This window comes from Micrococcus sp. 140720015-1 (assembly GCF_053627595.1).
The window spans coordinates 1-115,343 of the sequence record NZ_JBSEYC010000004.1; the positions used below are offsets into that span (position 1 = coordinate 1).

The 115,343-nt window shown below is 72.7% G+C and carries 96 protein-coding genes and 1 tRNA gene (1 of these 97 running past the window's edge); 69 read left to right on the top strand and 28 right to left on the bottom strand.

Translation table 11 applies throughout. The annotated features are described in order from the left end of the window. Window positions 1-557: 557 nt before the first annotated feature. The 7 genes from ACUXPL_RS07440 to xerD all read left to right on the top strand — a co-directional run bounded on the left by ACUXPL_RS07440 (window position 558) and on the right by xerD (window position 7,804). Window positions 558-1,460, top strand: a complete 903-nt coding sequence (locus ACUXPL_RS07440; protein ID WP_454182957.1) for a hypothetical protein — start codon at window positions 558-560, stop codon at window positions 1,458-1,460. Continuing rightward, entirely contained in the window at window positions 1,457-2,287 is an 831-nt protein-coding gene (locus ACUXPL_RS07445) for an HAD-IIA family hydrolase (protein ID WP_180535777.1), read from the top strand. Before ACUXPL_RS07440 ends, ACUXPL_RS07445 begins: the two co-directional genes overlap by 4 nt. Then, window positions 2,280-3,122 carry a TlyA family RNA methyltransferase gene (locus ACUXPL_RS07450; protein ID WP_454182959.1) on the top strand — a complete coding sequence of 281 codons (843 nt, stop codon included), beginning with the start codon at window positions 2,280-2,282 and terminating at the stop codon, window positions 3,120-3,122. Before ACUXPL_RS07445 ends, ACUXPL_RS07450 begins: the two co-directional genes overlap by 8 nt. Window positions 3,123-3,235: 113 nt before the next feature. Next, the gene (locus ACUXPL_RS07455; RefSeq protein ID WP_454182960.1) at window positions 3,236-4,324 is read left to right on the top strand and encodes an NAD kinase; all 1,089 of its coding nucleotides are present in this window, start codon (window positions 3,236-3,238) and stop codon (window positions 4,322-4,324) included. Then, window positions 4,321-6,063, top strand: coding sequence for a DNA repair protein RecN (gene recN / locus ACUXPL_RS07460; RefSeq protein WP_454182962.1), 1,743 nt, complete (start codon window positions 4,321-4,323; stop codon window positions 6,061-6,063). The genes ACUXPL_RS07455 and recN overlap by 4 nt, the downstream gene beginning before the upstream one ends. Before the next feature lie 41 nt (window positions 6,064-6,104). Beyond that, window positions 6,105-6,812 (top strand): NUDIX domain-containing protein, encoded by a 708-nt coding sequence (locus tag ACUXPL_RS07465; RefSeq protein ID WP_454182964.1) that lies wholly within the window; start codon window positions 6,105-6,107, stop codon window positions 6,810-6,812. Then, complete coding sequence (gene xerD, locus ACUXPL_RS07470) at window positions 6,809-7,804, top strand: site-specific tyrosine recombinase XerD (protein WP_454182966.1); 996 nt, start codon at window positions 6,809-6,811, stop codon at window positions 7,802-7,804. The genes ACUXPL_RS07465 and xerD overlap by 4 nt, the downstream gene beginning before the upstream one ends. An 80-nt stretch (window positions 7,805-7,884) precedes the next feature. On the opposite strand, the gene ACUXPL_RS07475 is transcribed toward xerD, so the two are convergent. Genes ACUXPL_RS07475 through ACUXPL_RS07490 form a run of 4 tightly spaced genes read right to left on the bottom strand, consistent with a single transcriptional unit; the run spans window position 7,885 to window position 12,237 of the window. Further along, window positions 7,885-9,030: a bifunctional 2-methylcitrate synthase/citrate synthase gene (locus ACUXPL_RS07475; protein WP_454182968.1), complete on the bottom strand. Its 1,146-nt coding sequence runs from the start codon at window positions 9,028-9,030 to the stop codon at window positions 7,885-7,887. Between the two features lie 56 nt (window positions 9,031-9,086). Next, on the bottom strand, window positions 9,087-10,025 hold the full coding sequence (gene prpB, locus ACUXPL_RS07480) for a methylisocitrate lyase (protein WP_454182970.1): 939 nt from the start codon (window positions 10,023-10,025) through the stop codon (window positions 9,087-9,089). Beyond that, window positions 10,025-11,551, bottom strand: a complete 1,527-nt coding sequence (locus ACUXPL_RS07485) for an MmgE/PrpD family protein (RefSeq protein WP_454182972.1) — start codon at window positions 11,549-11,551, stop codon at window positions 10,025-10,027. Before ACUXPL_RS07485 ends, prpB begins: the two co-directional genes overlap by 1 nt. Continuing rightward, on the bottom strand, window positions 11,548-12,237 hold the full coding sequence (locus tag ACUXPL_RS07490) for a GntR family transcriptional regulator (protein ID WP_020628108.1): 690 nt from the start codon (window positions 12,235-12,237) through the stop codon (window positions 11,548-11,550). The genes ACUXPL_RS07485 and ACUXPL_RS07490 overlap by 4 nt, the downstream gene beginning before the upstream one ends. Window positions 12,238-12,451: 214 nt before the next feature. Here ACUXPL_RS07490 and ACUXPL_RS07495 point away from each other — a divergent pair, with 214 nt between their 5' ends. Beyond that, window positions 12,452-14,407 carry an AMP-binding protein gene (locus ACUXPL_RS07495; RefSeq protein ID WP_454182974.1) on the top strand — a complete coding sequence of 652 codons (1,956 nt, stop codon included), beginning with the start codon at window positions 12,452-12,454 and terminating at the stop codon, window positions 14,405-14,407. A gap of 7 nt (window positions 14,408-14,414) precedes the next feature. Here the strand turns inward: ACUXPL_RS07495 and ACUXPL_RS07500 are convergent, their stop codons facing one another. Then, the gene (locus ACUXPL_RS07500) at window positions 14,415-15,131 is read right to left on the bottom strand and encodes a response regulator (protein ID WP_180535767.1); all 717 of its coding nucleotides are present in this window, start codon (window positions 15,129-15,131) and stop codon (window positions 14,415-14,417) included. Then, a complete protein-coding gene (locus ACUXPL_RS07505; RefSeq protein ID WP_454182976.1) occupies window positions 15,128-16,750 on the bottom strand; it encodes an ATP-binding protein in 1,623 nt (540 codons plus the stop codon). Before ACUXPL_RS07505 ends, ACUXPL_RS07500 begins: the two co-directional genes overlap by 4 nt. A gap of 187 nt (window positions 16,751-16,937) precedes the next feature. Between ACUXPL_RS07505 and ACUXPL_RS07510 the strand changes: the two genes are divergently transcribed. The 8 genes from ACUXPL_RS07510 to ACUXPL_RS07545 all read left to right on the top strand — a co-directional run bounded on the left by ACUXPL_RS07510 (window position 16,938) and on the right by ACUXPL_RS07545 (window position 25,088). Further along, entirely contained in the window at window positions 16,938-18,344 is a 1,407-nt protein-coding gene (locus ACUXPL_RS07510) for a cation:dicarboxylate symporter family transporter (protein ID WP_454182978.1), read from the top strand. Window positions 18,345-18,585: 241 nt separating this feature from the next. Next, window positions 18,586-19,446, top strand: a complete 861-nt coding sequence (locus tag ACUXPL_RS07515; protein ID WP_454183367.1) for a ParA family protein — start codon at window positions 18,586-18,588, stop codon at window positions 19,444-19,446. 222 nt (window positions 19,447-19,668) lie between these two features. Continuing rightward, window positions 19,669-20,625, top strand: coding sequence for a pseudouridine synthase (locus ACUXPL_RS07520; protein WP_036383295.1), 957 nt, complete (start codon window positions 19,669-19,671; stop codon window positions 20,623-20,625). Beyond that, complete coding sequence (locus ACUXPL_RS07525; protein WP_454182980.1) at window positions 20,622-21,782, top strand: prephenate dehydrogenase; 1,161 nt, start codon at window positions 20,622-20,624, stop codon at window positions 21,780-21,782. The genes ACUXPL_RS07520 and ACUXPL_RS07525 overlap by 4 nt, the downstream gene beginning before the upstream one ends. Window position 21,783: 1 nt before the next feature. Further along, entirely contained in the window at window positions 21,784-22,515 is a 732-nt protein-coding gene (cmk, locus tag ACUXPL_RS07530; protein WP_002857424.1) for a (d)CMP kinase, read from the top strand. After that, window positions 22,512-24,050, top strand: a complete 1,539-nt coding sequence (gene der / locus ACUXPL_RS07535; RefSeq protein ID WP_206397214.1) for a ribosome biogenesis GTPase Der — start codon at window positions 22,512-22,514, stop codon at window positions 24,048-24,050. Before cmk ends, der begins: the two co-directional genes overlap by 4 nt. A 104-nt stretch (window positions 24,051-24,154) precedes the next feature. Then, window positions 24,155-24,634 carry a hypothetical protein gene (locus ACUXPL_RS07540; protein ID WP_454182982.1) on the top strand — a complete coding sequence of 160 codons (480 nt, stop codon included), beginning with the start codon at window positions 24,155-24,157 and terminating at the stop codon, window positions 24,632-24,634. 377 nt (window positions 24,635-25,011) lie between these two features. Further along, a tRNA-Pro gene (locus tag ACUXPL_RS07545) sits at window positions 25,012-25,088 on the top strand. On the opposite strand, the gene ACUXPL_RS07550 is transcribed toward ACUXPL_RS07545, so the two are convergent. Then, window positions 25,051-25,938 carry a hypothetical protein gene (locus ACUXPL_RS07550; RefSeq protein WP_454182984.1) on the bottom strand — a complete coding sequence of 296 codons (888 nt, stop codon included), beginning with the start codon at window positions 25,936-25,938 and terminating at the stop codon, window positions 25,051-25,053. The genes ACUXPL_RS07545 and ACUXPL_RS07550 overlap by 38 nt on opposite strands. A gap of 109 nt (window positions 25,939-26,047) precedes the next feature. Between ACUXPL_RS07550 and ACUXPL_RS07555 the strand changes: the two genes are divergently transcribed. The 8 genes from ACUXPL_RS07555 to ACUXPL_RS07590 all read left to right on the top strand — a co-directional run bounded on the left by ACUXPL_RS07555 (window position 26,048) and on the right by ACUXPL_RS07590 (window position 37,806). Further along, entirely contained in the window at window positions 26,048-27,163 is a 1,116-nt protein-coding gene (locus ACUXPL_RS07555) for an ImmA/IrrE family metallo-endopeptidase (protein ID WP_454182986.1), read from the top strand. A gap of 293 nt (window positions 27,164-27,456) precedes the next feature. After that, the gene (locus ACUXPL_RS07560) at window positions 27,457-29,436 is read left to right on the top strand and encodes a site-specific DNA-methyltransferase (protein WP_454182988.1); all 1,980 of its coding nucleotides are present in this window, start codon (window positions 27,457-27,459) and stop codon (window positions 29,434-29,436) included. Next, window positions 29,420-32,221: a restriction endonuclease gene (locus tag ACUXPL_RS07565; protein ID WP_454182990.1), complete on the top strand. Its 2,802-nt coding sequence runs from the start codon at window positions 29,420-29,422 to the stop codon at window positions 32,219-32,221. The genes ACUXPL_RS07560 and ACUXPL_RS07565 overlap by 17 nt, the downstream gene beginning before the upstream one ends. Continuing rightward, complete coding sequence (locus ACUXPL_RS07570; protein WP_454182992.1) at window positions 32,218-34,149, top strand: KAP family P-loop NTPase fold protein; 1,932 nt, start codon at window positions 32,218-32,220, stop codon at window positions 34,147-34,149. Before ACUXPL_RS07565 ends, ACUXPL_RS07570 begins: the two co-directional genes overlap by 4 nt. A 2-nt stretch (window positions 34,150-34,151) precedes the next feature. Beyond that, entirely contained in the window at window positions 34,152-34,919 is a 768-nt protein-coding gene (locus ACUXPL_RS07575; RefSeq protein WP_454182994.1) for a hypothetical protein, read from the top strand. Window positions 34,920-34,921: 2 nt separating this feature from the next. After that, a complete protein-coding gene (locus ACUXPL_RS07580) occupies window positions 34,922-36,214 on the top strand; it encodes a hypothetical protein (protein WP_454182996.1) in 1,293 nt (430 codons plus the stop codon). Further along, the gene (locus ACUXPL_RS07585; protein WP_454182998.1) at window positions 36,211-36,984 is read left to right on the top strand and encodes a TatD family hydrolase; all 774 of its coding nucleotides are present in this window, start codon (window positions 36,211-36,213) and stop codon (window positions 36,982-36,984) included. The genes ACUXPL_RS07580 and ACUXPL_RS07585 overlap by 4 nt, the downstream gene beginning before the upstream one ends. Before the next feature lie 261 nt (window positions 36,985-37,245). Continuing rightward, entirely contained in the window at window positions 37,246-37,806 is a 561-nt protein-coding gene (locus tag ACUXPL_RS07590; RefSeq protein WP_454183000.1) for an abortive infection family protein, read from the top strand. Here the strand turns inward: ACUXPL_RS07590 and ACUXPL_RS07595 are convergent. Next, entirely contained in the window at window positions 37,781-38,185 is a 405-nt protein-coding gene (locus ACUXPL_RS07595) for a helix-turn-helix domain-containing protein (protein ID WP_454183002.1), read from the bottom strand. The two genes, ACUXPL_RS07590 and ACUXPL_RS07595, sit on opposite strands and share 26 nt — an antisense overlap. Window positions 38,186-38,275: 90 nt before the next feature. Further along, a complete protein-coding gene (locus ACUXPL_RS07600; protein WP_454183004.1) occupies window positions 38,276-38,797 on the bottom strand; it encodes an adenine phosphoribosyltransferase in 522 nt (173 codons plus the stop codon). Between the two features lie 100 nt (window positions 38,798-38,897). Here ACUXPL_RS07600 and ACUXPL_RS07605 point away from each other — a divergent pair, with 100 nt between their 5' ends. The 8 genes from ACUXPL_RS07605 (at window position 38,898) to ACUXPL_RS07640 (ending at window position 48,647) form a co-directional block, all read left to right on the top strand. Beyond that, window positions 38,898-40,433, top strand: coding sequence for a peptide MFS transporter (locus tag ACUXPL_RS07605; protein ID WP_454183006.1), 1,536 nt, complete (start codon window positions 38,898-38,900; stop codon window positions 40,431-40,433). An 85-nt stretch (window positions 40,434-40,518) separates the two neighbouring features. Beyond that, window positions 40,519-40,905 (top strand): glycine cleavage system protein GcvH, encoded by a 387-nt coding sequence (gene gcvH, locus ACUXPL_RS07610; RefSeq protein WP_002854607.1) that lies wholly within the window; start codon window positions 40,519-40,521, stop codon window positions 40,903-40,905. A gap of 101 nt (window positions 40,906-41,006) precedes the next feature. After that, window positions 41,007-41,432 carry an FHA domain-containing protein gene (locus ACUXPL_RS07615; protein ID WP_002854606.1) on the top strand — a complete coding sequence of 142 codons (426 nt, stop codon included), beginning with the start codon at window positions 41,007-41,009 and terminating at the stop codon, window positions 41,430-41,432. A gap of 12 nt (window positions 41,433-41,444) precedes the next feature. Beyond that, window positions 41,445-42,188 (top strand): transcriptional regulator FtsR, encoded by a 744-nt coding sequence (ftsR, locus tag ACUXPL_RS07620; RefSeq protein ID WP_454183008.1) that lies wholly within the window; start codon window positions 41,445-41,447, stop codon window positions 42,186-42,188. Beyond that, on the top strand, window positions 42,181-42,696 hold the full coding sequence (locus ACUXPL_RS07625) for a bifunctional nuclease family protein (protein WP_002854604.1): 516 nt from the start codon (window positions 42,181-42,183) through the stop codon (window positions 42,694-42,696). Before ftsR ends, ACUXPL_RS07625 begins: the two co-directional genes overlap by 8 nt. 212 nt (window positions 42,697-42,908) lie before the next feature. After that, a complete protein-coding gene (locus ACUXPL_RS07630; protein WP_180535759.1) occupies window positions 42,909-43,472 on the top strand; it encodes a MerR family transcriptional regulator in 564 nt (187 codons plus the stop codon). A 110-nt stretch (window positions 43,473-43,582) separates the two neighbouring features. After that, window positions 43,583-47,101 carry a pyruvate carboxylase gene (locus ACUXPL_RS07635; RefSeq protein ID WP_454183010.1) on the top strand — a complete coding sequence of 1,173 codons (3,519 nt, stop codon included), beginning with the start codon at window positions 43,583-43,585 and terminating at the stop codon, window positions 47,099-47,101. A gap of 82 nt (window positions 47,102-47,183) precedes the next feature. Continuing rightward, window positions 47,184-48,647, top strand: coding sequence for a mycothione reductase (locus ACUXPL_RS07640; RefSeq protein ID WP_454183012.1), 1,464 nt, complete (start codon window positions 47,184-47,186; stop codon window positions 48,645-48,647). A gap of 62 nt (window positions 48,648-48,709) precedes the next feature. On the opposite strand, the gene ACUXPL_RS07645 is transcribed toward ACUXPL_RS07640, so the two are convergent. Further along, window positions 48,710-50,545: an AMP-dependent synthetase/ligase gene (locus ACUXPL_RS07645; RefSeq protein WP_454183014.1), complete on the bottom strand. Its 1,836-nt coding sequence runs from the start codon at window positions 50,543-50,545 to the stop codon at window positions 48,710-48,712. Window positions 50,546-50,661: 116 nt separating this feature from the next. Further along, window positions 50,662-51,432, bottom strand: coding sequence for an alpha/beta hydrolase (locus tag ACUXPL_RS07650; protein ID WP_180535755.1), 771 nt, complete (start codon window positions 51,430-51,432; stop codon window positions 50,662-50,664). Window positions 51,433-51,500: 68 nt separating this feature from the next. On the opposite strand from ACUXPL_RS07650, the gene ACUXPL_RS07655 reads away from it, so the two are divergent. Both ACUXPL_RS07655 and ACUXPL_RS07660 read left to right on the top strand, forming a co-directional pair. Further along, window positions 51,501-52,208, top strand: coding sequence for a lysophospholipid acyltransferase family protein (locus tag ACUXPL_RS07655; protein ID WP_454183016.1), 708 nt, complete (start codon window positions 51,501-51,503; stop codon window positions 52,206-52,208). A 72-nt stretch (window positions 52,209-52,280) separates the two neighbouring features. Further along, window positions 52,281-53,693 (top strand): class II 3-deoxy-7-phosphoheptulonate synthase, encoded by a 1,413-nt coding sequence (locus tag ACUXPL_RS07660; RefSeq protein WP_180535753.1) that lies wholly within the window; start codon window positions 52,281-52,283, stop codon window positions 53,691-53,693. Between the two features lie 24 nt (window positions 53,694-53,717). On the opposite strand, the gene pknB is transcribed toward ACUXPL_RS07660, so the two are convergent. Together pknB and ACUXPL_RS07670 are read right to left on the bottom strand one after the other, a co-directional pair. Beyond that, on the bottom strand, window positions 53,718-55,667 hold the full coding sequence (pknB, locus tag ACUXPL_RS07665) for a Stk1 family PASTA domain-containing Ser/Thr kinase (protein WP_454183018.1): 1,950 nt from the start codon (window positions 55,665-55,667) through the stop codon (window positions 53,718-53,720). Between the two features lie 55 nt (window positions 55,668-55,722). Next, complete coding sequence (locus tag ACUXPL_RS07670) at window positions 55,723-56,895, bottom strand: LysM peptidoglycan-binding domain-containing protein (RefSeq protein ID WP_454183020.1); 1,173 nt, start codon at window positions 56,893-56,895, stop codon at window positions 55,723-55,725. A gap of 210 nt (window positions 56,896-57,105) precedes the next feature. Here ACUXPL_RS07670 and ACUXPL_RS07675 point away from each other — a divergent pair, with 210 nt between their 5' ends. Beyond that, window positions 57,106-57,504 carry an Rv2175c family DNA-binding protein gene (locus ACUXPL_RS07675; protein WP_387100653.1) on the top strand — a complete coding sequence of 133 codons (399 nt, stop codon included), beginning with the start codon at window positions 57,106-57,108 and terminating at the stop codon, window positions 57,502-57,504. A 43-nt stretch (window positions 57,505-57,547) separates the two neighbouring features. Here the strand turns inward: ACUXPL_RS07675 and ACUXPL_RS07680 are convergent, their stop codons facing one another. After that, the gene (locus tag ACUXPL_RS07680) at window positions 57,548-58,663 is read right to left on the bottom strand and encodes a polyprenyl synthetase family protein (RefSeq protein ID WP_454183022.1); all 1,116 of its coding nucleotides are present in this window, start codon (window positions 58,661-58,663) and stop codon (window positions 57,548-57,550) included. A 56-nt stretch (window positions 58,664-58,719) separates the two neighbouring features. On the opposite strand from ACUXPL_RS07680, the gene dinB reads away from it, so the two are divergent. From dinB to nrdR, 24 genes are all read left to right on the top strand, one after another. Continuing rightward, entirely contained in the window at window positions 58,720-60,015 is a 1,296-nt protein-coding gene (gene dinB, locus ACUXPL_RS07685; protein WP_180535749.1) for a DNA polymerase IV, read from the top strand. 133 nt (window positions 60,016-60,148) lie between these two features. Next, on the top strand, window positions 60,149-60,520 hold the full coding sequence (locus ACUXPL_RS07690; RefSeq protein WP_454183024.1) for a DUF3040 domain-containing protein: 372 nt from the start codon (window positions 60,149-60,151) through the stop codon (window positions 60,518-60,520). A gap of 321 nt (window positions 60,521-60,841) precedes the next feature. Then, the gene (mraZ, locus tag ACUXPL_RS07695; RefSeq protein WP_044659496.1) at window positions 60,842-61,273 is read left to right on the top strand and encodes a division/cell wall cluster transcriptional repressor MraZ; all 432 of its coding nucleotides are present in this window, start codon (window positions 60,842-60,844) and stop codon (window positions 61,271-61,273) included. 142 nt (window positions 61,274-61,415) lie between these two features. Further along, window positions 61,416-62,411 carry a 16S rRNA (cytosine(1402)-N(4))-methyltransferase RsmH gene (rsmH, locus tag ACUXPL_RS07700; RefSeq protein WP_387100660.1) on the top strand — a complete coding sequence of 332 codons (996 nt, stop codon included), beginning with the start codon at window positions 61,416-61,418 and terminating at the stop codon, window positions 62,409-62,411. 20 nt (window positions 62,412-62,431) lie between these two features. After that, on the top strand, window positions 62,432-63,001 hold the full coding sequence (locus ACUXPL_RS07705) for a hypothetical protein (protein WP_454183026.1): 570 nt from the start codon (window positions 62,432-62,434) through the stop codon (window positions 62,999-63,001). Window positions 63,002-63,069: 68 nt separating this feature from the next. Further along, window positions 63,070-64,824: a peptidoglycan D,D-transpeptidase FtsI family protein gene (locus ACUXPL_RS07710; protein ID WP_454183028.1), complete on the top strand. Its 1,755-nt coding sequence runs from the start codon at window positions 63,070-63,072 to the stop codon at window positions 64,822-64,824. A gap of 38 nt (window positions 64,825-64,862) precedes the next feature. Further along, window positions 64,863-66,620, top strand: coding sequence for a Mur ligase family protein (locus ACUXPL_RS07715; protein WP_454183030.1), 1,758 nt, complete (start codon window positions 64,863-64,865; stop codon window positions 66,618-66,620). Next, the gene (locus ACUXPL_RS07720) at window positions 66,617-68,131 is read left to right on the top strand and encodes a UDP-N-acetylmuramoyl-tripeptide--D-alanyl-D-alanine ligase (protein ID WP_454183032.1); all 1,515 of its coding nucleotides are present in this window, start codon (window positions 66,617-66,619) and stop codon (window positions 68,129-68,131) included. Before ACUXPL_RS07715 ends, ACUXPL_RS07720 begins: the two co-directional genes overlap by 4 nt. Then, window positions 68,128-69,255 carry a phospho-N-acetylmuramoyl-pentapeptide-transferase gene (mraY, locus tag ACUXPL_RS07725; protein ID WP_454183034.1) on the top strand — a complete coding sequence of 376 codons (1,128 nt, stop codon included), beginning with the start codon at window positions 68,128-68,130 and terminating at the stop codon, window positions 69,253-69,255. Before ACUXPL_RS07720 ends, mraY begins: the two co-directional genes overlap by 4 nt. Continuing rightward, window positions 69,252-70,847, top strand: coding sequence for a UDP-N-acetylmuramoyl-L-alanine--D-glutamate ligase (gene murD, locus ACUXPL_RS07730; RefSeq protein ID WP_454183036.1), 1,596 nt, complete (start codon window positions 69,252-69,254; stop codon window positions 70,845-70,847). Before mraY ends, murD begins: the two co-directional genes overlap by 4 nt. A 44-nt stretch (window positions 70,848-70,891) precedes the next feature. Further along, window positions 70,892-72,184: a putative lipid II flippase FtsW gene (ftsW, locus tag ACUXPL_RS07735; protein WP_387100672.1), complete on the top strand. Its 1,293-nt coding sequence runs from the start codon at window positions 70,892-70,894 to the stop codon at window positions 72,182-72,184. Continuing rightward, window positions 72,181-73,311 (top strand): undecaprenyldiphospho-muramoylpentapeptide beta-N-acetylglucosaminyltransferase, encoded by a 1,131-nt coding sequence (gene murG / locus ACUXPL_RS07740; RefSeq protein ID WP_454183038.1) that lies wholly within the window; start codon window positions 72,181-72,183, stop codon window positions 73,309-73,311. The genes ftsW and murG overlap by 4 nt, the downstream gene beginning before the upstream one ends. Then, entirely contained in the window at window positions 73,308-74,795 is a 1,488-nt protein-coding gene (gene murC, locus ACUXPL_RS07745) for a UDP-N-acetylmuramate--L-alanine ligase (protein ID WP_454183040.1), read from the top strand. Before murG ends, murC begins: the two co-directional genes overlap by 4 nt. Further along, on the top strand, window positions 74,792-75,577 hold the full coding sequence (locus ACUXPL_RS07750; protein ID WP_454183042.1) for a cell division protein FtsQ/DivIB: 786 nt from the start codon (window positions 74,792-74,794) through the stop codon (window positions 75,575-75,577). The genes murC and ACUXPL_RS07750 overlap by 4 nt, the downstream gene beginning before the upstream one ends. 318 nt (window positions 75,578-75,895) lie before the next feature. Beyond that, the gene (gene ftsZ / locus ACUXPL_RS07755; RefSeq protein WP_179288577.1) at window positions 75,896-77,116 is read left to right on the top strand and encodes a cell division protein FtsZ; all 1,221 of its coding nucleotides are present in this window, start codon (window positions 75,896-75,898) and stop codon (window positions 77,114-77,116) included. After that, window positions 77,113-77,934, top strand: coding sequence for a polyphenol oxidase family protein (locus ACUXPL_RS07760; protein WP_454183044.1), 822 nt, complete (start codon window positions 77,113-77,115; stop codon window positions 77,932-77,934). The genes ftsZ and ACUXPL_RS07760 overlap by 4 nt, the downstream gene beginning before the upstream one ends. Further along, window positions 77,931-78,719 carry a YggS family pyridoxal phosphate-dependent enzyme gene (locus tag ACUXPL_RS07765; RefSeq protein ID WP_454183046.1) on the top strand — a complete coding sequence of 263 codons (789 nt, stop codon included), beginning with the start codon at window positions 77,931-77,933 and terminating at the stop codon, window positions 78,717-78,719. Before ACUXPL_RS07760 ends, ACUXPL_RS07765 begins: the two co-directional genes overlap by 4 nt. 110 nt (window positions 78,720-78,829) lie before the next feature. Next, a complete protein-coding gene (gene sepF / locus ACUXPL_RS07770; protein WP_180535734.1) occupies window positions 78,830-79,462 on the top strand; it encodes a cell division protein SepF in 633 nt (210 codons plus the stop codon). Window positions 79,463-79,469: 7 nt separating this feature from the next. Beyond that, a complete protein-coding gene (locus tag ACUXPL_RS07775) occupies window positions 79,470-79,766 on the top strand; it encodes a YggT family protein (protein ID WP_010078509.1) in 297 nt (98 codons plus the stop codon). Window positions 79,767-79,905: 139 nt separating this feature from the next. Continuing rightward, a complete protein-coding gene (locus ACUXPL_RS07780; protein ID WP_454183048.1) occupies window positions 79,906-80,505 on the top strand; it encodes a DivIVA domain-containing protein in 600 nt (199 codons plus the stop codon). A gap of 56 nt (window positions 80,506-80,561) precedes the next feature. Continuing rightward, window positions 80,562-81,032 (top strand): signal peptidase II, encoded by a 471-nt coding sequence (lspA, locus tag ACUXPL_RS07785; RefSeq protein WP_454183050.1) that lies wholly within the window; start codon window positions 80,562-80,564, stop codon window positions 81,030-81,032. Window positions 81,033-81,036: 4 nt separating this feature from the next. After that, on the top strand, window positions 81,037-81,999 hold the full coding sequence (locus tag ACUXPL_RS07790) for an RluA family pseudouridine synthase (protein ID WP_454183052.1): 963 nt from the start codon (window positions 81,037-81,039) through the stop codon (window positions 81,997-81,999). Window positions 82,000-82,105: 106 nt separating this feature from the next. Then, window positions 82,106-85,702, top strand: a complete 3,597-nt coding sequence (dnaE, locus tag ACUXPL_RS07795) for a DNA polymerase III subunit alpha (RefSeq protein ID WP_454183054.1) — start codon at window positions 82,106-82,108, stop codon at window positions 85,700-85,702. Between the two features lie 43 nt (window positions 85,703-85,745). Further along, window positions 85,746-86,240 carry a transcriptional regulator NrdR gene (gene nrdR, locus ACUXPL_RS07800; protein ID WP_002855838.1) on the top strand — a complete coding sequence of 165 codons (495 nt, stop codon included), beginning with the start codon at window positions 85,746-85,748 and terminating at the stop codon, window positions 86,238-86,240. 158 nt (window positions 86,241-86,398) lie between these two features. Here the strand turns inward: nrdR and ppgK are convergent, their stop codons facing one another. Both ppgK and map read right to left on the bottom strand, forming a co-directional pair. After that, on the bottom strand, window positions 86,399-87,223 hold the full coding sequence (gene ppgK / locus ACUXPL_RS07805) for a polyphosphate--glucose phosphotransferase (protein ID WP_049146942.1): 825 nt from the start codon (window positions 87,221-87,223) through the stop codon (window positions 86,399-86,401). 21 nt (window positions 87,224-87,244) lie between these two features. After that, the gene (map, locus tag ACUXPL_RS07810; protein ID WP_454183056.1) at window positions 87,245-88,189 is read right to left on the bottom strand and encodes a type I methionyl aminopeptidase; all 945 of its coding nucleotides are present in this window, start codon (window positions 88,187-88,189) and stop codon (window positions 87,245-87,247) included. A 36-nt stretch (window positions 88,190-88,225) separates the two neighbouring features. Between map and ACUXPL_RS07815 the strand changes: the two genes are divergently transcribed. Continuing rightward, window positions 88,226-88,438 carry an SPOR domain-containing protein gene (locus ACUXPL_RS07815; RefSeq protein ID WP_200968950.1) on the top strand — a complete coding sequence of 71 codons (213 nt, stop codon included), beginning with the start codon at window positions 88,226-88,228 and terminating at the stop codon, window positions 88,436-88,438. A gap of 67 nt (window positions 88,439-88,505) precedes the next feature. Here the strand turns inward: ACUXPL_RS07815 and panB are convergent, their stop codons facing one another. Then, complete coding sequence (gene panB / locus ACUXPL_RS07820; protein WP_454183058.1) at window positions 88,506-89,369, bottom strand: 3-methyl-2-oxobutanoate hydroxymethyltransferase; 864 nt, start codon at window positions 89,367-89,369, stop codon at window positions 88,506-88,508. Between the two features lie 36 nt (window positions 89,370-89,405). Here panB and ACUXPL_RS07825 point away from each other — a divergent pair, with 36 nt between their 5' ends. Beyond that, complete coding sequence (locus tag ACUXPL_RS07825) at window positions 89,406-90,746, top strand: glutamine synthetase family protein (protein WP_454183060.1); 1,341 nt, start codon at window positions 89,406-89,408, stop codon at window positions 90,744-90,746. 11 nt (window positions 90,747-90,757) lie between these two features. After that, on the top strand, window positions 90,758-93,883 hold the full coding sequence (locus ACUXPL_RS07830; protein WP_454183062.1) for a bifunctional [glutamine synthetase] adenylyltransferase/[glutamine synthetase]-adenylyl-L-tyrosine phosphorylase: 3,126 nt from the start codon (window positions 90,758-90,760) through the stop codon (window positions 93,881-93,883). 66 nt (window positions 93,884-93,949) lie between these two features. Here ACUXPL_RS07830 and ACUXPL_RS07835 read toward each other — a convergent pair whose 3' ends face one another. Both ACUXPL_RS07835 and glnA read right to left on the bottom strand, forming a co-directional pair. After that, window positions 93,950-94,954 carry an LLM class flavin-dependent oxidoreductase gene (locus tag ACUXPL_RS07835; RefSeq protein ID WP_454183064.1) on the bottom strand — a complete coding sequence of 335 codons (1,005 nt, stop codon included), beginning with the start codon at window positions 94,952-94,954 and terminating at the stop codon, window positions 93,950-93,952. A gap of 155 nt (window positions 94,955-95,109) precedes the next feature. Next, window positions 95,110-96,534 (bottom strand): type I glutamate--ammonia ligase, encoded by a 1,425-nt coding sequence (glnA, locus tag ACUXPL_RS07840; RefSeq protein WP_115166157.1) that lies wholly within the window; start codon window positions 96,532-96,534, stop codon window positions 95,110-95,112. A 125-nt stretch (window positions 96,535-96,659) separates the two neighbouring features. On the opposite strand from glnA, the gene ACUXPL_RS07845 reads away from it, so the two are divergent. After that, the gene (locus tag ACUXPL_RS07845) at window positions 96,660-97,160 is read left to right on the top strand and encodes an RDD family protein (RefSeq protein WP_454183066.1); all 501 of its coding nucleotides are present in this window, start codon (window positions 96,660-96,662) and stop codon (window positions 97,158-97,160) included. A 70-nt stretch (window positions 97,161-97,230) separates the two neighbouring features. On the opposite strand, the gene ACUXPL_RS07850 is transcribed toward ACUXPL_RS07845, so the two are convergent. Genes ACUXPL_RS07850 through lipB form a run of 3 tightly spaced genes read right to left on the bottom strand, consistent with a single transcriptional unit; the run spans window position 97,231 to window position 99,775 of the window. Continuing rightward, on the bottom strand, window positions 97,231-98,043 hold the full coding sequence (locus ACUXPL_RS07850) for a DUF4191 domain-containing protein (protein WP_180535723.1): 813 nt from the start codon (window positions 98,041-98,043) through the stop codon (window positions 97,231-97,233). A gap of 26 nt (window positions 98,044-98,069) precedes the next feature. After that, the gene (lipA, locus tag ACUXPL_RS07855; RefSeq protein ID WP_206397675.1) at window positions 98,070-99,077 is read right to left on the bottom strand and encodes a lipoyl synthase; all 1,008 of its coding nucleotides are present in this window, start codon (window positions 99,075-99,077) and stop codon (window positions 98,070-98,072) included. After that, window positions 99,074-99,775 carry a lipoyl(octanoyl) transferase LipB gene (gene lipB / locus ACUXPL_RS07860; RefSeq protein ID WP_115166289.1) on the bottom strand — a complete coding sequence of 234 codons (702 nt, stop codon included), beginning with the start codon at window positions 99,773-99,775 and terminating at the stop codon, window positions 99,074-99,076. Before lipB ends, lipA begins: the two co-directional genes overlap by 4 nt. A 108-nt stretch (window positions 99,776-99,883) precedes the next feature. Here lipB and ACUXPL_RS07865 point away from each other — a divergent pair, with 108 nt between their 5' ends. Then, window positions 99,884-101,569, top strand: a complete 1,686-nt coding sequence (locus tag ACUXPL_RS07865; RefSeq protein ID WP_454183069.1) for a serine/threonine-protein kinase — start codon at window positions 99,884-99,886, stop codon at window positions 101,567-101,569. Between the two features lie 116 nt (window positions 101,570-101,685). Here ACUXPL_RS07865 and ACUXPL_RS07870 read toward each other — a convergent pair whose 3' ends face one another. The 4 genes from ACUXPL_RS07870 to ACUXPL_RS07885 all read right to left on the bottom strand — a co-directional run bounded on the left by ACUXPL_RS07870 (window position 101,686) and on the right by ACUXPL_RS07885 (window position 107,033). Continuing rightward, window positions 101,686-102,030, bottom strand: coding sequence for a hypothetical protein (locus tag ACUXPL_RS07870; RefSeq protein ID WP_454183071.1), 345 nt, complete (start codon window positions 102,028-102,030; stop codon window positions 101,686-101,688). Between the two features lie 14 nt (window positions 102,031-102,044). Continuing rightward, window positions 102,045-103,910 (bottom strand): 2-oxoglutarate dehydrogenase, E2 component, dihydrolipoamide succinyltransferase, encoded by a 1,866-nt coding sequence (sucB, locus tag ACUXPL_RS07875; protein WP_454183073.1) that lies wholly within the window; start codon window positions 103,908-103,910, stop codon window positions 102,045-102,047. Window positions 103,911-104,008: 98 nt separating this feature from the next. After that, window positions 104,009-105,388 (bottom strand): dihydrolipoyl dehydrogenase, encoded by a 1,380-nt coding sequence (gene lpdA, locus ACUXPL_RS07880; RefSeq protein ID WP_454183075.1) that lies wholly within the window; start codon window positions 105,386-105,388, stop codon window positions 104,009-104,011. A 112-nt stretch (window positions 105,389-105,500) separates the two neighbouring features. After that, entirely contained in the window at window positions 105,501-107,033 is a 1,533-nt protein-coding gene (locus ACUXPL_RS07885) for a leucyl aminopeptidase (protein WP_454183077.1), read from the bottom strand. A gap of 234 nt (window positions 107,034-107,267) precedes the next feature. Between ACUXPL_RS07885 and ACUXPL_RS07890 the strand changes: the two genes are divergently transcribed. From ACUXPL_RS07890 to ACUXPL_RS07900, 3 genes are all read left to right on the top strand, one after another. Further along, a complete protein-coding gene (locus tag ACUXPL_RS07890) occupies window positions 107,268-108,224 on the top strand; it encodes a PAC2 family protein (protein ID WP_036314094.1) in 957 nt (318 codons plus the stop codon). Window positions 108,225-108,260: 36 nt separating this feature from the next. Then, entirely contained in the window at window positions 108,261-109,319 is a 1,059-nt protein-coding gene (locus ACUXPL_RS07895) for a DUF4192 family protein (protein WP_454183079.1), read from the top strand. A 160-nt stretch (window positions 109,320-109,479) separates the two neighbouring features. Beyond that, window positions 109,480-111,012 carry an RNA polymerase sigma factor gene (locus tag ACUXPL_RS07900; RefSeq protein ID WP_257643113.1) on the top strand — a complete coding sequence of 511 codons (1,533 nt, stop codon included), beginning with the start codon at window positions 109,480-109,482 and terminating at the stop codon, window positions 111,010-111,012. Between the two features lie 65 nt (window positions 111,013-111,077). Here the strand turns inward: ACUXPL_RS07900 and ACUXPL_RS07905 are convergent, their stop codons facing one another. Then, window positions 111,078-111,287: a DUF7455 domain-containing protein gene (locus tag ACUXPL_RS07905; protein ID WP_002858172.1), complete on the bottom strand. Its 210-nt coding sequence runs from the start codon at window positions 111,285-111,287 to the stop codon at window positions 111,078-111,080. 252 nt (window positions 111,288-111,539) lie between these two features. Here ACUXPL_RS07905 and ACUXPL_RS07910 point away from each other — a divergent pair, with 252 nt between their 5' ends. Together ACUXPL_RS07910 and ACUXPL_RS07915 are read left to right on the top strand one after the other, a co-directional pair. Next, on the top strand, window positions 111,540-113,645 hold the full coding sequence (locus tag ACUXPL_RS07910; protein WP_454183081.1) for a DNA gyrase/topoisomerase IV subunit B: 2,106 nt from the start codon (window positions 111,540-111,542) through the stop codon (window positions 113,643-113,645). A gap of 112 nt (window positions 113,646-113,757) precedes the next feature. Beyond that, entirely contained in the window at window positions 113,758-114,180 is a 423-nt protein-coding gene (locus ACUXPL_RS07915; protein ID WP_454183083.1) for a hypothetical protein, read from the top strand. Between the two features lie 94 nt (window positions 114,181-114,274). Here ACUXPL_RS07915 and ACUXPL_RS07920 read toward each other — a convergent pair whose 3' ends face one another. Next, window positions 114,275-115,343, bottom strand: partial view of an NAD-dependent epimerase/dehydratase family protein gene (locus ACUXPL_RS07920; RefSeq protein ID WP_454183085.1) — the 3' portion only. 5 nt of this gene lie beyond the right edge of the window; 1,069 of the gene's 1,074 nt are visible here — the last part of the coding sequence; its start codon lies beyond the right edge, outside the window; the stop codon is at window positions 114,275-114,277.

A 115,343-nucleotide genomic window follows, 5' to 3' on the forward strand; every position in this document is an offset into this window, starting at 1 on the left:
TGCAGCCGGGAGGTTGTGGGAGAGTAGGTCGCCGCCGGACATTCTTTGAGGGAGGGCCTCGCACCGTTGGGTGCGAGGCCCTTCCGCATTTCTGGACTGTTTTCCCGCAAGGACGGTCCGCCATGGGCTCCGGGCACTAGCCTGGTCCCCTGAAGACCCGGCCGCGAGGCCGGCACATGAGGAACAGAGACTGCGTTCCCGCGGACCGTCGCGGCGTGACGCCCAGGAAGGACACCATGGCTGAGGACACCCCCCGAGAGCGCCGCGAGGACCGCGGATCCGAGGGCCGCGGGCCCCGTGGTGGCGGCGATGGCCGTCGTCGAGGTGGCGACCGCGACGCACGTCCTCGCAGCGGTGCCGGCGACCGGCGCCGCTCCGGCGGGCCTCACGAGGGTCGGCGGCGCGGCCCGGGCCAGGGGGGCGGACGCCCCCAGCGCCGCGGTGCGCCGACGGGCTCTCGTCGCGAGGACCGCGCCGAACGACCCGCGCACAATCCCGGTGACCTCCGGGCGGCGAATCGTGCGGACCAGGGGCGCTCTCCGGACATCGACCCGGACGTGACGGGCCAGGAGCTCGACCGCGGCACGCTCAAGGAGATCAACGGCCTTGACGAGCGTCCTGCCAGCTGGGTCGCCAAGCACCTCGTGATGGCCGGTCGCTACCTGGAGGTCGACCCGGAGCTGGCGTTCCAGCACGCCCTCGCCGCCTCCCGTAAGGGTGGCCGTCTCTCACGCGTGCGCGAGGCCGTCGCGCTCACCGCCTACGCGGCGGGGGAGTACGCGGACGCGCTGCGCGAGTTCCGCACCTATCGGCGGATGACGGGCGACGACACCCACATCGCCGCGCAGGTGGACAGCGAGCGTGCCCTGGGCCGCACGGAGAAGGCCCTGCAGCTGGCCGCCGAGGTGGATGCCTCGCGTCTGGACCGGGCGGCGCGGGCCGAGCTGGCCATGGTCGTCTCCGGCATCCGCGAGGACGCCGGCGATCTCCAGGGCGCCCATGAGGCTCTGCAGATCCCGGAACTGGACCGGCGGCGCGGCTACCCCTTCTCTCCCCGGCTGTTCCAGCGTCAGGCCGACGTGCTGCTCGCCCTGGGACGCCGCGACGAGGCTCGGCTCTGGGCGCGCGCCGTGCGCGTCGCGGAGAAGGCCCTCGGCGTGGGCGGGTTCGCGGACCCGGAGATCATCGACGTGGACACCGAGCCGGTCGAGGACCCCCGGGACCGCCGCCCGTCCCCCCGCGAACGGCGCCATGAGCGGTATGCGGCCGAAGTCGGTGCGGAGCCGACGGCGGACGGATCCCCGGCCGAGGAGCCGGAGTCCGCCACGGAGCCGACCGAGGCGCCCCGGCAGGTGGCCGCCGCTGAGCCGCCGGCCGCCGTCGACGCCCCGGACGAGGTCGACCCGAACCAGCTGTCGCTGTTCGACGCCCTCGAGGCTCCGGAGGCAGACGAGCGGTGAGCACCACGTTCTTCGACGGTCATGACGGGCTGCTCTGCGACCTGGACGGCGTGGTCTACGCCGGAGGCGGCGCGATCGCCGGGGCGGTCGAGACACTGGTGACGCTGCAGGAACGGGGCGTGCCGGTCGGGTTCGTGACGAACAACGCCTCCCGCGCGCCGGAGTCCGTGGCCGAGCACCTCCGCACGCTCGGGGTGCCCGCGCAGGCGGGGCAGGTCTTCGGCTCCGCGCCGGCGGGCGTCGACCTGCTCGAGGAGACGCTCGGCCGCCGCACCGGTCGGGTGCTCGTGGTCGGTTCGGCGTACCTGCGCGCCGTGGTCGAGGAGCGGGGCTACGACGTGGTCGCGTCTGCGGCGCAGCGTCCCGACGCGGTGATCCAGGGCTTCGACCCCGGTCTCGGCTGGGCCGATCTGGCGGAGGCGGCGTACGCCGTGCGCGCCGGGGCCACCTGGGTCGCCACCAACCTGGACGCCTCGATCCCGCGCGCGGAGGGGATCGCCCCCGGCAACGGGGCCCTCGTCGAGGCGGTGGGCCGGGCCACCGGCACCGCGCCCGTCGCGGCGGGCAAGCCCGAGCCACGACTGTTCCGGACGGCGGCCGCGGCCCTCGGCCTGGCCCGTCCCCTCGTGGTCGGCGACCGCCTGGACACGGACATCCGCGGCGGCAACGCGGCGGGGTTCGACACGGTCCTCGTCCTGACCGGCATCGACACGCGCGAGACCGCGGCCGCCGCCCCCGGGCCGGACCGGCCCACCTGGGTCCGTGCGCACCTGCCCGCTCTGCTCTCCGGCGGGGCCGAGGGCTCCGCGGACCAGCGGCGTGGCTGAGACCGCACGCGCCGACGTCGCCCTGGCCGCCCGGGGCCTGGCCCGCTCCCGCACGGAGGGCGCGGCGCTCATCCGCGCGGGGCAGGTCCTCCTCGACGGCCGCCCGGTGCGCCGGCCCTCCGACCGCGTGGCCGCCGACGCCACGCTGCGCCTGCGCGACCCGGGCCCGCGGTACGTCTCCCGTGCGGCCCACAAGCTCGTCAGCGCGCTCGAGGCGTTCCCGGACGTCGCCGTGGCCGGCCGCCGGGCGCTCGACGCCGGGGCCTCCACCGGCGGCTTCACCCAGGTCCTCCTCGAGCGGGGCGCCGAACGGGTGGCCGCCGTCGACGTGGGCCACGACCAGCTGGCCGCGCCCGTCCGGACCGACCCCCGCGTCCTCGTGCGCGAGGGGCTCAACGTCCGCGACCTCACGGCCGAGGACATCGACGGGCCGGTGGACCTGGTGGTCTCCGACCTGTCCTTCATCTCGCTGCGCCTCGTCCTCGCCCCGCTCGCGGGCGTGTGCCGACCCGGCGCCGAGCTGCTGCTCATGGTCAAGCCCCAGTTCGAGGTCGGGCGGCGGGCCCTGCCGCGCACCGGCGTCGTGACCGACCCCGACGCCCGCCGCGACGCCGTCGCGGGGGTGGCTGCGGCCGCGCTGGGCGCCGGCCTCGCACCGCGCGGCCTCGCCCGATCCGGCCTGGCCGGACAGGACGGGAACGCCGAGTTCTTCCTGCGGCTCCGCCGTCCCGACGCCGCCGCGGACGACGACACGGCCGGTGGGACGAGCCCCGCCCCCGACGCAGGCGAGCGCGCCGCCGGGTGGGTCCGGGACGCCCACATCGACTGGTCCTGACCCGCGTCCGGGGGGCGCCGCCCGTCCACGGGCGCGGGGCCACCGGTTCGCGCGTCCGGTCTCGTGGCTATCCTGGACCGCAGTGCCCGGCACCCCGGCTCGCGGAAGGAACCATGCCCTACACCCCCGGACGTCGCGTCCTCGTCCTGACCCACACGGGCCGCGAGGACGCCATCAGCGCGGCGCTGCAGGCCACCCGCATGTTCGCGGAGGAGGGCCTGGTCAGCGTCATGCTCGAACAGGACGTGGCCGCCATCCGCGCGGCCGCGGGGGACCCCCCGGAGTTCGCGCCCGAGGCCCTCGGGGTCGACTGCGAGCTCGAGGACATCACCCTCGGCCTCGTCCTCGGCGGCGACGGCTCGGTGCTGCGGGCGGCCGACTTCGTCCGCGGCCACAACGTCCCGCTGCTGGCGGTGAACCTGGGCCACGTCGGCTTCCTCGCCGAGTCCGAGCGCACCGACCTGCACCGCACCGTCCAGGCGATCGCCTCGGAGTCCTACGTGGTGATCGAGCGCATGGCCCTGGACGTCGTCGTGCACGTGGAGGGCCGCGAGGTGGCCCGCACGTGGGCCCTCAACGAGGCCTCCGTGGAGAAGTCCCACCGGGAGCGGATGCTCGAGGTGGTCGTCTCCGTGGACAACTCGCCGCTGACGGCCTTCGGCTGCGACGGCGTCGTCCTGGCCACCCCCACCGGCTCCACGGCCTACGCCTTCTCCGGCGGGGGCCCCGTGGTGTGGCCCTCCGTGGAGGCCCTCCTGTGCGTGCCCATCAGCGCCCACGCCCTGTTCACCCGCCCCCTCGTGGTGGGTCCGCGCTCCACGATCGGCGTGGACGTGCTCACCCGGACCCGCGAGACCGGCGTGCTGTGGTGCGACGGTCGGCGGACCGTCGAACTGCCGCCGCAGGCCCGGATCGAGGTGTCCCGTTCGGCCGAGCCGGTGCGCCTGGCCCGTCTCAACCCGACCCCCTTCGCGGAGCGGCTCGTGCGCAAGTTCCGGCTGCCCACGGACGGCTGGCGCGGCCCCGTCACCGCTCAGGAGCGGGCGGCCGTGCTCCGCGCGGTGGAGACCGTCGAACCGCGGCACGCGGGGCCGCGTCCCGACGTCGTCGAACCGGCCACCATGCCGCTGTCGGTGCTCTCGCCCGCGGACATCCAGCGCCACCGCGACCGCGGGGCACGCCATGCCGGGGAGGACGCATGATCGACCATCTGAAGATCTCGGGGCTCGGCGTGATCGGCGAGGCCACCGTGGACCTGGACCCCGGCTTCACCGTCGTCACCGGCGAGACCGGCGCAGGCAAGACCATGGTGGTCACCGCCCTGAGCCTGCTGCTCGGCGCTCGCGCCGACGCGGGCGCGGTCCGTCGGGGCTCGTCCCGCGCCGTCGTGGACGCCGGCGTGCGCGTGGCCGCGGACCACGCGGCGCTCCGCCTGGCTGAGGAGGCCGGCGCGGTCGTGGACGAGGGCGACGACGGCACCCGCGATCTGGTCCTGAGCCGCAGCGTCACGGCGTCGGGGGAGGGCACACGCTCCCGCGCCGCGGCCGGCGGCCGTTCCGTGCCCGTGGGCCTGCTCTCCGAGATCGGGGCCACGCTCGTGGCCGTGCACGGGCAGAACGACCAGGTCCGCCTCCAGGGCGCCGACGCCCAGCGGCACGCCCTCGATGCGTTCGGCGGCGCCGAGCTCGCCGCGGCCCTGCGCGCCTACCGCGCGGACCACGCCGCCTGGGCCGCCGCGCGTCGGGAGCGCGAGGAGCTCACCGCCCACCGCCAGGAGCGGGCCCGCGAGGCCGAGGCGCTCCAGCGCTCGCTCGAGGAGATCGACCTCGCCGACCCGCAGGAGGGGGAGGACGAGGAGCTGCGGGCCCTCATCCGCCGACTCGAGGACGTCGAGGAGCTGCGCGCGGCCTCGGGGGAGGCGCACGCCCGACTGGCCGGCCCCGACGTGGACGCGATGGACGAGACCCCCGGCGCCGTCAGCCTCGTGGAGGGGGCGCGGCAGGCCGTGCTCGCCGCCCCCGGCGACGACCCCGACCTCGCCGCCGCGGCCGCGCGCCTGGCCGAGGCCGCCGTCGTGCTCACGGACATCGCCGGCGACCTGGCCCGCTACACCGCTGACCTGGACGCCGACGCGGCCTCCGACCTCGACGCGGCCCAGTCGCGGCTGGCCGAGCTCACGCGACTGCAGCGGCTCTACGGGCCGGAGCTCGCCGACGTGATCGACTGGGCCCGGACCCAGCGTCCGCGCCTGGACGAGCTGCAGGGCGACTCCGGCCGCCTCGAGGAGCTCGAGGCGGAGGTCGACCGGCTGGACGCCACGCTGCGCGAGCGGGCCGCGACCCTCACCGCCCTGCGCACCGCGGCCGCCGAGCGGCTCGAGACCGCGGTGACCGAGGAGCTGCACGCCCTGTTCATGCCGGACGCCTCGTTCCACGTGGGGCTGACGCCGGTCGCCGGGGACGGTCTCGGCCCGTACGGCGCTGAGGACGTCACGCTCGCCCTGCGCCCCCACGCGGGCGTCGAGCCCCGGCCCTTGGGCCGCGGCGCCTCCGGCGGCGAGCTCTCCCGCGTGATGCTCGCCCTCGAGGTGGTCCTGGCCGCCACGGACCCGGTGCCCACCTTCGTGTTCGACGAGGTCGACGCCGGCGTGGGAGGTGAGGCCGCCGTGCGGATCGGGGCCCGCCTGGCGCGGCTCGCCCGCCACGTGCAGGTCATCGCCGTGACGCACCTGCCGCAGGTCGCCGCCTACGCGGACCGGCACGTGCGGGTGGAGAAGAACTCGGACCCGGCCGCGGGTGTGACCACCTCCGACGTCGTGACGCTGACGGCCGACGAGCGGGTCGAGGAGCTCGCCCGCATGCTCGCCGGGCACGGGGACTCCGCGGCGGCCCGCGAGCACGCCCGGGAGCTGCTCGAGTCCTCCGCCCGCGAACGCGGCTGAGCCGGTCCGCGGACACCGCCCCGACATGAAAGGATCGCCCCATGCCTGAGATTTCCGCGTCCGCGGGACGCTCGCCCCTGCGCGACCTGCACGTCCCCCGCCCGGTGAAGAAGTCGAAGACCGTGTACGAGGGCCGAGTGTGGGACATCGCCCGGGAGTCGTTCCGCCTGGACCCGGCGGACAAGTCCCGGGAACCGCTGACCCGGGAGCTGATGGTGCATCCGGGCGCCGTGGCGATCCTCGCGGTCCGCACCAAGCTCACCACCACCGGACCCCGCGAGCAGGTGGCCCTCGTCCGCCAGTACCGCCACCCCGTGGGCATGGAGCTGTGGGAGATCCCGGCGGGCCTGCGGGACGTGGACGGGGAGGACCTCCACCAGGTCGCCGTCCGTGAGCTGGCCGAGGAGGCCGACCTGCGCGCCCGCGAGTGGCACACCCTCGTCGACTACTACACGACCCCGGGCGGCTCCAGCGAGGCGATCCGCGTGTTCCTGGCCCGTCAGATCGAAGAGATCCCCGACGGCGAGCGGCACACCCGGCAGGACGAGGAGGCGGCCATGCCGCTCGTGTGGGTCGGCCTCGACGAGGTGACCGACGCCGTCCTGGACGGCCGGGTGCACAACCCCTCCACCGTCGTCGCCGTGCTGGCCCTGGGCGCCCACCGCGCCCAGGGCTGGCGACGCCTGCGTCCCGTGGACGCGCCGTTCGTCCCCGACCGGCAGGCCCCGGGGGCGGACTGGTCCGCGTGAGCCCGGACGCGCCGCTGAGCTCGGCGCTCGCGGCACCCTTCCGTCGGCACCTGGACCACCTCGCCGTCGAGCGGGGCCTGGCCGAGAACACCCTGGCCGCCTATCGGCGCGACCTGGCCCGCTACCGTCGCTGGCTCGAGGCGGCCGGGGTGCGCGCCCCCGGGGACGTCGACCCCGGCCACGTGGCCGGTTTCCTGCAGGCCCTCGCCACGGGCGACGACGGCGGTCGCCCGCTCGCCGTCCGCTCGGCCGCGCGCGTGCTCGCCGCGGTGCGCGGACTGCACCGGTTCTGGGCCCTCGAGGGCCTCACGGAGACCGACCCCGCCCGCGACGTGCACCCCCCGAAGCCCGGCACACGCCTGCCCACCGCGCTGCCGGTGGAGCAGGTGTCCGCGCTGCTCGACGCCGTGCCCACGGACACGCCGGCCGGCCTCCGGGACCGGGCCCTGCTCGAGTTCCTGTACGGCACCGGGGCGCGCGTGTCCGAGGCCGTGGGATTGGACGTGGACGACGTCGTCGGGCTCAGCGAGGCGGACGACGTCGGGGCCGCCGACGGCACGGGCGCCGGGGACGGCCCGCAGCCCGTGGTGCGGCTGTTCGGCAAGGGCTCGAAGGAGCGCGTGGTGCCGATCGGCTCCTACGCCTGCGCCGCCCTGGACGCCTGGCTCGTCCGGGGGCGGCCGGCGATGGTGGCCGAGGCGCGGCGGTCCACTCCCGCGCTGTTCGTGAACACGCGCGGGGGGCGGCTGTCCCGGCAGTCCGCGTGGGCCGTGCTGAAGGCGGCGGCCGAGCGGGCGGGGATCGACGCCGAGGTCTCGCCCCACACCCTGCGGCACTGCTTCGCCACGCACCTGCTGCAGGGCGGGGCCGACGTGCGTGTGGTGCAGGAGCTGCTGGGCCACGCCTCGGTCACCACCACGCAGGTCTACACGCTGGTGACCGTGGAGTCGCTGCGCGAGGTCTATGCGCAGGCGCACCCCCGGGCGCGCTGACCCCGCCCGACGCCACGGGGGCGGTGCCGGGTGGATCGCGTTCCACCCGACACCGCCCCCGCACCGGGAGGCCGGCGCTCTCAGCGCTGCGGCAGCTCCCGCTGCTCCGGGCCGTCGTAGGCCGAGAGCGGGCGAATCAGCGCGTTCGCGGCGCGCTGCTCCATGATGTGGGCGGTCCAGCCGGTGATGCGCGAGGCGATGAAGATCGGCGTGAACAGCTCGGTGTCGAAGCCCATGAGGTGATACGTCGGGCCGGCGGGATAGTCGAGGTTCGGCTTGATCTGCTTGGCCTCGTCCATGGCCTGCTCCAGACCGTCGTACAGGCCGAGCATCTCCTCGCGGCCGTAGTGCTCGATCATCCGGTCCAGCGCGGCCTTCATGGTGGGCACACGGGAGTCGCCGTTCTTGTAGACGCGGTGGCCGAAGCCCATGACCTTCTTCTTCTGGGCCAGGGCGTCCTCCATCCACGCCTTCGCTCGGGCGGCGGCGTCCTCACGGGACTCCTCCTTCCGGATGCCGATCTCGTCGAAGGTGTGCATCACGGCCTCGTTGGCGCCGCCGTGCAGCGGGCCCTTGAGCGCGCCGATCGCCCCGGTCACGGCCGAGTGCAGGTCGGAGAGCGTCGAGGTAATCACGCGCGCGGTGAAGGTCGAGGCGTTGAACGAGTGCTCGGCGTACAGCACCATCGAGACGCGGAACGCGTCCACGACCTCCGGGGCGGCCTCCTCGCCGAACGTCATCCAGAGGAAGTTCTGCGAGTAGTCCAGGTCCTCGCGCGGCTCCACCACGTCCTGGCCGCGGCGGCGGCGCTGGTCGTAGGCGACGACGGCCGGGAACGCCGCGAACAGCGCCTGGGCCTTCTCCAGCTCGGCCTCGGGGGAGGAGTCCTCCGCCTTCGGGTGGTTCGCGCCGAGCACGGACACGGCGGTGCGGCCGACGTCCATGGGGTGGCAGTCGGTGGGCAGCAGGTCGATGGCCTGCTTCACCTTCGGGTCGAGGGCACGGTGGGCGCGCTCGAAGCGCTCGAACGCGGCCAGCTCCTCGTCCGTGGGCAGCTCGCCCGTCCAGAGCAGCAGCGCGACGGCCTCGAACGGCAGCTGCGCGGCCAGGTCCTGCACGGGGTAGCCGCGATACAGCAGGGAGTTCGTCTCCGGGTTGACCTTGGAGATCGCCGTGGTGTCCACGACGACGCCGGCCAGGCCCTTCTTGATCTCGGTCTCGGTCATGGTGTCCCTCCTCGGGGAGTGGGGCCCGCCCGCGCACGGGCGGGCCCGGTGACGGGTCAGAGGTCGGCGTGGTTGGCGCCGATGTCGAGCGTGGGCACGTCGAAGTTGAAGATGCCCGTGTCGAAGGCGTTGTAGCCCTCGTAGTCCACCAGCTCGTAGAGGCGGGCGCGGGTGAGCATCTGCTCCACCTGCGACTGCTGGGTGCCCTCCTCCTTGATGGCGTCGAGCACGCGCTCGGCGGCCCCCATCGCGGAGCGCAGCAGGGTGACCGGGTAGATCACCATCGCGATGCCCGCGTCGGCCAGCTGCCGGCGGGTGAACAGCTCGGACTTGCCGAACTCGGTCATGTTCGCCAGGACCGGGACCCCGAGGGGCTCCAGCTCGCGACACACGGTCTCGAACTCGCCGATGTCCTTCAGGGCCTCCGGGAAGATCGCGTCCGCACCGGCCTCCACGAGCGCCTTCATGCGGGCGATCGCGGCGTCCAGGCCCTCCACGGCACGCAGGTCGGTGCGCGCCATGATGAGGAAGTTCGGGTCCCGGCGGGCGTCGACGGCGGCGGCGATGCGCTTGACCGCGGTGTCGAGGTCCACCATGTTCTTGCCGTCGAGGTGGCCGCACCGCTTGGGGTTGAACTGGTCCTCGACGTGGCAGCCGGCCAGGCCGGCGTTCTCGAACTCCTGCACCGTGCGGGCCACGTTCATCGGCTCGCCGAAGCCCGTGTCCGCGTCGATGAGGCACGGCAGGTCCGTGAGGCGGGCGATCTGCCCGCCGCGCACGGCCACCTCGGTGAGCGTGGTCAGCCCGACGTCGGGCAGGCCCAGCTCGTTCGCGAGCACGCCGCCGGAGATGTACACCCCGGGGAAGCCCTTCTCCTGGATCAGCTTGGCGGTCAGCGGGGTGAACGCGCCCGGGAACTGCTGGGCGCCGCCCTGTTTCAGGGTCTGCCGCAGGTCGATCCGCTTCTGTTCGGCCGTCTTCGTCGAGTACAGCATCAGAACAGGCCCTTCGGGGCGGCGGCGAGGTCGGCCTCGGACAGGAACGCCGGGTCCGCCAGGATGTTCAGCTGGTCCAGCTCGCCGGGCTGCAGCTCGGCCACGCGCTCGGCGGCGGCCAGGAAGCGGTCCTGCTCCTCCTTCGAGACGATGCCCTCGGCCAGGGTGCGGAACTTCTGGATGTACTGCTCGCGGGCGAACGGTCGGGCGCCGAGCGGGTGGGCGTCGGCCACGGCGATCTCGTCGGTGATGACGGTGCCGTCCTTGAGGGTGATCTCCACCGCGCCGCCGAACGCCTTCTCCGCGAGGTCCAGCGAGTGGTAGCGGCGGGTCCACTCCGGGTCCTCCACGGTGGTCACCTTGTGCCAGAGGGCGACGGTGTCCTCGCGCTGGGCGCGCTCGGGGGCGTAGGAGTCCACGTGGTGCCAGGAGCCGTCCTGCAGGGCCACGGTGAAGATGTAGGGGATCGAGTGGTCGAGGGTCTCGCGCGAGGCCGTCGGATCGTACTTCTGCGGGTCGTTGGCGCCCGAGCCGATCACGTAGTGGGTGTGGTGCGAGGTCTTGATCAGCACCGACGCGACGTTCGCCGGGTCGGTGGCCTCCGGGTGCTCCCTGTGGAGCTTGCGGGCCAGGTCGATCCACGCCTGGGCCTGGTACTCGGCCGAGTGCTCCTTGGTGTAGGTGCCCAGGATGCCGCGCTTGGGCTCGCCCTGCTCGGGCAGCGGCACCTCGTAGGAGGCGTCCGGGCCGTCCAGCAGCCAGGCGATCACGCCGTCCTCGCCCTCGTAGATCGGGACGGGCGAGGTCTGGCCGCGCATGGCGCGGTCCACGGCCTCGACGGCCATCTTGCCCGCGAACGCCGGGGCGTGGGCCTTCCACGTGGAGATCTCGCCCTTGCGGGACTGGCGGGTGGCGGTGGTGGTGTGCAGGCCCTGGCCGATGGCCTGGAAGATGGTCTCGGTGTCCAGGCCGAGCAGGGTGCCGATGCCGGCGGAGGCGGAGGGCCCGATGTGGGCCACGTGGTCGATCTTGTGGCCGTACAGGTTGATGGACTTCACGAGGTCCACCTGGATCTCGTAGCCGGTGGCGATGCCGCGGATCAGGTCCTTGCCGGAGCGGCCGGCGTGCTGGGCGACGGCGAGGATCGGCGGGATGTTGTCGCCCGGGTGGGAGTACTCGGCGGCCAGGAACGTGTCGTGGTAGTCCAGCTCGCGGACGGCCACGCCGTTGGCCCACGCGGCCCACTCGGGGGAGACCTTCTGCTCCACACCGAACACGGAGGCGCCCGCGCCGCCGGTGGAGACCGGGTGGGACAGGGCCTGGGCGCGGGCGGCGACGATCGGGCCGCGCCGGAGCGAGGCGACGGCGACGGAGGCGTTGTCGATGATCCGGTTGATGATCATCTCCTCGACCTCGGGCAGCACCTCGACGTCGTCGACGGCCACCTCGGCCAGCTTCCAGGCCAGCTGGTCCTTGCGCTCGAGGTTCTCCTCGGAGCGGTGGACGCGCACGTGATGGTTCTTCATGGACGGTCTCCTTCGGTGGGGGTCAGCAGGGTCGGGGTCTCCTCGGCGCGGCCGCGCCGGGTCAGATGGTGGAAGGCGTGGTGCAGGTGGACCCGCGTGGTCGCCTCCGCGAGGTCCGCGGCGCCCGAGCCGACGGCGTCGGCGATGTCCGCGTGCTCCGCGGCGGAGGCCGCGAGGCGGGCCGGGTCGTCCGCGGCCAGTCGGCGCAGGCGGGCCAGGTGCAGGCGCAGGGTGCGCAGGGTGGAGACGAGGTAGGGGTTCGCGGCGGCCTCGTCCAGCCGGCTGTCCAGCTCGGCCGTCATCGCGTAGTAGTCCGCCGGGTCGGTCCCGCCGCGCAGGGCCGCCTCGGCCTCCTGGAAACGGCCCGCGAGGACCGTGAACCGCTCGGCCGCCTCCGGGGTGGCCCGCTGCGCGGCCCGGCGCGCCAGGAGGGACTCGAGGGCGATGCGCAGGTCGAACAGCTGGTCCGCCTGCTCGAGGGACAGGTCGGCGACGACGATGCCCCGGCCCGGCGCCTGCTCGGCCAGGCCGTCGGCCACCAGGCGGGAGAGCGCCTCGCGCAGAGGGGTGCGCGAGATGCCCAGGCGCTCGGCCTGCTCCACCTCGCCCAGGCCCGCGCCCGGAGGGAGGGACCAGTCGAGGATCTCCGCCCTCAGGGCCTGGTACGCCCGCTCACTCGCTCGCATGCCGCCAGTGTATACACAACAGTCCCGCTGAGGGCAGGGGGTGTGTCCGGTGCGCGCGCCGGGCGACGCCGTCCGCGGGGAGTGCCGTGCGGCGTGCGCGCCTGGTGGTGCGTCCTCGGCGCGGGACGCCCATGCGCCGCCGCGCCTCACTCGCGAGGCAAGAAATGTATACAGATTCCTTGCCTCGTGTGATCCACGGCACTAGCCTGGGCGCATGGCGACCCACGATGCCCCCACCGAAGCCCGCCCCTCCGGCGCCTATGCCGACGCCCACGCCCGCTCCCTCCGGGACCCCGAGGGGTTCTGGCTCGAGGCGGCGCGCGCCATCGACTGGACCGTTCCGCCCACGCGCGCCCTCGACGACTCCGCCGCGCCCCTGTACCGCTGGTTCCCGGACGGCGAGCTGAACACCGCCTTCAACTGCCTGGACCGGCACGTCGAGGCGGGCCGCGGGGACGCCGTCGCGCTGATCCACGACTCCGCGATGACCGGTGAGGTCACCCGCTACACGTACGCCGAGCTCACGGACGCGGTGGCCCGCCTGGCCGGCGCCCTGGCCGCGCGCGGCGTCGGCAAGGGGGACCGCGTGCTGATCTATCTGCCGATGATCCCGCAGGCCCACATCGCCATGCTGGCGTGCGCGCGGCTCGGGGCGGTGCACTCCGTGGTCTTCGGCGGCTTCGCCCCGCGCGAGCTCGCCTCCCGCATCGACGACGCGACGCCCGACGTCGTGCTCACCTGCTCCGGCGGCATCGAGCCCAAGCGCCGGGTCGAATACCTGCCCGCCGTGGCCGAGGCGCTCGAGACCGCCGCGCACCCCGTGCGCACGGTGCTGGTCCACCACCGCGAGGGCTTCGAGACCGCGCTCGCGGACGCCGACGGGCGCGGGGGCGCGAGCTGGGAGGACTGGGGCGAGGCCGTCGCGGCCGCCGAGCCGGCCGACTGCGTCCCGGTGCGGGCCACCGACCCGCTGTACGTGCTGTACACCTCGGGCACCACCGGCAAGCCCAAGGGCGTCGTCCGGGACAACGGAGGCCACGCCGTCGCCCTGCGCTGGACGATGGAGCACATCTACGACGTCGGCCCGGGGCAGGCGATGTGCACCGCCTCGGACGTGGGCTGGGTCGTGGGCCACTCCTACATCGTCTACGGACCGCTGCTGGCCGGGGCCACCACGGTGATGTACGAGGGCAAGCCCGTGGGCACGCCCGACGCCGGCGCGTTCTGGCGGCTCATCGAGGACCACGGGGTCCGGTCCTTCTTCACGGCCCCCACGGCGCTGCGCGCGATCCGTCGCGCCGACCCCGAGGGCGAGCTGCTCAAGGCCCACGACCTCTCCTCCCTGCAGCACTTCTTCGCCGCCGGCGAGCGCCTGGACCCGGAGACGCAGCGGTGGACCGAGGGCCTGCTGGGCATGCCGGTGATCGACCACTGGTGGCAGACCGAGACCGGCTGGGCCATCGCGGCGAACCCCGTGGGGATGGAACAGCTGCCGGTGAAGATCGGCTCGTCGTCGGTGCCCTCGCCAGGCGTGGACCTCGTGGTCCTCGACGCCATGGGCGAGCCCGTGCCCGCCGGGACCGAGGGCAACATCGCCCTGCGGCTGCCGCTGCCCCCGGGCACCCTGCCGACCCTGTGGGGCGACGACCAGCGCTACATCGACTCCTACCTCGGCGCGTTCCCCGGCCACTACGCGACCGGCGACTCCGGCCTCGTGGACGAGGACGGCTACGTGTTCGTGCTCGGGCGCACCGACGACGTCATCAACGTCTCCGGGCACCGGCTGTCCACGGGCGTCCTCGAGGCCGCCCTGGCCGCGCACCCGGCGGTGGCCGAGTGCGCCGTGATCGGCGTCGCAGACCAGCTCAAGGGCCAGCGACCCTCGGGCTACGTGGTGCTCAAGTCCGGCGTCCAGACGCCCGAGGCCGGCTCGGAGGCCGAGGCCGCGCTCATGGACGAGCTGCGTCAGGCGGTGCGCCGCGAGGTGGGTCCGGTGGCGGACTTCCGCGACGTCGTCGTGGTGGACGCGCTGCCCAAGACCCGCTCGGGCAAGATCCTGCGCAAGACCATGCGTCAGATGGCCGACGGCGAGGAGTACGCGGTGCCCTCAACCATCGAGGACCCCGCCGTGCTCGAGGCCCTGGCCGGGGTGCTGCGCCCGGCCCGCTGAGCCCCGCTCACGTGCGGCCGGCCCAGCGGTACTCCTGCTCGGGCCGGCCGCGGCCGCCGTGCCGGGCCGAGCGCCGCACCCGGCGGATCCGCTCGAGGTGCTCGAGGTAGCGCCGGGCCGTCACGCGGGAGATGCCCAGGCGCACGCCCACCTCGGCCGCACTCAGGGCGGTCTCCGGATCCGCCCCCAGCAGGTCCATCACCTCGCGCAGGGTGCCCTCGGTCAGCCCCTTGGGCAGGGCCTCGGCGCGCCGCTCGCGAGAGACGCGGAAGACGGCGTCCACCTGCTCCTGGCCGTCGAGGGCGCCGTCGCCGGCCAGCATCGCCGCGGCGGCGCGGAACCCGCCCAGCCGGTCCGCGAACTCGTCGAAACCGAACGGCTTCACGAGGTACTGCGTCACGCCGTACGCGACGGCCCGGCGCACCACCGGCAGGTCGGTGGCCGCGGTGAGCGCCAGCACCCCGCCGTGGAAGCCGGCCGCGCGCAGTTGGCGCAGGAAGTCCAGGCCGTGCCCGTCGGGCAGGTTCATGTCCAGCAGGACGACGTCGAACGGGAAGCGCCCGTCCGCGTGCAGGCCCGCCGCGGCGACCTGCCGTGCGGCCAGCAGGGAACCGGCCACCGCGGCCACCTCGAAGCCCGGCAGCCGGTCCAGGTGCGCCACGTAGGTCTCGGCCGTCAGCTGCTCGTCCTCGACGACGAGCACCCGGTACGGGCGGGCGGTCATGTCTCCTCCTGGGGTGTGGGCTCGCGGGGCACCTCGACGGTGAACACGGTGCCCGAGTCGGTCGCGACCTCCACGACCCCGCCGGCCTCCTCCGCGATCCGCCGCGTCAGCCACAGCCCCATGCCGCGTCCGGCGGCGCCGACGGGCTTCGTCGACCAGCCCCGGTCGAAGAGCCGGCCGCGGTCCGCGTCGGAGGGTCCGGGGCCGCCGTCGGCCACCTGCACCACCAGGCCCGTGGCGTCCGAGACCACTTCGACGTCGACCCACCGGTCTGCCGCGGACAGGTCCGCTGCGGCGGCGGCGTCGAGGGCGTTGTCCACCAGGTTGCCCAGCACGGTCAGCAGGTCGAGCGGGCGCAGCGGGGCGGGCGTGGTCAGCTCGGCGGACCAGGTCAGCGCCACCCCCCGCTCACGCGCCTGGGCGGCCTTCGCGTCGAGCAGGGCGGCGAGGACGTCGTCGGAGGCCTCCTCGTCCGCGGCGCGGCGGGACAGCACGGCCCGGGCCGCCTCCAGCCGGCCCGACTCCACGAGGGCGAGGGCGGTGTGCAGCTGGTTGGCGTGCTCGTGCGTCTGGGCACGCAGCGCCGTGGTCAGGGTGTGGGCCACGGTGAGCTCGTCGCCGAGCCGCTGCAGGTCGGTGCGGTCGTGCAGGACGAGCACGCGCGATCCCGCCGGGGCGGTGGTCACGCCCTCGCGCGCGGCCGCGGCGAGGGCCGTCGACGGGACCGACCCGCCGGGGTCGGAGCGGCCGGGCGCCCGCACGACACGCTGCTGCACCACGAGGACCCGCCCGCCGACGGCGAGGCTCGCCTCACCGCCGCCCGCGCCCGGCAGGGCCGCCGACAGCTCGGTGGGCAGTCGAGGCTCGCCCGCGCCCTCCCAGCCGAGCAGGCGCGCGGCGGCGTCGTTGTGCAGGCGGACCCGCCCGTCCGGGGCGAGGACCACGACGCCGGCCTCGAGCGAGTCCATGGCCGTCTCCGCCAGCAGGAACTGCTCGGCGATCTGCTCGGGGCCGCGTCCGAGCGTCACCCGGTTCAGATACCGGCCCACGAGCCAGGCGACGAGCAGGCCGACGGCGGCCACGGCGGCCGAGCCGAGCAGGATGCCGGGGATCTGGGCCTGGGCCATGATGGCGACATCGGAGATCTGCACGCCCGTCGTGACCACGCCCAGGACGGTGCCGTCCTCCGGGTCCACGACCGGTGCGAGCGCGCGCACCGAACGGCCCGCCGCACCGGTGCTCGAGAGCTCCACGACGGTGTCCCCGGCGACGACGGCGTCCACCGGCCTCGGGTAGCGGACGCCGACCTGCTCGGGGCGCCAGCTCGCCAACCGCATCCCGTCCGGGTCCATCACGGTCAGCCACGAGACCTGCGCCTCGGCGATCCAGCCGTCGATCCCGGCCTGCAGGGCGGGGGCGTCGCCGGCCCGCAGGGCCGAGACGAGCGCGGGGTCGCGCGCCACGAGGGTGGTCACGCCCTGCACATGGCGCTCCTCGACGCGCTGGGCCACCTCGCGGGCCTGGAGGTAGGCGCTCCACACGCTGAACAGGGCGATGGCCGCCACCAGCGCCACGTGGACCACGGCGATCCGCCGGGCGATCGACCACGGGTGGCGCATGCCTCTCCTCCCTCGGGCCGGCGACGCGCCGGTCCACCCCCACGATCCTGCAGTCCGCCGGCCGCCGTGACCACTATGACCGCAATCGTGACCGACACCACCCGGGGCCGCGAGAGTGGTCACATCCCTCCCGCGCCGCTGCGGACCGCTCGGCGGCGCCCCACCACCGCACAGAACGGAACGCCCGATGGCGCACACCCCACCGGCCGAGACCTCGGCCCCGGCGACGAAGAAGGACCGCACCCACTGGCTGTACATCGCCGTGATCGCCTCGGTGGTGCTGGGCGCCGCCGTCGGCCTGCTCTTCCCCGAGTTCGGCAAGTCCCTCAAGCCGCTGGGCGACGGCTTCGTCTCCCTCATCAAGATGATGATCGGCCCGGTCATCTTCTGCACGATCGTCCTCGGCGTCGGCTCGATCGCCAAGGCCGCGACCGTCGGCCGCGTGGGCGGCATCGCCCTGGTCTACTTCATGGCGATGTCCACGTTCGCGCTGGCGGTCGGCCTCGTCGTCGGCAACCTCATCCACCCCGGCGAGGGCCTCAAGCTGACGCCCTACGACCCGAACAAGCCCCAGGCCGCGGTGGACGGCACCGTCCAGTTCCTGCTGGACATCATCCCCGGCTCCCTGCCGGTGCTGCCCACCCTGTTCATCGCCCTGCTCGTGGGCTTCGCCCTGCAGCAGATGGGCCCGGCCGGCGCCCCGCTGCTGCGCGGTCTCACCCTGATCCAGGGCGTCGTGTTCCGCATCCTCATGATGGTGATGTGGGTCGCCCCGATCGGCGCCTTCGGTGCGATCGCCGCCGTCGTCGGCTCCACGGGCTGGTCCGCGATCGGCGCCATGGCGCTGCTCATGGGCGCCTTCTACCTGACCTGCATCGTTTTCATCGTGGTGGTGCTCGGCACCGTCCTGAAGGTCGTGACCGGTCTGAGCATCCTGTCCCTCATGAAGTACCTGGGCCGGGAGTACCTGCTCATCTTCGCCACCAGCTCCTCCGAGACCGCCCTGCCCCGCCTGATCGCCAAGATGGAGCACGCCGGCGTGGACAAGTCCGTCGTGGGCGTGACCGTGCCCACCGGCTACTCCTTCAACCTGGACGGCACCGCCATCTACCTGACCATGGCCGCGCTCTTCGTCTCCAACGCGATGGGCGTGGAGATGAACCTCGGCGAGCAGATCGGCCTGCTGGTCTTCATGATCATCGCCTCGAAGGGCGCGGCCGGCGTCACCGGCGCGGGCATGGCCACGCTCGCCGCCGGCCTGCAGGCGCACCGACCCGAGCTGCTCGGCGGCATGGGCGTAATCGTGGGCATCGACAAGTTCATGTCCGAGGCCCGCGCCCTGACCAACTTCACCGGCAACGCCGTGGCCACGCTCCTCATCGGCCGCTGGGTGGGTGAGCTCGACGGTGAGCGCGCCCGGCGCGTCCTCAGCGGCGAGCTGGAGTTCGACGAGGCGACCGTGGCCGGCCATGGCGGCGCCGCGCACGACCCGCAGCAGTCCCCGACGGTCGCCGAGCAGGCCCACGAGGGCCACCCCGACTCCAGCCTGAACTTCACCATGGCCGCCGACGGCGACCGGAACCCCGCCCGCTGACGGAGGCGGCGGGCCCGCGCGGCACGCCGCATCGTCGACCACCGGCGACGCCGGGGACGAGCCTGGACATCGGCCCGTCCCCGGCGTCGCCGTCGTCCTGGGAACGCCAGGCACTAGGGTGGGGGAAGATCCGGACACGCCGACGACGGCGGCCGCGGCGCGCCGCGGCCCGCGGCCGGGCGTGCAGACCACCGTGGAAGGAGCCGGCGCCGCCGTGACCTCGAGAGAACCGATCCCCGTGATGACCATCCACGGCGAGCCCGTGCTCGGGCCCACCGGCCGGCCCAAGCACGACTTCCCCGAGCCCGCGCCCCTGGCCTCGCACGGCCCGGCGCGGATCATCTCGATGGTGAACCAGAAGGGCGGCGTCGGGAAGACGACCTCCACCATCAACCTGGGCGCCGCGCTCGCGGGCTACGGACGCAGGGTGCTCATGGTGGACTTCGACCCGCAGGGCGCCCTCTCGGCCGGCCTGGGTGCGAACCCGCACGAGCTCGACACCACGGTGTACAACGTGCTCATGGAGCGGTCGGTGACCGCGAAGGACGCGATCCTGTCCACGGACTTCGAGAACATGGACCTGCTGCCGGCCAACATCGACCTGTCCGCGGCCGAGGTGCAGCTCGTCAACGAGGTGGCCCGCGAGCAGGTCCTCGAGCGTGCGCTGCGCCAGGTCCGCGACGACTACGACGTGGTCCTCATCGACTGCCAGCCCTCGCTGGGTCTGCTGACCGTCAACGCGCTGACCGCCTCCCACGGCGTGATCATCCCGCTGACCGCCGAGTTCTTCGCGCTGCGCGCGGTCGCCCTGCTCGTCGAGACGATCGAGAAGGTGCAGGACCGGCTGAACCCGGACCTGGAGATCGACGGCGTGCTGGCCACGATGTTCGACCAGCGGACCCTGCACTCCAAGGAGGTCGTGGGCTCGCTGGTGGCCGGCTTCGGGGACCGCGTGTTCGAGACCGTCATCAAGCGGTCCATCAAGTTCGCCGACGCCACGGTGGCGGCCACGCCCATCACCCTGTTCGCCGAGAACCACGACGGCGCCAAGGCCTACCGGCAGCTCGCCCGCGAGCTGATCTGCCGCGGCGGCGCGCCGTGACCGTCCGCTGAGCGCCGACGACGCCGGCCCGGTCCCGTCGCGGGACCGGGCCGGTTCTCTGCGCGCTCGCGGCCGGGGGAGCGGTGGCCGGGAGACGCGACGCCGCCGATCTGCGAGAATGGAGCCGGGCGTGTCCGTCTCCGGGCCGTCCCTCACCCCCTGACCCGTCCGCCGCCGGCCCGACCGGCGCCGTTGACGCGCACCCGAAAGGATGCCCTCCCCATGAACTCCCGCAAGCCGCGAGGCTCCGGACGCACCCCCGCCGTCGGTCGACGGGGCGGCCCGTTCCAGGAGCGCGACTTCCAGCGACAGATCGGTGCCCGCCGCGGCGCCGCCGGCCCCCGCGAGGAGGCCCCCTTCGACGAGGACGCCGTGCCGCGCACGCGCGGTCGCCGCGGCCGCGGCGCCGGCGCCGCCCGGGCCAAGGCCGCCCACCTCGACCGCATCCACGACGAGTCGGGCGAGCGCCTGCAGAAGGTGCTGGCCGCGGCGGGTGTGGCGTCCCGACGCGTGAGCGAGGACCTCATCGCCGAGGGCCGCGTGGAGGTGGACGGCGTCGTCGTCACCGAGCCCGGCGTGCGCGTGGACCCGGCCCGGGCCGTGATCCGGGTGGACGGCATCTCCGTGCAGACGGACGTGACCAAGCAGTACTTCGTCTTCAACAAGCCCCGCGGCGTGATCTCCACGATGGTGGACCCGGAGGGCCGGCCCTCGATCGCCACCTACCTCAAGCCCGGGCAGGAGCACCTGTTCCACGTGGGCCGTCTGGACAACGAGACCGAGGGCCTGCTGATCCTCACCAACGACGGTGAGCTGGCCAACCGCCTCACCCACCCCAGCTACGAGGTCCCCAAGACCTACGTGGTGCAGACCCGCGGCCCGCTGGCCAAGGGCGTCTCGAACCGGCTGCGCGAGGGCGTGGAGCTCGAGGACGGCGTGGCGCAGGTGGACTCGTTCAAGCTCGTCGACTCGACGCCGGGCCACGTGCTCGTCGAGGTCGTGCTGCACTCGGGGAAGAACCGCATCGTGCGCCGCATGTTCCAGGAGATCGGCCACCCGGTCGAGCGGCTCGTCCGTGTCAAGGTGGGCCCCATCCTGCTGGGCGACCAGAAGCAGGGCACCGTCCGCGCGCTCAACGCGCAGGAGCTGGGCCACCTCAAGGCCCTGGTCGGCCTGTGAGCGCGCCCGCCGAGTCCGCCGCCGCGCTCGGTGACGGCCCGGCCGGGATCCCGCAGCCCGTGCTCGTCCGGGGGACCGGTCTGCTGGGCACCTCGATCGGCATCGGGCTGAGCGCGGCCGGTGTGGACGTGCGCCTGCACGACCCCTCGCCCGCCGCCCTGGCCGTGGCCGCGGACATCCGCGCCGGACGCCCCGCCCGCCTGGACGCCGAGGGCGATGACCTCGACGCCGCCCCGGGCCTCGTCGTCGTGGCCGCGCCGCCGGACGTGACCGCCGACGTCGTGGTGGACTCGCTGTGCCGCTGGCCCGCGGCCGTGGTGGTGGACATCGCCTCGGTGAAGGAGGCGGTCGCCGCGGGCGTGCGCGCCGCCGTCGACGACGGCCGCCTGGCCCCGCAGGACGCCGACCGGTACCTCGGGACGCACCCGATGGCCGGCTCCGAGCGGTCCGGTCCCGTGGCGGCCCGCGGCACCCTGTTCACGCAGGCGCCGTGGGTGCTGTGCCCGACGGACACGACGCACCCGGGCGCCCTCGCGGCCGGTCGGGCGGTCGCGCTGACGCTGCAGGCCACCCCGTACCGGATGGCCGCCCGCGCCCACGACGAATCGGTCGCGCTGATCTCGCACCTGCCGCAGATCGCCGCCTCGCTCGTGGCCTCCCGCCTGCAGGACACCCCGGACCAGGCGCTCGCCCTGGCCGGCAACGGGCTGCGGGACACCACCCGGATCGCGGCGTCGGACCCGCAGCTGTGGGTGCAGATCCTCTCCGGCAACGCCGGGCGGATCGTGCCGGCGCTGCACGGGCTGCGGGCGGACCTGGACCGGCTGATCCGCACCCTGGAGGACCCCTCCGCCCCCGGGGCGCGGCTGGACATGGCGCAGCTGATCGCCGAGGGCAACGCCGGTCGGGCACGGGTGCCCGGCAAGCACGGGGCGCCGCCGCAGGCGTTCGCGGTGGTCACGGTGATCGTGGACGACGCCCCCGGGCAGATCGCGGCCCTCCTCGACGAGGTCGGCCGCACGGACGTGAACGTGGAGGACCTGCGGCTCGAGCACGCCTCGGGCCATCGGGTCGGCATGGTGGAGATCTCCGTGCTGCCCGGCCGCAGGGACGAACTCGTGGCGGCGCTGACCGCCGCCGGATGGAAGGTGGTCTGAGATGACCGAGCACACCCGCGACGACGTCGCACCCGCGCCGCTCGTGGTGGCGGTGGACGGCCCCTCGGGCTCGGGCAAGTCGTCCGTGTCCAAGGCCGTGGCCCGGCGTCTCGGCGCCGCGTACCTGGACACCGGCGCCATGTACCGCGCCGTGGCGTGGCACTGCCTGCACGAGGGCGTCGACCTGGCCGATGCGGAGGCCGTGGCGGCGGCCGCCGTCGCCATGGATCTGGACCAGTCCACCGACCCGGACGTCGAGGCCGTGCGGGTCGGCGGCACGGACGTCACCGAGGCGATCCGCGGCCCCGAGGTCACGGACACGGTCTCCACCGTCGCCGTGGTCATCCCGGTGCGCGAGGAGCTGCACCGTCGCCAGCGGGCGGCGATCGCCGCCGCGGGCCGGATGGTCGCCGAGGGCCGCGACATCACCACGGTGGTGGCCCCGGACGCCCACGCGCGCGTGCTGCTCACGGCCTCCGAGGCCGTGCGCACCGCCCGGCGCTCGGGCCAGCTGGCCGCGGCGGGGGAGACCGGCGTCGACGCCGGCACGCTGCACCGCCAGGTGGCCGGGCGCGACGCCCGCGACGCCACCGTGTCCACGTTCGACCGCCCCGCCGACGGGGTGGCGCTCGTGGACTCCACCGAGCTCGACTTCGAGCAGACCGTGGCGGCCGTCCTGGCCGCCGTCGAGGACCAGGCCGGCATCCCGGCCGTGAAGGGAGGCCGACGATGACCGAGAACCCCCAGCACCGCTCCGGTGAGGACGAGTTCGTCCCCGCCGGCGACGATCAGGTGGCCGAGCGGCTCGCCGCCATGACCGAGGAGGAGGCCGAGGCGCGTGCCGCGTCGTTGCGCGCCGGCCTGGCCGACTACGAGCTCGAGGAGGACGACGCCGCCCTCCTCGACGCGTGGCAGCTCGGGCCCGACGAGGACGTCGACGCGCCCGTGCCGCCCGTGCTGGCCATCGTGGGCCGGCCGAACGTCGGCAAGTCCACGCTCGTCAACCGCATCATCGGCCGTCGTGAGGCCGTCGTGGAGGACGTGCCCGGCGTGACGCGCGACCGCGTCTCCTACGACGCCGAGTGGAACGGCCGCGAGTTCACCGTGGTGGACACCGGCGGCTGGGAGCACGACGCCAAGGGCATCCACCGTCGCGTGGCCGAGCAGGCCGAGCTGGCCGTGGACGTGGCGGACGCCGTCGTGTTCGTGGTGGACGCCACCGTCGGCATGACGGCCACGGACGAGGCCGTGGTCTCGATGCTGCGTCGCAAGGACCGCCCGGTGATCGTGGCCGCCAACAAGGTGGACGACATGGTCCAGGAGGCCGACGCTGCCACCCTGTGGTCGCTCGGCTTCGGCTACCCGTACCCGGTGTCCGCGGTGCACGGCCGCGGCGTGGCGGACCTGTTGGACGCCGCGCTCGAGGCGTTGCCGGAGGAGTCCGCCCACGGCGGTCTCGTGCCGCGCGGCGGCCCGCGCCGGATCGCCCTCGTGGGCCGGCCGAACGTGGGCAAGTCCTCGCTGCTGAACAAGCTGGCCGGCTCGGACCGCGTGGTGGTGGACGACCTGGCCGGCACCACGCGCGACCCCGTGGACGAGCTTGTGGAGCTCGGCGGACGGCTGTGGCGCTTCGTGGACACCGCCGGCATTCGTCGACGGCAGCACATGGCCCACGGCGCCGACTACTACGCGTCGCTGCGCACGGCCTCCGCCCTGGACCGCGCCGAGGTGGCCGTGGTGCTGCTCGAGGCGCCGCAGGTGGTCTCGGAGCAGGATGTGCGCATCCTCCAGATGGTGCTGGACTCCGGACGCGCCCTCGTGATCGCGTTCAACAAGTGGGACCAGGTGGACGAGGACCGCCGATACCAGCTGGCCAAGGAGATCGACCGGGACCTGGCGCACGTCGCCTGGGCGCCGCGCGTGAACATCTCCGCGAAGACCGGCTGGCACAAGGACCGTCTCGTCCCCGCGCTGGACCTCGCCCTGGACTCGTGGGACACCCGCATCCCCACGGGCAAGCTCAACGCGTTCCTCGGCGAGCTCGTGGCGGCGCACCCGCACCCGCTGCGCGGCGGCAAGCAGCCCCGCATCCTGTTCGCGACCCAGGTCTCGAGCCGGCCGCCCAAGTTCGTGCTGTTCACCACCGGGTTCCTGGACCCCGGCTACCGCCGGTTCATCGTGCGCCGCCTGCGCGAGACGTTCGGGTTCGAGGGCACGCCCCTCGAGATCGGCATGCGCGTCCGCGAGAAGCGCGGTCGCCGCCGCTGATCCGGCGCCGCCCCGACGACGTCCCTCGGCCTCCCGGGCCGGGGGACGTCGCCGTCCCGGCACGCTCCCACCGTTCGTCCACCTTCGTCTCGTAGCCTGAAGGCATGAGCCTCATCCGACGTCGCCCCGCCGCCCTGTCCCTGGCCACCCTGGCCGCGCTCGCGCTGGCCGCATCCGGCTGCGCGGTCGACGACGGCGAGACCCGGGCCGCGCTGCAGAGCGCGGAGGACCGGCTCGCCCAGGCCGAGGACCGGATCAGCGAGCTGGAGGCGGACGCCTCGGATCGCGTGGACCTGGGGCAGCTGCGCCAGGAGGCCGAGGGCGCCCTCGAGGAGGCGGACCAGCGCGCCGCCGAGGTCGTCGAGGACCTGACGCGATCCCTGCCCTCCGGTTCGGACATCGTCGACATCGAGGCCCTCCGGGAGGACGGGAAGGTGGTCATCGAGTACGGCCGGTTCGCTCTCGAGGCCGATCCCCAGGTCCTCGAGGACACGATGCGGGAGGCGGCGGAGCAGGCCCGCAACGCCATCCCGGACCTGAAGGACGTCGAATTCCGCGTGGGGGACCGGACCTTCACGTACTGACCCTGCGACGGGCCTCCGCGAGCCCCCGACACGCCTCTTCGACCCGCCCGGAACGGCGGATCGAAGCGGCTCGGCGTGTTACGCTTCACCCGTGCACGACTGCACCCTCAGTCATGAGAGGGTTCGTGCAGACCGCCAGGCCCACCGGTACGCCGGGGCCGCGGTCGCTGGGGGACTCTCGGTCGGGTGGCCCTCGGTCAAGGGATGAGGGGTTCACGTCTGTGAAGAGGACGTGGGCCCCTTGTTCACGTTCCGGGAGCGTCACGCCGTTTGCCCCTGACGACGACGACTCGGCAGGCCCGCTCTCGATTCGCGTCCGACGGTGCGGGTGGGGTATGCTCGTCGGGTGCCGAAGCGCGGATGACCGCGATTCGCCACGGGCTATGGCGCAGCTTGGTAGCGCGCTTGACTGGGGGTCAAGAGGTCGTGGGTTCAAATCCCGCTAGCCCGACCAGGTGAGGTTTACTGCAAACACCGACCCTATGGGCCGGGTTTGGCGGAGCTTCCAGGTTCAATGAAGTAAGGGAGTCGCCCATGTGGGCGGCTCCCTTCTTCTTCGTCTGGTAGTGCTTTGCCCAGGTGGCCTGGGCGAGGTCGTGCAGGCGGCCAGGCGGTTCTCCGATGGTGCTGGCGTGGTAGATCGTCTGGACGGTGAAGAGGTCTCCGTGCGGGTCTTCGAGGTCGTGATCGATGATCTCGTCATGGTCGATGAAGATGTGCTTGAAGATGGCCTGGTTGAGGCGGCGGCGGACTTCGTCGCTGGCGTTCATATACAGCTCGTAGGGGTCTTCGAGCAGGCGCAGGTTGGTCTCGGTGAACTCGACCGCGTCCTTGAGCGTGTCGACGGTGGCCTGGGGCTGGGCGGTGAGGCGTTCGCGTTCAGCGCCGATCTCGCGGAGCTTGGCGCGGATCTTCTCCTTCGGGATGGTGTCGTCGACGACCAGCTCCAGGAGGTTGCTTTCCTGGGCGTCCAGGCGCTCCAGCTGCCCTTCGAGCTGTTCCTTCAGGGCGGGTTGTGAGGCTTCTTGCTCGGCGAGGGCGTCGTCGAGGGTCTTGCGCATGGCCTGGAGGAAGTCGGGGCTGAACTGGACGGTGCGGTAGTGCTCCTCGACGGCGCGCTCGATGCGGCGGACGTTGGAGTACTTGGCGTCGCAGAAGCCGTCCTGGGTGCCGCGGCAGAAGAAGTACGAGTACTCCTCGCCGCTACGGGAGATGGTGCGGCGCACGATCATGCGGTGGATGGACCTGTCGCGGCCTGTTGGACGGCTCGGCAGTTTCGTGAACAGCTGGTCGGCACGGATCATCTTCCCTGCCTTCGACCTGGCGCTTGGTGCATTCAACTTCGAAGAGGGCAACGACGAGGACGACTTCTCGTTCAAGATCGCCCGACGCTAAGACGAAGGGTTTGACCCGATGAGCAATACCTTCGTTCCTGCGCGCCTGGAGATGGCGCGCGCCATTCGACAGATGACGGCCACCGCTCTCGCGGCTGAGGTCGGGGTCACCGCGCCGTGGATCTCTCAGACGGAGAACCTGAAACGAACTCCTAGCCCTGAGCTGATCCGCGAGTTCGCGCGGGCCCTGGACTTCCCAGTCGATTTCTTCTACCGCCCCGTCACTGCGCTGCCGCCCACGGACGCCTTCCACTTCCGGGCTACGTCTCGGCTGGCGAAGAAGGATGAGCAGACCGCGCGGTCGCTCTCTGCGCTAGCCATCGAACTCTCGGACTGGGTCGAAGCGACCTACCAAGCCCCCGCTCCGGCGGTGCCGGAGCTCCGGGATCTGCTCGATGCTGACGAGGTGCTCCCAGCCGAGCAGGCCGCGGAGGTACTGCGCGGTGCATGGGGGCTTGGCGCGGCGCCGATCAAGAACCTGCTGCAGCTTCTTGAGTCCAAGGGTGCCAAGGTCTACTCAGCCGGCGGGCCGCTTCAGGCGATCGATGCGTTCTCGTTCCGGCACAGGGCGACGCCGGTTATTTTCCTCAACGTGCATAAGTCTGCCGAGCGCCTGCGCTTCGACCTCGCTCACGAGTTGGGGCACCTGGTTATGCACGGTGGTTCACTACACGTTGAGCCTGGCAACGAGAAGAAGCAGGCAGCAAACGACTTCGCTTCAGCCTTCCTGATGCCGCTCGCTGACGTCCTCGGTTCGACTAGGGGCAACCTCATGCTCGAAGACATCCTGGTACTCAAGCGGCGGTGGCGCGTCAGCGCGATGGCGCTCCACCTGCTTGCACACAGGCTGGGTGTGATCTCGAACTGGACCTACAGCACGTTGGCGAGACAGCTCTCTAGCGCGGGCTTCCGGCGCGGCGAGCCGGGCTCAGACCTGCTCGCGGAAAGTTCCAGCCTGCTCACACAAGTGATGACAGACATGCGCTCTCAGGGTAAGAGCTTCATTGATATCGCGCGCGCACTCGACGTGCGTGGTCAAGACGTTCGCGACCTCATGCTTGGTCTAGTCACCTTTGCTATCGAGGGCGAAGCGCAGCTGCGAACTCCGAGCCGAGCCAACCTTCGAGTGGTGTAAGTCGATCTTCACGAAAAGTCCTGATCGTGAGATAATCAGGACAGATCGCAACGTTCGGTCGAGCCAGTCAAGGCTCCCCGTCGCGACTCCCTCTCTCGGCACCGCCTCCGGCGCGGCACCCTAGCAGTGTCAGTGGTCGTCGGTAGCGTAGGACACGCCCCGAGAGCACAACTTAAGACGCGCCTCAGCGCGGAGGAGAACCAGCACAGCATGACAACGTTCAGCACCAGGCGGTCGCACGGCCCCAGCAGCACAACGCGTAACCGTGACGCCCATCGCCAGGAGGTCACTCGATGACCCCGTCGGTGCCGGACGAGACCCGGGACGCTCACGAAGAGCTGCTCGCCCAGCTCCGCGACCTGGTGCCCAGTGCCTTCCTCGACGGGGAACTTGACCGCGATGCGTTACTCGGGGCGCTTGGCCTCGACGGCGAGGTCAAGCCTGCCTTCTCCTTCAGCTGGCCTGGTATCGAGCGAGCACGCCAGGATGCGCGCGTCCCGACCACGGCAACGCTCGTTCCCGATGAGGATGCTTCCCTGCACTGGCCGGACGCTCGTGACGTCCTGATCGAGGGTGACAACCTACAGGTACTCAAGCTCCTGAAGAACGGCTACTCACGTGCCGTCAAGCTGATCTATATCGACCCGCCGTACAACACGGGCGACACCTTCACCTACAACGACGACTTCGCAGTGCCCGAGCGGCAGTACCTCGAGGAGACCGGCCAGGTCGACGACCAGGGCAACGCCACGACCAGCCGGATCGAGACCGGTGGACGCAAGCATGCCCCGTGGCTGACCATGATGTTCTCTCGCCTCGCGCTGGCCCGTCACCTGCTGCGCCGCGACGGCGTCATCCTGGTTTCCATTGATGACAACGAGGTGCACCACCTGCGGCTGCTGCTCGATGCCGTGTTCGGCGCAGAGAACTTCGTCGGCAATTTCATCTGGAATGGTGGCCGCAAGAACGATGCTCGTCAGATCTCCGTTGGGCACGACTACGTGGTGGCCTACGCGCGTGACCACACCTATCTGCGCGAACAGGACGCGCGCTGGCGTGAGCGCAAGGCCGGTCTCGACGAGATTTACGCGAAGGTCGAAGAGCTACGCGCTTCTCACGGTACGGATTATGAGGCGGCAACGGCGGCGCTACAGGCCTGGTACAACTCACTGCCTGACGAAGCCCCCGCAAAAGCGCACAAGCACTACCGCGTGATTGATGCTCGAGGTGTTTACTTCGCGTCAGATCTAAGAAGCCCGAACCCGAGGCCTAATCTCGTCTACACATTCCGCGGTCACGAACCGCACGCGAACGGCTGGGCCTACGGACGGGAGAAGATGGAGGCGTTCGCCGACGACGATCGCATCGTCTATCCCAAGAAGGAGGGCGGACGCCTTCAACTCAAGTCCTACTTGCATGAGCATGAGGAGTGGGCACCAGCGTCCGTCTTCTATAAGGATCGCCGTGCCGCCTCGAAGGCGCTCGACAAGCTCATGGGAACAACCGTCTTTGACTACCCGAAGGACACGGAAGTGCTCGCCCGCCTCTTCCACGCCATCACGGACGATGGCGACCTGATCCTCGACTTCTTCGCGGGCTCCGGCTCGACAGGCCAGGCGGTGTGGGAGCAGAACCCGAAGGACGGCAAGACACGGCATTGGATTCTGGTGCAAGTGCCGGAGAAGCCTGATGCGTCGGAAGAGTCGGGCAAGAACGCTTTGGCGGCCGGTTACGAGACGATCTTCGAGGTGACGGCTGAGCGCCTTCGCCGCGCGGCAGCCTCGCTGCAGCACGAGACGCTCGATGCTCCGCAGCTCGGGTTCAGGATCTTCCGCACTCGCCCGACGAATCTCATCATTGAGAAGCCGATCATCGCCTCGGCAGAACTGACCGGACAGGGTTACCTGACCCAGGTTCTCGATTACACGGCGGGAGCTCCGGTGGTGGATGGTGCGGTGCCGCTCGATGTTGCGTGGGAGGTGGCGCTCAAGGCCACTGGGACGAAGCTCGATGCGCGCGTGACGACGCACGAACTGGACGGTGTGACGGTCTACGAGTTCACTCCCGCCGAGGGCGAGAGCACGTCGGGTCGTCTCTTGATCTCGCTCGATGCGTTCTCGCTGGCGACGGCCGATGCGCTTGCCTTGAGTGATGACGACACCCTGATCCTTCGTGGTGATCAGGTCGAGGACTCGGTGACGCTGACGTTGGCGCCGCGGTTGCAGTCAAAGCTGATTCTTCTGGAGCGGGTGCCTCGTGAAGTTTCGCTTTGATGACCAGCCGCACCAGTCGGCCGCCGTTTCCGCGGTGGTCGACCTGTTTGAGGGTGCCTTGGTGCCACCGCGCGATGCGCTTGCTGGGCAGGCGCCTGGCGCGGATGGTCACGCGGGTTTCACGCTGGAACGCTCCGTTCTCACCGACAATCTGAGGACGATCACCGCCCGCGAGTCTGTCGAACCACAGACCCAGCTCGAGCTGCTGGCGGAGACAGACCTGCAGGGCACCGCGCGTGAGTTCCCGAACTTCTCGGTCGAGATGGAGACGGGTACCGGGAAGACCTACGTCTACATCTCGACAGCGCTGCGCCTGGCTGAGCTGTACGGGCTGCGCAAGTTTGTCATCCTCGTCCACTCGATCGCGATTCGTGCGGGCGTGGTGAAGACGTTCGAACAGAGTGAGGAGCACTTCCGGCTGAAGTATCCCGGCGTCCCGTACAAGTGGGGTGTGCTGGGCGAGAACTCGGCGCTGAACGACTTCACCGAGCCGTCGGGCACGGTGCAGTTCCTGGTTGCCAGCGTGCAGGCGCTCGACAAGCCGGACACGAACACGCTCTATGCCAGTGCGGAGCAGCCGCAGCTTTGGGGTGACTCGCTGAGTGGTGTGCAGCAGATCGCGAAGGCTCGCCCGGTTGTCCTGATTGATGAGCCGCAGAACATGGCGACGCCGCTGCGCCGTCAGGCGATTGCCACGCTGAACCCGCTGGTGGCGCTGCGCTACAGCGCAACGCACAAGGAGCCGTTCAACCTCGTGCACCGGCTTGGCCCGAAGCGGGCCGCCGAGGCGGGTCTGGTCAAGCGGGTGTCGGTCAAGGGCATCGTCGCTGGCGAGGACGGCAAGCCCTACGTCCGTCTCGACAAGCTTCGGAGCGTCCGCAAGCGCCTGATGGCCGAGGCGGTCATCGATAAGGCGGGCGGCAAGCGGGTGCCGGTGGTTCTGCAGAACGGTACCGACCTGTTTGAGGAGTCCGGTAACCTGCCGCAGTACCGCGGCCTGGTTGTCGACAGCATCGAGCGCAAGCCCGACCGCGTGATCTTCGAGAACAAGCTCGTCGTGCAGGCCGGCACCGAGACCGGCGTGGACGCTGAGGCTGTCTGGCGTGACCAGATCCGCCACACCATTCGAACGCACCTGGCCCGTCAGAGGCAGATCGACTCGATGAACCGTGGCGTCAAGGTTCTGTCGCTATTCTTCGTCGAACGTGTGGCTGACTACGCCGGTGACGAGGCGGTGCTGCCTGGGATGTTCGACGAGCTGTACCGCGAGGAGTGGCTCCGGGCAGGCAATCCCGAGAGCGAGATGCCTGACCCTGCCAAGCTGCGGGTCGCCTACTTCCCGTCTACCAAGACGGGCATCCTGAAGGACACGTCTGGTCGAGCGTCGGATGCCGAGCTGGAGGCGCGGGCGTACCAGGAGATCATCGCCAACAAGGAACTCATCCTCGACCGTGCCAACCCGCGCGCGTTCATCTTCTCCCACTCCGCTCTCAAGGAGGGCTGGGACAACCCGAACGTCTTCCAGGTCGGCTTTCTGCGTCACACGCGCTCGGAGTTGGAGCGTCGACAGCAGATCGGCCGTGGTCTGCGTCTGCCGGTTGACCAGAACGGTCACCGTGTCATGGACCCGGCGATCAACCGGCTGACCCTGATCGTGGACGAGTCCTTCACGGAGTTCCGCGACGGTCTGAATGCCGAGTACGTCGCCTCTGGCGGTGGCTCCGGCGAGGCTGGTCCCGAGGTCGACAACGCCGACAACGAGGTCATCGTTCACAGGCGCCCTGCCCTGTTCGAGAGCCCCGAGTTCGCTGAGCTCTGGAAGCGCATCCGCTACAAGGCGCGTTACCGCGTCACCGTCGATCCGGAAGCGCTCCGCGTTGTGGTTGCGGCGTCCGAGCATCTGGCCGACCTCGAGTTCATCGAGCGCCGCGCCAATGTGGTGCAGTCCGCCGACCTCGTTTACGACGACGAGGGACACGTCATCACGGCAGACTCCGCCGTTGCAGAGTCCCGTGGCGAGCGCATCGTGGTTGTAGGCCAGCGCCTTCCTGACGTCGTGCAGCTCATCGAGGATCAGCTGCAGTACGGCAAGTTCCCCCTCCAGCTCACCCGACCGACCCTGGCTGGGATCGTGCGCGAGATCCTGAACTATCCCGACCGCGACTACGCACGTCACGTCCTTGATGATCCCGACCGCTGGGCGCGGATCGTGGCGAACGCCATCCGCATCGAGACGATCGAGCAGATGGTTCGCGGCATCAGCTACGAACCCATCGACGAGACGGACTGGTGGGATGCCGAGGTCGTCTTCCTCGAAGTCGAAGCCAAGAACCCGCCGCAGCCGATGCCCGGCAACCCAGATCCGAAGAACGGCGTCATTGCCGCGCCCGAGGGCGGCGTAAACCTGTACGACCACGTTGACTACGACAGCCACGTCGAGCGCGCATTCGCCGCGCAGCTCGAGAACAACCGCGAACACGTCAAGCTGTTCACCAAGCTGCCGCGCCGCTTCCGCGTCCGCACGCCTGTTGGCGAGTACTCGCCGGACTGGGCCATTGTCTACGACGAGAACGGCACCCAGCGGCTCTACCTCATCCGTGAAACCAAGGACACCCGCAACCTCGACGACCTCGACTGGGACGAGGCAATGCGCATCCGCTTCGCGGAGCACCACTTCGACGCCGCACCAACCGGGCCGGTCGACTACAACTACACGACCGACAAGCACGGGCTGCTGATCGGTGGAGCCAGCGACAGCGCGGCATCAGGAGGTCTGGGGTCATGAGTGCAGACACAGCAAACGCAAGGCCAACGGAGGTCTCGTACCCACTGTTCCTCGACGAGCCAACCGACGTCGATCTCCTCTCCTTTGATGCGGTCGCATCAACGGTGGTCGACGCTCTGCTCGACCCTCGCCTCGACCCGATCGCACTCGGGCTATCTGGTAGCTGGGGTAGTGGCAAGACGTCGGTCCTGCGTCTGATTGCAGAGCAGCTGCGCGTCGACAGCAAGGCCGAGGGGTTGCCGCCACGCATCGTGATCGAGACCGACCCCTGGAAGTACGACCCACAGCTGGGGATCAAAGAGTCCCTGATCGGGGAGATCCTGGCCGCCCTCGAAGCTGCGCTTCCGGCCGAGGGACCGGGTGCCCAGTCGAAAGCGGTTGTCCGGCGCCTCCTCAAGCGCATCGACTGGACAAAGGCCATCAAGCTCGCAGCGAAGTCTGCCATCACCGTGACGCTTCCTTCTCTCGACGGGGTACTCGATCTCGTTAAGCCGAAACAAGAAGAGGGTAAGGAGAGGCCCGAACCGATCACCGACATGGTGCAGTTCCGCACCGAGTTCGATGACCTGCTCAAGTCGAAAGATCTGAAACAGATCCGCAATGTCGTTGTGCTGGTCGACGATCTCGATCGCTGCCTGCCGGATACCGTCGTCGAGACGTTGGAGACTATCCGTCTCTTCTTGTCGGTGCCGAAGATGTCGTTTGTCATCGCTGCGGATGAGGAACGGGTGGCGGATGCGATCGCAACCCGGTACCCCGCCGATCCAGAACGCAAAGAGGGCGAGGAAACACCGGCTCGTCTTTATCTCCACAAGATCGTGCAGACCTCCGTCCCCGTACCGGCGCTATCGGACTTCGACGCCGAGGCATATCTCGTGCTTCTCCAGATTCGTTCTCTGGTCGAAGAAGATGAGTACGCGCAGATCGTCGCGGATGTGTCGGAAGCGCGCCGGGGCGCCGTTGCCCTCGAAACGGTTGCCTCGCTTCAGAAGGAAGCCTTCGTCGAGCAGCGCAACAACGCCGCCCGTATCCGCCCCATCGTGCACGAAAAGACCAAGGGCAATCCGCGACGCATCAAGCGGTTCCTCAACGACTTGTCGGTCCGCCTCAGTATCGCGGCTCGCCGCGGTATCACGCTGGATGCTGCGACTATCGCGAAGCTCATGGTGCTGGAGCAGTACTTCCCGACCGAGTTCGCAGAAGTCACCGGGTGGTTGCGCGAACAGACCCTGCGTCAGAACATTGCAGCGCTCGAAGTGCAGGCTGGGACGCCCTCGCCAGAAGAGCCCCCGGTTGAAGAGAATAACGCCGCGCAGCTGCCTGCCGACGAACTAGGCGATGCCGAAGCCGCTGAGGACGCAGATGACACGAGGGCGCCGAGCAAGAAGAGCACCAAGGTCGAGGAGCCCAAGCCGCGCTTCAGCGAGGCACTGATCCGGTGGGCGCGTCTTTCGCCTCCGCTCGCCAAGAAGGACATTGCGCCGTATCTGGTGTTCGCGGCGAGCTTCAAGAACGTATTCGTCGCATCGGCAGGGTTGCCGGAGTCCATCCGGGACATTGCCACGCAGCTCCTCTCACGGTCGCCGTCGGAGGCTCGGCGAGTGACTGACGATATGCTGCGAAGTCTGCAGCCAGCCGAGGCAACTCGCCTGATCAACTACATCGGTGGCGTCATCGTCGATGAGCCGCAGAAGCAATCGGGTGGTGTGGTTGCCATGCTGCGTATCGCACGCGTGCACTCGAGCGCCGTGTCGGATGTCGTCGTCGCGCTTAAGCGGATCAAGCCGGCCGACCTCAAGGTCGGTGGGCTGGCCCAGCTCCAAGCTGACGACCCGCAGGAGATCATCGATCAGCTGACCATGATGGCGAACGCGAGTGGCAAGACCGAACTGGTTGCGGCGGTCGCAGCTGCCAAGGAGGGCATCTAGCTATGGGGACCAGCTCGTCGTATAAGGGCTCGACGAGCAAGGTCTCGCGCGTGCTCCGAGACGGAGTCGATCAGTGGGCGCAAAGCCAAACCGACACCGTCAAGTCATCTATCCCTGAGAACGTCGTCGCTCAGGTGCTCAAGATCCCCGTCTTCCCGCGCCGCTCATCTGGCGGCGGCGGAGGCGGTGGAAGCGCCGCGCGGGGTGGCTCCTCGGGCGGTGGCCGCAACAAACAGAGCGCACCCCGGCGCGACGCGCGCGCCTACGCGGCGACTGCGGGCCGCGCTGCCAACCTGGCCCGCGCGTTCCGCGAGGGTGACCGAGAGACGCTCGCCAAGGCCGGCCTCGACTTCGACAAGCTCTCGGCGCTGCCGACCCGTGCCGAGATGGTTCGCACCATCCTCGACGTCGTCTGCGAAGCGCAGACAAGCAGCGATATCCCGAGTGAAGAACAGCGCGACATCGCCGGACGACTTCTTGATTGGATGCTTGACCTGGAGCAGAACGCGACGCTGCCGGACGCGGCGGCAACGGCGGAACACGCGATCGGGCTCATGATCGCCGAGATCTTTCTCTCTGAATCCGGCGAGTTCACTTCACGGGATGCCGTTACCCGGGAGGAGTTCGTGGATGACGTCTACGAGACGAGCCAGCATCTCGCGGCGCGCGCCAATCTCTCGGAGCATGGCGCCTCCCAGGAAGCAATCGACGCGGCCATCGAACGTGGGTTGCGGTTCTTGCGCCGAACATACCGCGGGAGTGGTGAGTAGTCATGTTCGAGTACGAGTTCACCGTCGCACCCGTTCCTGAACCGGTGACTCCAGACGTCGACCGGACGTTTTATTGGCATGGCAAAGCATCTCCCGCCTACTTCAAGGCGAGCATCGGGCCGCTCCTTGGCGACTTGGGTGCAGTCAACAACCGGAACATTGATCTGGTGCGTATCGCTGCCGCGGTTCTTGCCGCCGACCGTTCGGCAAGTCGCTCCGGGAGTTTGTCGAGATGGAACCAGCGCGACATCTCACTTACCGTCGACGTGCTCGCGGCGACGCCCTGGAACGACGTCAGGGGTGACCTGGAGCGTCTCCTTGGGTTCTTGACGGGAGACATATGGCACTTCACCTTCCGACGGCGAACAGGCGACCCGGAGCAGATTGGCACGGTCGGGGTAGACGCTAAGCGGGCCGTTCTTCTGAGCGGCGGTGCGGACTCGGCCACGGGAGCACTGCTTTCCGCCCGCGAGCTTGCCGCACGAGGTGAGAAGCACGTTCTGGTCTCGCACTGGGCATCGCCTACTTTGTCGCCGCTGCAGACGCGCATCGCCAAGGAGATCGAACGACTGGCCCCCGGTGCGCAGGCAGATCACGTCAAGGTGCACCTTGCGCGTGGACGGCGGTCGCCGTCAGGCGCGTCGTATGGCCGAGAGAACTCATCCCGGTCGCGCTCGTTCCTCTTCATCGCGCTCGGTCTGGCTGTCGCATCCGTGAACAATATTCCGCTCTGGATTCCTGAGAACGGGTATGCCTCGATCAACCCGCCGCTGTCCAGAAGCCGTCGCGGCAGCCTATCGACCAAGACGACACACCCGAAGTTCCTCGGTGATCTAATCGCGCTTCTCGACAACGTCGGGGCGCACAGCGATCTGGTAAACCCCTACGCGAACATCACCAAGGGTGAGATGTTCGCGCAAGTGCGAGACGCCTTCGGCGTTGAAGAGGCAAGCGCATTCCTCAGCGAGACATCGTCGTGTTCACACACGGGAGCGAAGACATACGGAATTTCGCCGAAGGTAGCTTGCGGTGTCTGCTTCGGTTGCGTGCTCCGGCGAGCGTCATTCGCCGCTTCTGGTGTAGCGGATACCACGACCTACCTTGTCCCGAGCGGAGCGAAGCAGACCGCCTGGGTGGCAGACAAGAGTGTCATTCCAGCGATGCGGGATTTCCTGCGCGAGCCTTTCGGGGAGTCTGACCTCGCCCGGCTGCAGCTCCCGTCTGGTGTATCGCTGGCAGAGGTGAATGAGCTTTGTCGTCGTGGGCGAGAAGAGTTGAGGAGCCTCTCGCTTTGAAAGTTCCACCGCCGCTCGACACGCACGCACACGTTGACGCCAATATTTCTGAGCGCGATCTCCGCCAGCTCGGAGCATTCGTGTTTGCGATGACTCGGTCGCTCGATGAGTTCGAACTCGTTCGGGAACGGCGTGACGCCCGAACCCTGTGGGGCGTCGGCGTGCATCCTGGTCTAGTGCGAGCGAACAAGGCGTTCGCTGTCGAAGCATTCGAGAACGCGATCCAGAGCACGGCACTCGTCGGAGAAGTAGGACTCGATGGAACGAGCCGAGTACCAATCGAACTCCAACTCCACACCTTCCGCTCGATACTACGGGTGCTACAGAAACATCCACGGTTGGTGAGCGTTCACAGCGCAGGTGCTCATCTGCGCGTCTTGCGGGAACTGCATCGGACGCCGGTTGATGGCGTGATCCTCCACTGGTGGACGGGCAGCGCCGAGCTGACCGAAGAAGCTGTCCGGCTCGGGTGCTACTTCTCTTTGCCGCCGGCGATGATGTCCTCAGAAGAGAGCCTTCGCCTGATCCCACGCAGCCGCATACTGTCCGAGACAGATCACCCGTATGGAGACCGTCGCACCCGAGGTGCCCGTCAGCCTGGCGGCGTGGACGAAGTCGAGCGTCGGCTCGCTGCACGAGAAGGCGTCGATCGGTTGGAGATGCGCACACACTTCTGGCGAAACTTCGCACGGCTTGTTCAAAGTGTTGGTGTCATGGATCGCCTAAATACGGACTGGCAAGAAACCCTTCGCGGTGTGATACATGACTGACCTCATCACCGGCAGAGTGCGCGGAGTCTTCCGCGACGCCGTCTCGCAGCGCATGGTGCTCCGGGAGATCGATCGCATATGGCAAGCCGAAGGCTTCGCTCCGGGGACAACCACATTTCTTGGCGGCCAGCGCGTCACACTCTGGCCGAGTACGAGGCATCCGTTGACTGGGCAAGCCTTGAACACATCCGTCGTGTCCTCCGCGTCTACGAGAGTTTCCTCATCGAGTTTGGCGGTGACGACATCACTCCGTTCACTCGCGTGCTCGAACTCGACGGCTTCTCGGTCGACCCGAGCCGCAAGATCACGATGGTCGGTGGTGCGCTCTCGAGTCTCTCGGGCTTGGACGGGCTACGTGATGCCTCAGGAATCCGCGATGCCTTCCGCCGTATCGAACTGCTGCTCGACTCCGACCCGGCCGGTGTCGTCGGGGCAGTCAAGGAACTCATCGAAGCGACCGCCAAGACGGTGCTGGAGCACCTGGGGGAGACGGTAGTCAGGGACGCAGACCTCCCTACGCTGCTGACTCAGACGCAAGACGCGCTCGGACTGTCGGCGTCAGGCGTGAGCGGCACTGCCGACAGCTCGGGGTCTATCAAGAAGGTGCTCGGCGGGCTCAAGGGAATCGCTATCGGGATCACCGAACTGCGCAATGCGGAGGGTAGCGGCCACGGTCGCACGCGTGCATCCAATCTGACCGCCAGGCATGCACGCCTCGCGGTCAACGCTGGACGCACCTGGTGCGAGATCGTGCTCGACACATACGGCGATCCGGCAGCGCCGTGGCGGCGCACTCCTAATACATCCGCAGGATCCGCCTGATCGTGGACTCGCTCACTCCGTACATCTCCATCAGCTCGCGACGGGTCGAACCACCGTCGAACAGACGCCTTGCTTCGGCCTTCTGCTCTTCGCTGAGGGCTGCACGCTTCGCCTTGATGGTGAGGTCGAATCCTGCGCGGCGGAGCGTGTCTCGTACGGTGTTGCGGCGCACGTTGTACCGCTCGGCAAGCTCGTACGTCGAGGCGCCGGCTTCGTAGTCCTCAATCAGGAGCTTGACGACCGAGGGATGCAGCGCGTTCTGCTGGGGGAGCGGGCGATCGTCTGGCGCCCGTGTCGAGTCGCGGGCGGTGGCCAAGAGTTCGGCCAGTTCCGCGGTTCTCCGCGCTTGTTGGCAGTAGTTTCGCAGCAGCCCGACCACATCGACGAAGCCGGAGTCCTGCAGCGCGGGGCTCCGGCGTCGTCGTACCCGGGGCCGCCTGGCCCGCCACCCCTCATCGGGTGGGGCGGTTCAGGCCGCGAACAGCACATGCGTGTCCGGCACGACGGCCCGGCCGCCGAGGGCCGTGAGCTCCAGCAGGCAGGCCGCGCCCACCACCTCCGCACCCCGCGCCTCGATGAGCCGCCGGCCGGCGGCGAGGGTGCCGCCCGTGGCGAGGACGTCGTCGAGCAGGAGCACCCGTGACCCGGCCCGCAGGTCCTCGGAGACCTCGATGCTCGCGGTCCCGTACTCCAGCGTGTAGTCCGCGCGGGCCGCGGGAGCCGGGAGGCGCCCGGCCTTGCGCAGCGGCACGAGGCCGGTGCCGGTCAGGACGGCGGCCGCCCCGGCGAGCAGGAACCCGCGGGCCTCCAGGCCGGCCACGAGGTCGAACCGCCCCTCGAACGGAGCCACCAGGGCCTCGACGCACGCCCTCAGAGCGCGGGCGTCGGTGAGCAGGGGCGTGATGTCCTGGAAGGCCACGCCCGGGCTGGGATGGTCGGGGACCACGCGGATGAGGGAGCGGGCGCGGGCGATCTCGGAGGTGACGGACACGGCCCCCACTCTAGGCCGGACGCCGCCCGGGCCGCGGATGTGATCCGCGTCATCGGGCGGCGAGTTTGCTCTGACTCCCTCGGAGGAGGACAGTAGGTCGGTGGAAAATCCCCAGAATCCTCTCGCGGGCCGCGTGCCCGACGTCGAGCCGTCCGCCCGCGTGGCGGCGTCGACGGCCACCCGTCCCGACGACGCCGCTCCCGACTGGCGCGGCCGCCCGTTCCTCGGCCAGCCCGGCCCGCTGGCGAACCTGTTCTCCGTGGAGCTGTGGGAGCGCTTCTCCTTCTACGGCATGCAGGCCATGCTCGTGTACTACATGTCCTGGACCGCAGCGGAGGGCGGCCTCGGGATCGACCCGGCGGTGGCCACGGGCACCGTCGGCGCCTACGGCGGCATGGTGTACGTGTTCTGCATCCTCGGTGGCTGGGTCGCCGATCGCCTGCTCGGCTCCGAGCGCACCATGTTCGTCAGCGCCGTCGGGATCATGTTCGGCCACATCGCGCTGGCCCTCGTCCCGGGCGTCCCGGGCCTGGCCCTGGGCCTCGTGCTCGTCGCCGTCGGATCGGGTGGCCTCAAGGCCAACGCCACGAACCTCGTCGGCTCCCTGTACTCCCGCGAGGACCCCAAGCGCGACGCCGGCTTCTCCATCTTCTACATGGGCGTGAACATCGGCGCCCTCGTCGGCCCGCTGCTCACCGGCCTGGCACGCGACACGATGGGCTTCCACGTGGGCTTCGGCCTCGCCGCCGCCGGCATGGCCATCGGCCTGGCGCAGTACGCCCTGACCCGCAAGAACCTGCCCTCGGACGTGCACCGGATCCCGGACCCGCTGCCGCGCTCGCAGTACGGCCGCTGGGTCCTCATCGCGCTCGCCGCCGTCGCCGTCGGCGTCGTCCTGTTCCTCACCGGCATCGTCACCGTGGCCAACCTGGCCGACGCCGTCGTGGTGCTGGCCGCCGTCGCCGCCATCGGCATCTTCGCCGTGCTGCTGACCTCCAAGAAGGTCACGGATGAGGAGCGCTCCCGCGTCAAGGCGTTCATCCCGCTGTTCATCGGCACCGCCGTGTTCTTCGCCCTGTTCCAGCAGCAGTTCACCGTGATCGCGCTGTACTCGGAGAACCGCCTCGACCGGAACCTCTTCGGCTGGGAGATGCCCATGGAGTGGGTCAACTCCATCAACCCGATCTTCATCATCGCCTTCGCACCGGTGTTCGCAGCGCTGTGGACGAAGCTCGGCCCGCGCCAGCCCGGCACGCCTGTGAAGTTCGGCATCGGCATCGTGCTGATCGGCCTCGCGTTCCTGCTGTTCATCCCGGTGGCGGACGTGCTCGCCGTGCCGCTGCTGTGGCTCGCGCTGATCCTCTTCGTCTGCACCATGGGCGAGCTGCTCGTCTCCCCGGTGGGCCTGTCGCTGTCCACGAAGGTGGCGCCGCGCTCGTTCCCCGTGATGATGGTCTCGCTCTACAACCTCTCGGTGGCCCTGGGCACCGCGCTCGCGGGCTCGCTGGCCGGCTCGTACTCCGAGGAGAACGAGGTCGGCTACTTCGGCGTGATCGGCGCCGTCACCGTGGGCGTGGGCCTGCTCATGCTGGCCATCGCCAAGCCGGTGCGCCGCGGCATGCGCGGCGTGCTCTGAGCGCGCCAGTGGCGCGAATCACGCGCCGCTCGGTAGTCTGCGAGACGACGTCATCACTCCCGACCACACAAAGGACGCGCACTCCATGAGCTCCATCCCCGAAGGCCTCAAGTACTCCGCCGAGCACGAGTGGATCGCCGAGGCCGGTGCCGCCGGCACGGTCCGCGTGGGCATCACCGACTTCGCCCAGGATGCGCTGGGTGACGTCGTGTACGTGGACCTGCCGGAGGTCGGCACCGAGGTCACCGCGGGCACCGCGGTGGGCGAGGTCGAGTCCACGAAGTCCGTCTCGGACATCTACGCCCCGGTCTCCGGCACCGTGGCCGCCGTCAACGACGAGCTCGACGGCGAGCCCGGCCTGGTCAACTCCGCCCCCTACGAGGGCGGTTGGCTGTTCGAGATCACCCTCGCGGACGAGGCCCAGCTCGAGGGCCTCATGGACGCCGAGGGCTACGCCTCGCACACCAGCTGAGCCCCGTCTGCCGTCGCCCCGCCGCTGGTCGGCGGGGCGACGGCGTCCCCTTCGTCTCTCCCTCCGGCGCCGCGGCGCCGGCCCCCGCACAGGAGCACCCCATGAACCAGCCCGGACGTGAACCGGACCTGTCCACCTCCGCCATCAACCTCACCGAGCTGGCGCCGCTGGTCTCGGCGGACCTCACCCGTGAGGAGTCGGACGCGATCCGCGCCCTCCCGGCCGGTTCCGCGCTGCTGCTCGCCCACGAGGGCCCGGACCAGTCCGCCCGCTTCCTGCTGGACGAGGACGTGGTCTCCGTGGGGCGCCACCCGGACGCGGACATCTTCCTCGACGACGTCACCGTCTCCCGTCGTCACGCGGAGTTCCGGGCCGAGGACGGCGGCCACCGGCTCGTGGACCTGAACTCCCTCAACGGCACCTTCGTGAACCACGACCGGGTGGACGAGATCCTGCTGCGCTCCGGGATGCACGTGCAGATCGGCAAGTATCGGCTCACGTACTACGCCGGGCCGGCGCGGGGCTGAGCCGTCATCCCCGTGACCGATCCGCGCCCGCGCCCCGACGCCGTCCCCACCGCCCGCCCTGCGGGCCGGCTGGGCATCGGCGAGGTCGTGGCCGCCCTCGAAGCCGAATTCCCCGGTGTCACCGCGTCCAAAGTGCGCTTCCTGGAGGACCGCGGCCTCGTGCTGCCCGAGCGGACCCCCGCCGGCTACCGGCGCTTCCGGCCCGAGGACGTGGACCGGCTCCGGTTCGTCCTCGCCCTGCAGCGCGACCACTTCCTGCCGCTCAAGGTGATCGCCGACCACCTGGCCGCGCTGGACCGCGGCGAACGCCCCACCGGCCTGCCCGGGGCCGCAGCGGTCCCGGCGTCCTCGGACGCGGAGCGGCTCGGCCGCGAGGTCTCCGGGGGCCGCCGGTCGTGGACCCGCGCCGAGCTCGCCGCCGAATCCGGTGCGGGCGAGGAGCTGCTGGCCGAGCTGGATCAGTACTCGCTCCTGCCCGTCGATCCCGACGGCGGCTACCCGAGCCATGCGATGGACGTGGCCCGGGCCGCCGTCGTGCTCGCGGGCCACGGCCTGGAGCCCCGGCACCTGCGCCCGCTGCGGGCCGCGGCCGACCGCGAACTGGGCCTGGTGGAGCGCGCCGTCGCCCCGCTGCAGGCCCGCCGCGACGCCGGCACCCGTCCCCGCGTGGCCCGCTCGGCACGCGAGATCGCGCAGGCCAGCCTGCGGCTGCATGCGGCCCTCGTGGCCGAGGGGCTGGAGCAGTGGGATGACTGAGCCGCGCCCCGTGCCCGCCGACGACGTCGGCGACGTGCCCCTCTCCGTGCTCGGCGTGCGCGTCGAGCTGCCCGAGCAGCACCACGTGATCCTGCTGGTGGATCCGCCCGGCCGCACGATGGTCCCGCTGTGGGTGGGCGCGCCCGAGGCAGCCGCCGCCGCGCTCGCGCTCGAGGGAGTCCGCGCGCCCCGGCCCCTCACCCATGAGCTGCTCCTGGCCGCCGTCGACGCCCTGGGCGCCGAGGTCGTGCGGGTGCGGCTCACCGAGGTCCGGGACGAGGTCGTGCACGCCGAGCTCGTGCTCTCCACGGGCGCCCGGGTCGACGCCCGCGCGTCGGACGCCGTCGTGGTCGCCCTGCGCGCCGACGCCCCCGTGCTCGGCAGCCCCGCCGTGCTCGCGGACGCCGGCATGCCGGCGCGGACGGGGGAGGAGGACGCCGGCCAGGAGCGCGCCGTCGAGGACTTCCGCGACTTCCTCGACACGGTGCGCCCCGAGGACTTCGCCTGAGCGGGGCCGGGGGCGACACGGCGCAGCCTCGCAGCCGGGTTCGTTGACCGCCCCCGGACCCGCGCGTACCTTCGAGGGGAAGAGGGCCCCGCCACCCGGGGCGCCTCCGTCGTCCTCCCCACGGTCACCGGGGAGCGCCGCCACGGTCACCGGCGGCACATGACGGTCGCGTCCCCTTCCCACACCGGGGGCCCCGCACCAGGAGGTTCCCCGTGACACCCACTGCAGGTCCTGGCCGGCCCCCCGCGCTCGGCACCCAGGGCACGCTCTTCGACGAGGGCGCGACCCAGGGTGACGACGTCGGCTTCCGCGGTCCCACCGCGTGCAAGGCCGCCGGCATCACGTATCGCCAGCTCGACTACTGGGCCCGCACGGACCTCGTGGTCCCCACGGTCCGCAGTGCCTCCGGCTCCGGCTCCCAGCGGCTCTACTCATTCCGCGACATCCTCGTCCTCAAGGTGGTCAAGCGCCTCCTGGACACCGGCGTCTCGCTCCAGCAGATCCGCACCGCCGTGGGTCACCTGCGCGAGCGGGGTGTCGAGGACCTGGCGCAGATCACCCTGATGAGCGACGGCGCCTCGGTGTACGAGTGCACCTCGGCGGACGAGGTCGTGGACCTCGTCCAGGGCGGCCAGGGGGTCTTCGGGATCGCCGTCGGCCGCGTGTGGCGCGAGGTCGAGGGCAGCCTCGCCGAGCTGCCCCGCGAGAGCGTGGTCGCCGCCCCCGAGCCACAGGACGAACTGGCCGGACGGCGTCGGGCCCGCCGCTCCGCCTGACCCTCCACCGCGGGGCGCCCGAAGGGCCGAGCCAGTCATCTTTCGTCTCGCAACGGCGACTGTGCGCGACATGAGGCGGAACTCGCGTGCGGTGTGACACACTCCCAACCATGAGCGCACCTGTCGAGAACTTCACCCCTCCAGAGGACGCGGCCGGGTCGACCGGAGCCGGCGCCGTCTTCTCCAAGGTCCTGGTGGCCAACCGCGGCGAGATCGCCGTCCGCGCCTTCCGCGCCTGCTACGAGCTGGGCGCCCGCACCGTCGCCGTCTTCCCCTACGAGGACCGCAATTCGATCCACCGCCAGAAGGCGGACGAGGCCTACCGCATCGGCGAGGAGGGCCACCCCGTGCGCGCCTACCTCGACGTGGACGAGATCATCCGCGTGGCGAAGGACGCCGGGGCCGACGCGATCTACCCGGGCTACGGCTTCCTGTCGGAGAACGCCGGCCTGGCCCGCGCCGCGGCCGAGAACGGGATCACCTTCGTCGGCCCGCCCGCCGACGTCCTCGAGCTGACCGGCAACAAGGTCGAGGCCCTGCGCGCGGCCAAGCGCGCGGGCATCCCCACCCTGGCCTCCTCGGACCCGAGCGCCGACGTCGAGTGGCTCCTGGAGCAGGCCGAGGAGATCGGCTTCCCCATCTTCGTCAAGGCCGTCGCCGGCGGCGGCGGGCGCGGCATGCGCCGCGTCGAGCGCCGCGAGGACCTGCGCGGCTCCCTCGAGGCCGCGATGCGCGAGGCGGACACCGCCTTCGGCGACCCCACCGTGTTCCTCGAGCAGGCCGTCCTGCGGCCGCGGCACATCGAGGTGCAGATCCTCGCCGACGGCGAGGGCAACGTCGTGCACCTCTTCGAGCGGGACTGCTCGCTCCAGCGCCGCCACCAGAAGGTCATCGAGATGGCCCCGGCCCCGAACCTGGACGAGGAGATCCGGCAGGCCCTGCACCGGGACGCCGTCGCCTTCGCCAAGGAGATGGGCTACGTCAACGCGGGCACCGTCGAGTTCCTCGTGGACACGGCGGGCGAGCGTGCGGGCCAGCACGTGTTCATCGAGATGAACCCCCGCATCCAGGTGGAGCACACGGTGACCGAGGAGGTCACGGACGTGGACCTGGTCGGCGCCCAGCTGCGCATCGCCGCCGGCGCCACCCTGCCCGAGCTGGGCATCACCCAGGACGCCCTCCGGGTCCGCGGCTTCGCCATCCAGTGCCGCATCACCACCGAGGACCCGGCCAACGGCTTCCGCCCGGACACCGGCACCATCACCGCCTACCGCTCGGCCGGCGGCTCCGGTGTGCGCCTCGACGGCGGCACCATCTACTCCGGTGCGGAGATCAGCCCCCACTTCGACTCCATGCTGGTCAAGCTCACCTGCCGTGGACGCGACTACGCCACGGCCGTGCGCCGCGTGCGCCGCGCCCTGGCCGAGTTCCGCGTGCGCGGCGTGGCCACCAACATCCCGTTCCTGATGAACGTGATGGACGACCCGCAGTTCGTCAGCGGCGACGTCGCCACGGACTTCATCGACAAGCACCCCGAGCTGGCCACGGTGAACCGCTCCCAGGACCGCGGCTCCAAGGCCCTGCAGTACCTCGTGGACGTCACGGTCAACCAGCCGCACGGCCCGCGCATCGAGGGCATCGACCCCCGCGACCGCCTCCCGGAGCACCCGGGCGACAAGCACCAGGAGCCGGACCGCTCGCCCTTCGACGGCCCGAGCCGGAACGAGGACGCGGCGCCCCCGCACGGCTGGCGTCAGGTGCTGCTGGAGCAGGGCCCCGAGGGCTTCGCCCGCACCCTGCGTGAGCGGACCGCGCTGGCCGTCACGGACACCACGTTCCGCGACGCCCACCAGTCCCTGCTGGCCACCCGCGTCCGCACGCGCGACCTGCTGGCCGCCGCGCCCGCCGTCGCGCACACCCTGCCGGGGCTGCTCTCGGTGGAGGCCTGGGGCGGGGCGACGTACGACGTCGCGCTGCGCTTCCTCCACGAGGACCCGTGGCAGCGCCTCGAGCTGCTGCGCGCGGAGCTGCCGAACATCCCGATCCAGATGCTGCTGCGCGGCCGCAACACGGTGGGCTACACGCCGTACCCCACCAAGGTGACGGACGCGTTCGTGGCCGAGGCGGCGGCGTCCGGCGTCGACGTGTTCCGCATCTTCGACGCCCTCAACGACGTCGAGCAGATCACCCCGGCCATCGAGGCGGTGCGTGCCACGGGCACCGCCGTGGCCGAGGCGGCCCTGTGCTACACGGGCAACATGACGGATCCGAAGGAGACGCTCTACACGCTCGACTACTACCTGGGCCTCGCCCGCCGGATGGTCGACGCCGGCGCGCACGTCCTGGCGATCAAGGACATGGCGGGCCTGCTGCGGCCCGCCGCCGCGCGCGAGCTCGTCACCGCCCTGCGCGCCGAGTTCGATCTGCCGGTGCACCTGCACACCCACGACACCGCCGGTGGTCAGCTGGCCACCCTGCTCGCAGCGGCGGAGGCCGGCGTGGACGCCGTCGACGCGGCCACCGCGTCCATGGCGGGCACCACCAGCCAGGTGCCGCTGTCCGCCCTGGTCGCGGCGCTCGAGCACACCGAGCGGGACACCGGTCTCGGCCTCGAGGCCGCCACGGCGATGGAGCCCTACTGGGAGTCCGTCCGCTCGGCGTACGCGCCCTTCGAGGCGGGGCTGCCCGCCCCGACCGGCCGCGTGTACCACCACGAGATCCCTGGTGGTCAGCTGTCCAACCTGCGCACGCAGGCGATCGCGCTCGGCCTGGGGGAGCGGTTCGAGGCCATCGAGTCGATGTACGCCGCGGCCGACGACCTGCTCGGCCACCTCGTCAAGGTCACCCCGTCCTCCAAGGTGGTGGGCGACCTGGCGCTCCAGCTGGTCGGTTCCGGCGTGGACCCGAAGGAGTTCGCGGAGCGTCCGCAGGAGTTCGACATCCCGGACTCCGTGATCGGCTTCCTGCGCGGCGAGCTCGGCGACCCGCCCGGCGGCTGGCCGGAGCCCTTCCGGACCAAGGCCCTCCAGGGTCGCCGCGAGGGCGCGGGCATGGTGGAGATCTCCGCGGAGGACTCGACGGCCCTCGGCGAGGCCGGACAGACCCGCCGCGCGGTGCTGAACCGCCTGCTCTTCCCCGGCCCCACGAAGGAGTTCGAGGCGCACCGCGAGGAGTTCGGGGACACCGTCATCCTGCACACCCGCGACTTCCTCTACGGCCTCGTCCCCGGGCGCGAGCACGTCATCTCGCTCGGACGCGGTGTGCGGCTGCTCGCGACCCTCATGTCCGTCTCCGAGCCGGACGAGAAGGGCATGCGCACCGTGATGGTCACCCTGAACGGCCAGCTGCGCCAGATGACCGTCCGGGACCGCTCGATCGAGTCCACCGTGCGGACCGCGGAGAAGGCGGACCCCGGCACCCCCGGACACGTCGCCGCCCCGTTCGCGGGCTCGGTCACCGTCCAGGTGGCCGAGGGCGACGCCGTCGAGGTCGGCCAGGCGGTGGCCACGATCGAGGCGATGAAGATGGAGGCCGCGATCACGGCCCAGGCCGCGGGCACCGTGCGCCGCGTGGTCACGGAGGGCGTCACGCCCGTCAACGGCGGGGACCTGCTGCTCGTGATCGAGTGAGCCCCGCGTGAGCCCGCCGCCGGCGGGCCGCCCCACGGGCCCGGACGCCACCGCGTCCGGGCCCGTGCCTATCCTGGAGGGCATGGCCACCCCTGCGGAACACCACGACCTGCTCATCATCGGCTCCGGATCGGGGAACTCCCTGATCAGCGAACACTGGAAGGGCCGGAGCGTCGTGATCGCCGACTCCGGCACGTTCGGCGGCACCTGCCTGAACGTCGGCTGCATCCCCACCAAGATGTACGCCTACCCGGCCGGCCTGGCCGCACTGCCGCCCGAGGCCCGGAGCCTCGGGGTGGGGCTGGAGTTCACGGGCGCCGACTTCCCGGCCATCAGGGACCGCATCTTCACGCGCATCGACGGCATCAGCCGGGACGGGCTGCGCTACCGCCGGGATGATCTGGACTACACGAGCGTGATCCAGGAGGAGGTGCGGTTCGTGGGCCCCCGCCGCGTGCGCACCGCGTCGGGGCGGGAGATCACGGCGGACCAGGTCGTGGTCGCGGCGGGGTCGCGGCCCACCCTCCCGGAGATCCCGGGCCTGGACCTGCCGTCGGTGCACACCTCGGACACCGTGATGCGCATGGATCGGCTGCCGCGGCGGCTGCTGGTGGTGGGCGGCGGGTTCATCGCCTGCGAGTTCGCGTCCGTCTTCGCCGGGCTGGGGACCGAGGTCGTCCAGGTCAACCGCGGCCACCGGCTGCTCAAACAGCACGACATGTCCGTGTCCACGACGTTCACGAAGATCGCGGCCCGACGGTGGGACCTGCGCACGGGGTGGACCCCGTCCGGGATCGAACCGGTCGAGGACGCCGAGCGGGCCGCGGACGGCTGGGTCCGGGTGAGCCTGGAGCGCGCGGAGGGCCAGGAGCAGACCGGCATCGTGGAGGAGGCCATCGAGGCGGACGCGGTGCTGATCGCGGTCGGCCGGACGCCGAACACGGACCGCCTCGACCCCGCCGCCGCGGGACTGGACGTCACCGACGACGGCGTCCTGGCCAGCGACGAGCACCAGCGCGCGCTCTCCGACGGGGCGCCGGTGGAGGGGGTCTACGTGCTCGGGGACGTCGCCAACACGTGGCAGCTCAAGCACGTGGCCAATCACGAGGCCCGCGTCGTCGCGCACAACCTGGAGCATCCGGACGACCTCCGCGTCAACACGCTCGGCCCCGTGCCGGCGGCCGTGTTCACCCATCCGCAGGCGGCCTCCGTCGGGCTCACGGTGGAGCAGGCGCTCGCCGACTACGGCGCGGACGCGATCACGGTGAAGACCCAGTCCTTCGGGGATGTCGCCTACGGCTGGGCCATGGAGGACACCGAGGGCGTGTGCACCGTCGTCGCGGAGAAGGCCACGGGACGGATCCTGGGTGGGCACATCCTGGGGCACGAGGCCGCGAACCTCATCCAGCCGCTCGTGACCGGCATGACGTTCGGCATCGACGCCCACCGGCTCGCGCGGGGCCAGTACTGGCCCCACCCGGCCCTCACCGAGGTCGTCGAGAACGCGCTGCTGGGCCTGGACGTGCCGGACTCCGGCCTGCTCTGACCGGACCCGCCGGGACGACGACGCCCGGCCGCGGGGGCCGGGCGCCGTCGTCGAGGGGGCGTTCAGTCCTGCGGGGCGGGCTCCCCGTAGATGTCCGCGATCTGCGCGGCGAAGTCCTTCATGATCGCCGACCGGCGCATCTTCAGGGACGGGGTCACATGGCCCTCCTCCAGGGAGAAGTCGCGGTCGAGGATGCGGAACTCCCGGATCCCCTCGGCGCGCGAGACCAGGCTGTTGGCCTTGTCCACGACCTCCTGGATGTGGCGGCGCACCGCGTCCTCGCGCGCGGCCGCGGCGACGTCGAGGTCCTTCGGCAGGCCGTTCGCGGCGAGCCACGCCGGCAGGGTGTCGGTGTCGAGGGTGACGATCGCCGCGATGAAGGGCTTGCCGTCGCCGACCACCATCACCTGGGAGACGAGCGCGTCGCTGCGGATCGCGTCCTCGAGCATCGCCGGTGCCACGTTCTTGCCGCCGGCCGTCACCAGCAGCTCCTTCTTGCGGCCGGTGATCGTGAGGAAGCCGTCGTCGTCCAGGGCTCCGAGGTCGCCGGTGCGGAACCAGCCGTCCTCGAAGGCCTCCTCGTTCGCCTCCGGTCGGTTGTGGTAGCCGCGCATCAGCGACGTGCCGCGCGTGAGGATCTCGCCGTCCTCGGCGATCCGCACCTGGTTGCCGCCGAGGGGGTGTCCGACCGTGCCGATCTTCAGCCGGTCCGGCCGGCCCACGGTGATGGGGGCCGTCGTCTCGGTGAGGCCGTAGCCCTCGAGGATGGTCACGCCCACGCCGCGGAAGAAGTGCGCCAGGTCGGGGGAGAGGGGGCCGCCGCCGGAGACCGCGTACGCGAGCCGGCCGCCCATGGCCGTCCGGATCCGGCGGTAGATCAGCGCGGAGTAGAACGCGCGCTGCAGCCGCAGGGGCGCCGTCATCTGGCCCGAGTCCAGCGCCCGGGACCAGCGGATCGCCACGTCCGCGCCACGGCGGAAGATCTTCTCCTTGCCGCCGCTCTGCGCGTTGAGCAGCGCCGCGTTGTAGATCTTCTCGAACACGCGCGGCACGGCCAGCACGAAGCTCGGCTGGAAGGTCTGCAGCGAGACCGAGAGCCGCTTGATGTCCGAGACGTGCCCGCAGCGTGCGCCCGCGGCGACGGTGAGCACCGAGACGAAGCGCGCGAACACGTGCGCCAGGGGGATGAACAGCACGGTGGAGGTGTCCGGGCGGACGACGTCGCCGAGCGAGGAGGACAGGGTCTGGTTGACGAGCTCCGCGAAGTTCTCGTGCGTGAGCTCGCAGCCCTTGGGCCGGCCCGTGGTGCCGGAGGTGTAGATGATGGTCGCCAGGTCGGCCAGGCTGGCGGAGGACCGGCGCGTCTCGAGCTCCTCATCGGTGACGTCCGCGCCCAGGGCGACGAGCGCCTCGAGGCCGGAGCCGGGGGCGCCGTCGGCCGGGTCCATCGTCCACAGGCCGACCAGTTCCGGCAGGCCCTCGCGCTGCACCGCGTCCCGCACCGTCTTGGCGAGGTCCTCGTTCCCGGTCACGACGGCGCGCACGTGCGAGTCCTCGATGATCCAGGACACCTGGCTGACGGAGGAGGTCTCGTACACGGGCACGGTGACCGCGCCGGCATACCAGATGGCGAAGTCGACCAGGGTCCACTCCAGGCGGGTGGAGGCCAGCAGCCCGACCGTCTCCCCGGGCTGGATCCCGGCGGCGATGAGCCCCTTGGCCAGGGCCCGCACGCGCTCGCGGGCGTCCCGGGCGGAGACGTCCGTCCACTGATCCTGCGCGTCGGCCACCGCGAAGAGGGCGTGGTCGGGGCGCTCCGTCGCCTGACGTTCCAGGAAGTCCGTGATGTTCGCCTCCGGGGACAGGCGGGGCTGGTACGGCTCGCTGATCTCGTGCATGGGGCTCCTCGGGCGTTGGGTCGGTCCGGCCGACCGGCTGGTCGGCGGAACGGAAGTATGTGTGAGGCGTGTCACGCACACTCTACAACCGGGAGCGGCAGGGTCCGGGCCGCGACTCAGGACGTCGTCAGGGCGGCGACCGCGGTCCGGCCGTGGTCGATCAGCAGCGGCAGGTCGTGGTCCAGCGTGGCGACGTGGCGGCTGCGGGGCAATCCCACCACCTCCACGGGGGCGTGGCGCAGGCCCCGCACCAGGGCCCGGTGGCTCGCGGCAGGCACGACGGCGTCGCGGGCTGACCGGTAGACCGTCACGGGAGCGGTGATCCGCGGCAGGGCGCGGCGGGCAGCCCGCTGGATGCGGCCGAGGGCGGCGACACCGGCCACCGGCGTGCGGGGGTAGGCGCGCTCGCGCGCCGTCGGATCGGCGATGTCGTCCGCGATCGGGGCGACCGTGGGGACGAACGGCGCCAGCAGCGGGGCGAAGGGGGCGAGCGGGCTGGCGAATCGCAGCGCGGGGTTCACCACGAGCACCCCGGCCACGGGTCGGTGGGCGGCGGCGTCGAGCGCGAGGGCGCCGCCCATCGAGATGCCCGCCATGACCACGCGGCCGTGTCGGGCGAGCTCGAGGTCGACGACGGCCCGGACGGCGGCGCGGATCTCGTCCGCACCGGTGGCGGCCAGGTCCTCCCACCGGGTGCCGTGCCCCGGCAGCAGGGGCACGCTCACGGGGGAGCCGCCCGCCGCGAGCCCCTCGGCCCAGGCGCGGACGGAGGCCGGAGTCGAGGTGAACCCGTGCAGGAGCACGACGCAGTGGTCGCGCCGGGCGGGAGCGGCGGGCACGAGGCGCAGGGGGAGGTCCTCGGGGGCGACGGCGACGGGGTGGGGCATGGTCCCAGGGTAGGGCGGGCGGACCGTACGATGGGCTGGCACCCGACCGCCCCGACCGGAAGGCCCCCGTGTCCACGTTCTACTGGTCCGCCAAGACGTTCGCCGTGGCCCCGGCCACCCGCCTGCTGTTCCGCCCCTGGGTGAAGGGCCTCGGGAACGTGCCGGCCGAGGGCCCGGCGATCCTGGCCAGCAACCACCTGTCCGTCTCGGACTCGGTGTTCATGCCTGCCATGCTCGACCGCCAGGTGCACTTCCTGGCCAAGCGCGAGTACTTCACCGGCCCGGGCGTGAAGGGGTGGGTCACCCGCCGGTTCTTCGAGGCCGCGAACCAGCTGCCCATGGACCGCTCCGGCGGAGAGGCGTCCCTGCGCTCGCTGGACGCGGGCCTCGAGGCGCTGCGGGAGGGCCGGCTGCTCGGGATCTACCCGGAGGGCACCCGCAGCCCGGACGGGCGGCTGCACCGCGGCAAGATCGGCGTGGCCAAGCTCGCGCTGGCCTCGGGCGCGCCCGTGGTGCCCATCGCGATGATCGGCACGGACCAGGTCCAGCCGATCGGCCGCACGCTGCCGCGGATCCGGCGCCTCGGCATGATCTTCGGCGAGCCGCTGGACTTCTCCGGCCGCGCCGAGGCCGCCGGCGACCGCCGGGTGCTGCGGGAGGTGACGGACGAGATCATGGAGGCCATCCGACGCCTGTCGGGCCAGGAGTACGTGGACACCTACGCGGCGGACGTGAAGGCGGGCCGGGTGGCCGCTCCGCCGCGCGCCCGCGACTGAGCGGGGCCCGAGCGTCGTCATCCGGGGACGCCGAGGCCGGGGCGCGGCACGCGGCCCCCTAGCCTGGTGCGCATGACTGAAGACCCCCGCGAGAAGATCCTGGCCTTCGGCACCGCCATCTCCGAGGGCGCCGCCGACATCCCCGGCCTGGACCACTGGCGCTCGCTGCCGATCGCGCAGGCGCCGTCCTGGGCGGACGAGGCGGATCACCGCGCCGCCGTCGCCGAGCTGAGCGCCCTGCCCCCGCTCGTCTTCGCGGGCGAGGTCGACCTGCTGCGCGCCCGGCTGGCCGACGTCGCCCAGGGCCGCGCGTTCCTCCTGCAGGGCGGCGACTGCGCCGAGACGTTCGCCGGGTCCACCGCCAACCGGATCAGCGCCCGGGTGAAGACCATCCTGCAGATGGCCGCGGTGCTGACCTACGGCGCCTCCATGCCGGTCGTGAAGATGGGCCGGATCGCCGGCCAGTTCGCCAAGCCGCGCTCCTCGGACACGGAGACCCGCGACGGCGTCACGCTGCCCAGTTTCCGCGGCGAGATCGTGAACGGCTACGAGTTCACCGAGCAGGCCCGCCGGCACGACGCCCGACGGATGGTGCAGGCGTACCACACCTCCGCCTCCACCCTGAACCTGGTCCGCGCCTTCACCCAGGGCGGCTTCGCCGACCTGCGCAGCGTGCACCAGTGGAACCAGGGCTTCATGGCCAACCCGGCCTACGCCCAGTACGAGGAGATGGCCGCCGAGATCGACCGCGCGGTCCGCTTCATGAACGCCGCGGGCGTGGACTTCGAGGCCATGCGCCGCACCGAGTTCTACTCGGCCCACGAGGCGCTCCTGCTCGACTACGAGCGCGCCCTGACCCGCGTGGACTCGCGCAGCGGCGACCCCTACGCCACGAGCGCCCACTTCCTGTGGATCGGCGAGCGCACCCGCCAGGTGGACGGCGCCCACGTCGACTTCCTCTCCCGGGTCCGCAACCCGATCGGCGTGAAGCTCGGCCCGACCACCACGGCCGCGGACGCCCTCGAGCTCGCCGAGCGGCTGGACCCGGAGCGCGAGCCGGGCCGCCTGACCTTCATCACCCGCATGGGCGCGGAGCGGATCCGGGACGTGCTGCCCGGCATCGTCGAGGGCGTCCGGGCCGCGGGGCTGGAGCCGGTGTGGGTCACCGACCCGATGCACGGCAACACCGTGACCGCGGCCAACGGCTACAAGACCCGCCGGTTCGAGGACGTGATGGACGAGGTCAGCGGCTTCTTCGAGGTGCACCGCGAGCTCGGCACGCACCCGGGCGGCATGCACGTCGAGCTGACCGGCGACGACGTCGCCGAGTGCCTGGGCGGCTCCGACCCGATCAACGAGGCCGACTTCGACGCCCGCTACGAGACGCTGTGCGACCCGCGGCTGAACCACCAGCAGTCCCTGGAGATGGCGTTCAAGGTCACCGAGGCCCTCTCGCACCCCGAGCGCCGCGCGCCGCGGGCCTGACCGCGCGGCCGGGCACGCCCCGGCTCAGCCGACCCAGACGTGGACCGCGGTGCCCTCGGGCAGCGCGGTCCCGGCGGCGGGGGACTGGTGGAGGACCCGGGACTCGCCCCGGGCGGAGAGCGGCAGCGGGAGGCGATGCACGCGGGCGTCCCAGCCGCCGTCCACCAGCGTCGTGCGCGCCGTCTCCGGATCCTGCCCGGTCACGTCCGGCACCGGGCGCACGGCGCGGCCCTCGGAGAGCACCACGCGGATCGCGGTGCCCGGCGTCGCCTGCTCGCCGGGGGCCGGGTGCTGCTCGAGCACGGCCCCGGCCGGCACTGCGGGATCGGTGCGGCGCTCCGCGACCTCCACGGTGAACCGGGCGTCCCGGGCCACGCCGTGGGCCTGCCGGATCACGACGCCGGTCAGGTCCGGCACCGGCACCGGCGCGGGTCCGGCGGAGACGGTGAGCTCAACGGGGGTGCCGCGCCCTGCCGGCTCCCCGGCCGCGGGCGAGCTGGCGACGACCGTGCCCTCCGTGCGGAGTTCGTCGTGCCGGGCCGTGACCGCCGCGGTGAAGCCCGCGGCGGTCAGCCGTTCCTCCGCCGCCTCCCGGGCCAGCCCATCGAGGTCGGGGACCACCGCCACGCCGCCGACGCCGAAGCCGCCGGAGCCCAGCGTCCAGCCCAGCAGCAGGGCGACGCCGGTGAGCAGCAGGGTCACGGCCGCGCCGATCGCCGCGGCCCGGCCGGTGCCCTGGCCGAGGTCGAGCGCGGGGCGGCGGGCCGCCCGACGCAGTCGCCGTCGGGAGCCGCGCCCCGGATGCCGGTCCGCCGGAGCGGGGTCGCCCGCGAGCGGGCCGATCGGCTCCGCCGGGCGCGCGGCGGGCCGCGGGTCGGCCCCGTGCGTCGCCGCACGGGTGTCGACGACGTCGGTCATGTCCTCGTCGAGGTCGGACTCGGCCAGGGCGGGGAGCGCGCGCGTCGCGTGGTGGTCGCCGGCGTCGAGGGCGCGGGTCTGCAGGTCCCCGTCCGGCGCTGCCTCCTCGTGGCCATCGGCGGCGGGGACGGCCACCGCCGGCTTCGCGCCCGGGCCCTCGGCGGGCTGCGCGGCGGGGCGGCGGTCCGGTTCGTCGGGGTCCAGGCCCGCCGCCACGGCGTCGATGCGGTGCAGGAGCTCGTCGGCACCGGCGGGCCGGTCGGCCGGGTCCGGCTCGGTGCACCACAGCACGAGGTCGTCGAGGTCCTCGGGGAGCCCGGGGTGCAGCGTGGACGGCACGGGGACCCGCTCGTGGACGTGCCGGTAGGCGACCTGCAGCGCGGTCGCCGCGGTGTACGGCTGGCGGCCCGTGAGCAGCTCGAACAGGATGATGCCCACGGCGTACACGTCGGAGCGGGCGTCGGCGGGCGCCCCGGCGATGTGCTCGGGGGCGAGGTAGGCGGGCGTGCCCACGACGGCCTGCCCGGCCAGGGTGTGGGCCGTGGCGGCGCGGGACAGGCCGAAGTCCGCGACCGTCACCCGGCCGTCGTCGCGGACGAGCACGTTCTCGGGCTTCACGTCCCGGTGCACCAGTCCGGCGCGGTGCGCGGCGGCCAGGCCGTCGACGAGCGGACGCAGGAACCGCAGCGCCTCCCGGGGCGAGAGCGGTGCACGGTCCCGGATGACGGTGCGCAGCGTGTGCCCGGGCACGTGCTCCATCACGAGGTAGGCCAGCACGTCGCCGTCCCCGGCCTCGGTGTGGCCCTGGTCCAGGACCGCGACGACGTGCGGATGGGACAGCCGCGCCGCCGTCTTGGCCTCCTGCTCGAACCGGCCGACGAGGACGGGGTCCTCCGCCAGGTGCGGGTGCATGACCTTGAGCGCCACCTGGCGGTCGAGACGCTCGTCCACGGCCAGGTAGACGGTGGACATGCCGCCCCGGGCCAGCCGCTCGACGACCCGGTAGCGGCCGTCGACGATGCCCCCCACGAGGGGGTCCCGGCGTGCGCTGCTCATCGTCCCAGGGTAGGACAGGCGGCGGACCCCCTTGAGGCGGTCCGCCGCCGGCGGATCAGAACATCGCCATCGCGGCGCGCACCTTGGCCACGTAGTCCCGTGCCTCCGGGTTCAGGCCGACGTCCAGCACTCCGCCGAGGCCCTGGTAGTAGGCCCCGATGCCCTGATCGAGGGTGGGGGTGCGGTCCTGCACGTACTTGATGAACGCGACGCCGGCCACCGCGTTGTCGTAGGGGTCCAGCAGGTTCAGCTCGCGGCCCACCAGCTCCGAGGCGAACTCGCCCGTGATCGGGATGACCTGCATCGCGCCCACGGCGTTGCCGGGGGAGACCGAGGCCATGCGGAAGCGGGACTCGGTGTACGCGTGGCCCAGGGCCAGGCGGGGGTCCACGCCCATCCGCTCGGCGGTCTCGCGGACGATCTGCTGCATCTGCTCGGGGGTGGGCTGCGGGACGGAGCGCAGCAGGCGCAGGTTCTCGTTCGCCGAGGCCGTGACGTGCGGCGCGTAGGTGCGCCCGAGGAAGGTGTCGCCGACCGCCTGGACGGCGGAGGCCGGCTCCACCTCGAGGGTGCCGTCGGAGATCACGAGCACGTCGCCGGGGTGCAGCGTCGAGGCCCGCGTCAGGCCGTTGAGCTCGCGCAGACGGGGGATGGACACCTCGAACCGCTGGGAGATCCCCCAGAGGGAGTCGCCGGAGACCACGGTGTACCGGATCGTCCCGCCGGCCGCCGCCGGGGCCGTCGACGCCGGCGCGGAGGCGGGGGTCGTGGCCGGGGCGGTCGACGCGGGGGCCTTCGGTGCGGGGGCCGTGCGCTGCGTGGTCAGGACCATGCCCGGGTGGAGCATGCTCGACGCGTTCATGCCGTTGAGGCGCTGCAGCTGCGCGGCGGAGACGCCGGTGCGGCGGGCGATGACCCACCACCCGTCGTTCGGCTGCACCGTGTAGGTCCCGGCGGCCGGGGCCGGGGCCGCCGCGCCGGTCAGGCGGAGCTCGTCACCCGGGTGGAGCACGGTCTCCAGGCCCAGGCCGTTGAACCGCAGCAGGTCGGCGACGGAGACGCCGCGGGCGGCCGAGATCCGGGTGAGGGTGTCGCCCGGGCGCACGGTGTGCACCGCCGCCTCCTGGGCGTGGGCCTGGGCGGGCAGACCGGTGAGCAGCAGCAGGGGCACCGCGCCGCCGGTCAGGACGGAGCGCAGGCGGCGGGAGCGGACGGGGGTGTGGGGCACGGCAGACCTCGGCATCGGATCGGACGGATGGAACACGACGGGGAAGTGACGGGTGGGACCCGTGGCCCCCGCGGTCGACCGACGACGTCGGCGTCCGGCCGTGGAGCCTCGGCGATGTTATCGGAATGTGATCTTCGTGACCATACCGAGATCCATGCCGTCCGGGGCGCGGTGGGCCGGGCCCGTCGGCGGCCACGTAGGCTGGCGGCCGTGAGCACCACTTCCTCCGACACCCCGGTCCCCGCTGACGCGATCCCCGCCGAGCTCGACGCCCTCGTGGGCGAGTGGCTCTCCGTGCCCGACGTGGCGGAGCGCCTCGACCAGCGCGTGACCCGCGTCCACAACCTCGTGCATGATCGCCGCCTGCTGGCCGTGCGTCGCCCCGACCCCGCGGTGCGGTCCGTGCCGGCGCTGTTCCTCACCGAGACCGGCGTGCTCGACTCCCTGCAGGGCACGCTCGTGCTGTTGGCCGACGCCGGCTTCTCCGACGAGGAGGCCCTCCGTTGGCTGTTCACCGAGGACGAGTCGTTGCCCGGCCGCCCCATCGACGCGCTCCGGGACGGTCGGAAGACCGAGATCCGGCGCCGCGCCCAGGCCCTGGCCTGGTGAGCCGGCCCCGCGGGCGGTCATCCGCCCGCGGGGTCCGTGCCGCTCAGTGGCGGCGCGACGTGTATGCGTCGATCAGCCGCGTGAGCTCGGCGCTCACGTCCTCGGGGACGCCGTGCGCGAGCAGGCCCGCCACGGCCCCGGCCGCCTCGTGCGAGAGCGCCGCGACCCGCTCTTCGACGGCCCGGCGCGCGCCGCACGCCTCGAGGACGGCCTGCCAGTGGGCCACCCGGTCCGCGCCGAGGTCCGGATCGCCGAGGTCCGCGTCGAGCGCGGCGGCCTCGTCCGGGGCGAGCAGCTCGACCGCGCGGGCGATGAGCACCGTCTGCTTCCCCTCCCGCAGGTCGTCGCCCGCGGGCTTGCCCGTGGCCGCCGGATCGCCGAACACGCCGAGCAGGTCGTCGCGGTACTGGAAGGCCATGCCGAACGGCAGCGACACCCGGGCGAACGCGGTCACCAGCCCGTCGTCCGCCCCCGCCAGCAGCCCGCCGAGGGCGAGCGGGTGCACCGCCGAGTAGCGCGCCGACTTGTGCTCCACCACCGCCTCGGCGGCCGCCTCGGCCTCGCGGGCGTCGCGCGCCGCCGGGGCCATCTCGGCCACCACGTCGAGGTACTGACCCGCCATCACGCCGAAGCGCATCCGCTCGAGCTCGGCCCGCGCCCGGTCCTCCCGGGGCGTGCCGGCGAGGACGCGCGCGAAGGCCGTCTCGCTCATCCCCAGAGCGACGTCGCCGGCGAGGATCGCGGCGGAGACGCCGAAGTGCTCCGCGGCGTGGCGCCAACCCGCCTCCCGGTGGAGGGACTCGAAGCGGCGGTGCACGCTGGGCATCCCGCGGCGGGTGTCCGAGCGGTCCAGGATGTCGTCGTGGATCAGCGCCGCGGCCTGGAACAGCTCGAACGCCGCGCCCGCCTCGGCGATGCGGGGGTCCTCCGCCTCGCCACCGGCCGCCCGCCAGCCGAGCCAGGCCAGGACGGCGCGCAGGCGCTTGCCGCCCGCGGTCAGGTCCGCGATCGCGTCCACGAGGGGCGCCGTCATCGGGTGGACGTCCCGGGCGAGTTCGCGGTGCTCCGCCAGCAGGCGGTCGAGGGCGTCGGCGACGGCGGCGCGGAAGCGGTCCTGGTCGGCGGGACGGGGGCGGGGGACGGCGACGTCGGCGGGCATGGCCCCACCCTAGCCGCGCCGTGCGACGGCTCGCCGGTCCCGGATAGGCTCGGTCCATGTCCGAGACCGCGCCCGCTGCACCCCGCGACGAGGCGACGATCCTGCACGTGGACATGGACGCGTTCTTCCTGTCCGTCGAGCTGCGCGAACGGCCCGACCTCGAGGGGCGTCCCGCCGCCGTCGCCGCCCCGAGCGGCCGGTCCGTGGTGCTCTCCGCCTCGTATGCGGCGCGGGCCTACGGGGTCCGCTCGGCGATGCCCCTGGCGCACGCCCGCGCCCTGTGTCCGCCCCTCGTGGTCATCCCGCCGCGCCAGCAGCTCTACCGGGCCGTCTCCGCCGAGGTGATGGCCGTGCTCGCGGACGTGACCCCCGTGATGGAGCAGCTCAGCGTGGACGAGGCGTTCCTCGACGTCGCCGGCGCCCGCCGCCGGCTCGGCCCGCCCGAGCACATCGGCCACCTGATCCGGGAGCGTGTCCGCTCCGCGCTGGGGCTGCCGTGCACGGTGGGCGGCTCGGCCGTGAAGTTCGTGGCCAAGACGGCGTCCACCGCGGCCAAGCCCGACGGCCTGCTGATCGTGCCGCCGGAGCGCACCCTGGACTTCCTCCATCCGCTGCCCGTGGGCCGGCTGTGGGGCGTGGGCCCCAAGGCGGCCGAGCGGCTCGCCCGGCGGGGGGTGGCGACCATCGGCGACCTCGCCCGGGTGGACCCCGCGCGGCTGGAGGCGTCGTTCGGGGCCGCCGGCCGGGAGTGGGCGTCGCTCGCCCGGGGCATCGACCCGCGCCCCGTCGCCCCGCGCCCGGCGGCCCGCAGCATCGGCGCGGACCACACCTTCGACGTCGACCCCGTCGACGTCGCGGGCGTCGACCCGGAGGTCCTGCGCCTGTGCCACCGGGTCGCGGCCCGGCTGCGCGCGGAGCAAGTCACCGCCGGCGCGGTCACGGTCCGCCTCAAGGCGCCGGACGGGTCGGTCCGCAGCCGCACCGCCCGCCTCGCCCGGCCGACCGCCACGGGCCACGACCTCCTCGGCCCGGCGCGGCGGCTCGTCCGCGAGCTGCATGCCGAACGACCGCATCCGATCCGGCTCGTGGGCGTGCGCGCCGAGCGCCTCGGGGACGGGGCCGACCAGCCCCCGGCCCAGGAGGCGCTCTTCGGCGGTCCCGCCTGGGGGACGGAGGACGAGGCATCGGGGGAGGGCGACTGGGCCGGCGCCGAGGCCGCCCTGGACGCCGTGGCTCGACGCTTCCCGACGGCGGCCGTGCGGCCGGCGTCGCTGCTGGGTCGGCGCGAAGCCCGCGCCGACGCCCGCCGGGACGCGCCGCGGCCGGGCACCGGCGGCCCGGGCCGGGAGTGAGGGATTCCGGGGTCCGCGACGTCGCCACCTGGCTGGGGTGGGGCGGCAGGTCCTATCCTGGAGGGCAAGTCGGACGCGCGGGCGTCCCCTCCCGGTCCCGGAGGCGTCGGAGGCCGCGTTCGAAGGAGTCGCCATGCCCCTCTCAGAGCATGAGCAGCGGATGCTGGACCAGCTGGAGCAGCAGCTGCGCACCGAGGACCCCCGGCTGGCCACCCAGATGGCGGACACGGGGCGGCATCGGCTGCCCGTGGGTCGCGTGGTGGCCGGGGCCGTCCTCGCCGTGGTCGGGTTGCTCGTCGTGGTCCTCGGGGTCGCCAACCACGCCATCCTCCTCGGCGTGCTCGGCGTCGTCGTCATCGGGGTCGGCATCTTCCTGCTGACCGCGCGGCCGCGCGCCGTCGCCTCCGCGGCCCGACGGTCGGGCGCACCGCGGCGGCAGGGGGGCGGCGACTTCATGGGCCGCCTCGAGCGGCGCTGGGACGAGCGACGCGCCCGAGGCGACTGAGCCCGGCCCGCCGGGCCCCCACCCTCCTCCACTCCAGGCCCCGATCCGACGCGGATCGGGGCCTTTCCGCTGCCCGGGGCCCCCGTCGTCGCCCCGGCCCTCCACCGGCGTCCCCCCGGCCCTCCACTTCCCTCCACGGCGACGCCGGCCACGGGATCCGCGGGATGGCGCGCCGGACCCGGGACCTCGACACGCCTGTGGCGCCGTGACCCGCGTTGTGGGGTTGATGGTGGAGGGAAGTGGGGTAATGTGGAGGAAAGGAGAGAGCATGGGTCCCGACCTTGGTCGGGAGGGACCGCTCGACGAGCCAGGGGGTGTGCCGTGTTCTTGGGCACGTACACCCCCCGGCTCGACGAGAAGTCCCGGCTGATCCTCCCCGCCAAGTTCCGCGAGGAGCTGGCGGAGGGGCTGGTCCTGACCCGGGGTCAGGAGCGCTGCGTCTACGTGTTCAGCGCTCGTGAGTTCGAGCGGGTCCACGAGCAGATGAGGTCGGCTCCACTGTCCTCCCGCCAGGCCCGTGACTACATCCGCGTCTTCCTCTCGGGGGCGTCGGACGAGGTCCCGGACAAGCAGGGTCGGGTGACCGTGCCGGCGCCGCTGCGGCAGTACGCGGGGCTGGACCGGGACGTGACCGTGATCGGCGCGGGGACGCGAGTGGAGATCTGGGACTCGGAGTCCTGGAACACCTACCTCGCCGAGCAGGAAGCCGCCTTCTCCGAGACCGACGAGGACGTCCTGCCCGGCGTCTTCTGACCGTGACCACCCGACCTCGAGCGAGACCTCCAGCCGACGCCGCCGCACCTGACCCGTCTTCCCCTGGGCCAGGCGCGGCGGCGGACGGATGGGGATCCCGCCCGAGGTCCGCCAGGACCGCGATGTGAGCAGGAGGTCGAGAGTGGACGCAGGCCAGCCGCGCCCCGAGGACCGCCACCTGCCCGTGATGCGGGACCGCGTCGTCGACCTCCTCGCCCCCGCCGTCCAGGCCGCGCTCGAGGCCGGCCGCACGCCCGTCGCCGTCGACGGCACGCTGGGCATGGGCGGGCACACCGAGGCCCTGCTGACCCGGTTTCCCCAGCTGCGCGTCATCGGCATCGACCGCGACGCCCACGCCCAGGCCATGGCCGCCGAGCGCCTCGGCCCCCTCGCCGACCGTCTGATCCCCTTCCACGGCACCTACGACCGGGTGCCCGAGGCCATGGCCGCCGCGGGCGTCACGAAGGTCGACGCCGCGCTCTACGACCTCGGCGTGTCCTCCTATCAGCTGGACGACCGGGAACGCGGCTTCGCCTACTCCTACGACGCGCCGCTGGACATGCGCATGGACGACACCGCCGAGCGCTCCGCCGCGACGCTCGTGGCGGAGCTGGACGAGCAGGAGCTGCGCCGCATCATCCGTCGCGACGGCGAGGAGCGCTTCGCCGGCCCCATCGCACGGGCCATCGTCCGGGCCCGCGCCGAGGCCCCCATCGAGACCACCGGCCGCCTCGTCGAGGTGATCCGCTCGGCCGTCCCCGTCGCCGCGGGGGCCACCGGCGGGCACCCGGCCAAGCGCACCTTCCAAGCCCTGCGCATCGCCGTGAACGAGGAGCTCGACATCCTCGACGCCGCCGTGCCCGCCATCCTCGACGCCCTCCACGTGGGCGGCCGCCTCGTGGTGATGAGCTACCACTCCCTCGAGGACCGCATCACGAAGCGGCACCTGAGCGCGTGGGCCACGTCCACGGCGCCCCCGGGGTTCCCGGTGGTGCTGGAGGAGCACGAACCCGTGGTGCGGGTGCTCACCCGTGGCACCGAGAAGCCCACCGAAGAAGAAATCTCAGAGAACCGTCGCGCCTCCTCCGCGAAAGTGCGGGCGGTTGAGAAGATCAGGACGTCCAGGACCACGGCATGACGCTGCACGAGGAGATGAGCATGGCCGCACACGCACGGATCGCCGAGTCGCTGCGCCCCGGGTCGACCCCCGTCGCCCCTGCGCGGCCGGCTCCGCAGGAGCGCACGCCGCTCTCGGTGGTGCCCGCCCCGCTGCCCCGATCCCGCTCCGGCGTGACCGTGCTGTGCGTCCTCGTGGTGCTCGCCGCGCTCGCGGCGGTGCTCGTCATGAACATCACGATGTCCAACCGGCAGTACGCCCTCCTGGACCTGCGCCAGGAGCAGCAGGCCGTCACCGAGACCAATGAGCGGCTGGCCGAGCAGGTGGGCCACCTCGAGGCGCCGCAGAACCTGGCCGCGCGCGCCGACGCCCTCGGGATGGTCGCCCCCGCCGGCACCGCCTCCGTGGACGCGGGCACAGGCGAGTTCAGCGGCGAGGCCCAGACGGCCCAGGACGGCGACATCTCCGCCACCTACGTGGCGCCGCCGGCGGACGCGGACGCGGTCCGCCAGGGGGCGTCCGCCGAGGGCCAGGACGAGATCGAGGGACCGCGCACCCTCGGCGGTGAGGACGCCTCCGCCGCAGCCGACCAGGACGCCGCCGACCGTTGATCGACCGTCCCGCCTCGCACCCTGCCCGCGGCGGATCGACGGTCGGATCCCCTCCCGGGCACCCCGCCGTGCGCACCCGCGTCCTGCTGCTGCTCGTCTTGGTCCTGCTCGGCGGGCTCGCGCTGCGGCTCGTCTACGTGCAGGGCATCGACCCCACGGGGCAGGCCGCGGCAGCCATGGACCAGCGTCTGACACACCAGGAGATCCTGCCGGAGCGCGGGTCCATCCTGGACCGCGACGGAGACGTGCTGGCCGCCAGTGTGCGCCGATACGACATCGTCGTGGACCAGCGCCTCGTCAAGGACTTCAACGAATGGGACCGCGAGGCCCGGAAGACCGTGCTCGTGGACGTGGACTCCCGCCTGGCCAGCCTGGCCGAGGTGCTCGGCATGTCGGAGGAGGAGGTGCGCGAGGCCACCATCGGCTCCCGCCCGTACGCCGTGGTGCGCCGCTCCGTGACCCCGGAGGTGCGGGACAAGGCTATGGCGCTCAACGTGCCGGGCCTGCTCTCCGAGGCGGTGGACCGCCGCACCTACCCGAACGGGTCGGTCGCGGGCAGCATCATCGGCTTCATGGGCGGTGACGGCACCGCCCTCGAGGGCCTCGAGCTCAGCCAGGACGACGTCATGACCGGCACCCCGGGCACCCGCACGTTCGAGGTGGGCGCGGACGGCATCCGCATCCCCAACGCCCCGCTCGAGGAGGTTCCGGCCGTGGACGGCGCGGATCTGCGCCTGACCGTGGACAAGGACGCCCAGTGGTTCGCGCAGGAGACCCTCGGCGCCCTCGCCGCCGAGTACGACGCGGAGTGGGCGAACGCCGTCGTGATGGACGTGAAGACGGGCGACGTGATCGTCATGGCGGACTCCACCACGGTGGACCCCGCCGACCCCGACGCCACCGAGGAGAACTTCCGCACCTCCACCGTGATGAGCACGCCGTACGAGCCGGGCTCCACGGGCAAGGCGCTGCCGATCGCGGCCGCCGTCGACGCCGGGAAGGTCACCGCCACGGACGGCTTCACCGTCCCCAGCAGCCAGGGCTTCGACGGGCAGACCATCCGGGACTTCTCCCCGCACCCGACGTTCGACATGACCGTGGCCGGCATCTACGCGCGCTCCTACAACACGGGCACGGTGCAGATCGCCGAGAAGATCACGGACGAGCAGCGCTACGAGTACATGCGCTCCTTCGGGGTCGGCCGGCCCATCGACCTCGGCCTGCCGCAGCAGGCGGGCAGCGTCCTCGTCCCGCCCGAGCAATGGGACGGCCGCCAGCGCCTGACCACGGCCTTCGGCCAGGGCTACACCCAGACCACCCTGCACACCGCCCAGATGTACCAGGCCCTCGCCAACGGCGGCGTGCTGATCCCGGCCCGGCTGATCGACGCCACGGTGGACGGCGACGGCGCGGAGAAGCGCTGGGAGTCGTCCGCGGAGCCCCATCGCGTGGTCTCCGAGGAGACGGCGACGCAGATGCTCCGCATGATGGAGACCGTCGTGACGCAGGGCACCAGCAAGGCCGCCGCGATCCCCGGCTATCGCGTGGGCGGCAAGTCCTCCACCGCCGAGGCGGCGAGCGACACCGGCACGTACGACGGCTACAACTTCGGCTTCACCGCCGTCGCCCCGCTCGACGACCCCCGCTTCGTGGTGTCCGTGTCCATGCATCGGCCGCCGTCGAAGCAGGGCTCCCGGGACGTGTCCATCGCGGCCGCCACGATCATGGAGTACATGCTCCGCCAGGCGGACGTGCCCGCCACCGGAGCCGAGCCGAACGACTACCGCGTCTTCGTGGACGATCCGCAGGACCGGCCGTGGTGACCCACGGCTCCGGCCCCGAGCACCCCAGGAGCACCCCCATGACCACCCCGAGCGACCCCTCCGCTCCGCTGACCCCGGCCCAGCAGGACGCCGCCTTCCGGCCCTCCCGCACCCCCGCCACGCCCTGGCCCGCCCTCGCACAGGCGCTGGCCGAGGCGGGGATCGCGGCCCACGTCCACGGCGCGGCCCCGGCCGACGGCGTCACGGGGGTCAGCCTCGACTCGCGTGTCGTGCGCCCGGGCGACCTCTACGTCGCCGTGCCGGGGGCGCGCGCCCACGGTGCGGCGTTCGCGGCCACGGCGCTGGAGGCCGGCGCCGTCGGCGTCCTGACGGACGCGGCGGGTCGCGCGCTCCTGGCGGAGCAGGGTCTGGCCGACGCCCCGGTGCTCGAGGTCGACGCCGTGCGCACCGCCGCTGGCACCGTGGCGGCCCGCGTGTACGGCGGCGGGGGCGACGCCGGCCCGCGCCTGGTCGGCGTGACCGGCACCAACGGCAAGACCACCACGAGCTTCCTCGCCGCCGCCCTGCTCGAGGCCCTGGGGCGCCGGTCGGGCATCGTGGGCACGATCCTGATCCGCGCGGGGGAGCGGGAGGTCCCCTCCACGCTCACCACGCCCGAGGCCACCCAGCTGCACGCCCTCATGGCGCTCATGCGCGAGGAGGAGGTGGACACCGCCGTCATGGAGGTCTCCTCCCACGCCGTGGCGTATCAGCGGATCGCCGGCCTGCGCTACGCGGTGGCCGGGTTCACCAACCTGACCCAGGACCACCTGGACATGCACGGCTCGATGGAGGAGTACTTCGCGGCCAAGGCCGGTCTGTTCGACCCCGCCCGCACCGACCACGCCGTCATCACGCTCGACGGCGGCGAGGGGCCCCGCTGGGGCGTCGCCATGGCCCGGGCCGCCAGCGCTCCCGTCACCACGCTGGCCCTCGGGCCGGCCGCGCCGACGCCGGGCGCCCTGGCCGACCACGACCCCGGCCTCCGGGCGGACTGGGAGGTCGCCGAGCTCGCGCCGGACGGCCTCGGCCACCGCTTCACGCTGCGCCACGCGGACACGGGCCGTGAGCTGCGGGCCTCCGTCGGTCTGCCGGGCCGCTTCAACGTGGCCAACGCGGCCCTCGCGGTCCTGCTCGTGCTGCACGCCGTGGGGGAGGAGCACCTGGACGCGCTCGCCGCCGTCCTGGACGTGCCCGCGGGCGAGGGCCCCCTGGCCGCCGCCGTCCCCGGGCGGATGGAGGTCGTGGGCCGCGAGCCGGACGCCGTCGTCGACTTCGCGCACAACCCGGACGGCATGGTGCAGGCGCTGCGCTCCCTCGCCGACGCCCGGGCGGCGGCCGGGACGCGCGGCCGCACCCTGATCGTGTTCGGCTCCGCCGGTGACCGCGACCGTGACAAGCGGCCCGTGATGGGCGCGATCGCGGCCCGGGCGGCGGATGTGGTGATCGTCACCGACGACACCCCCCACTCGGAGGACCCGGCCCCGATCCGCGCCCACATCCTCGCCGGCGCCCGCGCCGAGGCCGACCGCATCGCGCGGGAGGAGGGCCGCACGGTCGTGATCGAGGAGGTGGCCGACCGTGCCGCGGCCATCCGCCGCGCCGTGGAGCTGGCGGGGCCGCAGGACGGCATCCTCCTGGCCGGCCGCGGGCACGAGACCACGATGGACTACGACGGCGAGCTCGTCCCGCTGGACGACCGGGTGGCCCTGCGCGAGGCCCTGGCCGCCCGTGCCGCTGTGGCCTCCGCCTCGGGCTCCGGCCCAGCCCGCGAGGGTAAGGTCATCGAGTCATGATCGCTCTCACCGCAGCCCAGATCGCCGAGGCCGTGTCCGGCACGCTCTCGGCCACCCTCGACCCCGCCACCGTGCTGGTGCACGTCACCCCCGACTCGCGGGAGGTCACCGCCGAGGGCACCCTCTACGTGGCGAAGCCGGGCGAGCACGCCGACGGCCACGACTTCATCGACGCCGCACTGGCCGCCGGCGCCGCCGCTGTGCTCGCCGAGCGCCCCACGCACGCCCCCGACGGGGCCGCGCACCCGGCGATCATCGTCGAGGACGCCGTGCTCGCGATGGGCGCGCTCGCCCGCGAGGTCGTGCGCCGCGTCCGGGAGCACTCCCCGACCACCGTCATCGGCATCACCGGCTCGGCCGGCAAGACCACCACCAAGGACCTGCTCGCCGCCCTGCTCACCACCCAGGGCCCCACCGTCGCACCGGTCGGCTCGTACAACGGCGAGGTCGGCGTGCCGCTCACGGTGTTCCGGGCGGAGCTGGAGACGCGCTTCCTCGTGGTCGAGATGGGCGCGGACCACGTCGGCAACATCGCGTACCTCTGCGACATCGTGCGCCCGGACATCGGCGTCGTGCTCATGGTGGGCACCGCCCACGCGGGCAGCTTCGGCGGCGTGGCGAACATCGCGCGCACCAAGGGCGAGCTCGTGGAGGCCCTCGGCCCCGACGGCGTCGCCGTCCTCAACCTCGACGACGAGCGTGTCGCCGGCATGGCTGCGCGGACCGCCGCCCCGATCACCTGGTTCACCGCGGACGAGCGGGGCGTCGCCCGGGCGGCCGAGGACGTGGCCGCCGGCCGCGCGTCGGGCCTCGTCGCCGCACGGGACGTGCGCGCCGACGACCAGGAGCGCCCCGTGTTCGACCTGCAGGTCGGGACGGATGGGGCCGCCGTGCGGCATCCGGTCGCCTCCGGACTGACCGGCCTGCACCACGTGCACAACGTGCTGGCCGCCGCCGCGGCTGCCCACGCCGCCGGCATGGACCCGGCCGAGATCGCCCGTGGTCTCGACGGGCTCGGGCCCGCCAGCCGCTTCCGGATGGAGCGCACCGACCGTGCGGACGGCGTCACGATCATCAACGACGCGTACAACGCCAACCCCGAGTCCATGCGCGCCGCGCTGCGGACGCTGGCCACCCTCGGCCGCTCCAGCGGCCGCCGCACCTGGGCCGTCCTGGGGGAGATGCTCGAGCTCGGCGACGCCCGCGTCCGTGAGCACACCCTCGTGGGCGAGTCCGTGGTGCGCCTGAACATCGCCCAGCTGCTGGTGGTGGGTGCCGGAGCCCGGCCGCTCTACATCGGCGCCCTCAACGAGGGCAGCTGGGGCGAGGAGGCGCACTTCGTCGACGACGCCGCGCAGGCCGAGGCGTTCCTCGCCGAGCACCTGCGCCCCGGCGACCTCGTCCTCGTCAAGTCCTCCAACGGCGTCGGGCTCGCGGCCCTCGGCGAGCGCCTCGCCACGGCCGACGCCGTCGCCGCCCCCTCCGCCTCCCCGAAGGAGTCCCGACCGTGATCGGACTGCTCATCGGCGGCGTGCTCGGCCTGGTCCTCTCGGCCGCCGGCACCCCGCTGTTCATCCGGTTCCTCGTCAAGCGCGGGTACGGCCAGTTCGTCCGCGACGACGGCCCGACCACCCACAAGACCAAGCGCGGCACGCCCACGATGGGCGGCGCGGTCATCATCGGGTCCCTGGTGCTGGCGTACCTGATCACGCACGGGCTGCTCGCCGTGCTCGGCGTCGACTTCGGCGGGCCCACGGCCTCCGGCCTGATCCTGCTGCTGCTCACGGTGGGCATGGCCTTCGTCGGGTTCGTGGACGACTTCACGAAGATCACGAAGCAGCGATCGCTCGGCCTGACGCCGCGCGGCAAGATCATCCTCCAGGCCCTGATCGGCACCGCCTTCGCCGTCCTCGCCCTGAACTTCCCGGACGAGCGGGGCCTGACCCCCGCCTCGACGGCGATCTCCTTCGCCCGGGACGTCCCGTGGCTCGACCTGGCCTTCGCCGGACCCGCGATCGGCGTCATCCTGTTCGTGATCTGGTCGAACCTCATCACCACCGCCACCACGAACGCCGTGAACCTCACGGACGGCCTCGACGGGCTCGCCACGGGCGCCACCGCCATGATCACGGGCGCCTACGTCCTGATGTCGCTCTTCCAGTCGAGCCAGTCCTGCGCGCTCGAGGGCACCGGCGGCTGCTACGAGGTCCGCGACCCCATGGACCTCGCCCTGCTCGCGGCGATCCTCACGGGCAGCCTGCTGGGCTTCCTCTGGTGGAACACCTCCCCGGCCAAGATCTTCATGGGGGACACCGGCTCCCTGGGCCTGGGCGGCGCCCTGGCCGGCTTCGCGATCTTCACGCGCACCGAGATCCTGGTGGCCGTGCTGGCCGGCCTCATGGTCGCGATCACGCTCTCCGTCATCATCCAGGTGGGCTGGTTCAAGGTCTCCGGCGGCAAGCGCGTGTTCCTCATGGCGCCGCTGCAGCACCACTTCGAGCTCAAGGGCTGGGCCGAGGTGACCGTCGTGGTCCGCTTCTGGCTGCTGTCCCTGATGTGCGTCACCGTGGGGCTCGCGATCTTCTACGGCGACTGGCTCATCCGCCAGGGCGGCCTCGCGGGGGTGACCCCGTGACCGGCCCCGCGTCCGACGCCGCGCCCGCACCGGTGCGCCGGCCCTGCGCCGACACCGCCCGCACCGCCGGCCTCTCGTCCTGGGACGCCCCGGGGTGGGCCGGCCTGCGGGTCGTCGTCACGGGCCTGGGCGTCACCGGCTTCTCCGTGGCCGACACCCTGGCCGAGCTGGGCGCCGCCGTCGTGGTGGTGGACGGCGACGACGGTCCGGAGAACCAGGCGCGCGCCGAGACCCTGCGGATCGTGGGGGTCCGCGAGGTCCTGCTCGACCGGGCGGCCACACAGGCGCTGCCCGAGGTCGACGGCGCCGCCGCGGACCTCGTCGTGACCTCCCCGGGCTGGCGACCGGACCAGCCGCTGCTGATGGCCGCCCATGCGGCTGGCCTGCCGATCTGGTCCGACGTCGAACTGGCCTGGCGGCTGCGCGAACGTGCCGGCCGGAAGACCGCCGACTGGGTGTGCCTGACGGGCACGAACGGCAAGACGACCACCGTGACGATGGTCGAGGCCATCCTGCGGGCGGACGGCCGTCGGGCGGTGGCCTGCGGCAACGTCGGCACCCCCGTGCTCGACGCGATCCGCGACCCGGAGGGCTTCGACGTGCTCGCCCTCGAGCTCTCCAGCTTCCAGCTGCACTGGACGCACGGCCTGGCCCCGGCCTCGTCTGCGGTGCTGAACCTGGCCGAGGACCACGTGGACTGGCACGGCTCGATGGAGGAGTACGCCGCCGCCAAGGGCAAGGTGTACGCGCACACGAGGACGGCCTGCGTGTTCAACGAGCAGGACCCGGTGACCCGCACCCTCGTGGAGCGTGCGGACGTCCAGGAGGGCTGCCGCGCGATCGGCTTCACCACGGACACCCCGGGCCTGTCCGACATCGGCGTCGTGGACGGGATCCTCGTGGACCGTGCGTTCCTGGACAACCGGCGCCACGAGGCGATCGCCCTGGCCGAGCGCGCCGACCTGGGCCCGGTGGCGCCGCGCCACACCATGGCCAACGCGGCCGCCGCGGCGGCGTTGACCCGGGCCGTCGGGGTGAGCCCCGCGGCCGTGGCCGAGGGCCTGCGCTCCTACGACCGCGGGGAGCACCGCATCCAGCTCGTGGCCACCTCCCGCGACGTCATGTGGGTCAACGACTCCAAGGCGACGAACCCGCACGCCGCGGACGCGTCGCTGGCGGCGTTCAGCTCCGTGGTGTGGCTGGCCGGCGGCCTGCCCAAGGGCGTGACCTATCACGAGCTGGTGGCCGCGCACGCCCACCGGCTCCGCGCGGTGGTGCTCCTGGGCAGGGACACCTCCGCCCTGCGCGCGGCCCTGGCCGCGCACGCCCCCGAGGTCCCCGTCCACGCCCCCCTCGCCGCGGCCGACGGCACCGGCCCCGCCGACGGCGCGGCCGTGATGGCCGAGGCGGTGCGCGTGGCCGACGGCCTGGCCCGCCCCGGCGACACCGTGCTCATGGCGCCCGCCGCGGCGTCGATGGACCAGTTCCGCTCCTACGCGGCCCGCGGCGACGCGTTCATCGACGCCGTCGCCGGGCTGATGCGCGAGCACGGCTGGGACGTGGACGACGACGCCGCACCCGACGCCGACTGACCCGCCGCCCACCCGACCGTCTCGCTTCCCCCGTGAGGAGGGCCATGTCCCCGATCGAGCTCCGCCCGGTCCGCCCCCGCGCGGACGACGACGCCCCCGAACACCGGGAGCGGCTGCTGCGCCGGATGTGGCGGGTCCTCGAGGGCCGCCGCGCCCTCGACTTGTCGGTCCTGCTCATCAGCGGCTGCACCGCCCTGCTCACCGTGCTGGGCCTCGTGATGGTGCTCTCCTCGTCCTCCGTCGAGGCGATCGGCACCGGCGGCGGCTCGTACGCCCTGTTCCTGCGCCAGACCGCCTGGGCGGTGGCGGGCGTGGCGGCCCTGCTCGTGTTCTCGCGCCTGCCGGTGCGCGTCTTCAAGGCGATCGCCTGGCCGGCGTTCGGCGTGGCCGTGATCCTGCTCGCGCTGGTCGCGTTCTCCCCGCTCGGCGTCACCGTGGGCGGCAATCGCAACTGGCTGGGCATCGGCGGGTTCCGGATGCAGCCCTCCGAGGCCGCCAAGCTCGCCCTGGCCCTGTGGGCGGCGGCGGTCCTGGAGCGCAAGCACCGCCTCGTCACCCAGGTGCGGCACGCGCTGATCCCGGTGCTGCCCGGCGGCCTGCTGCTGCTAGGCCTGGTGATGGCGGGCAGCGACCTCGGGACCGCGATCATCCTCGCGCTCGTGCTGGCCACGGTGCTGTACGTGGCCGGCACCCACTGGGGGGTCTTCCTCACCTTCCTGGCGCTGAGCGTGGTGGGCATCCTGGCCCTGACCCTCCTCGCCCCGCACCGCATGGTCCGGGTGCAGGCCTGGATGGGGGACTGCTCCGACGCCACCGACCCCTGCTTCCAGCCGGCGCACGGGATGTACGCCCTGGCCTCGGGCGGCTGGTGGGGCGCCGGCCTCGGCCAGTCCCGCCAGAAGTGGAGCTACATCCCGGAGGCCGAGAACGACTTCATCTTCACCATCCTCGGCGAGGAGCTCGGGCTCGTGGGCACGCTGGTGGTGCTGCTGGCCTACCTCGGCCTGGCGATCGGCATCTACCGCGTCGCCGCCGGGACCACGTCCACGTTCATCCGCCTGTCCACGTGGGGGATCCTGGCCTGGCTGGTGGGTCAGGCGTCCGTCAACATCGCGATGGTCTCCGGGATCATCCCCGTGGTGGGCGTCCCGCTGCCCTTCATCTCCTATGGTGGTTCCGCGCTCACCCTGTCCTTGAGCGCGGTCGGCATCGTGCTGGCCTTCGCCCGCCACGAGCGCCGCCGTGCCGCGCAGCCGGACGCCCGCCCGCAGGCGGACGAGCCGGACACCGACCCCCTCCCCGTGATCCCCACCCCCGCCCTCCAGGAGCCCCGATGACGCAGACCCCTCATCCCTCCGGACCCCTGCGGGTGGTGCTGGCCGGCGGCGGCACCGCCGGCCACATCTCCCCGATGCTCGCGATCGCCCGCGCCCTGGAGAGCGACGGCGGCGGTCCCGTCGAGTGCACCATGGTCGGCACCGCCTCCGGCATGGAGACGCGTCTCGTCCCCGAGGCGGGCTACGAGCTCGACCTGATCGACCGGGTCCCGATGCCGCGCCGCCCGTCGATGGACGTCGTCCGCTTCCCGGCCCGCATGCGCGCCGCGGTCGCCACGGCGGCCCGGATCCTGCGGGACCGGCGCGCCGACGTCGTCGTGGGCGTGGGCGGCTACGTCGCCACCCCCGTGTACCTCGCCGCCTTCCGGGCCGGTGTGCCCGTGGTGGTCCACGAGGCCAACGCCCGCCCCGGCCTGGCCAACCGCATCGGCGCCCTGCGGGCCACGCACGTCGGCACCGCCCTGCCGGACACCCGCCTCCGCGGCGCCCGCTGGGTGGGCATGCCGATGCGCCCCGAGATCTCCGGCCTGGACCGGGCGGTCGCCCGCCGTGCCGCCCGTGAGGCCCTCGGCCTCGACCCGGACCGGACCACCGTCGTGGTGACCGGCGGCAGCTCGGGCGCGCTGGCCGTGAACCGCACCGTGCGCGCCGCGCTGGGCGATCTCCTCGACGCCGGTCTGCAGGTCTTCCACCTGACCGGGCGGGACAAGGCCCTCACCGAGGACGACGGCAGCCTCCTGGTCCGGGACGGCTACGTCCAGCGGGAGTACCTGGCGGGCATGGAGCAGGCCTACGCCGCCGCCGACCTGATCGTCGCCCGCTCGGGCGCCGGCACGGTCTGCGAGGTGTCCGCGGTCGGCCTGCCCGCCGTCTACGTCCCCCTGCCCATCGGCAACGGCGAGCAGGCGCTCAACGCCCGCCCCGTGGTGGAGGCGGAGGGCGCGCTGCTCGTCCGCGACGACGCCTTCGGGCGCGCGTGGGTGCAGCGTCAGCTGATCCCGCTGGCGACCGACCCCGAGCGTCTGGCGCGCATGGGGGAGGCGGCCGCCCGCTTCGGCGTCCGGGACGCGGACGTCACCATGGCCGGCCTCGTGCGGTCGGCCGCCCAGGAAGGAGCCCGGCGATGAGCCGCGACGAGAGCACCCGTCCCGCGGCCGAGGGCCGCTTCGCCGACCTGGGCCGCGTGCACCTGCTGGGGATCGGCGGCGTCGGCGTGTCGGGGGTCGCCCGCATCCTCCAGGAGCAGGGCGTCGCGGTGTCCGGCTCCGACGCGAAGGACCTGCCCGTGATGCGCGAGCTCGCCGCGGGCGGCGCCCGGATCACGGTCGGCTACGACGCCGAGCACCTCGGCCGGGACGTCACCACGGTGATCGCCTCCTCGATCGCCGGGCCGGGCAACCCGGAGCACGACGCCGCCGTGGCGCGCGGACTGCGCGTGCTGCACCGTTCCGAGGGCCTCGCCCTGGCCATGCGCGGCCACCGGGTGCTGGCCGTCGCCGGCACGCACGGGAAGACCACCACGTCGTCCATGGCCGCCATGGCCTTCTCCGACGCCGGCTGGGACCCCACGTTCGCCGTCGGCGCCGCCGTCGCCGGGCTCGGCACCAACGCCCGGGCGGGCCGGGGCGAGTGGTTCATCGCGGAGGCCGACGAGTCCGACGGCACCCTGGTGAACTACCCGAGCACGATCGGGATCGTCACGACCGTGGAAGCCGACCACCTGGACCACTACGGGACCGAGGAGGCGGTGCACCAGGTCTTCCGGGACTTCGCGGGCGGGCTGCCGGCCGCCGCGGAGGGCGGGGTCCTCGTGGCCTGCCTCGACGACGCCGGCGCGGCGGACCTGGCCGCGTGGGCCCGGGACAACGCGGCCGCCGACGTCGTGACCTACGGCACGGCGACCCGCGACGGCGTGGCGCCGGACCTGCTGGTCACCGGCCTCACGGTGGAGCCGGGCGAGACCGGAGTGGGCCAGCGCGCCACGCTCCGGATGGCGGACGGCCCGGAGCGCACACTGCACCTGCAGGTGCCCGGCCGGCACAACGCGCTGAACGCCGCCGCCGTGGTCCTGGCCGCCGTCCGGGCGGGCATGGCCTTCGAGGCCGCCGTGCGGGGCGTCGAGGCCTTCCGGGGCACGGCCCGCCGCTTCGAGTTCCGCGGCGCCGCACGCGGCGTGCGGGTCTTCGACGACTACGCGCACCATCCCACGGAGGTGGCCGCCGCGGTCTCCGCCGGCCGTGCCGTGGCCGGCGACGCCCGCGTGCACGTCCTGTTCCAGCCCCACCTGTTCTCCCGCACCCGGGACTTCGCCGCCGAGTTCGCCGCCGCCCTCTCCGGGGCGGACGTGGTGCGCGTGCTGCCCGTGTACGCGGCCCGGGAGGAGCCGATGCCCGGCGTCGACTCGTCCCTCATCGCCTCCCGCCTCACCACGGGTGCCGCCGAGGACCGTGTCGTCGCCGAGGACCGCGCCGAGGCGGTGCGCTCGCTCGCGGCCGGCGCCGAGACCGGCGACGTCGTCCTGACGATGGGTGCGGGGGACGTGACCGCCCTGGGCCCGGACCTGCTCGCCGAGCTCGGCCGGGACGCGGCGCTCGGCGTCGCCCACCCGTGAGACGCGGCCACGGGACGCCGCCGGTCGCACCGGCCGGGGCCGACGCCTCCACCGTCGTCCGGTTCCCGGGCCGCACCGCGCGCCGGCGCCGCGCCGTGCGCTGGGGTGGGGCGGCCGCGGTGCTCGCGGTGCTGGGCGCCCTGGGGTGGGTCGTGTTCTTCTCGCCCGTGCTCGCGGTGGACCGCGTCGAGGTCACCGGCACCCGCCATGTCTCCGCCACCGACGTCCAGGAGCGCCTGGAGCCCGTGTCCGGCGTGCCGCTGTCCCGCGTCGGCGCCGGCCGCGTGCGCGAGCTGGTCGGCGACCTGCCCGGGGTGGCCGAGGTCCAGACCGTGCCCCGCCTGCCCACCGGCCTGGAGGTCGTGGTCCGGGAGCACGAGGCGCGGGCCCGGCGGGGCGGCGACGACGGCGTGCAGCTGCTGCTCGCGGACGGCACCGTCCTGACGGGAGTGCCGGAGGAGCGGCTCGAGGGGGAGGACCTCCCCGCGTTCTCGGAGGAGCTGGCGCACCGGGCGCAGGAGGAGCGCGCCGAGGTGGCCGAGGTGCTGGCCGCGCTGCCGGAGTCCGTGGCCGATCGTGTCGAGACCGCGGACTCCCGGGGCCCGGGCCAGGTCCGTCTGGCGCTCGAGGGCGGGGTGACCCTGGTCTGGGGCGACGCGCAGGACGCCGGCCTCAAGGGGTCCGTGGCCGAGGCGTTCCTGGCGGACGAGCGGCACGGATCCGCGGCGGGCGGCGTCGCCGAGATCGACGTCTCCGTGCCCACGCGGCCGATCACGCGCTGAACCGGGGCCACAGGAGTCTCCAGTAGAACGTGAAGGTGAAGGTCGGGGCGCGGGGCCTCGTGCGAGTCGGGGTATCCTCACCGCGGCGGCTGGTCCTTCGAGTCTCACGTGAAAGTTGATGTCGAGGCCGTCTTTTCCGCGTGGACGCGCCGTTTTCTTTTGCACGTGACGCGGGCCTCCCAGTACGGTGGACCCGAACGCGCGCGAGGCTCGCTTCACGCTGTGCTTGAAGGTGTCCACCCCGGGTGGCCGCCGATCACCGGGGTCGATGCGCCTCGCGCTGACCTCTCGAGATCTCGAACAAAGGGAACCAACACCGTGGCTGCACCCCAGAACTACCTGGCCGTCATCAAGGTCGTCGGCATCGGCGGCGGCGGCGTGAACGCCGTGAACCGCATGATCGAGGTGGGGCTCCGCGGCGTGGAGTTCATCGCCATCAACACGGACGCCCAGGCGCTGCTGATGTCGGACGCTGACGTGAAGCTGGACGTGGGCCGCGAGCTCACCCGTGGACTCGGCGCGGGCGCGAACCCCGAGGTCGGCCGCCAGGCCGCCGAGGACCACGCGGAGGAGATCGAGGAGGTCCTGCGGGGCGCGGACATGGTGTTCGTGACCGCGGGCGAGGGCGGCGGCACCGGCACCGGCGGAGCGCCCGTCGTGGCCCGCATCGCGCGCTCGCTCGGCGCCCTGACCATCGGCGTCGTGACCCGTCCGTTCACGTTCGAGGGCCGCCGTCGCGCCGGCTCCGCCGAGGCGGGCATCGACGCCCTGCGGGACGAGGTCGATACCCTCATCGTGATCCCGAACGACCGCCTGCTGTCCATCTCGGACCGCAACGTCTCGGTCATGGACGCCTTCCGTCAGGCGGACCAGGTGCTCCTCTCCGGCGTCCAGGGCATCACCGACCTGATCACCACCCCGGGCCTGATCAACCTCGACTTCGCGGACGTGAAGTCCGTGATGCAGGGCGCGGGCTCCGCGCTCATGGGCATCGGCCACGCTCAGGGCGAGGACCGCGCCGTCAAGGCGGCCGAGCTGGCGATCGCCTCGCCGCTGCTCGAGGCCTCCATCGACGGCGCGTACGGCGTGCTGCTCTCCATCCAGGGCGGCTCCGACCTCGGCCTCTTCGAGATCAACGAGGCCGCGCGCCTGGTCCAGGAGGTCGCCCACCCGGAGGCCAACATCATCTTCGGCGCGGTCATCGACGACGCCCTCGGCGACGAGGTGCGCGTGACCGTGATCGCCGCGGGCTTCGACAAGGTGGACGTCACCTCCGCCCCGGCCGCCCCGCAGGCCGCGCAGCAGCAGGCGGCCCCGCAGCGGGCCGCGGCCCCCGCCCAGCCGCAGCCCGTCCCCGCGCAGCCGCAGCCGGCCGCCCCGGCCCAGCCGCAGCAGGCCGAGCGCCCCGCCGTGCGCGGCACCGTGCCGCTGGCCCCGCAGGAGCAGCAGCCGCGCCGCCAGCAGGACCTGCCCACCGTGGTGGAGCCGGACCTCGGCGCCGGGTCTTCGGACCTGGACGTCCCGGACTTCCTCAAGTGACGGCCGCGGAGGGGCCGGCCGGGACCGCACGGGTCCCCGCCGGCCCCTTCGTGCACCGCGAGACCGTCCGCACCGCGACGGGCGCCGTGCACGTGGCCTGGACGTCCGTGGCCGCCGGCAACCTCGCGCTGCACGTGGTCCCGCCGGACGAGGCCGAGGGGCTCGCTCGTGTCAGCGCCGCCCGTCGCGACCTGGAGCGCGTGATGGGGGTCCCCGAGGGCGCCACCCTCTATCTGGACCAGGTGCACTCGGCCGACGTCGTGTGGGCGGACGGGCCCGGGCGCGGCGGTGCCCCGTCCCCCGTGGCCGACGCCGCCGTGAGCCGCGACGGGTCCCGGCCGCTGGCCGTCATGGTGGCCGACTGTCTCCCCGTGGTCGTCGTCGACGAGACGACCGGCGCGACCGCCGTGGCCCACGCCGGGCGACGCGGGCTGCTGGACGGAGTCCTGGAGGCGACCGTCGATCGGCTGCTCTCCCTGCGCCCGGAGGCCGACCGGACCGGTCCCGGCCTGCGCGCCTGGATCGGCCCCGGCGTGTGCGGCCGCTGCTATGAGGTGCCCGCGACCATGCGCGCCGACGCCGCCGCCCGCCTCCCGGCGACCGCGGCCACCACGTCCTGGGGCACCCCCGCCCTCGACCTGCCCGCCGGCGCCGCGGAGGTCCTCCGTGCCCGCGGGGTGGCCACCGCGACGATCGACGTGTGCACGCGGGAGGACGAGCGCCTGTTCTCACACCGTCGGGCGCCCGGTGAGGGCCGGTTCGCCGGCCTCGTCTGGCGCGCCAACCCCGACGCCACCGCCCCGAGAGGAGACGCATGACCGCCCCCGCCACCGCCGGGCCGACCCCGACGGACCCCCGTGCCCGGGAGATCGCCGACGCGCTCGCCGCGGTGCGCGCCCGCATCGCCGACGCCGCGCGGGACGCCGAGCGCGAGGCGGAGCCCGCGCTCGTCGTCGTGACCAAGACCCACCCCGCCGAGGACGTCGTGCGCCTCGCCGCGCTCGACGTGACCGACGTGGGGGAGAACCGGGACCAGGAGGCCCGGCCCAAGGCCGAGGCCGTCGCCGCGGCCCTGGGGGCGGACGCCCCGCGCTGGCACTTCGTGGGCCAGCTGCAGACCAACAAGGCCAAGTACGTCGTGCGCTACGCGTCCGTGGTGGAGTCGGTGGACCGACCCGAACTGGCCGAGGCTCTGTCGCGGGCGCTCGTGCTGCGGCGCGAGCGCGAGCCCGAGGCCGCGATCCCCGACCTGGAGTGCCTCGTGCAGGTGGACGTCGACGACCGCGCCGACGAGGACCGTCCCGAGGGGATCGGCCCGCGCGGCGGCGCCCGCCCCCAGGACGTCCCCGCCCTCGCGGCCGTCGTCGCCGGCCTGCCGGGCCTGCGGCTGGGCGGGCTGATGTGCGTCGCACCGCGCGGCCTGGACCCGGAGGAGGCGTTCCGCAGCCTCGCCGCTCTCGGCGCGCGCCTGCGGCAGACGCATCCGGAGGCCACCGCCCTGTCCATGGGCATGAGCGCGGACCTCGAGGCGGCCGTGCGCGCCGGGGCGACACAGGTGCGCATCGGCTCCGACGTTCTGGGGGCCCGGGACGCGGTGGGCTAACGTTGACCCCGCGCGTCCCGGCGGGACGCGACAGGACCGTGCGGACGCACGCGCACCGACGACGAACGACGGCGGCCCCCGGGGCCGGAGGACGTGGTGAAGGAAGACTCATGGCTGGTGCCCTGAAGAAGACGATGATCTACCTCGGCCTGGCCGACGGCGACGAGTACGACGAGCAGCCGCGTGCCGCCGAGCGGGAGCCCGCGCCCCGGCACGAGGTCGTCGAGGCGCGCCGCCCCGCGGAGCCGGACACCGACCCCCACATGGAGGCCGTCCGCCCGGCTGCGGTCCGCGATCCCGAGCCGGCCGAGCGGCCGGAGCCCGTGACCCCGTCCGGCTCCACCGCGGCCGATCCCGTCGAACCCCGGCGTCCGGCGCGTCCCGAGCCGGTCGACCCGGGCTACCGGGCCCCGGTGACCCCCATCAAGCGAGCCGCAGCGTCGTCTGCCGAAGGAGCCTCCGTGCACACCCTGTCCACCGTCCACCCCCGCTCCTACAACGACGCGAAGGCGATCGGCGAGGCCTTCCGCTCGGGCGTCCCCGTGATCATGAACGTGACCGACCTCGGCGAGAACGAGGCCAAGCGTCTCGTGGACTTCGCGGCCGGCCTCGTCTTCGGCCTGCACGGCTCGATCTCCCGCATCACCAGCAAGGTGTTCCTGCTGACCCCGGCCACCGTGGACGTCGTCGGCGCCGAGCAGGGCGAGTCCGGCGAGGCCGACTCCCCGTTCGACGGCGACTGAGGCGCCCATGCAGCTGCTCCTCGCCCTCGCCTACATCGCCCTGACGGTGGTGCTCGCGGCGCTGACCGTGCGGATCGTCCTGGACGTCACCCAGTCGTTCGCCCGCCACTGGCGCCCCACCGGGGCGGCCCTCGTGCTGGCCAGCGGCGTGTACGGGGCCACCGATCCGTTGCTGCGCCCCGTGCGTCGTGCCGTGCCGCCGGTGAACCTGGGCGGCATCGGCCTGGACGTGGCCTTCCTCATCGTGTTCCTCGGCGTCGTCCTGCTGCGGGTCCTGGTGCTCAGCCTGGCCGGCGTGGCCTGACCCGCGGCCCGGGGCGGTTCCCCGCCCCGGTGGTAGTCTTCGCGGCAGGATCGGCGCCGCCCCTCACCGGCGCGCCGGCCGTCGACGCGCCGGGCCGCCCGGCCGTCCCCGAGCACCGAGCAGAGAGTGAGACGGTTCCATGGCGCTGTCCTGGGAAGACGTGGTCAACAAGCAGTTCCAGCCCACGAAGTTCCGCGAGGGCTACGACCAGACCGAGGTGGATGACTTCCTCGACGAGATCGTGGCGGAGTTCAAGCGCCTGATCGCCCTCAACGAGCAGCTCGAGTCCGAGAACGCGGAGCTGCGCGCCGGCGGCGCGGCCCCGGCCGCCGCCCCCGCTGCGGACACCCCGGAGGCCGTCGCGACGCCGGCCCCCGCCGAGGAGTCGGCCCCGGCCGCCGCCCCCGAGTCCGCCGACGCGGCCGCGACCTCCGCCGCCGGCGTCCTGGCCATGGCGCAGCGGCTGCACGACGAGCACGTCGCCGCGGGCGAGCAGCGCAGCACCGAGCTCGTCGCCGAGGCCGAGGCCACCGCGGCCCGGCTCGTCAGCGACGCCGAGGAGCAGAAGGCCCGCACCCTCGAGGCCCTGGCCGAGGAGAAGGCCGGCCTGGAGGGCGAGGTCGAACAGCTGCGCAGCTTCGAGACCGACTACCGCAGCCGCCTCACCTCCTACATCGAGGGCCAGCTGCGGGAGATCCGCGCCCAGAAGCGCGTCGAGCCCCCCGCACCCACGGCGTGAGTCGTGCCGTCGACGCCGCGCCGGCCCCGCGATCCCCTCGCGCGGGCCGGCGAGCCGTGCTCACCGCCCTCATCGTGGCGGTGCTGGCCTACGCCCTCGACCAGCTGACCAAGTACGCGGTCGAGAGCACGATGCAGCTGGGGGACTCCGTCGCGGTGATCCCCGGGGTGCTGCGCTGGCACTACATCCTGAACCCGGGCGCGGCCTTCTCCATCGGCGAGGACCACACCTGGGTGTTCACCGTCATCCAAGCCGCGGTGGCGGTGGCCGCCCTCGTCGGGATCGCCCGCGTGCGCTCGACGCCGTGGGCCCTGGCGCTGGGCGGGCTCGCCGGCGGCGTGCTCGGCAACCTCACGGACCGGCTGTTCCGGCCCCCGGCGTTCGGGCGCGGCCACGTGGTCGACATGATCTCCGTGCCGCACTTCGCGATCTTCAACGTGGCGGACTCGTTCATCGTCTGCTCCGTCATCGGCGTCGCCCTGCTCGTGATGACCGGCCGCCGCCTGGACGGCACACGGGAGGCGTGAGGACATGGGCATGAGACCGGGACTGACCGAGCGGCTCGAGGTCACCGAGGCCGAGGCGGGCCGGCGGGTCGACGCGGTGCTCGCGGACGCGTTCGGCGTCTCCCGCTCGCTGCTGGCGGACTGGTTCTCTCGGGGCCTGGTGCGGGCCGAGTCGCGCTCCGGCCGCCGGGACCGCGTCCTGGCCAAGTCCGCGAAGGCCGTGGCGGGGGAGACCCTCGCCGTCGACGTCCCCGACGACCCCGACCCCCTGGAAGTGAGGGCAGAGCGCGTGGACGCGCTGAGCATCCTGTACGAGGACGAGGACCTGGTGGCCGTGGACAAGCCCACCGGCGTGGCCGCGCACCCCTCGCCGGGCTGGGTCGGGCCCACCGTGGTGGGTGCCCTGGCCGCCCTCGGCCACGACATCACCACCTCGGGCGCCCCCGAGCGGCAGGGGATCGTGCATCGGCTCGACGTCGGCACCACCGGGGTCATGGTCGTGGCCAAGACCGAGCGCGCCTACACGGCCATGAAGGACCAGTTCCGCGAGCGCGTGCCGGAGAAGGTCTACCACGCCGTGGTCCAGGGCATCCCGGATCCGCTCAGCGGCACCGTGGACGCGCCCATCGGGCGGCATCCCGGCCACCACTGGAAGTTCGCGGTGCTCGACGACGGCCGGCCGTCCGTGACCCACTACGAGACGCTCGAGGTGTTCGGCCGGGCCACCCTGCTCGAGGTCCACCTGGAGACCGGGCGCACCCACCAGATCCGCGTGCACACCTCGGCGCTGCGCCACCCGTGCGTCGGCGACCTCACGTACGGGGCGGATCCGCGCCTGGCGGCCGAGCTCGGGCTGACCCGCCAGTGGCTGCACGCCCACCGGCTGGCGTTCCCGCACCCGGTCACGGGGGAGCCGGTGACGATCACCTCCCCGTATCCGGACGACCTCGCCCACGCCCTGGCGGCGCTGCGCGGCGACGAGGACTGACCGGCGCCGTCGACGTGACCCCCGTCCCGGTCCGGCCCCGCCGCCCGGGCACCACGAGTAGGCTGGTGCGGCCCCGCCGTCCTCCCCGTCGAAAGGCCCACCCCGCATGACCGTGTCCGCCGACGCCCGCTCCGACGCCGTGAAGGACGGCGGATTCGTCCACCTGCACACGCACACCGAGTACTCCATGCTCGACGGCGCCGCGAAGCTGGACGACCTGTTCGCCGAGGCCCAGCGGCTGGGCATGGACTCGCTGGCCATCACGGACCACGGCTACCTCTTCGGCGCCTACGACTTCTGGTCCAAGGCGAAGGCGGCGGGCGTCAAGCCGATCATCGGGCTCGAGGCCTACGTGGCCCCCGGGCAGCAGCACCGCACGGACAAGGAGAAGACCCGCTGGGGCGAGCCCCACCAGCGGGGGGACGACGTGTCCGGCGGCGGTGCGTACACGCACATGACGCTGCTGAGCGAGACCACCGAGGGGATGCACAACCTGTTCCGGATGGGCTCGATCGCCTCGCTGGACTCGGTGTACGCCAAGTGGCCGCGGCTGGACCGGGAGCTGCTGAGCCAGTACTCGAAGGGCCTGATCGCCACCACGGGCTGCCCCTCCGGCGAGGTGCAGACGCGCCTGCGCCTGGGCCAGTACCGGGAGGCGATGCAGGCGGCCTCGGACTTCCGGGACATCTTCGGCAAGGACAACTACTACTGCGAGATCATGCACCACGGCCTCGACATCGAGCGCCGGGTGATGACGGACCTGCGCCGGCTCGCCAAGGACCTGGGCCTGCCGTTCGTGGCCACGAACGACCTGCACTACACCCACGAGCACGACGCCAAGGCGCACGAGGCGCTGCTGGCCCTGCAGTCGGGCTCGAAGCTCAACGAGCCCAGCTACGACCAGGGCGGCTCCCGCTTCGCGTTCTCCGGCACCGAGTACTACCTGAAGTCCCCGCGGCAGATGCGCGAGCTATTCGCGGAGCTGCCCGAGGCCTGCGACAACACGCTGCTCATCGCCGAGCGGTGCGAGGTCGAGTTCGACACGAAGGCCAACTACATGCCGGTCTTCCCCACGCCGGAGGGCGAGGACGAGACCAGCTGGCTCATCAAGGAGGTCGCCTCCGGTCTGGCCTACCGCTACCCGGACGGCGTGCCGGACCACGTGCGCAAGCAGGCGGACTACGAGCTGGACGTCATCATCTCGATGGGCTTCCCCGGGTACTTCCTCGTCGTGGCCGACTTCATCAACTGGGCCAAGGAGAACGGCATCCGGGTGGGCCCGGGCCGTGGCTCGGGCGCCGGATCGATGGTGGCGTACGCGCTGCGCATCACGGACCTGGACCCGCTCAAGCACGGGCTGATCTTCGAGCGGTTCCTCAACCCGGACCGTGTGTCCATGCCCGACTTCGACGTCGACTTCGACGACCGCCGTCGCTCCGAGGTGATCGACTACGTCACCCGCAAGTACGGCGACGAGCGCGTCACCATGATCGTCACGTACGGCACCATCAAGACCAAGCAGGCCCTGAAGGACTCGGCCCGCGTGATGGACCAGCCCTTCTCGATGGGCGAGTCCCTCACCAAGGCGCTGCCGCCGGCGGTGATGGCCAAGGACATCCCGCTCAAGGACATCGAGGACCCCGCGGCCCCGCGCTACGGGGAGGCCGCGCCCTTCCGCGAGCTGATCGCGACGGACCCGGTGGCGAAGGAGGTCTTCGAGACCGCCAAGGGCCTCGAGGGCCTGAAGCGGCAGTGGGGCGTGCACGCGGCCGGCGTGATCATGTCCTCGGCGCCGGTGATCGACGTCATCCCGATCATGCGCCGCCTGCAGGACGGCCAGGTCATCACCCAGTTCGACTACCCGATGGCGGAGTCCCTGGGCCTGATCAAGATGGACTTCCTGGGGCTGCGCAACCTCACGATCATCTCGGACGCGCTCGAGAACGTGAAGGCGAACCAGGGCGTGGACCTGGACCTGGAGACCCTCGACGTGGACGACCCGGCGGCCTACGAGCTGCTGGCCCGCGGCGACACCCTCGGCGTGTTCCAGCTCGACGGCGGCCCCATGCGCTCGCTGCTGAAGATGATGCGCCCGGACAACTTCGAGGACATCTCGGCGACCATCGCCCTGTACCGCCCCGGCCCCATGGGCGCGAACTCGCACACCAACTACGCGCTGCGCAAGAACGGGCAGCAGGAGATCACCCCGATCCACCCGGAGCTGGAGGAGCCGCTGCGGGAGATCCTGGACACCACCTACGGCCTGATCGTGTACCAGGAGCAGGTCATGGCGATCGCCCAGAAGGTGGCGGGCTACTCGCTCGGCCAGGCCGACATCCTGCGCCGGGCGATGGGCAAGAAGAAGAAGTCGGAGCTGGACAAGCAGTACGAGGCGTTCCACCAGGGCATGCTGGACCGCGGCTACTCGGAGGCCGCGGTGAAGGCCCTGTGGGACATCCTGCTGCCCTTCTCGGACTACGCGTTCAACAAGGCGCACTCGGCCGCCTACGGCCTGGTCTCCTACTGGACGGCCTACCTCAAGGCGCACTACCCGGCGGAGTACATGGCGGCGCTGCTCACCTCGGTGGGCGACGACAAGGACAAGCTGGCCATGTACCTCAACGAGTGCCGCCACATGGGCATCACCGTGCTGCCCCCGGACGTGAACGAGTCCCACCTGACCTTCACCCCCGTCGGCCGGGACATCCGCTTCGGCATGGGCGCCGTCCGCAACGTGGGCGCCAACGTGGTCAAGGGCATGGTCCAGGGGCGCGAGGACAAGGGCTCGTACACGGGCTTCGGCGACTTCCTGGCGAAGGTGCCGCTCGTGGTGTGCAACAAGCGCACCATCGAGTCCATGATCAAGGCCGGTGCCTTCGACTCCCTCGGCTACGCCCGCCGCGCCCTGCTGGCCGTGCACGAGGAGGCCGTGGACGCCACCGTGGCGCAGAAGCGCAAGGAGGATCACGGCGAGTTCACCTTCGACCTGTTCGCGCTCGGCGGCGGCGACGAGGACGACTCCGACGCCGCGGACGGCGTCGCCGTCCCGGACCTGCCGGAGTGGGCCAAGAAGGAGAAGCTCGCGTTCGAGCGCGAGATGCTGGGCCTGTACGTGTCCGACCATCCGCTGCAGGGCCTCGACGGCGTCCTGGCCCAGCACGCCGACGTCCAGATCACCCGGGTCCTCGACGACGACGGGCCCGCGGACGGCGCGATCGTCACCATCGCGGGCCTGATCACCACGCTCGAGCGTCGCATCGCCAAGTCCTCGGGCAACGCGTACGCGCGCTGCGAGATCGAGGACCTCGGCGGCTCGATGGACGTCATGTTCTTCGGCCAGGTGTATGCGCCCATCGCGATGATGCTGGCCGAGGACCTCGTCGTCGCCGTCAAGGGCAGGGTGCAGCGCCGGGACGACGGGTCGGTGTCCCTGTCCGCGATGGAGCTGACCATCCCGGAGCTCTCGGACGGCCCCGGCGGCCCCGTGCGGATCACGCTGCCCGCGTTCAAGGCCACGGAGCAGGTCATGGGCCAGCTGGCGGACGTGCTGCGCACCCACGAGGGCTCCTCGGAGGTGCGGCTGTCCCTGGTGGGCCAGCGTGACACGCAGGAGTTCCAGCTGGGCCCGCAGTTCCGGGTGAGCCCGAACCCGGCGCTGTTCGGCGACCTCAAGATCCTGTTGGGTCCGGCCTGCCTCGGCTGAGCGGACGTAGCATGGGAGTGCCCCGCCCAGGAGGAGAGAGCTGATGCACTGCCCGTTCTGCCGCCATGAGGACTCGCGCGTGGTCGACTCGCGCTCCCTCGACGACGGCTCCGCCATCCGCCGGCGTCGGCAGTGTCAGGCCTGCGGCAAGCGGTTCACCACCATGGAGACCACCGCCCTGACCGTCGTCAAGCGCTCCGGGGTGGCGGAGCCGTTCGACCGCTCCAAGGTGATCAACGGCGTCCGGAAGGCGTGCCAGGGGCGGCCGGTGACGAGCGACGACCTGGCCATGCTCGCCCAGGAGGTCGAGGAGACGGTCCGTGCCACGGGCAACGCCGAGGTGGACGCCCACGACGTCGGCCTGGCCATCCTCGATCCGCTGCGCCGTCTCGACCAGGTGGCCTTCCTGCGCTTCGCCTCCGTCTACCGGGACTTCGAGTCCCTCGACGACTTCGAGGAGGCCATCGCGGAGCTCCGGGCCGGTGACGGGGACGACCGCGGCCGTCCCGCCGTGCAGCCGCGGCTGTTCACCCGCTGACCTGGGCCGATGCGACGGCGCCGCCGGGATCGACGGTGCAGTGGTGCGCACGGCCGCCAGACGCTACAGTGATCCCCGGGCCGACCGCGGTCGGCCCGGCAAGACTGCCGAGGGCGGTTCCGGAGGGGAAGCCGGAACCGCCCTCGGTGTCTGCGCCCTCAGTTGCCGTCGGCGAGCGAGCCGTGCGCGGCCAGGGCGGCGCCCACGATGCCCGCGTTGTTCTGCAGCTGGGCCGGGACGATCGGGGTGCGCAGGCGCAGCAGCGGCAGGTAGTCGTCCGGCCGCTTCGAGATGCCGCCGCCGACGATGAACAGGTCGGGCGAGAAGATCCGCTCCACGTGGGAGAAGAAGCGCTGCAGTCGCTCGGCGTACTCGGCCCAGCTGAGCTGATCGCGCTCCCGGGCCTTCGCGGAGGCGCGCGACTCGGCCATCACGCCGTCGAGCTCCAGCGAGCCGACCTCGAAGTTCGGGACGAGCACGCCGTCGTGGATCATCGCGCCGCCGATGCCGGTCCCGAGCGTGATCACGTGCACCAGGCCGCGCACGCCCCGCCCGGCCCCGTAGCGGGCCTCCGCGAGGCCGGCCGCGTCGGCGTCGTTGACCACGGTCACGGGGCGGCGCAGGTGCTCCTCGAACGTGCCGCGCAGGTCCGTGCCGATCCACGAGTGGTCGATGTTGTTCGCGGACAGGCACACCCCGTCCTTGACGATCGAGGGGAAGCACACGCCGAGCGGGGCGGAGGGCTTCGGCGCCTTCTCGCGCCCGTCGAGCTCGGCGGTGATGGCCGCCAGGGTCGCCGCCACGGGCTCGGGCATGGCCGGCTGCGGCGTGGGGATGCGGAAGCGGTCCCCGCGCAGGGTGCCCGCCTTCGGCCCCGACCCGAGGCGGACCAGGCCGCCCTTCATGCCGGTCCCCCCGACGTCGATGCCGATCGTCGTGGGGTACTTGGAGGAGCGCTGGGCGGTGCTGGTGTGCGTCGTCACGGCCCCCAGCTTAGTGCCGGGTCACGGCAGCGTGAGAATCTCCGCGCCGTCGTCCGTGACCACGATCGTGTGCTCGAACTGCGCGGTGCGACGGCGGTCGCGGGTCACCACGGTCCAGCCGTCGTCCCACTGGTCCCACTCGATCGTGCCGAGCGTGAGCATCGGCTCGATGGTGAACACCATGCCGGGCACGAGCAGGCGGTCGTGGGCCGGGGCCGCGTCGTAGTGGGGGATCACGAGGCCGGAGTGGAAGTCCACGCCCACGCCGTGGCCGATGAAGTCGCGCACCACGCCGTAGCCGAAGCGCTTGGCGTAGGACTCGATGGCGCGGCCGATCACGTTGACCTGACGGCCGGGCTTCACGGCGCGGATGCCGCGGCGCAGGGCCTCCTCGGTGCGCTCGACGAGCAGACGGGACTCCTCGTCCACGTCGCCGACCAGGTAGGTGCGGTTGTGGTCCCCGTGGACGCCGTCCAGGTACGCGGTGATGTCCAGGTTGACGATGTCCCCGTCCTCCAGGACGGTGCCGTCCGGGATGCCGTGGCAGATGACCTCGTTGATCGAGGTGCAGATGGACCGCGGGAAGCCGCGGTAGCCGAGGCAGGACGGGTAGGCGCCGCGCTCCACGAGGAAGGCGTGCGCGATCCGGTCCAGCTCGTCCGTGGTGACGCCCGGGCGGATGTGGGCGGCGGTGTGCTCCATGGCCTGCGCGGCCAGGCGGCCGGCGGCGCGGATCCGCTCGACGCCGGCGGCGTCGTAGACGTCCGAGGCGTTGCCCTCGTCCGGGGTGGCCTTGCCGACGTACTCGGGGCGCGGGATCGCGACCGGCACGGGCGGGGCGGGGGACGGGGCCCCGGGCGTCAGGGTGCCGACGGGGGCGAGCGACCCGGGCTCCGGCGCGGTGGGGCCCGCGGGGCGGGGACCGTTGTGGCTGGACGGGGCGGCGGAGTTCTGACGCTGGGACATGTCCTCCAGCCTATCGGCCCGGCTACTGTGGCCCCCATGACCGAGACGAGCGAGTTCTGGTACAACGTCAACACGCGTCAGGTGGAGGTGGGCGCCCAGTCGGACTGGTCCCAGCTGCTGGGCCCGTTCGGCACCCGTGAGGAGGCCCAGGCCGCGATGGACCGCGTGCGGGCGAACAACGAGGCCGCCGACGCCGAGGACGAGCGCGACGACGACTGGGACAGCCGTCCCGTCGACGACGCCTCCTGACCGCGGCGCCGGACGACGCCGGGCCCCCGTCCCTCGGACGGGGGCCCGGTCGTCTCACGGGGCGGGTTCAGCCCTCGAAGCCGTGCTCCGGGGCCGGGAACGCGCCGTCGAGCACGTCCGCGCGATAGGCCCGGACCGCCTCGCCCACGACCTCGTGCAGGCGGGCGTACTGACGGACGAACCGGGGCACGCGGCCCTCGCGCAGGCCGAGCATGTCCTGCCACACGAGCACCTGGCCCGTGGTGCCCGGGCCCGCGCCGATGCCCACGGTGGGCACACGCAGCGCGGCGTCGACGGCGGCGGCGACGTCCGAGGGGACCATCTCCATCAGCACGGCGAACGCCCCCGCGGCCTCGAGGGCCCGGGCCGACGTCGTCATCCGCTCGGCCGCCCCCGCGCCGCGGCCCTGCACCCGGTAGCCGCCGAGCACATGCTCGGACTGCGGGGTGAAGCCGATGTGGGCCATGACCGCGACGCCGGCGGCCGTCATCGCGGCCACGTGCTCGGCGAAGCGCTCGTCCCCCTCCACCTTGACGGCGTGCGCGCCGGACTCCTTCACGAGGCGGACGGCCGACTCGACGGCCTGCCGCGGGGAGGCCTCGTACGACCCGAAGGGCAGGTCCGCGACCACGAGGGCACGCTCGGCACCGCGCACCACGGCCTGGGTGAACAGGATCATCTGGTCCAGGGTGACCGGCAGGGTGGTGGGGTGGCCCAGCACGGTGTTGCCCACCGAGTCGCCCACGAGCAGCACCTCGACGCCGGCCTCGTCGAACAGCGCCGCCGTCATCGCGTCGTAGGTGGTGAGCATCGCGAAGCGCCGGCCCTCGTCCTTGGCCCGCTGCAGGTGGACCGTCCGGTACCGGGACGGGGCGGGCGGACCGTAGGGGGCGGTGTCGTCAGGCTGCCGGGGGGACTGGGGAGCGGACATGGGCCGGAGTCTACGCGGCGCGTCTAGAGTGGCGGCATGGATCGACAGCAGGACTTCGTGCTCCGCACCATCGAGGACCGGGACGTCAGGTTCGTCCGGCTCTGGTTCACGGACGTGATCGGCACGCTGAAGTCGGTGGCCCTGTCTCCGGCCGAGGTGGAGAACGCCTTCACGGAGGGCCTGGGCTTCGACGGCTCCTCGATCGACGGATACACCCGCATCTCCGAGTCGGACATGCTGCTGCAGCCCGACCCCTCGACCTTCCAGATCCTGCCGTGGCGCGGCGACCAGGGACAGAGCTCCCGGATGTTCTGCGACGTGCGCACCCCGGACGGCCGCCCCGCCCCCGCCGACCCGCGGCACGTGCTGCGCCGCGTGCTGGACCGGGCCGCGGACCGGGGCTTCACGTGCTTCACCCACCCGGAGATCGAGTTCTACCTCCTGCAGTCCGACCAGCCCGGCCCGGACGGGGAGCCGGTGCCCGTGGACCGCGCGGGCTACTTCGACAACGTGCCCGGCTCCGACGCGGCCGACTTCCGCCGCGACGCCGTCAGCCTCCTCGAGGGCATGGGCATCTCCGTCGAGTTCAGCCATCACGAGAACGGCCCCGGCCAGAACGAGATCGACCTGCGCGCGGCGGACGCGCTCACGACGGCGGACAACGTGATGACGTTCCGGACCGTCGTCAAGGAGGTCGCCGCCGCCCAGGGCACGTACGCCACGTTCATGCCCAAGCCGTTCTCCCACCACCCGGGCTCCGGCATGCACACCCACTTCTCCCTCTTCGAGGGTGACGCGAACGCGTTCTACGACCCGGCGGACGAGTTCCGGCTCTCCGTCACGGGCCGCCGGTTCATCGCGGGCCTGCTGCGCCACTCCGTGGAGATCACCGCGGTGACCCACCAGTTCGTCAACTCCTACAAGCGCCTCTGGGGCGGGGGAGAGGCCCCGTCGTACACCTCGTGGGGGCACAACAACCGCTCCGCCCTCGTGCGCGTGCCCCTGTACAAGCCGGACAAGGCCGGCTCGGCCCGCATCGAGTACCGCGGCATCGACGCCTCGGCCAACCCGTACCTCGCCTACGCCCTGCTGATCGCGGCCGGGCTCAAGGGCATCGAGGAGGGCTACGAGCTGCCCGAGGCCGCCGCCGAGGACATCAGCGCGCTGACCACCCACGAGCGGCGCGTGCTCGGCCACGTCCCCCTGCCCGGCACCCTGCACGACGCCCTGCGCGCCGCCGAGGAGTCCGAGTTCGTGGCGTCCGTGCTGGGCGAGCACGTCTTCGACGCCCTCCTGCGCAACAAGCGGCAGGAATGGGACGACTACCGCGTGGAGGTCACCCCGTACGAGCTCCGCCGCTACCTCTCCGGCCTCTGAGACGGGCGCCCGTGACCTCCCTGCCCGCCACCGGCGCGCTGCCCGCCGTCCCAGACCGCCGCACCCTCGCGCACGCCGGGGTCGCCGACGCCGGCCGCGTGCAGACGCTGCTCACCTCGCCCGAGTTCGAGGGCGTGGACGTGCGTCCCCTCGTCGAGCTCCTCGGCCACGCCGCCGATCCCGACCGGGCCCTGCTGCTGTGGGTGCGCCTGGCCGAGCGCGAGCCCCGCGTCCACCACGCCCTCCGGGACCCCGAGACGACGGCCCGCCTCCTGCGGCTGCTCGGCGCCTCCGAAGCCCTCGGCGAGTTCCTCATCCGCCGCCCCGAGCACCTGGACCTCGTCCTCGACCCGGACGCGGCCGCCGCCACCGCGCCCGCCCTCGCCCAGCCCGACCCGGCCGACGGCGAGCCCTGGGGTGATGCGTCCGCCACCCTGCGCGGCCTGCTCCTGGACGCGGTGGGCGCCGACCCGGACGCCGACCGCCCCGTCGCCACCGTCACCGGCAAGGACGCCGCCGTCGCCCTGCGCCGCGCCTACCGCCGCCAGTTGGCCGCGATCGCCCTGCGCGATCTCGACTCCGCCGAGCCCACGGCGGCCATGCCCTCGGTGGGCCGCTGGCTCGCGGACCTGGCCGGCGCCGCCGTGGACGCGGCGCTCGCCGTCTCACGGGCCGTCCTGACCGAGCGGGAGGGCCCCGTGGTGGACCGCCTGGACCTCGCCGTGATCGGCATGGGCAAGTGCGGCGCCGGTGAGCTCAACTACGTCTCCGACGTGGACGTCGTGTTCGCCCACGCCGTCCGCGAGGCCGCGGACGGCGCGGACTCCGACGCCGAGGCTCCCGACGGGCCGCGCGCCGCCGCGCTCGCGGCCGAGCTGGCCGCGGGCATCGGCCGCGTGATCCAGGGCGCAGCCCCCGAGCCGGGACTGTGGGAGGTCGACGCCAACCTGCGTCCCGAGGGCAAGGACGGCGCCCTGAGCCGCACCGTGGAGTCCCACGCCGAGTACTACCGCCGGTGGGCCCACGGCTGGGAGTTCCAGGCCCTGCTCAAGGCCCGGCCGTTCGCGGGCTCGCCCCAGCTCGGCGAGCGCTACATCGCGGAGATCTGGCCCCGGGTGTGGGAGTCCTCCTCGCGCGACGGGTTCGTCGAGTCCGTCCGGGCCATGCGCGCCCGGGTCCTGGACACCCTCGCCCCCGCGGAGCGCGAGCGGGAGATCAAGCTCGGGCCCGGGGGTCTGCGCGACGTCGAGTTCACGGCCCAGCTGCTCCAGCTCGTGCACGGCCGTGCGGACGAGTCGCTGCGGGTGCGCGGCACGCTCGACGCGGTGCGGGCGCTGCACGCCGCCTCCTACGTCGCCACGCGCGACGCACGGGCGTTCGACGAGCACTACCGCTGGCTGCGCACCCTCGAGCACCGCATCCAGCTCGTGCACCTGCGGCGCACCCACCTGATGCCGGTCAAGGAGGAGTCCCGCCGCGTCGTCGCCCGGTCGATGCGCGGCGCCGCGGACCGGGGCCCCGCCACCGGCGAGGACCTCCAGGCCGAGTTCACGCGCGTGCGCCGCGCCGTGCGCGGTCTCCACGAGACCGTGTTCTACCGGCCGCTGCTGTCGACGACGGCCGCCCTGTCCGCCGAGGATGTGCGGCTGTCCGCGGAGGCCGTCCGCGACCGTCTGGCGGCGCTGGGCTACCGCGACCCGCAGGGCGCCCTGCGGCACATTGAGGCCCTCACCCAGGGTGTCTCGCGTCGGGCCGCGGTCCAGCGGCAGCTGCTGCCGGCCATGCTCGGCTGGTTCGCGCGGGGCGCCGACCCCGACGGCGGTCTGCTCGCCTTCCGCCGGCTCTCCGAGTCGCTCGGCGGCACGGCCTGGTATCTGCGGATGCTCCGCGACTCCTCGGACGCCGCCCGGCGGCTGTGCCTGGTCCTGTCCGGCTCCCGGTTCGTGGGGGACCTGCTCGAGCACTCGCCCGAGGCCGTGGCCTGGGTGGGCGACGACCGGGAGCTCGACCCCCGGGGCGCGATCCAGCTGTGGCGCCAGGTCGACGCGCGGCTCGACCGCCGCGTGGCCGCGGAGGAGGCCCCCGCGGCCGTGCGCCACGTGCGGCAGGTGCGGCGCAGCGAGACGTTGCGTGTCGCCCTGGCCGACATGTCCGGCCTGCTGGACCTGGAATCCGTCTGCGGGGCGCTCGCGGACATCGACCAGGTGACGGTGGTCGGCGCCCTGCGGGTCGCGTGGCGGGCCGTCGTCGGGGACGCCGAGCCCCTCACCGACGTGCTCGTGGTGGCGATGGGCCGCCAGGGCGGGCGGGAGATCACCTACGGCTCGGACCTGGACGCCCTGTTCGTGCATCGGCCCCGCCCCGGCGCGGAGGAGGAGCGGGCGCGCGAGCAGGCTGAGGAGGTCGTCCGCACGCTCATGGCCCTCCTGCAGAAGCCCGCCGCGCCGCCGCTGCCCGGGGAGCGGCGGCTCGAGGTGGACGCCGGCTTGCGACCCGAGGGACGCCAGGGGCCCCTGGTGCGCACCCTGGACTCGTACCGGGAGTACTACGGCCGCTGGGCCGAGGTGTGGGAGCGGCAGGCGCTGCTGCGCGCCCGCCCCCTGGCCGGCGACGACGACCTGGCCACCGACTTCCGCCGCTGGGCCGACGGCGTCCGCTACGCGCAGGACCTCTCGGCCGCCGGCGCCCGGGAGATCCGCCGGATCAAGGCCCGCGTGGAGGCCGAGCGGCTGCCCCGCGGGGCGGACCCGGCGCGGCACGTCAAGCTCGGGCGCGGGGGGCTCTCGGACGTCGAGTGGCTCGTGCAGTCGCTGCAGCTCAAGCACGCCGGTCAGATCGAGGACCTGCGCGTGACCGGCACGCTGCCGGCGCTGCGGGCGCTCGCCCGGCACGACCTGCTGTCCGAGTCCGAGGTCGCCGTCCTCGAAGAGGCCTGGCTGCTGGCCACCCGGATCCGCGCCGCCCTGCTGCTGTGGACGGGCAAGGTCTCGGACGTGCTGCCCACGAACATGCGCGACCTCGAGGCCGTGGCCCGCCTCAGCGGGGTGGGCACGGCCGGCGGGGAGCTCGAGGAGCGCTACCTGCGGGTGACCCGCCTGGCCCGTCAGGTGTTCGAGACCCGGTTCTACGGGCTCTGAACGACGCCGGCCCGCCACCCCCACGGGGTGTCGGGCCGGCCGCGGTTCGCTGCCGCGAGCGCCGGCTCAGGCGCGCACGACATGCTCCCCGAGCAGCTCCAGGGTGCGACGCCGCACGGCGGGGTCCGGCGCGGCCGTGGTCACGATCAGCTCGTCCGCCTGGACCCGCGCCGCGAAGTCCTGCAGCCATGCCGCCGTCGTGGGGCCGGTGCCCACGGCCGTGCACTCGAGCATCCCGAGCACCTGCTGGCCGGCGGGGGAGTGCAGCAGCATCTCGACCTCGTCGTCGGTGAGGGTGCGGCCCCGGCCGAGCATCATCCGGATGCGCGCCCGCTGCGCGGCCTGCCACTCCCGCTCGGCCACCTCCTCGGTGTCCGCGGCGATCACGTTGGCCGCCGCGATGAAGTGCGGCTCCGCGAGGGCCTCGGAGGGCTCGAAGTGCTCCCGGTACAGGCGCGCCGCATGCTCGAGCATCTGCGGTGCGAAGTGGCTCGCGAACGCGTAGCCCAGGCCGAGCTGCGCGGCCAGCTGGGCGCCGAACGCCGAGGAGCCGAGGATGTACAGCGGCACGTCGGTGCCCTTGCCGGGGTAGGCGTCGATGCCCGGGATCCGGCTCTGGCCGGTGAGATAGCCCTGCAGCTCGAGCACGTCCTGCGGGAAGCGCTCGGCCGCCGACGGCTCCCGGCGCAGCGCCTGCAGCGTCCGCTGGTCGGTGCCGGGGGCGCGTCCCAGGCCCAGGTCGATGCGGCCGGGATGCAGCTCGGCCAGCGTGCCGAACTGCTCGGCGATCACCAGCGGCGAGTGGTTGGGCAGCATGACGCCGCCGGAGCCGAGGCGGATCGTGTCGGTGTGCGCGGCCACGTGCGCGATGAGCACGGCCGTGGCCGAGGAGGCGATGGAGGGCATGTTGTGGTGCTCCGCGTACCAGACGCGCCGGAAGCCGGCGGCCTCGGCGGCGCGTGCCTGCTCCACGGATTCGGCGAAGGCCTCACCCATAGGGACGCCGTCGCGGACGAGGGCGAGGTCCAGCAGGGACAACGGCAGGGGGGTGGGGGCGGTGTGCTCGGTCATGGTGCTCCTGGTCTGCGGGGCCGCCCGGCCGCCCGGGCGGAGGTCTCCACAGATCCAGCGCCGACCGGCCCCGGACTATTCCGCGGCCGGGCACGACGACGGCCGCCCGCCTCCGGCGTGGGTGACGGGCGGCCGTCGTGGGGTCCGCGGCGGGGTCAGACCGAGTAGTAGAGCTCGAACTCGAGCGGGTTCGGCCGCTGGGCCAGCGGCGCGACCTCCTTCTCGCGCTTGTAGGCGATCCAGGTCTGGATCAGGTCCTCGGTGAACACGTCGCCCTCGAGGAGGAACTCGTGGTCCTCCTCCAGCGCGCGCAGGGCCTCCTCGAGGCTGGCCGGGGCCTTCTGGATGTCCTTGGCCTCCTCCGGCGGGAGCTCGTAGAGGTCCTTGTCGATGGGCTCGGCCGGCTCGATGCGGTTGCGGATGCCGTCCAGGCCCGCCATCAGCTGGGCCGCGAAGCCCAGGTACGGGTTGCCCGAGGCGTCCGGGGCGCGGAACTCGATGCGCTTGGCCTTCGGGTTGGAGCCGGTGATCGGGATGCGGATGCCCGCGGAGCGGTTGCCCTGGGAGTAGACCATCGAGACCGGCGCCTCGAAGCCCGGGACGAGGCGGCGGTAGGAGTTCACCGTCGGGTTGGTGAAGGCGAGGACGGCGGAGGCGTGCTTGAGCAGGCCGCCGATGTACCACCGGGCCGTGTCCGAGAGGTTGGCATAGCCCTTCTCGTCGTAGAACAGCGGCTCCCCGTCGGTCCACAGGGACTGGTGGCAGTGCATGCCGGAGCCGCCGTCGTCGAACACCGGCTTCGGCATGAAGGTGACGGTCTTGCCGAACTGCTCCGCCACGTTCTTGATGACGTACTTGAACTTCTGCAGGTCGTCCGCCGAATGCGTGAGGGTGTTGAACCGGTAGTTGATCTCGGCCTGGCCGGGCGCGCCCACCTCGTGGTGCGAGCGCTCCACGGTGAGCCCGACCTCGGCGAGGACGGCGCACATCTCGTCGCGCAGGTCCGCCTGCTTGTCGATGGGGGAGACGGGGAAGTAGCCGCCGCCCTGACGGATCTTGTTGCCCAGGTTGCCGCCGACCTCCTCGCGGGCCGTGTTCCACCAGGCCTCGTCGGAGTCCACCGCGTAGAAGGCGTGGTTCGGGCGGGAGGAGTAGCGCACGTCCTCGAACACGTAGAACTCGGCCTCGGGGGCGAAGAAGGCCGTGTCCGCGATGCCGGAGGCGGCGAGGTAGGCCTCCGCGCGCTGAGCGACGCCGCGGGGATCGCGCGGGTACGGCTCGCCGGAGCGGGGGTTGACGATGGAGAAGTTCATCACGAGGGTCTTGCGGATCCGGAACGGGTCCACGAAGGCGGTCGCCACGTCCGGGATGAGCTGCATGTCCGAGTCCGCCAGGCCGGCGAAGCCGCGGATCGAGGAGCCGTCGAAGAGCTGGCCAGTGACGAAGAAGTCCTCGTCGACGCTCGAGGCGGGCACGTTGAAGTGGTGCTGCAGCCCGGGGAGGTCGGTGAAGCGGACGTCGACGAACTCGACCCCCTCTTCCCTGATGTACGTGAGGACTTCCTGGGGGGAGGTGAACATGGTTCGCTCCTGGCCTTCCTGTGTGTGGCGGCGACGCCTGCGACGGCGGACGCCTCTACACTACGCGCCCGGCGCGGTCCCGCCAGACCGGCGCGCGTGCCGTGGCCGCGCACTACGCTGGTGGGGTGGCACGCAGAGCACCCGACCCCCAGGACCGCACCGAGACGACCGGCCGAGCGGAGCCGCTGATCACGCGCCGCGACCTGGCCGGCTGGGTAGACGGTCCCGGCGGGGGCCGCGCGGGCGGCCGCTGGCCGGGGGACCTGCTCGGCCTGCCGGAGCGGGGTCCGGCCTCCATGGCGACGGCGGCCCGCCGCATGGGCGCCCTCGTCCTCGACTGGTTCATCGCGCTGGGCATCTCGTGGCTGGCCTTCGACGGCGACGCGATCGCCACCCTCCTCGTGTTCGCCACGATGCACGTCCTCGGGCTCACCCTGCTGGCCACCACGGTGGGCAAGGCCGTGTGTCGCATCCAGGTCGTCCGCGTCGGCGGCCGCCCGGCCGGCCTGCCCCGGATCCTCCTGCGCACAGTGCTGCTGTGCCTCGTGCTGCCGGCCGTTGTCGTCGGGCCGGACGGGCGCGGCATGCACGACAAGCTCGCGGACACCGTCGAGATCCGCATGTGACCGTCCCACCCCACATGACAGGGGCGCCCCGCCGTGCATCGGCGGGGCGCCCCTGTCGTGTGCGGCCGGTTCAGCGGCCGCGCATCGCGCGGCGGCTCGGGCGCACCTTGTTCGGGTCGACGCCCTTGGGGATGGGCAGCCGGTTGGTGTTCAGCGCGGTCAGACGCTTGTCCACGGCCTGGACCTCCTGCGCCGTGAGGGCCTTCTTCATGCCCTTGAGCGTGCCGGGCAGCTCGTGCAGCGGGACCTGGCCCTGGCCGTTGCCGGACTCCACCACGGTGACGGGCACGCCGGGCAGGAAGCGGCGCATGGCCTTCTCCTCCTTGCCCACCAGCGCGGCGACGCGGGGGGAGGGGCCCTCCGTCACCAGCACCACGCCCGGCCGGCCCACGGCGCGGTAGACGAGGTCCTGGGTCTTCGGATTCACGGCGGCCGGCTGCTCGGGCACGATCCAGCCGCGGCCCAGCGTGGAGAGCGCGGCGCCGGCGGCGCCGGGTCGGCCCTCGAGCTGGGCGAACCCGGCGCGGCGCGCCTTCCGGTTCAGGATGACGACGGCGGCGAGCACACCGAACGGGATCGCGATGAGCAGCCACGTGATCCAGTTGTCCAGCAGCAGGCCGATGACGAGACCGACGACGAGGGCTCCCAGGAAGGCCAGCAGCATCCACAGACCGACCTTGGGGTCGTGCGCCTTGGTCATGGCGTACGCCTGCTTGAGCTGGGAGATCACGCCCGGGCCCTTCGCGGCGCGCTTGTCCCGGCGCTGGGCCTTCGTCTGCTCCTTCTCGCGGCGGCGGCGCTCGCGCTGCATGGCCTTGACCTCCTTGAGCGCGGCGGAGGTGGAGCCGGAGGAGGACGCGGGGGTCTGGCTGTTCTTCGTCATGACGGGGTCCAGTCTAGTCGGGCGGCTCAGGACATCTGGGCGACGACGGCGGAGGCCTCCTGGCGGGCGGTCTTCTCCCCGGCCAGGTGCGCCAGGTTCTCCGGCAGGGCCCGGCCGAGGCGCTGCATGGCCTGTGCGTAGAGCTTGCCGGCGCGGTACGACGAGCGCACCAGCGGGCCCGCCATGACGCCCTGGAAGCCGATCTCCTCGGCGCGCTGGGACCACTGGACGAACTCCTGCGGCTTCACCCAGCGGTCGATGGGGTGGTGGAGCTTCGAGGGCCGCACGTACTGCGTGATCGTGATGATGTCGCAGCCGGCCTCGTGCAGGTCCACCAGGGCCTGGTCGATCTCGTGGTCCTCCTCGCCCATGCCGAGGATGAGGTTGGACTTGGTGACGAGCCCGTCGGCCTTGGCCATCGTGAGCACCTTGAGGGACTTCTCGTACGTGAAGGCCGGGCGGATGCGCTTGAAGATGCGCGGCACCGTCTCCAGGTTGTGCGCGAACACCTCGGGCCGCGCGTCGAACACCTGCTGGACGAGCTCCGGCACCGCGCCGAAGTCCGGCGGCAGGATCTCGACGCCGGTCCCCGGGTTGAGAGCGTGGATGCGGCGGATGGTCTCCGCGTAGAGCCACGCCGCGCCGTCCTTCTGGTCGTCACGGGCCACGCCCGTGACGGTGGCGTACCGCAGGTCCATCTCGCGGATGTTCTCGGCGACCTTCTGCGGCTCCTCCATGTCCAGGGGACGCGGCTTGCCGGAGGTGATGTCGCAGAAGTCACACCGGCGGGTGCAGATGTCGCCGCCGATGAGGAACGTGGCCTCGCGGTCCTCCCAGCACTCGAAGATGTTGGGGCAGCCGGCCTCCTCGCACACGGTGTGCAGGCCGGCGGACTTGACCTTGTTCTTCAGGCCGATGTACTCGGGGCCCATGTGGACCTTGGCCTTGATCCACTCGGGCTTGCGCTCGACGGGCACCTCGGCGTTGCGCGCCTCCACGCGCAGCAGGCGGCGTCCTTCGGGGGCGAGGCTCATGCGGGGATTCCTTCCGTGGGGGTGACGGCGATGTACGCCGGCCCGAGCTCGTCCAGATGACGGGTGAGCACCGGGACGACGTCGGCCGGCGTGATGGTCCGGCCCGTCTCGACCGACAGGGTGGTGGTGGCGGCGTCCGTGATGCCGCACGCGATGATCCCCTCGTAGGGGGCCAGGGAGTTGGAGCAGTTCAGCGCGAAGCCGTGCATGGAGACGCCGTCGTGGATGGACAGGCCGATGGCGCCGACCTTGCGGTCCGGGCGGGCCGTGCCGTCGTCGTCCCGGTCCGCGAGGACCCAGATGCCCGCCCGCCCGTCCACGCGGACGGCCGTGACGCCGAACTCGGCGGCGGTGCGGATCAGCAGCTCCTCGAGGAACCAGACGTAGTCCTTGACGTGGGCACGGTCGCGCAGCCGGACCACGGGGTAGCCGACCAGCTGGCCCGGGCCGTGCCATGTGATCTTGCCGCCGCGGTCCACGTCCACGACGGGGGCGCCGTCCGTGGGGCGCTCGGCGTCCTCGGTGCGGCGACCGGCCGTGTAGACGGCCTCGTGCTCCAGGAGGAGGAACTCGCCGTCGGAGCGGCCGGCGACGACGTCCGCGTGCAGGGCGCGTTGGGCGTCCCAGGCGGCGTGGTAGTCCACCAGGTCGGGCGCCAGGCCGAGCACGCGCAGGGGCGGCAGAAGGGTCTCGGGCATGACGTCCACTGTAGTCCTCGGGCCCGGACCTGTGGACAACCGCCGTGACGCCCGGGGACATGCGGCACCCTGGGATGGAACGGACGGCGCGGCGGAGAGGGGAGCCGGATGCGGGACTGGGACGAGGCGGACGGCGGCGCGGCGGGACGCGTCGGCGGCGGGCCGGAGACGGAACCGGAGAAGACGTCGGAGCTGGGCACGGCTTCGCCGCGCGCCCCGGGCTGGGCACCCGTCCGGCTGCTCGGCGCGGGCGCCCAGGCGGAGGTCTGGCTCGTCGAGGACGGCCGGGGCGTCCGGGCCGCCCTGAAGGTGCCCGGCGCCGGCGCCGCGCCGGACGCCCTGGCGGCGGAGGCGCAGGCCGGACGGGTCGCACATCCCCATCTGCTGCGCGTGCTCGGCGCGGTGGAGACGGACCGGGGCCTCGGGGTCCTCACCGAGCACCGCGCGGCCGGCACGCTGCAGGACATGGTGCAGCGGGTCGGCCCCCTGAGCCCGGGGCAGGCTGTCACCGTGCTCGTCCCGATCGCGCAGGCTCTCGCGTGCCTCCACCGCGAGGGGGTGGTGCACGGCGACGTGTCCCCGGCGAACGTCCTGTTCGGCGTCGACGGCAGCCCGGCCCTCGCCGACCTCGGCGTCGCCCGCGTGGTCGGCGGGGCGTCGGGGGCCGGGGCGACGCCGGGCTTCGCGGCCCCCGAGGCGCTCGCCGCGGTGCAGGGGGCCGGGGCGGAACCGGAGGCGTCCCCCGCGGTGGGAGCGCCGAGTGACGTCCACGCGTGGGCCGCCCTGGGCTGGTACGCGCTCACCGGTCGCGCGCCGGGGGCCGCCGGGCATCGGGCGCCGCTGCCCGTCCTGGTTCCCGAAGCATCCCCCGAGCTCGCGCTGCTGCTCGATGCGGCGCTCTCCCCGGACCCGGCGGCGCGGCCGAGCGCGGAGGAGGCCGCCGCCGCCGTGTATGCGACGGCCCGGCCGGAGCCGGTCCCGCTCGGAGAGGCCGCCCCCGCCGAGGTGGCGCATCTGCTGCCCACGGTGCTGCCGGGCTCCGCGCCCACGCGGCGACGCCGACGACGCGCGGGTCCGGGACGGCGCGCGCTCGTGGGACGACGGGGGGCGGCGCCACGCCGGGGCGTCCTCCTGGCCGCAGGGCTGGCCACCGCGCTGGCCATCGGCGGCGGCACCGCCGGGCTGTGGTGGCCGACTGCCCCGGGCTCGGCAGCGGAGGGGGTGCCGGCGGAGGGGGCGCCGGATTCGGCGGGTGCGGAGCCGACCGGCACCCCGGTGGACGCGGCCCTCCCGGCGGATGGGACGCGGGAGAGCGGGACGCCGGCTGGGGCGACGGACGCGGGCGCCTCCGGGGAGGACGCCGCCGGGGCGGACGCCGTCGACGTGGGCGAGGCGCTGGCCGCGATCGGCCAGGCCCGGACGGCCGCGCTCACCGACCCGGAGCCCGCGCGACTGGACGCCTACGCGGTGCCCGGGGGACCGGCGTGGGAGAACGACCGGGATCTGCTGCGCCGGCTGACGGACGAGGGTTTCGCCTTCTCCGGCCTCGAGGTGACGGTGGAGCAGGCCGGTCCCGCCCGGTGGAGCGGGGACGACGCGCTCCGTGTCGACGCCGTGCTCCGGACGTCGGTCCACACCGTGCTGGACCGCGCCGGACGCGTGGCGGCCCACCGGGAGGCGACGGCCGAGGAGGTCGTGCTGGTCCTGCGCGGCGGCCACGGAGAGGACCCCGAGGCGCGCGACGGCGGCGCGGCGGGTCGGACGTGGCGGGTCGAGACCGTCGATCCGCGCTGACCCCGGGCCCGGATCCAGCGCCGGAGGCCGGCGGTCCAGACGGGAGGACGCCGCGGGCCCCGGGGAGAAGCTCCCCGGGGCCCGCGGCGTGGTGCGGTGTCAGCCGCGTGGGCCGATCACTGCCAGAGGACGGCGACCAGGATGTTGATCAGGCCGAGGCCACCGACGGCGTGGGCCAGGCCCGTGGGCACGAGCTCGCCGCGGTTGGACCTGCGGCGGCCCAGGAGCGCGGCGACGAACACGATGACGCCGATGAGGAACTTGATCCCCAGCTTCATGTGGTCCGGCTCGCCGGTCATGGCCCAGCCGAACAGTGCGGTGCCGGAGCCGATCATCGCCACCGACCCCCACCACTGCGAACCGGTCACGGTCGGGTTCTTGAAGTGGGCGAACCAGCCGCCCACGATCGCGGCGGCGGCGATGATGTGCACCGCCACCAGGACGCTGTAGAGGATCTCCATGGGGGCTCCTCCCGTCAGAGGCCGAGCTCGGCCGCGAACTCGCCGCCCTCGAGGCGCTGCTTGAGCGACTGGAGGAAGCGGCCGGCGTCGGCGCCGTCGACGAGGCGGTGGTCGTACGTCAGCGACAGGTACATCATGTGGCGGATGGCGATCGAGTCGTTGCCGTCCGCGTCGGTCACCACCATGGGACGCTTCACGATCGCACCGGTGCCCAGGATCGCGACCTGCGGCTGGTTGATGATCGGCGTGTCGAACAGCGCGCCCACCGAGCCGATGTTCGTGATCGAGAACGTGCCGCCCGAGAGCTCGTCCGGCGAGATCTTGTTCGTGCGGGTGCGCTCGGCCACGTCGGCGATCTTCTGGGCGAGGCCCGTCAGGTTCAGGGAGCCGGCGTCCTTGATGACGGGCACCAGCAGCCCCTTCTCCGTGTCCACGGCGATCGCGATGTCCTCGGACGCGTGGTAGGTGATCTCCTTGTTGTCCTCGGAGAACGACGCGTTCAGCTTGGGGTGCTGCTTGAGGGCCTCGGCGACCGCCTTGGTGATGAACGGCAGGTACGTCAGGTTCACACCCGCCTGCTGCTGGAAGGAGGCCTTGGCCTTCTTGCGCAGCTGCACGATGCGGGTGACGTCCACCTCGTGCACCTGGGTCAGCTGCGTGGACAGGTCGAGGGACTCGCGCATGCGCTGGGCGATGACCTGGCGGATGCGCGGCGCCTTCTCCACCTCGCCGCGGACCGAGGGGTCCACCGAGGAGGTCACGGCCGGAGCGGACGCAGCGGCCGGGGCCGACGTCGGGGCGGCCGCCTCGGAGGCCTGCTCGGCCGGAGCCTCGGACCCGCCTGCGGCGGCCTGCGAGGCCAGCGCGGCGGCGAGCACGTCCTGCTTGCGGATGCGTCCGCCGACGCCCGTGCCGCGGACCGTGGACAGGTCCACGTTGTTCTGGTGGGCCAGGCGGCGCACCAGCGGGGTCACGTAGCCCTGGCCGGGCTCGGTGGCGGAGGGCGTCTCGGCGGCCTCGCCCTGCGCGGAGTCGCGCTCAGCGGACTCGCGCCGGGAGGCCTCCTCGGACGGGGACGCCTCGGGCGTCTTCTCCGCCTTCTCGGCGCCGGCGTCCTCGGCGGCCTCCTCGGTCTCCTCGGGGGCCTCGGCCTCGGTCGCCTTGTCCTCGATCTCTTCGGCGGACGCCTCATCCTGGCCGGAGGAGCCCTCCGACGGGGCGGAGCCGCCGCCGGCGGAGCCGGAGCCCACGAGCGCGAGGACGGCGCCCACCTCGACGGTGTCGTCCTCCTCCGCACGGATCTCCAGGAGGGTGCCCGCCACGGGGGAGGGGATCTCGGTGTCGACCTTGTCGGTGGAGACCTCGAGCAGCGGCTCGTCGACCTCGACCTCGTCGCCGACGGACTTCAGCCAGCGGGTCACGGTGCCCTCGGTCACGGACTCGCCCAGCGCGGGCAGGGTGACCTCGGAGGCCTCGCCACCGGCCGACGGGGCCTCGTCCGAGCCCTGGTCGGTGGTGGAGCGCTCCTCCGGAGCCGGCTCGCCGGCGGGCTCCTGCTGGGCGTCGTCCTGCTGGGCCTCCTCGACGGCGGGCTCCTCGGCCGCGGCGTCGTCCTCTGACGCGTCGGCGGAGCCGCCGCCGGAGCCGTCGCCGATCGTGGCCAGCGGGGCGCCGACCTCGACCGTGTCGTCCTCCTCGACCAGGATCTCCTCGAGCACGCCGGCCACGGGGGACGGGATCTCGGTGTCGACCTTGTCGGTGGAGACCTCCACCAGAGGCTCGTCGACGGCGACCTCGTCGCCGACGGCCTTGAGCCAGCGGGTCACGGTGCCCTCGGTGACGGATTCGCCCAGGGCGGGCAGGTTCACGGTTTCAGACATGGTTCCGATGCTCCTCATGAGGGGTGGGCGCCGGGGGCGCCCACCCGGGGTTTCGAGGTGGGCCCGACGCACGGACCCGGGGTGGTCAGTGCGGTGGGTCAGCTGTGCAGCGGGTGGCCGAACAGGGCCATGGCGGCCTCGCCCAGGGCCTCGTTCTGCGTGGGGTGCGCGTGCAGGAACTGGGCGACGTCCTCGGGGTACGCCTCCCAGTTCACGATGAGCTGCGCCTCGCCGATCTGCTCGCCGATGCGCTTGCCGATGCCGTGCACGCCCACGATCGGCCCGTTCTTCTGGCGGATCATCTTGATGATGCCGCCGGTGCCGAGGATCGAGGACTTGCCGTTGCCGGCCAGGTTGTACTCGGCGACCTCGACGTTGTCCTTGCCGAACTTCTCCTCCGCCTTGGGCTGGGTGTAGCCCACGGACATGATCTCCGGCTCGGTGAAGGTGACCTTCGGGATGTTGATGTCCTCGACGACCATCGGCTTGTTGCCGGCGATCTCCTCGGCCACGAAGATGCCCTGCTGGAAGCCGCGGTGCGCCAGCTGCAGACCGGGGACGATGTCGCCCACGGCGTAGATGTTGCCGACGCCGGTGTGCAGGCGCTCGTCGGTGAGGACGAAGCCGCGGTCCATCTTGACGCCCTGCTCCTCGTAGCCGAGGCCCTCGGTGTTCGGGCCGCGGCCGACGGCGACGAGGCAGACCTCGGCCTCGAACTCCTTGCCGTCCGCGAGGGTCACCTTGACGCCCGAGTCGGTCTCCTCGACCTTGTCGAAGAACGTGCCCAGGTTGGTCTTGATGCCCTTCTTCTTGAACTCGCGTTCAAGGACCTTGATGATCGCCGGGTCCTCGTTGGGGACCAGGGTCTTCAGGCCCTCGATGATGGTGACGTCGACGCCGAAGGAGTTCCACAGGGACGCGAACTCGGAGCCGATGACACCGCCGCCGAGCACGATGGCCGACTTCGGGGTGTAGTCCAGCTCGAGGGCCTCCGTGGAGGTCATGATCTTCTTGGAGATGGGCAGGCCCATGGTCTTGGCCACGGAGCCGGAGGCCAGCACGATGTTCTCCGCCTTGTAACGGGTGCCCTCGACCTCGACCTCGTTCTTCGAGACGAGCTTGCCCTCGCCCTCGATGACCTGGACCTTGCGCATCTTCAGCAGGCCGGCAAGGCCCTTGTGCTTGCCGGCGACGATGCCGTCCTTGTAGTCGCGCACCTTCGCCATGTCCACGGACTCGAGGGTCGCGTTGACGCCGAACTTGGCGGCGTTGCGGGTCTCGTCGGCCACCTCGGCGGCGTGCAGGTAGGCCTTCGTGGGGATGCAGCCCCAGTGCAGGCAGGTGCCGCCGACCTTGGACTTCTCCACGAGGGCGACGGACTTGCCGTACTGCACGGAACGCAGGGCTGCGGCGTACCCGGCGGAGCCACCGCCGAGGACGAGGACGTCGAATTCCTGAGCGGTTGCCTTGTCGGCCACGGTGTTGCTCCTTGGTGCTGGGGTCGGTGGATCGTGGTGGTGCGTCACCGTCACCCCCGGCCGTCCGCGGCGGGCCGCGCGGCCGGGGATGCGGTGGACATCGGGACCAACCTTACCGGGCACGCCCCTCGATGAGACCCAACAGGGTCCGCACCATCACGCCGGTGGCGTCCTGCGGGGTGTAGCCGTACGCGGCCGACTCGTTGAAGGAGGGACCGGCGATGTCGAGGTGGGCCCAGGGGGTCCGTGCGGCGTCGTCGCCCTCCGGCCGTCCGGCGTCGACGAATTCGCGCAGGAAGGTGGCGGCGGTCATCATGCCGCCGAAGCGGTCGCCCATGTTGGAGATGTCCGCGACGCGCGAATTGAGCGAGGCGCGCAGCTGCTCCGGCAGGGGCATGCCCCACGCGAGCTCACCGGCGGCCTCGGCCGCGGCGACGACCTCGTCGCGCAGCGCGTCGTCACCCATGACGCCGGTGTGGCGCACGCCGAGGGCGACCAGCTGGGCGCCGGTGAGGGTGGCCACGTCGAGCACCGCGTCGGGGCGCTCGTCGGTGGCCGCCACGAGGGCGTCGGCCATGACGACGCGGCCCTCGGCGTCCGTGTTCATGACCTCCACGGTCTTGCCGCCGTACATCGTGATGACGTCGGACGGGCGGATGGCGGTGCCCGAGGGCATGTTCTCGGCCAGCGCCAGCCAGCCGGTCACCTTCACGGGGACGTCCAGGGCCGCGGCGGCGCGCACGACGGCGAAGACGGTGGCGGCGCCGGCCATGTCCGACTTCATCGTCATCATCGAGGCGGCGGGCTTCAGCGAGATGCCGCCCGTGTCGAAGGTGATGCCCTTGCCCACCAGCGCGATGTGCGCGGCGGCGTCGGCCGGCGCGTGCTCGATGCGCACGAGCCGCGGCGGGCGGGAGGAGCCCTGGCCGATCGCGAGGATGCCGCCGAAGCCCTCGGCGCGCAGGCGGTCCTCGTCCCACACGTCCACGCTCACGGACGAGTCCGCGAGGTCCTCCGCGACGGCGTCCGCGAACGTGGCCGGGTAGAGGTGCGAGGGGGCCGTGTTCACCAGGTCGCGCACGGCGCAGACCGCGTCGCCCACGACGGCGGCCCGGCGCAGCACGGGGTCGGCGTCCGCGGCGGCGAGCGGGGTGACGACCTCGAGCTCGCGGACGGGACGGGACGTGTCCGCCTCGGCGCGGGCGCGCTCGGACTTCTGTGCGGTGAAGGCGTACGCACCCAGGACGGCACCCTCGGCGACGGCGGCCAGCCGGGCCGGGGTGTCGGCCGGCAGGGCCAGGGCCACGGCGTCGGTGCCGGCCAGGGAGCGCACGGCAGCCCCGGCCGCGCGGCGCAGGGACTCGTCCGCGGCCTCGCCGTCGTCGTCCAGACCGCCGACGCCGGCCAGGACCAGCAACGGCACCGGCACGCCGCCCAGGCCCGGGAGGCGGTGGACCTCGTCCTCGGCGCCCCGCACGCCCAGCAGCTCGAACGAGGCCTCGAGGGCGGTGGCCGCCTCGGCCGGCAGCGCGTCCGTCAGGAGCACGGGGCCGTCCGGGCCGGTGCCCACCCCCACCACGAGGGCGGAGGCGGTCAGGTCCTCCAGGGCGCGGGCGGTCAGGGTCGGGCGGTCCAGGGTGATCACGGACGGGCCTCTCTTCCGGGGGTGGGAGCATGTGCCCGGCGGGGTGGGCCGGGCCGTCCCGCGTCATCCTAGCCAGAGGGCTCGCGCGCCCGTCCAGGGCGCGCGGGCGCGGAATAGGAGGGTGCCGTGCCGTGGTTGACTGACGCCAGAGGACAGGGAGGGATCCGCGTCCGTCGCCATCCGGGCGGCGGGGACGGGCCTCCCGCAGACAGACCACCGGAAGGGGAACGAGACGTGCAGGACGCCGCGCCGCTGTACACCCGTCATGAGGGGGCGCCCGTGCCCCCCGGCCTGGGCATGCTCGTGGCCCTGACCGGGCACATGGACGCGGGCCGGGTCGCTCGACAGGTGCGGGCCGCGCTGCACGAGCACCTGACCCATCGGACCGTGGTCTCCTTCGACGTCGACTCGATGTTCGACTACCGCGCCCGGCGTCCCCGGCTCCGGTTCGACCGGGACCGGTACCGCGATCTGCGTCTGCCCGCACTCGAGGTGCAGCTGGTCGAGGACCTGCTCGGCCACCCCTTCCTGCTGCTGTCCGGCCCCGAGCCGGACTTCCGGTGGCAGGCGGTGACGGAGGCCGTGCTCGGCCTCGCGCAGGAGTGGGAGGTGGACTCGCTCACGTTCCTCGACGCGGCCCCGCTGCCCGTGCCGCACACGCGGCGGCTCGGGGTCACGACCCACGGCTCCCGCGCGGACGCCGTCGAGGGGCTGTCCACGTGGAGCCCGGAGGCGGACATCGTCGCGGGGCTGCTGCAGATGCTCGAGCTGCGCGCCGAGGAGGCGGACCTGCCGACGGCGGGCTACACCGTCCATGTGCCGCACTACGTGGCCGAGGCGTCCTTCCCCCAGGCGGCCGTGGCCGCGCTCGAGTACGCGGGGGCCGCCATGGGGCTCATGCTGCCCTCGGACGACCTGCGAGACGCCTCGCGGGACATCGAGGCCGAGCTGGAGCGTCAGGTCTCCGGGTCCGGAGAGATCCAGCAGATGATCGCCGGCCTGGAGCGCAACTACGACCAGAACGCCGAGGACCAGGAGCGGTCGTTGCTCGAGACCGAGCAGGGCCTGCCCGACGGCGACGAACTCGCCTCCGCCGTCGAGGCGTACCTCGCCGCGCGGGACGCCGGCGGCGGGTCCGCTCCTGCACAGGAGGACGGACCCGGCCGTCCGTCCACCGACGACGGGGACTGATCCCCCCGCGGGCGCCCGGTCGGCGAGGGTGGCGGCATGGAAGCCCCCACCTCGCTCGACGTCCCCGTCCTGCCGGCCCGCGGCCCCGAGGACCTGCTCGCCTACGTCGGCCACGCCCTCGGGCGGTTGCCCGACGCCAGCCTCGTCCTCCTCACCCTGCGCGACGGGCGCCTGCGCGCCGTGGTGCGGGTCGACCTGCCTCCCGAGGAGGTCGACGTCGGCGCCTGGGCCTGTGCCGTGGCCGAGGTGTGCCGGCGGGACGCGGCCGCGGACGCGACGCTCTGCTTCGCGCTGCCGGGCGACGCCCAGGCCCCGCTGACCCGTCCCGGCTGGGCCGAGACGCTCGACGACGCCCTGGCGTCCGCGGGTCGCCCCCTCGCCGCGGCCTGGACGTGCGCCCAGGGACGGGCGCGCCCCTGGTGGGGGAGCGGCGTCGCCGAGGAGGGTCCGCTCGACCCCCGAGCCGCGCCCCTGTCCCTGCACCTGATGACCCGCGGTTCGGTCTGGGACCGTGCGGCGGTGCCCGGCCCGGTCCCGCGCCGCGGTCCCGCCGCGGCCCGGCCCGACGACGCGCGGTGGCGGGCGCCCGAGCAGGACACGCCCCGGGCGCGCCGCGCGTGGCTGGCGCAGTGGGAGTCGGTGCTGACCGGCGCGGCGCGTGGCCGCGGTGCGCCCGCCCCCGCCGTGCTGGGCTCTCCGCTGACGCGTCCGGCCTGGCGCGACGGCCTGCTGCTCCATGCCGCCGCGCCGCCAGGCGCGGCCACAGGGGATCCGGAGGACGAGGAACGGATCCTCACCGCGGCCTCGGGACGGGCTCCGGCCTGGGACCGGCTGGACGCCCTGCGGGCGGGGCTGCGCGCGCTGGTGCCCGTCGCGACGCCGGCCGTGGCGGCGCAGGCCCTGGCGCTGGCCGCGTGGGTCGGCTGGGCCCGCGGCCACGGCTCCGACGCGGACGCCCACCTGACCGCGGCGGCGGCGCTGAGTCCCGGCGACTCGTTCGTCTCGGTCCTGCGACGCATCGTGGCCGCGGGGTGCGTCGCCGGGTGGGCGACCGACCCGGCCACCGCGTGGCGGCCCGACGGTGGCGGCCCATGAGAGAATGATGCGGCTTCACGACGGCACGGCCGACCGCAGCCCGTTTCCCGGGTTCGGAATAGATCGGTCACAGCCGTCGTTGGCACTGACGGACCCTGCAGTCGACGGGCCCGGACGACGTCGGTCGTCCGAGGCCGGGACTTGACAGGGTCACGTGTATATGGACTGCAAGGATCCGCGGGTGGCCGCGGACGAGACGGAAAGGCCTCGAGTGACCACTTCGACGACCAGCGGTGCGCAGGACGGCAAGGAGACCACTGCCTCCGGGGCCACGACCACGCGCACCCGCTCCACGGCGGCCAAGAAGTCGACCGCCGCGAAGAGCGCCACGACCAAGAGCGCCACGACGCGGACGACCGCGACGAAGTCGGCGGCGACCAAGACCGCCGCCACGCCGACGGCCAAGAAGAAGGCGACCCGGAAGCCCGCCGCGGCCAAGAGCACGGCCGCGAAGAAGACCGCCACGACCCGGGGCAAGAAGGCCACCGCGTCCGCCGCCGCCGCCGAGCAGGCCGAGGACGACGAGGAGTTCGTCGAGGCGCGCGAGCGCACCGAGGCCGCCGACGCCGTCGAGGAGGACGTGGTGGCGGACGAGACCGCCGCCGAGGACTCGGACGACGAGGACGCGGACGGCTCGGACGCCCCGGAGCGCCCGGCGATGGACGCGGAGGCCGTGACCGGCACGAAGGCCGCCACGGGCCAGAAGGTGGCCCAGTCCAGGGGCGCGTTCGTCATGGACGACTCCGAGGACGACGCCCCGGTGCAGCAGGTGGTCGTGGCGGGTGCGACGGCGGACCCGGTGAAGGACTACCTGAAGCAGATCGGCAAGGTCGCCCTGCTCAACGCCGAGCAGGAGGTGGACCTGGCCATGCGCATCGAGGCCGGCCTCTACGCCGAGCACGTCGTGCAGCACGAGGCCTCCGACGACTACCGCGAGCGCCGGGACATCCAGCTGATCATCGCGGACGGGCGCAAGGCCAAGAACCACCTGCTCGAGGCCAACCTGCGTCTGGTGGTCTCCCTGGCCAAGCGCTACACCGGCCGCGGCATGCTGTTCCTGGACCTGATCCAGGAGGGCAACCTCGGCCTGATCCGCGCCGTCGAGAAGTTCGACTACACCAAGGGCTTCAAGTTCTCCACGTATGCCACGTGGTGGATCCGTCAGGCCATCACCCGCGCCATGGCGGACCAGGCCCGCACCATCCGCATCCCGGTGCACATGGTGGAGGTCATCAACAAGCTGGCCCGCGTGCAGCGGCAGATGCTCCAGGACCTCGGCCGCGAGCCCACCCCGGAGGAGCTGGCCAAGGAGCTGGACATGACCCCGGAGAAGGTCGTGGAGGTGCAGAAGTACGGCCGCGAGCCCATCTCCCTGCACACCCCGCTCGGCGAGGACGGCGACTCCGAGTTCGGCGACCTGATCGAGGACTCCGAGGCCGTCGTACCCGCGGACGCCGTCTCCTTCACGCTGCTCCAGGAGCAGCTGCACTCGGTGCTGGACACCCTCTCCGAGCGCGAGGCCGGTGTCGTCGCCATGCGCTTCGGCCTGACCGACGGCCAGCCCAAGACGCTGGATGAGATCGGCAAGGTCTACGGCGTGACGCGCGAGCGGATCCGCCAGATCGAGTCGAAGACCATGTCCAAGCTGCGTCACCCCTCCCGCTCGCAGGTGCTCCGGGACTACCTGGACTGACACGGAGCGGCATGACGAAGGGCCGGACCCCGGCGGGGGTCCGGCCCTTCGTCATGCCGGGCGCGTCAGGCGCCGGCGGTGAGGCGGTCCGTCTCGTCCTGCCACAGCGCGGCCTGGGGACGCAGCGCGTCCTCGACGGCGCGGGCGTGGTGGGCGCAGAACTGGAGGGCACCGCCGGAGTGCAGCACGGCGCGGACGTAGGCCTGCGCGCCGCAGCGGTCGCAGCGGTCGGAACGGGTGAGGGCGGCCGGCTCGGCCACGGCGGTGATGGACATGGTGTCCTCCTCGGGTCTCTCGGGGCTGGAGGGCGACGACGCCGGTGGGGCGGGCCGCTCCTCCTCTTGTCCCATGGAACAGCAAGGATGGCAGGGAACTTCCCCGCGCGCCCGCCCCGCACCCGCGTTTCGCCACCCGCGTACGCGAGGAGCCCGGCCGGGCGGCCCGGGATGTCCGGCGCCGAGCCCGGCGTGTCCGGCCCGCGGAGTAGGCTGGACCGGCCGCCGTCGTCCACCGAAAGGCCCGCCCCCGTGCCCGCGAACACCGAGTACAACGCCCGCCACCTCTCCGTGCTGGAGGGGCTCGAGGCCGTCCGCAAACGGCCGGGCATGTACATCGGCTCCACCGATTCCCGCGGCCTCATGCACTGCCTGTGGGAGATCATCGACAACTCGGTGGACGAGGCCCTGGCCGGCTTCGGGCAGTCGATCGAGATCACCCTGCATCCGGACGGCTCCGTCGAGGTCGAGGACAACGGGCGCGGCATCCCCGTGGACGTGGAGCCGCGCACCGGCCTGTCCGGCGTCGAGGTGGTGTTCACCAAGCTCCACGCCGGCGGCAAGTTCGGCGGCGGTTCCTACGCCGCCTCCGGTGGCCTGCACGGCGTGGGCGCCTCGGTGGTCAACGCCCTGTCCTCGCGCCTGGACGTGCAGGTGCTGCGCGGCGGCAAGGTCCACCAGATGTCGTTCCGGCGCGGCGAGCCGGGCCGCTTCCAGGACGGGTCGCGTCCGTCGCCGGACGCCCCGTTCGAGCCGTCCACGGACGCCTCGCCGCTGGACGTCGTCGGGAAGGCCAAGCGCGGGCAGACCGGCACGCGCGTGCGCTACTGGGCGGACGAGCAAATCTTCGTGAAGGACGCGACGTTCTCCGCCGAGGAGCTCCAGGCGCGGGCGCGTCAGACCGCCTACCTGATCCCGGGCCTGCGGATCACGGTCAAGGACCTGCGCCGCCGACCCGGCACACCCGGCGCCGACGGCCCGGTCGAGGAGGTCTTCCAGTACGACGGCGGCATCTCCGAGTTCGTGGAGCACCTCACGCCCGCCACCCCGGTGACGGACGTGTGGCGGATCCAGGGCTCCGGCACCTTCAAGGAGCGGGTCCCGGTGCTCGGCGAGGACGGGCGCACGTCCATGCAGGATGTGCAGCGCACGTGCGAGGTGGACGTCGCCCTGCGCTGGGACGTCGGCTACGACACCGTCTTCCGGTCCTTCGTGAACATCATCTCCACGCCCAAGGGGGGCACCCACCAGTCCGGGTTCGAGGCGGCACTGCTGAAGGTGTTCCGCGCCCAGGTCGAGGCCAACGCGCGCCGGCTCAAGGCCGGGTCGGACAAGGTGGAGAAGGACGACGTGCTGGCCGGCATGACCGCCGTCCTGACGGTGCGGCTCGCCGAGCCGCAGTTCGAGGGACAGACCAAGGAGATCCTCGGGACCTCCGCGGTGCGGCGGATCGTCTCCCAGGTGGTGGAGAAGCAGCTGACCGCCCGCCTCACCTCCACGGCCCGCGCCCAGAAGCAGCAGGTGCACACGCTGCTGGAGAAGGTCGTCGCCGAGATGAAGTCGCGCATCTCCGCGCGCACCCACAAGGAGAACCAGCGGCGCAAGAACGCCCTGGAGACCTCGACGATGCCGGCCAAGCTGGCGGACTGCCGCAGCAACGACGTCGCCTCCTCCGAGCTGTTCATCGTCGAGGGCGACTCGGCGCTCGGCACCGCCAAGCTGGCCCGGTCCTCCGACTTCCAGGCCCTGCTGCCGATCCGGGGCAAGATCCTGAACGTGCAGAAGGCCTCGGTCTCGGACATCCTGGCCAATGCCGAGTGCGCGGCGCTGATCCAGGTCGTCGGAGGTGGTGCTGGCCGCAGCTTCGACCTGGATGCGGCCCGCTACGGCAAGGTCGTGCTGATGACGGACGCCGACGTGGACGGTGCCCACATCCGCACCCTCCTGCTGACGCTCTTCTTCCGCTACATGCGGCCCATGGTCGAGGCCGGGCGCGTGTACGCGGCCGTCCCGCCGCTGCACCGGATCGAGGCGGTGACCCGCGGCGTCAAGGAACGCGAGGTCATCTACACGTACTCGGAGCAGGAGCTGCACGCGACGCTCGCCCGGCTGGAGAAGGAGGGGCGGTCCTACAAGGAGCCCATCCAGCGCTACAAGGGCCTGGGCGAGATGGACGCCGACCAGCTGGCCGAGACCACCATGGACCCGCGCCGCCGCATGCTCCGCCGCGTGAACATCGCCGAGGTGGAGGCCGCCGAGCGCGTCTTCGACCTGCTCATGGGCTCCGCGGTGGCCCCACGCAAGGACTTCATCGTCTCCCACGCCGACGAGCTGGACCGCGAGCGCATCGACGCCTGACCCCCGCTTTCGTTCGGGAAACGGGAGGCTTCCCGGGTGCTCTCGAGCGGGAAAAGGGGGGCTTCCCGGGTGCTTCCGTATGGGAAACGGGAGGCGTCCCGGGCGTTTTCGTGTGGGAAAGTGGCGGCTGCGCATCGTCCTGGCGTCGACGGCCTTCGGGGGCGCCGCCGGCGCCCTCGCCCTGCGGACCCAGCTGCCGCCGGCATGGCTGCTGGTGGCGGCCGTCGTCGCCGTCGTGCTGGGGGTCGTGGCCCTGCGGGGCGTGCACCACCGGGTGGACCAGGAGAAGGCGCGCCGCACCGTGTTCTACGCCGGCGAGGGGGCGGGGGCGCTGTTCGTCCTGCTGACCGTCGGGCTGTCCGTGGTGCCGGCGTGGGTCATCGGGGCCCTGCTGGACCCGGCACTGCAGTCTCCCGCGGCGGCCGTGCTGGCGGCCGCGGTGGCGTCGGCCGTGCACGGCGTGCTCTCCGCCACCACGACGCCGACGCCCCAGCCCGTTCCCGACGTCGTCCGGCCCGGACCGTCGACCGTCTGACGGGAAGGCTCCCGTTTCCCGAACGAAAGCGGCGTGACCCGCGCCGTTTCCCGCACGAAAGCGTGGGGGCGGCGGGGGAGGCGACGGGCCGGGGTCAGCGGTCGCGGTAGTACGCCGCGACGCGGTGCAGGCCCTCGTCGATGCTCACCGTCGGCGTCCACGCGAGGACCTCACGGGTGCGCCGCTGGTCGAACCAGTGGGCAGTCGAGAGCTGCTCGGCGAGGAACTCGGTCAGCGGCGGCTCGCCGTCGTCGGAGCCCACGCCCCGGGACCGCAGCCGGAACAGGTCCCGCTCCCACGCCCGCTCGATCAGGGCGCCGGCACGCCGGGCCAGGCCCGCCGGGACGCGGCGCTCGGGCTCCGCGGCGCCGCCCGCCAGCGCGATCTGGCGGATCAGCTCGCCGACCGGTCGCGGCTCGCCGTTGGTCACCACGAGGGCCTCGCCGTGGTGCACGTCGGCCGCGGACACGGCCGCCACCACGGCTTCGACGGCGTTGGCCGTGTACAGCGTGTCGACCAGGGGAGCGCCCGTGCCGAGCACGGGCATCCGCCCGGCCCGCGCGCGCTGCACGATCCGGTCGGTGAGCTGCCGGTCCCCGGGGCCCCACATCAGGTGGGGGCGCAGCACGAGGACGCGGAAGTCGTCGCGATCGGCGGCCAGGGCGAGCCGCTCGCCGGCCGCCTTCGTCCGGGCGTAGGATCCGCGCGCGTGCTCGGGGCTGGCGGCTCCGGCGCCCTCGCCGACGATGGAGTTGCCGGCGTGTGCCACGGAGGGGGAGGAGACGTGGACGAAGCGTCGCACGCCGTGGCGCTGCGCGGCGTGCAACAGGATGCGCGTGCCCTCGACGTTCACGGCCTCGAACTCGTGCTCGGGGCCGGACACGGACACCTTCGCGGCCACGTGCACCACGGTGTCCGCGCCGGTCAGGGCCTCCTCGACGGCGGCCGGGTCGGTCACGGACCCGCGCACGTCCCGCGCACCGGGCACGCCCGAGGGACGCCGCTGCAGGGTGGTCACGTCGTTGCCGGCATCGGCGAGCACCCGGGCGACGCCCGCGCCCAGCAGCCCCGAGGCGCCGGTCACCAGGACGCGGCGGGACTCGAGGCGCTCGACGAGGTCGGGCATGCCGGCGGCGTCGAGGCCGACGTCGTAGCCGAAGCCG

What these genes read in the sequence shown, in the direction of transcription:
- ACUXPL_RS07455 (WP_454182960.1), top strand. Translation starts at nt 3,236, where the DNA reads ATGCCCTACACCCCCGGACGTCGCGTCCTCGTCCTGACCCACACGGGC.
- recN (WP_454182962.1), top strand. Translation starts at nt 4,321, where the DNA reads ATGATCGACCATCTGAAGATCTCGGGGCTCGGCGTGATCGGCGAGGCC.
- ACUXPL_RS07465 (WP_454182964.1), top strand. Translation starts at nt 6,105, where the DNA reads ATGCCTGAGATTTCCGCGTCCGCGGGACGCTCGCCCCTGCGCGACCTG.
- ACUXPL_RS07475 (WP_454182968.1), bottom strand. Translation starts at nt 9,030, where the DNA reads ATGACCGAGACCGAGATCAAGAAGGGCCTGGCCGGCGTCGTCGTGGAC.
- prpB (WP_454182970.1), bottom strand. Translation starts at nt 10,025, where the DNA reads ATGCTGTACTCGACGAAGACGGCCGAACAGAAGCGGATCGACCTGCGG.
- ACUXPL_RS07485 (WP_454182972.1), bottom strand. Translation starts at nt 11,551, where the DNA reads ATGAAGAACCATCACGTGCGCGTCCACCGCTCCGAGGAGAACCTCGAG.
- ACUXPL_RS07490 (WP_020628108.1), bottom strand. Translation starts at nt 12,237, where the DNA reads ATGCGAGCGAGTGAGCGGGCGTACCAGGCCCTGAGGGCGGAGATCCTC.
- ACUXPL_RS07495 (WP_454182974.1), top strand. Translation starts at nt 12,452, where the DNA reads ATGGCGACCCACGATGCCCCCACCGAAGCCCGCCCCTCCGGCGCCTAT.
- ACUXPL_RS07500 (WP_180535767.1), bottom strand. Translation starts at nt 15,131, where the DNA reads ATGACCGCCCGCCCGTACCGGGTGCTCGTCGTCGAGGACGAGCAGCTG.
- ACUXPL_RS07505 (WP_454182976.1), bottom strand. Translation starts at nt 16,750, where the DNA reads ATGCGCCACCCGTGGTCGATCGCCCGGCGGATCGCCGTGGTCCACGTG.
- ACUXPL_RS07510 (WP_454182978.1), top strand. Translation starts at nt 16,938, where the DNA reads ATGGCGCACACCCCACCGGCCGAGACCTCGGCCCCGGCGACGAAGAAG.
- ACUXPL_RS07515 (WP_454183367.1), top strand. Translation starts at nt 18,586, where the DNA reads ATGACCATCCACGGCGAGCCCGTGCTCGGGCCCACCGGCCGGCCCAAG.
- ACUXPL_RS07520 (WP_036383295.1), top strand. Translation starts at nt 19,669, where the DNA reads ATGAACTCCCGCAAGCCGCGAGGCTCCGGACGCACCCCCGCCGTCGGT.
- cmk (WP_002857424.1), top strand. Translation starts at nt 21,784, where the DNA reads ATGACCGAGCACACCCGCGACGACGTCGCACCCGCGCCGCTCGTGGTG.
- der (WP_206397214.1), top strand. Translation starts at nt 22,512, where the DNA reads ATGACCGAGAACCCCCAGCACCGCTCCGGTGAGGACGAGTTCGTCCCC.
- ACUXPL_RS07540 (WP_454182982.1), top strand. Translation starts at nt 24,155, where the DNA reads ATGAGCCTCATCCGACGTCGCCCCGCCGCCCTGTCCCTGGCCACCCTG.
- ACUXPL_RS07550 (WP_454182984.1), bottom strand. Translation starts at nt 25,938, where the DNA reads ATGATCCGTGCCGACCAGCTGTTCACGAAACTGCCGAGCCGTCCAACA.
- ACUXPL_RS07555 (WP_454182986.1), top strand. Translation starts at nt 26,048, where the DNA reads ATGAGCAATACCTTCGTTCCTGCGCGCCTGGAGATGGCGCGCGCCATT.
- ACUXPL_RS07560 (WP_454182988.1), top strand. Translation starts at nt 27,457, where the DNA reads ATGACCCCGTCGGTGCCGGACGAGACCCGGGACGCTCACGAAGAGCTG.
- ACUXPL_RS07570 (WP_454182992.1), top strand. Translation starts at nt 32,218, where the DNA reads ATGAGTGCAGACACAGCAAACGCAAGGCCAACGGAGGTCTCGTACCCA.
- ACUXPL_RS07575 (WP_454182994.1), top strand. Translation starts at nt 34,152, where the DNA reads ATGGGGACCAGCTCGTCGTATAAGGGCTCGACGAGCAAGGTCTCGCGC.
- ACUXPL_RS07580 (WP_454182996.1), top strand. Translation starts at nt 34,922, where the DNA reads ATGTTCGAGTACGAGTTCACCGTCGCACCCGTTCCTGAACCGGTGACT.
- gcvH (WP_002854607.1), top strand. Translation starts at nt 40,519, where the DNA reads ATGAGCTCCATCCCCGAAGGCCTCAAGTACTCCGCCGAGCACGAGTGG.
- ACUXPL_RS07615 (WP_002854606.1), top strand. Translation starts at nt 41,007, where the DNA reads ATGAACCAGCCCGGACGTGAACCGGACCTGTCCACCTCCGCCATCAAC.
- ACUXPL_RS07625 (WP_002854604.1), top strand. Translation starts at nt 42,181, where the DNA reads ATGACTGAGCCGCGCCCCGTGCCCGCCGACGACGTCGGCGACGTGCCC.
- ACUXPL_RS07635 (WP_454183010.1), top strand. Translation starts at nt 43,583, where the DNA reads ATGAGCGCACCTGTCGAGAACTTCACCCCTCCAGAGGACGCGGCCGGG.
- ACUXPL_RS07640 (WP_454183012.1), top strand. Translation starts at nt 47,184, where the DNA reads ATGGCCACCCCTGCGGAACACCACGACCTGCTCATCATCGGCTCCGGA.
- ACUXPL_RS07645 (WP_454183014.1), bottom strand. Translation starts at nt 50,545, where the DNA reads ATGCACGAGATCAGCGAGCCGTACCAGCCCCGCCTGTCCCCGGAGGCG.
- ACUXPL_RS07650 (WP_180535755.1), bottom strand. Translation starts at nt 51,432, where the DNA reads ATGCCCCACCCCGTCGCCGTCGCCCCCGAGGACCTCCCCCTGCGCCTC.
- ACUXPL_RS07660 (WP_180535753.1), top strand. Translation starts at nt 52,281, where the DNA reads ATGACTGAAGACCCCCGCGAGAAGATCCTGGCCTTCGGCACCGCCATC.
- pknB (WP_454183018.1), bottom strand. Translation starts at nt 55,667, where the DNA reads ATGAGCAGCGCACGCCGGGACCCCCTCGTGGGGGGCATCGTCGACGGC.
- ACUXPL_RS07680 (WP_454183022.1), bottom strand. Translation starts at nt 58,663, where the DNA reads ATGCCCGCCGACGTCGCCGTCCCCCGCCCCCGTCCCGCCGACCAGGAC.
- dinB (WP_180535749.1), top strand. Translation starts at nt 58,720, where the DNA reads ATGTCCGAGACCGCGCCCGCTGCACCCCGCGACGAGGCGACGATCCTG.
- ACUXPL_RS07690 (WP_454183024.1), top strand. Translation starts at nt 60,149, where the DNA reads ATGCCCCTCTCAGAGCATGAGCAGCGGATGCTGGACCAGCTGGAGCAG.
- ACUXPL_RS07705 (WP_454183026.1), top strand. Translation starts at nt 62,432, where the DNA reads ATGGCCGCACACGCACGGATCGCCGAGTCGCTGCGCCCCGGGTCGACC.
- ACUXPL_RS07715 (WP_454183030.1), top strand. Translation starts at nt 64,863, where the DNA reads ATGACCACCCCGAGCGACCCCTCCGCTCCGCTGACCCCGGCCCAGCAG.
- ACUXPL_RS07720 (WP_454183032.1), top strand. Translation starts at nt 66,617, where the DNA reads ATGATCGCTCTCACCGCAGCCCAGATCGCCGAGGCCGTGTCCGGCACG.
- ftsW (WP_387100672.1), top strand. Translation starts at nt 70,892, where the DNA reads ATGTCCCCGATCGAGCTCCGCCCGGTCCGCCCCCGCGCGGACGACGAC.
- murG (WP_454183038.1), top strand. Translation starts at nt 72,181, where the DNA reads ATGACGCAGACCCCTCATCCCTCCGGACCCCTGCGGGTGGTGCTGGCC.
- murC (WP_454183040.1), top strand. Translation starts at nt 73,308, where the DNA reads ATGAGCCGCGACGAGAGCACCCGTCCCGCGGCCGAGGGCCGCTTCGCC.
- ACUXPL_RS07765 (WP_454183046.1), top strand. Translation starts at nt 77,931, where the DNA reads ATGACCGCCCCCGCCACCGCCGGGCCGACCCCGACGGACCCCCGTGCC.
- sepF (WP_180535734.1), top strand. Translation starts at nt 78,830, where the DNA reads ATGGCTGGTGCCCTGAAGAAGACGATGATCTACCTCGGCCTGGCCGAC.
- ACUXPL_RS07775 (WP_010078509.1), top strand. Translation starts at nt 79,470, where the DNA reads ATGCAGCTGCTCCTCGCCCTCGCCTACATCGCCCTGACGGTGGTGCTC.
- ACUXPL_RS07780 (WP_454183048.1), top strand. Translation starts at nt 79,906, where the DNA reads ATGGCGCTGTCCTGGGAAGACGTGGTCAACAAGCAGTTCCAGCCCACG.
- ACUXPL_RS07790 (WP_454183052.1), top strand. Translation starts at nt 81,037, where the DNA reads ATGGGCATGAGACCGGGACTGACCGAGCGGCTCGAGGTCACCGAGGCC.
- dnaE (WP_454183054.1), top strand. Translation starts at nt 82,106, where the DNA reads ATGACCGTGTCCGCCGACGCCCGCTCCGACGCCGTGAAGGACGGCGGA.
- nrdR (WP_002855838.1), top strand. Translation starts at nt 85,746, where the DNA reads ATGCACTGCCCGTTCTGCCGCCATGAGGACTCGCGCGTGGTCGACTCG.
- map (WP_454183056.1), bottom strand. Translation starts at nt 88,189, where the DNA reads ATGTCCCAGCGTCAGAACTCCGCCGCCCCGTCCAGCCACAACGGTCCC.
- ACUXPL_RS07815 (WP_200968950.1), top strand. Translation starts at nt 88,226, where the DNA reads ATGACCGAGACGAGCGAGTTCTGGTACAACGTCAACACGCGTCAGGTG.
- panB (WP_454183058.1), bottom strand. Translation starts at nt 89,369, where the DNA reads ATGTCCGCTCCCCAGTCCCCCCGGCAGCCTGACGACACCGCCCCCTAC.
- ACUXPL_RS07825 (WP_454183060.1), top strand. Translation starts at nt 89,406, where the DNA reads ATGGATCGACAGCAGGACTTCGTGCTCCGCACCATCGAGGACCGGGAC.
- ACUXPL_RS07835 (WP_454183064.1), bottom strand. Translation starts at nt 94,954, where the DNA reads ATGACCGAGCACACCGCCCCCACCCCCCTGCCGTTGTCCCTGCTGGAC.
- glnA (WP_115166157.1), bottom strand. Translation starts at nt 96,534, where the DNA reads ATGTTCACCTCCCCCCAGGAAGTCCTCACGTACATCAGGGAAGAGGGG.
- ACUXPL_RS07850 (WP_180535723.1), bottom strand. Translation starts at nt 98,043, where the DNA reads ATGACGAAGAACAGCCAGACCCCCGCGTCCTCCTCCGGCTCCACCTCC.
- lipA (WP_206397675.1), bottom strand. Translation starts at nt 99,077, where the DNA reads ATGAGCCTCGCCCCCGAAGGACGCCGCCTGCTGCGCGTGGAGGCGCGC.
- lipB (WP_115166289.1), bottom strand. Translation starts at nt 99,775, where the DNA reads ATGCCCGAGACCCTTCTGCCGCCCCTGCGCGTGCTCGGCCTGGCGCCC.
- ACUXPL_RS07865 (WP_454183069.1), top strand. Translation starts at nt 99,884, where the DNA reads ATGCGGGACTGGGACGAGGCGGACGGCGGCGCGGCGGGACGCGTCGGC.
- ACUXPL_RS07870 (WP_454183071.1), bottom strand. Translation starts at nt 102,030, where the DNA reads ATGGAGATCCTCTACAGCGTCCTGGTGGCGGTGCACATCATCGCCGCC.
- sucB (WP_454183073.1), bottom strand. Translation starts at nt 103,910, where the DNA reads ATGTCTGAAACCGTGAACCTGCCCGCCCTGGGCGAATCCGTCACCGAG.
- ACUXPL_RS07895 (WP_454183079.1), top strand. Translation starts at nt 108,261, where the DNA reads ATGGAAGCCCCCACCTCGCTCGACGTCCCCGTCCTGCCGGCCCGCGGC.
- ACUXPL_RS07900 (WP_257643113.1), top strand. Translation starts at nt 109,480, where the DNA reads ATGGACTGCAAGGATCCGCGGGTGGCCGCGGACGAGACGGAAAGGCCT.
- ACUXPL_RS07905 (WP_002858172.1), bottom strand. Translation starts at nt 111,287, where the DNA reads ATGTCCATCACCGCCGTGGCCGAGCCGGCCGCCCTCACCCGTTCCGAC.